The 81581-nt window shown below is 67.5% G+C and carries 64 protein-coding genes, 2 tRNA genes, 1 pseudogene and 1 CRISPR repeat array; of the genes and pseudogenes, 34 read left to right on the forward strand and 33 right to left on the reverse strand.

What is annotated here, in order from left to right; translation table 11 throughout:
• Positions 1-315, forward strand: a 315-nt coding sequence (locus BMW51_RS14480; RefSeq protein ID WP_143051878.1) for a transposase, incomplete at its 5' end; no start/stop codon positions are given.
• 251 nt (positions 316-566) lie between these two features.
• Positions 567-1253: a MobA/MobL family protein gene (locus tag BMW51_RS14485; RefSeq protein ID WP_093007725.1), complete on the forward strand. Its 687-nt coding sequence runs from the start codon at positions 567-569 to the stop codon at positions 1251-1253.
• 33 nt (positions 1254-1286) lie between these two features.
• On the opposite strand, the gene BMW51_RS14490 is transcribed toward BMW51_RS14485, so the two are convergent.
• Positions 1287-2252, reverse strand: coding sequence for a site-specific integrase (locus BMW51_RS14490; protein ID WP_093007727.1), 966 nt, complete (start codon positions 2250-2252; stop codon positions 1287-1289).
• A 12-nt stretch (positions 2253-2264) separates the two neighbouring features.
• Complete coding sequence (locus tag BMW51_RS14495; RefSeq protein WP_143051879.1) at positions 2265-3218, reverse strand: hypothetical protein; 954 nt, start codon at positions 3216-3218, stop codon at positions 2265-2267.
• Positions 3219-3482: 264 nt separating this feature from the next.
• Between BMW51_RS14495 and BMW51_RS14500 the strand changes: the two genes are divergently transcribed.
• Positions 3483-5129, forward strand: coding sequence for a DUF6538 domain-containing protein (locus BMW51_RS14500; protein WP_342724271.1), 1647 nt, complete (start codon positions 3483-3485; stop codon positions 5127-5129).
• 130 nt (positions 5130-5259) lie between these two features.
• Here the strand turns inward: BMW51_RS14500 and BMW51_RS14505 are convergent, their stop codons facing one another.
• Complete coding sequence (locus BMW51_RS14505; protein ID WP_093007733.1) at positions 5260-5826, reverse strand: recombinase family protein; 567 nt, start codon at positions 5824-5826, stop codon at positions 5260-5262.
• 304 nt (positions 5827-6130) lie between these two features.
• Between BMW51_RS14505 and BMW51_RS14510 the strand changes: the two genes are divergently transcribed.
• Complete coding sequence (locus BMW51_RS14510; protein ID WP_093007735.1) at positions 6131-7756, forward strand: DUF262 domain-containing protein; 1626 nt, start codon at positions 6131-6133, stop codon at positions 7754-7756.
• Complete coding sequence (locus tag BMW51_RS15915) at positions 7746-8555, forward strand: PIN-like domain-containing protein (protein WP_143051880.1); 810 nt, start codon at positions 7746-7748, stop codon at positions 8553-8555. Before BMW51_RS14510 ends, BMW51_RS15915 begins: the two co-directional genes overlap by 11 nt.
• A 424-nt stretch (positions 8556-8979) precedes the next feature.
• Here BMW51_RS15915 and BMW51_RS14515 read toward each other — a convergent pair whose 3' ends face one another.
• The 8 genes from BMW51_RS14515 to BMW51_RS14545 all read right to left on the reverse strand — a co-directional run bounded on the left by BMW51_RS14515 (position 8980) and on the right by BMW51_RS14545 (position 17539).
• The gene (locus BMW51_RS14515; protein WP_093007737.1) at positions 8980-10452 is read right to left on the reverse strand and encodes a class I SAM-dependent DNA methyltransferase; all 1473 of its coding nucleotides are present in this window, start codon (positions 10450-10452) and stop codon (positions 8980-8982) included.
• Between the two features lie 481 nt (positions 10453-10933).
• Positions 10934-12331 (reverse strand): restriction endonuclease subunit S, encoded by a 1398-nt coding sequence (locus BMW51_RS14520; RefSeq protein ID WP_093007739.1) that lies wholly within the window; start codon positions 12329-12331, stop codon positions 10934-10936.
• Positions 12331-15027 (reverse strand): type I restriction endonuclease subunit R, encoded by a 2697-nt coding sequence (locus tag BMW51_RS14525; protein ID WP_093007741.1) that lies wholly within the window; start codon positions 15025-15027, stop codon positions 12331-12333. The genes BMW51_RS14520 and BMW51_RS14525 overlap by 1 nt, the downstream gene beginning before the upstream one ends.
• Positions 15028-15273: 246 nt before the next feature.
• Entirely contained in the window at positions 15274-15858 is a 585-nt protein-coding gene (locus tag BMW51_RS14530) for a hypothetical protein (RefSeq protein WP_093007743.1), read from the reverse strand.
• Positions 15858-16169, reverse strand: a complete 312-nt coding sequence (locus BMW51_RS15920) for a hypothetical protein (protein WP_143051881.1) — start codon at positions 16167-16169, stop codon at positions 15858-15860. Before BMW51_RS15920 ends, BMW51_RS14530 begins: the two co-directional genes overlap by 1 nt.
• Before the next feature lie 156 nt (positions 16170-16325).
• On the reverse strand, positions 16326-16859 hold the full coding sequence (locus BMW51_RS14535; RefSeq protein ID WP_093007745.1) for a hypothetical protein: 534 nt from the start codon (positions 16857-16859) through the stop codon (positions 16326-16328).
• A 452-nt stretch (positions 16860-17311) separates the two neighbouring features.
• Positions 17312-17386 (reverse strand) — tRNA-Gln (locus BMW51_RS14540).
• 66 nt (positions 17387-17452) lie between these two features.
• Positions 17453-17539: transfer RNA gene (locus BMW51_RS14545), tRNA-Leu, on the reverse strand.
• Between the two features lie 200 nt (positions 17540-17739).
• Here BMW51_RS14545 and BMW51_RS14550 point away from each other — a divergent pair.
• The 6 genes from BMW51_RS14550 (at position 17740) to BMW51_RS14575 (ending at position 26806) form a co-directional block, all read left to right on the forward strand.
• Positions 17740-18675, forward strand: coding sequence for a complex I NDUFA9 subunit family protein (locus BMW51_RS14550; RefSeq protein WP_093007875.1), 936 nt, complete (start codon positions 17740-17742; stop codon positions 18673-18675).
• 32 nt (positions 18676-18707) lie between these two features.
• Positions 18708-19514, forward strand: a complete 807-nt coding sequence (locus BMW51_RS14555) for an undecaprenyl-diphosphate phosphatase (RefSeq protein ID WP_093007747.1) — start codon at positions 18708-18710, stop codon at positions 19512-19514.
• A 156-nt stretch (positions 19515-19670) separates the two neighbouring features.
• A complete protein-coding gene (locus BMW51_RS14560; RefSeq protein ID WP_093007749.1) occupies positions 19671-21110 on the forward strand; it encodes an NAD(P)-dependent oxidoreductase in 1440 nt (479 codons plus the stop codon).
• A complete protein-coding gene (gene gltB / locus BMW51_RS14565; RefSeq protein ID WP_093007751.1) occupies positions 21107-25633 on the forward strand; it encodes a glutamate synthase large subunit in 4527 nt (1508 codons plus the stop codon). Before BMW51_RS14560 ends, gltB begins: the two co-directional genes overlap by 4 nt.
• Before the next feature lie 116 nt (positions 25634-25749).
• Entirely contained in the window at positions 25750-26421 is a 672-nt protein-coding gene (locus tag BMW51_RS14570) for a glutathione S-transferase family protein (RefSeq protein ID WP_093007753.1), read from the forward strand.
• A 13-nt stretch (positions 26422-26434) separates the two neighbouring features.
• Positions 26435-26806: a tRNA-binding protein gene (locus tag BMW51_RS14575; protein WP_093007755.1), complete on the forward strand. Its 372-nt coding sequence runs from the start codon at positions 26435-26437 to the stop codon at positions 26804-26806.
• Between the two features lie 4 nt (positions 26807-26810).
• Here the strand turns inward: BMW51_RS14575 and BMW51_RS14580 are convergent, their stop codons facing one another.
• On the reverse strand, positions 26811-27698 hold the full coding sequence (locus tag BMW51_RS14580) for a LysR family transcriptional regulator (RefSeq protein ID WP_093007757.1): 888 nt from the start codon (positions 27696-27698) through the stop codon (positions 26811-26813).
• A gap of 88 nt (positions 27699-27786) precedes the next feature.
• Between BMW51_RS14580 and BMW51_RS14585 the strand changes: the two genes are divergently transcribed.
• Together BMW51_RS14585 and BMW51_RS14590 are read left to right on the forward strand one after the other, a co-directional pair.
• The gene (locus tag BMW51_RS14585) at positions 27787-29892 is read left to right on the forward strand and encodes a malate synthase G (protein WP_093007759.1); all 2106 of its coding nucleotides are present in this window, start codon (positions 27787-27789) and stop codon (positions 29890-29892) included.
• Positions 29893-29927: 35 nt separating this feature from the next.
• Positions 29928-30494, forward strand: a complete 567-nt coding sequence (locus BMW51_RS14590) for a lipocalin family protein (RefSeq protein WP_093007761.1) — start codon at positions 29928-29930, stop codon at positions 30492-30494.
• 38 nt (positions 30495-30532) lie between these two features.
• Here BMW51_RS14590 and BMW51_RS14595 read toward each other — a convergent pair whose 3' ends face one another.
• From BMW51_RS14595 to hppD, 3 genes are all read right to left on the reverse strand, one after another.
• Positions 30533-30913, reverse strand: a complete 381-nt coding sequence (locus tag BMW51_RS14595; RefSeq protein ID WP_093007763.1) for a Rieske (2Fe-2S) protein — start codon at positions 30911-30913, stop codon at positions 30533-30535.
• A complete protein-coding gene (gene hmgA / locus BMW51_RS14600) occupies positions 30910-32211 on the reverse strand; it encodes a homogentisate 1,2-dioxygenase (RefSeq protein WP_093007765.1) in 1302 nt (433 codons plus the stop codon). The genes BMW51_RS14595 and hmgA overlap by 4 nt, the downstream gene beginning before the upstream one ends.
• Positions 32212-32351: 140 nt before the next feature.
• A complete protein-coding gene (gene hppD / locus BMW51_RS14605) occupies positions 32352-33404 on the reverse strand; it encodes a 4-hydroxyphenylpyruvate dioxygenase (protein WP_093007767.1) in 1053 nt (350 codons plus the stop codon).
• 102 nt (positions 33405-33506) lie between these two features.
• Between hppD and BMW51_RS14610 the strand changes: the two genes are divergently transcribed.
• Positions 33507-34481, forward strand: a complete 975-nt coding sequence (locus BMW51_RS14610; protein ID WP_093007769.1) for a M48 family metallopeptidase — start codon at positions 33507-33509, stop codon at positions 34479-34481.
• Positions 34482-34502: 21 nt separating this feature from the next.
• On the opposite strand, the gene hemA is transcribed toward BMW51_RS14610, so the two are convergent.
• Together hemA and murI are read right to left on the reverse strand one after the other, a co-directional pair.
• Positions 34503-35717, reverse strand: a complete 1215-nt coding sequence (gene hemA, locus BMW51_RS14615; RefSeq protein WP_093007877.1) for a 5-aminolevulinate synthase — start codon at positions 35715-35717, stop codon at positions 34503-34505.
• Positions 35718-35835: 118 nt separating this feature from the next.
• Entirely contained in the window at positions 35836-36636 is an 801-nt protein-coding gene (murI, locus tag BMW51_RS14620) for a glutamate racemase (protein WP_093007879.1), read from the reverse strand.
• A gap of 130 nt (positions 36637-36766) precedes the next feature.
• Here murI and plsY point away from each other — a divergent pair, with 130 nt between their 5' ends.
• Genes plsY through BMW51_RS14635 form a run of 3 tightly spaced genes read left to right on the forward strand, consistent with a single transcriptional unit; the run spans position 36767 to position 38807 of the window.
• Positions 36767-37339, forward strand: coding sequence for a glycerol-3-phosphate 1-O-acyltransferase PlsY (gene plsY / locus BMW51_RS14625; protein ID WP_245708567.1), 573 nt, complete (start codon positions 36767-36769; stop codon positions 37337-37339).
• A gap of 2 nt (positions 37340-37341) precedes the next feature.
• The gene (gene dprA / locus BMW51_RS14630; RefSeq protein ID WP_177171698.1) at positions 37342-38463 is read left to right on the forward strand and encodes a DNA-processing protein DprA; all 1122 of its coding nucleotides are present in this window, start codon (positions 37342-37344) and stop codon (positions 38461-38463) included.
• Positions 38457-38807, forward strand: coding sequence for a hypothetical protein (locus BMW51_RS14635; RefSeq protein WP_093007773.1), 351 nt, complete (start codon positions 38457-38459; stop codon positions 38805-38807). The genes dprA and BMW51_RS14635 overlap by 7 nt, the downstream gene beginning before the upstream one ends.
• Here the strand turns inward: BMW51_RS14635 and BMW51_RS14640 are convergent.
• Entirely contained in the window at positions 38804-39400 is a 597-nt protein-coding gene (locus BMW51_RS14640) for a hypothetical protein (RefSeq protein WP_143051882.1), read from the reverse strand. The genes BMW51_RS14635 and BMW51_RS14640 overlap by 4 nt on opposite strands.
• Positions 39401-39518: 118 nt before the next feature.
• Between BMW51_RS14640 and topA the strand changes: the two genes are divergently transcribed.
• Positions 39519-42113, forward strand: coding sequence for a type I DNA topoisomerase (topA, locus tag BMW51_RS14645; RefSeq protein ID WP_093007777.1), 2595 nt, complete (start codon positions 39519-39521; stop codon positions 42111-42113).
• A 74-nt stretch (positions 42114-42187) separates the two neighbouring features.
• Here topA and BMW51_RS14650 read toward each other — a convergent pair whose 3' ends face one another.
• Together BMW51_RS14650 and panC are read right to left on the reverse strand one after the other, a co-directional pair.
• A complete protein-coding gene (locus tag BMW51_RS14650; RefSeq protein ID WP_093007779.1) occupies positions 42188-42481 on the reverse strand; it encodes a hypothetical protein in 294 nt (97 codons plus the stop codon).
• 88 nt (positions 42482-42569) lie between these two features.
• Positions 42570-43415, reverse strand: coding sequence for a pantoate--beta-alanine ligase (panC, locus tag BMW51_RS14655; protein ID WP_093007781.1), 846 nt, complete (start codon positions 43413-43415; stop codon positions 42570-42572).
• Between the two features lie 188 nt (positions 43416-43603).
• Between panC and BMW51_RS14660 the strand changes: the two genes are divergently transcribed.
• The 3 genes from BMW51_RS14660 to pgmG all read left to right on the forward strand — a co-directional run bounded on the left by BMW51_RS14660 (position 43604) and on the right by pgmG (position 46102).
• Positions 43604-44383, forward strand: a complete 780-nt coding sequence (locus BMW51_RS14660) for a division plane positioning ATPase MipZ (protein ID WP_093007883.1) — start codon at positions 43604-43606, stop codon at positions 44381-44383.
• Positions 44380-44640 (forward strand): J domain-containing protein, encoded by a 261-nt coding sequence (locus tag BMW51_RS14665; RefSeq protein WP_093007783.1) that lies wholly within the window; start codon positions 44380-44382, stop codon positions 44638-44640. Before BMW51_RS14660 ends, BMW51_RS14665 begins: the two co-directional genes overlap by 4 nt.
• Before the next feature lie 91 nt (positions 44641-44731).
• A complete protein-coding gene (pgmG, locus tag BMW51_RS14670) occupies positions 44732-46102 on the forward strand; it encodes a phosphoglucomutase/phosphomannomutase PgmG (RefSeq protein WP_093007785.1) in 1371 nt (456 codons plus the stop codon).
• A gap of 6 nt (positions 46103-46108) precedes the next feature.
• On the opposite strand, the gene BMW51_RS14675 is transcribed toward pgmG, so the two are convergent.
• A complete protein-coding gene (locus tag BMW51_RS14675) occupies positions 46109-46846 on the reverse strand; it encodes a Crp/Fnr family transcriptional regulator (protein WP_093007787.1) in 738 nt (245 codons plus the stop codon).
• Positions 46847-47029: 183 nt separating this feature from the next.
• On the opposite strand from BMW51_RS14675, the gene murA reads away from it, so the two are divergent.
• A complete protein-coding gene (gene murA / locus BMW51_RS14680; RefSeq protein ID WP_093007789.1) occupies positions 47030-48313 on the forward strand; it encodes a UDP-N-acetylglucosamine 1-carboxyvinyltransferase in 1284 nt (427 codons plus the stop codon).
• Between the two features lie 51 nt (positions 48314-48364).
• Here the strand turns inward: murA and BMW51_RS14685 are convergent, their stop codons facing one another.
• The 10 genes from BMW51_RS14685 to BMW51_RS14730 form a co-directional block, all read right to left on the reverse strand.
• The gene (locus BMW51_RS14685) at positions 48365-49543 is read right to left on the reverse strand and encodes a BaiN/RdsA family NAD(P)/FAD-dependent oxidoreductase (RefSeq protein WP_093007791.1); all 1179 of its coding nucleotides are present in this window, start codon (positions 49541-49543) and stop codon (positions 48365-48367) included.
• Positions 49544-49627: 84 nt separating this feature from the next.
• Positions 49628-50962 (reverse strand): cystathionine gamma-synthase family protein, encoded by a 1335-nt coding sequence (locus tag BMW51_RS14690; protein WP_093007793.1) that lies wholly within the window; start codon positions 50960-50962, stop codon positions 49628-49630.
• A gap of 44 nt (positions 50963-51006) precedes the next feature.
• Positions 51007-51402, reverse strand: coding sequence for a hypothetical protein (locus BMW51_RS14695; RefSeq protein ID WP_143051883.1), 396 nt, complete (start codon positions 51400-51402; stop codon positions 51007-51009).
• Between the two features lie 35 nt (positions 51403-51437).
• A complete protein-coding gene (gene gloB, locus BMW51_RS14700) occupies positions 51438-52190 on the reverse strand; it encodes a hydroxyacylglutathione hydrolase (RefSeq protein WP_093007797.1) in 753 nt (250 codons plus the stop codon).
• Positions 52190-52642: a VOC family protein gene (locus tag BMW51_RS14705; protein WP_093007799.1), complete on the reverse strand. Its 453-nt coding sequence runs from the start codon at positions 52640-52642 to the stop codon at positions 52190-52192. Before BMW51_RS14705 ends, gloB begins: the two co-directional genes overlap by 1 nt.
• The gene (locus BMW51_RS14710; protein WP_093007801.1) at positions 52639-53373 is read right to left on the reverse strand and encodes a tetratricopeptide repeat protein; all 735 of its coding nucleotides are present in this window, start codon (positions 53371-53373) and stop codon (positions 52639-52641) included. The genes BMW51_RS14705 and BMW51_RS14710 overlap by 4 nt, the downstream gene beginning before the upstream one ends.
• Positions 53370-54098, reverse strand: a complete 729-nt coding sequence (locus BMW51_RS14715) for an alpha/beta hydrolase (protein ID WP_093007803.1) — start codon at positions 54096-54098, stop codon at positions 53370-53372. The genes BMW51_RS14710 and BMW51_RS14715 overlap by 4 nt, the downstream gene beginning before the upstream one ends.
• 56 nt (positions 54099-54154) lie before the next feature.
• Positions 54155-54355, reverse strand: coding sequence for a helix-turn-helix transcriptional regulator (locus BMW51_RS14720; RefSeq protein WP_093007805.1), 201 nt, complete (start codon positions 54353-54355; stop codon positions 54155-54157).
• Complete coding sequence (locus BMW51_RS14725) at positions 54352-54765, reverse strand: hypothetical protein (protein ID WP_093007807.1); 414 nt, start codon at positions 54763-54765, stop codon at positions 54352-54354. Before BMW51_RS14725 ends, BMW51_RS14720 begins: the two co-directional genes overlap by 4 nt.
• 53 nt (positions 54766-54818) lie before the next feature.
• On the reverse strand, positions 54819-56261 hold the full coding sequence (locus BMW51_RS14730) for a glutamate ligase domain-containing protein (RefSeq protein ID WP_093007809.1): 1443 nt from the start codon (positions 56259-56261) through the stop codon (positions 54819-54821).
• 59 nt (positions 56262-56320) lie between these two features.
• Between BMW51_RS14730 and BMW51_RS14735 the strand changes: the two genes are divergently transcribed.
• Positions 56321-57136 carry an LD-carboxypeptidase gene (locus BMW51_RS14735; protein ID WP_093007811.1) on the forward strand — a complete coding sequence of 272 codons (816 nt, stop codon included), beginning with the start codon at positions 56321-56323 and terminating at the stop codon, positions 57134-57136.
• Between the two features lie 156 nt (positions 57137-57292).
• On the opposite strand, the pseudogene BMW51_RS14740 reads toward BMW51_RS14735, so the two are convergent.
• Together BMW51_RS14740 and cas3 are read right to left on the reverse strand one after the other, a co-directional pair.
• Positions 57293-58134: pseudogene (locus tag BMW51_RS14740) on the reverse strand (alpha-amylase family glycosyl hydrolase); the annotation flags it as partial.
• A 132-nt stretch (positions 58135-58266) separates the two neighbouring features.
• The gene (cas3, locus tag BMW51_RS14745; protein ID WP_177171699.1) at positions 58267-60792 is read right to left on the reverse strand and encodes a CRISPR-associated helicase Cas3'; all 2526 of its coding nucleotides are present in this window, start codon (positions 60790-60792) and stop codon (positions 58267-58269) included.
• A gap of 192 nt (positions 60793-60984) precedes the next feature.
• On the opposite strand from cas3, the gene drmD reads away from it, so the two are divergent.
• From drmD to cas2e, 11 genes are all read left to right on the forward strand, one after another.
• Complete coding sequence (drmD, locus tag BMW51_RS14750; protein WP_093007815.1) at positions 60985-64212, forward strand: DISARM system SNF2-like helicase DrmD; 3228 nt, start codon at positions 60985-60987, stop codon at positions 64210-64212.
• Positions 64209-68141 (forward strand): Eco57I restriction-modification methylase domain-containing protein, encoded by a 3933-nt coding sequence (locus BMW51_RS14755; RefSeq protein WP_245708568.1) that lies wholly within the window; start codon positions 64209-64211, stop codon positions 68139-68141. Before drmD ends, BMW51_RS14755 begins: the two co-directional genes overlap by 4 nt.
• Complete coding sequence (gene drmA, locus BMW51_RS14760) at positions 68138-71608, forward strand: DISARM system helicase DrmA (RefSeq protein WP_093007817.1); 3471 nt, start codon at positions 68138-68140, stop codon at positions 71606-71608. The genes BMW51_RS14755 and drmA overlap by 4 nt, the downstream gene beginning before the upstream one ends.
• Entirely contained in the window at positions 71605-73479 is a 1875-nt protein-coding gene (gene drmB, locus BMW51_RS14765) for a DUF1998 domain-containing protein (RefSeq protein WP_093007819.1), read from the forward strand. The genes drmA and drmB overlap by 4 nt, the downstream gene beginning before the upstream one ends.
• A 130-nt stretch (positions 73480-73609) precedes the next feature.
• Positions 73610-75103 carry a hypothetical protein gene (locus BMW51_RS14770; protein WP_093007821.1) on the forward strand — a complete coding sequence of 498 codons (1494 nt, stop codon included), beginning with the start codon at positions 73610-73612 and terminating at the stop codon, positions 75101-75103.
• A complete protein-coding gene (gene casB, locus BMW51_RS14775) occupies positions 75093-75650 on the forward strand; it encodes a type I-E CRISPR-associated protein Cse2/CasB (RefSeq protein ID WP_093007823.1) in 558 nt (185 codons plus the stop codon). Before BMW51_RS14770 ends, casB begins: the two co-directional genes overlap by 11 nt.
• Positions 75640-76878, forward strand: a complete 1239-nt coding sequence (cas7e, locus tag BMW51_RS14780) for a type I-E CRISPR-associated protein Cas7/Cse4/CasC (RefSeq protein ID WP_093007887.1) — start codon at positions 75640-75642, stop codon at positions 76876-76878. The genes casB and cas7e overlap by 11 nt, the downstream gene beginning before the upstream one ends.
• The gene (gene cas5e, locus BMW51_RS14785; RefSeq protein ID WP_218139399.1) at positions 76875-77648 is read left to right on the forward strand and encodes a type I-E CRISPR-associated protein Cas5/CasD; all 774 of its coding nucleotides are present in this window, start codon (positions 76875-76877) and stop codon (positions 77646-77648) included. The genes cas7e and cas5e overlap by 4 nt, the downstream gene beginning before the upstream one ends.
• Positions 77645-78466: a type I-E CRISPR-associated protein Cas6/Cse3/CasE gene (locus BMW51_RS14790; protein ID WP_177171700.1), complete on the forward strand. Its 822-nt coding sequence runs from the start codon at positions 77645-77647 to the stop codon at positions 78464-78466. The genes cas5e and BMW51_RS14790 overlap by 4 nt, the downstream gene beginning before the upstream one ends.
• The gene (cas1e, locus tag BMW51_RS14795; RefSeq protein WP_093007825.1) at positions 78467-79399 is read left to right on the forward strand and encodes a type I-E CRISPR-associated endonuclease Cas1e; all 933 of its coding nucleotides are present in this window, start codon (positions 78467-78469) and stop codon (positions 79397-79399) included.
• On the forward strand, positions 79399-79722 hold the full coding sequence (gene cas2e, locus BMW51_RS14800; RefSeq protein WP_093007827.1) for a type I-E CRISPR-associated endoribonuclease Cas2e: 324 nt from the start codon (positions 79399-79401) through the stop codon (positions 79720-79722). The genes cas1e and cas2e overlap by 1 nt, the downstream gene beginning before the upstream one ends.
• 56 nt (positions 79723-79778) lie before the next feature.
• Positions 79779-81576: a CRISPR direct-repeat array (repeat unit 29 nt; unit sequence GGCTCCCCCGCACCCGCGGGGATCAACCC).
• The last annotated feature ends 5 nt before the right edge of the window (positions 81577-81581 follow it).

Raw genomic sequence — 81581 nt, forward strand, 5'->3', positions numbered from 1 at the left:
AGCGACGTGAAAGCGGCACCTGCGCTCCTCAAACAAGCCGGTCGCATGCGCTACCTCCTTGCCGACAAAGGCTACGATGCCGACCGGCTGCGCCGCTCGCTCCGCGATGCTGGAGGCGTTCCTGTTATTTCCGGACGACGAAGCCGCAAACACACTATCCGCTACGACAAGGACCGATACCGTGGCAGGCATCTCATCGAGAACGCCTTCTGCCGTCTCAAAGACTTCCGCCGTGTCGCCACCCGCTACGACAAACTCGCCGCCAACTTCCTCTCAGGCGTCGCCATCGCAACCGCAATCGCCTTCTGGCTCTGATTGAGTCTCAGCCCTACGGCAGCGAAACGCAGCGCTGGCGAGCCGCGTGCATGGCGCCTGTGGCGCGACGTTGTCGAGCGGGCGCCGCAGCCGCCGCTCACTGGTGGGCAGGTCATCCGCGCTGGCGAGCGCTACGCCGACGCCATCCCGGCCGAAAGTCTCCTCGTCACCGCCTGACCATCAAGCAGCACCATCAACAAAGGGAGGCGCCGTCCATCAGTGACGGCGACTTCACTTCCAGGAGGAAATCGATGCTCATCACCAAAGCCGATCTCGCTGCTGCCCGCCGCGTGTTGTTTGCCGAGCCTCGCCAGCGCCCACCGCGCCAAATCGATTTTTGCGTGCGTCCGATCAGCCAGGCATGGCGGATCCTGGATCGACGCCCGGCCTACAAGACGGCTGTCGCCAACGCCGCATACATTTGGCGCGACAGCAGCGTTGCCGACCAGTTCGGGCAGATGCCGCCCAGCTTCGCAGAGCGGCGTTGCGAGCTACGTGGTGCGGGACTTGCGCTACCCGAAAGCGCTCCGTTGTGTTCGACACGTGACTACACCGTCTGGCGCGAGGCTGACGATGCCGCGGCGGCGACGGGCGACCCCTCGACGGTCAGCGCCTGGCACATCATCGCTGAAATTCCCGAGGACTTTCCAGCTTTCCTGTGGCGGGCGCTAACGACCCGGTTCGTCATGCGAGAACTGCTGGCACGCGGCGCTGCAGTTGCATGGGCCATCCACGCACTTAACGGAGAGGATGGCTGGATCGTAAAGCCGCACCGCCACTTCGTCGTGACTGCGCGATACTGGCGGCATGATCGACGCCAAGGCGCTCGGCATCCCGCTTGGATGGCATCCACGACGCAGCAGAAGAAGCTGCAGATGGTGTGGCGGCGCGACTGCGCCGCCACGGATGCTATCGGACGCTGCGCGCTAGCGATCTAGCGGGCGAGGCACTGCCCCACTCATTCACATGGGTCACGCGATAAGCGAGACGATCTCTCCGGTGACGATCGGCAAAAGATTAACCACCTCCTGCAGCAGATCTAGGGGCGTGCACTTTGTATAGGTACCCGCCGTCTCACTCGTCAGCGTGTGCCCGAGCAGGTCAGCGCGCTGCTCCTCGCTGACCTTTTTCGCCGCGAGCGCAGTGCTGACATAATGGCGGATGGAATGTATGTCCTTGCCAGCCGGCACCAGCCCTGCGCGCTCAAGTGCTCGGCAATGCCTCTTGTAATAAACGCCGCCATAGCTACCCGCGGCGAGACGCAAGTCCGGAAACAGTTGCTCCTCGCCTGCGTCTCGCTGCCGGTTGACGAAGGCCAGAAAACCCAGCCGCAACACCTCGTCGGCGAGCGGGATGTCGCGCTCGGACGCGCTGTTTTTTAGCCGCCCGGCGGTGGTCTCCCGCAGTTGCAAGCACCAGATGCCATCGATCAGCGCAACGTCGGCGGTCTGCAGCTTCGCGATCTCCTCGCGGCGGGCACCCGTATAAGCCAGCAGGATCGGCACCCAGTAGCTGCCATCCCATTCTATATGGCGACCAGGCTTTAAACGACGCACCCGGCTCTCGAAGCCGTGCCACACCGCGCCCTGGAACAGAACGCGTAGCTCATCGGCTGTAAAGGCTGGCCGCTTGTCGCGCTTGCGACGTCGGTCGACTGTTATGGAAGCGCCCCATTCTATCACCGACGACGTCGGCTGGCGCTTCCACGCACAATCAAGAGCCAGTTTGATGAAGCGCACGTGTCGGTTGATTGTCGCGCCGCCGAGCGTCGGACCAGCACCACGCTCGGCGATCTGAACTAATGTCAGCGGCGCGTGCACAGGCGTTTTGTGGTGGTTGTTCGGCAGGCGGCGTAGTGTGCGCACAAAGTTTGCAATCTCCACCTCTCCCAAGGATGCCACGGTAGCCTCGCCGAAATGCTTGGCCGCTAGAAACACCGCCGCCTCGAATTAACTACGCGTCTTGGGCGCCCATGTGGATTGCGCGGCGTCATCATCGTAGCGCGGGTGCGCCGCGAGAAAGGCGTCAGCGGCCTCCCGGATCGTCATGCCAGTAGCGACTTCTGGTGCCAAATTGATGGGCACGGCAACACCGACCGGACCAACGGTTGGAATTGTCGGCGCAGCGGCGGGGGACGCGAGCGCCTTTGCACCCGGTTCATCGCTATGCTCATCAACAGCATCGAACAAGTTTTCGAGCAAGCCCGATGCAAGCGCATTGTCGTCAAGAAACGCGTCGAGCGCTCCGTCCGGGTTCTCGGCGCGTCCGATCTCTTCCTTGATCGCCACCAACGCACCGAGCGCTAGCTGACGCACCGCCGCAGCGACGTTGATGGGTGTTTCCGCGCGACCCAAGTACGCGACCCATTGCCGCGCGAGATCGGTGATTTCGCCGACCAGTTCGTGCGCGCCACGCGCAACACCGCGCAAGGTTCGCCGTTCCTCGTCATTGCATTCCGGCCAACGCCTGAGAACGTGTTCCTCATAGGCTTGCGTCTCGAACGGCCGGTCGATGCCGTTCACGGCGATGTCGCGGTGTACAACGTCGAGGCAGCGCAGCCCACGAACGTGATCCTGCAGCCGGTCTCCCGGATTGGGGTAGGCTCGGGCCGAATAGGCAGCGTCGATATCGGCGGAGTTGCGACGAAACTGGAGCGCATGCGCGACCATGATCGCCTTCTTCTCGGCATCGGACAGGCCGATCCCGGTACCCACCTCATCCATCGTCACTTGTCGCCACCGCTCCTTCAGCGCAAGATCGATCCGCCCCGCGCGCTCGCGCGCGACGACAGGGTTCGTCGTCTCGAGCGACAGGCGTATAGAGAAGGTCTTGCGATTGGATGAGTAGCTGGCGCGGTAATAATAGCTGCGGCCGCGCAGGGCCAGGTTGCTGCCGGTTTTCATGAAGGCGTTCCCGTCGGGATCGCAGACGCGATGCGTCACAGCATGCGTCACACGATACGTCACACCACCGACGGACGTCGGCAGTGGAACGGCCAACCTAAATAGGTGAAATTAATCACTTACAAGGAAAGTTGGCTGGGGCGGCAGGATTCGAAGCTGCTACACAAGCGCTCTCTCGTGCGCCGTGCATCCATTGACGCTGCACGCGCCATGCTACAATACACCGCTACAATGGGTGCTACAACGACCGTCCTCGCACGTTACATGTGGAAGCGACCGGGCAGCGCCATGTGGCAGCTGCGCAAGCCCGTGCCCTCCGACGTGCAGCGCGCTTATGGGCGAAAGGTGGTCACCCGGTCTTTGGGGACCAGCGACGAGCGCATTGCGACCATGGAGGCGTTGGCGATCCTCGGCGATCTAGAGGAACAATGGAGCGCGCTGCGCAGCAGTAGCGAGACCAAGTCGATCTTACCCATGGCCTTCGCCGACGCCGGTGAACCTCCTGAGAGCATCAAGCGGGCTGTCGTCCGAGCTGCATACGAGCAGGTCCTTAGTGAACTCGAAGCTCGCGACAACGCACGCTTCCTCAGTGACCGCGCAACCTTCGATGAGAGCTACGATCACCGTCGTAAGATGGCTCGCGAGCTGAACAGGGAGGTTCGTGCGGGTGATCTCACGAGGTTCATCGCCGCGACCGAGAGGCTGCTTAGTAATCGTGGTGTCATCGTCGACCGAGACTCGCCGTGGTTTCACGATCTTCGCCAGCGAGTGGCGACTGCCGTTCTCGACGCACTTGGGGTCGCCATCCGGGGTGATGAGGGTGCGCTGGACCCAAAGCCGACCACAGCGGTGGTCATCGATGCGTTGAACCGGACCGGCTCCAACGTGGCGAAGGACATCAGCTTCTCAGAACTCGCTGAGGCCTTCATGCGGCAATGGCTCGCTGGTCGCGGCGGCACGAAGGAGACGAACACCGAGCCGCAGAAGCGCGCCACATTTCGGCTATTCAGCGGCTTCTTCGATGATCGCCCGATCCGCGAGGTCCGACCAGAGGATGCGGCGACGTTCTTCGACGCACTGCGCCTTCTTGACCCCACATGGGCGCGGTCTCCCGCTGCGAGGCGTTTGACATGGCAGCAGCTCATCGCGCGCTACGGCGATCGCGGACAAGGGCTGTCGGATGCGACCATGAACCGGCATCTACAAGTTCTTCAAGAGCTCTGGGCGTGGTCCAAGAAGCGCGGCCACTGCGAGGGTGAAAACCCGTTCAACGGCTTCCACAAGAAGCTGCGCGCCGGCCAGAACGTCAAACCTTACCTCGCCTGGGAGGATGCTGAACTTCGGCAGCTACTCGAACCACCACCCAAGCGCGGGGATCTCTTGGAGGTGATCCTGGTGGGCATGTTTACGGGCATGCGCCTAGACGAAATTGCCTCTCTCACTTGGGGCCAGCTGCGCATCGCAGAGGACGGCGGCGATCGCGTGCCCTACTTCCAGGTTGAGGACGCAAAGACGCCCGCAGGGAACCGCAAGGTGCCAGTGCACCGCGACCTGAAGTGGCTTACCTCTCGAGTGCGAGGCGTGGACGAGGATCGGATCTGGCCGACCTTCAACAAGGAAGGTCCATCCAAGAAGCCGGGTGCCGATGCTGGTCGAGAGTTCTCGCGCTTTAAAGCTTCCCGCGGCTTCCGTGACCGAGTCAAGGCGTTCCACTCATTTCGGAAGAACGTGACACGTATGATGGAACGGGCGCAGGTTCCCGAGAACGACTGGGCTCAGATTTTTGGCCATGAGCGCGGCTTCACGTATAGGGTCTATAACCCCGACGGTATAAGCATGACCCGCCGCGCCGAGATCATCGCCTTGATCGCTTACCCCGGCATACACCTCCCTCATCCCGCATTGCGCTGATGCGCAGCCGAGTGCTGGGCGACCGAGTTCAAGCGACGTCTGTGGATGGCACTACGGCATGGCCGTCGGCAAATCGGCAGCACCCGGATGAGGTCAGTCGCTCAATCCTAGGACTTCTCTTGACAGCCGGTCAGATCGGCTCGGAGGACTTTCCTACGTCGAGCACGCGGTAAACGCTTGCACGTCCTATCCCAAGGCGCCTCGCGATCTCGCTTGCGCCTATTCCCTCATCTCGCAGCGCACGCACCGCGTCAGCATCGACGGATGGCTTGCGCCCCTTGTAGACGCCAAGGGTCTTGGCTTTAGCAATACCCTCGAGCTGTCGCTCCCGACGAAGCGCCGTCTCGAACTCGGCAAAGACGCCAAGCATCTGGAGGAACGCCTTCCCCGCCGGGGTCGATGTGTCGACTGGCTGCTCGGTAGCTCGCAAGAACGCACCACGCTTGCGCACCTTCTCGACGATGGTTTCGAGATCGCGAACTGACCTAGCTAGGCGGTCGATGCGCGTGACCAAGAGCGTGTCTCCCTCACGCAGAAAGTCGAGGCAGAGAGACAGCTCATTACGACCCTCAAGGGTCGTGCCACTCTTACGCTCCGATCGTATCAACGAGCAGCCAGCATCACGCAGAGCAGCCTCCTGGATCGAGCAGTCCTGATCCTCAGTGCTGGCGCGCGCGTATCCGATGATGCTCGTCATGATGCTATTTGTCTCGATGGGGTCTAGACCATATGAGCTATCTGTCTTTTATCTCTAAATCAACCCATACGAGACAGCGACTATGTCTCACCGCGCTGTCTCTCTGGGGTATACCTTGCGAGACACCGATGAGCTCGAAAATGGGTCGTCAACGGGAGGGCATAAGGGTCATCTCGCTGAACGTGCAGCACTCGGTTATGGCTCGATCCGCGCCGGTGCTGCGAAGCGCGCCGCCGGTTCGGCTTGCCGTTCTTTTATACGTGTGTAACGTGCCAGCTCATTTCTCAAAGTGTGTGAAGCCTCAATGGACACTCCTCTGAACGCCTCGGCTAACAACGCCGGAGCCGTGTTTTCGAACAACATGTTCGAGATACCACGTTTCCAGCGGGAATATTCGTGGGGCGAAGATGAAGTCGATGAGTTCTGGACTGACCTAAAGAACTCCCTTGAAATGGAGTCATACTTCGTCGGTCTTATGATATTCACAAACCCGCCATCTGACATCAAAGGGCGGAAGCACGTCGTTGACGGCCAACAACGTATTATAACGATCAGCCTTCTTGCCAACGCACTCTACCATGAAGCCATAGCGAAAGATCGAAAAGCACTTGCTGAACGGATACAGGCGAGTTTTCTTCGTGCTATCGATTATGAGTCCGACGAACAGGTGTCACGCGTAAGACTGAGCGATCCGGCCGATAACCTGACCTTCCAATCGCTGCTGTCGACTGGCTCTGCGCCTCAGGCGTCTCGAGATGATCGCTCAGTCTCTGCAAAAATGATCGCGTCCTATAATCTTCTGGTCAAGAGAGTTCGTGACGACCTTCGGCCTGACCCGTTTAAACGTCTCGGGCGATGGACCGAGTTCCTAACCAACCGCCTTTACTTAGCGATTTTTGTTCACCCCAATCCTGACCTGGCATATCAAGTCTATGAGGTAATCAACACTCGGGGCAAAGATCTTACTACCGCTGACTTATTAAAAAATTACATTCTAAGCCAGTCCGGCTTTGAAGAGGGCCGGCGTTATGATCAGTGGCAGGAAATAGCTAAGCAGTTTTCTACAGATGGCGCCAATAATTTCGTGCAATACATACGCCATGTCGTAACTGTCGAGAGCGGCTACGTTCTTCCGAAGGATCTGTTTGGCTTCATCGCTGGTCGGACAACACGTGCTGAGCGCGCTCCACCTGCGCCCCACCGCCTTATGGAGCTGCTACAATCCAACCTTCCACTATATCTACAGATGATAGATTCTACCTCGGGCGGGCCAGCCGACTCTGATGCTCTTGGCGTATTTTCTGCCTTGAGCGGCTTAGGCGTGCTGACAGTTCGACCAATCCTACTTGCTTGCGCTCAGACCAATGATCCAGACGCTGGTATGGAGCACATTCTGCGTCTTGTTGTTCGCCGTATGGTCGTTGGGAATCTCGGCACGGGCAACGTCGAACGAAAGTTTGGCGAAGCTGCGAGGTTAATCCGCGAACGTCGAGACTGGCGGGCCATGGTTGACGGCCTGAATGACCTCAATCCGTCTCGCGAGGATTTTGTGAATCAGCTTAAAAAGCGATCCTTAAATAAGGCTCTGCTAAGCTTATTAAGACGTTCAATTATTCAAAACACGATAACTCCAGCCACAGACAGCTTTTTGCACTTTATTTGGACGAAAAATCCACCTTTTGGGGGGCTGGCCGAGAACGAGGGATCATACTGGGCATCGACGATCGGCAATACCTTTCTATCGAAACTTGAAAAGCGACCTAGAACAATCACAGACTGGGAGAGTTTCAAGGTAGACATGCTGCCGACCGGTGCAGATGGAGAATGGACTGCGCGGCTTGACCAGATCAATCGTTGGGATGCGCACGCAATTGAAAACCTGGGGATTGATTTAGCCGCCGAGGCTGGGCGTATTTGGTATGACGGCTGAAACCGACGTGCAGTCCGATGAATACGTCGCAAAAGTATGCGACGTGCTGAACCGAGTTTCCGATGTTGATGCTCTTGGCGCCTTGTCGAGAGCTATTGCCTTTGATCTGGGCACATCACCCCTTGAACATACAGCCATTGTGCTAGATGCTAATGTTATTTTGCGACTAAGCTCACATCCCAGAAGCGCTGATATTATTGATTATCTAAGGACAAGTTTTCCAGGTCATTTAATCTTACCAGGGCAGGTCGTTCAAGAGTTTTGGAATAATCAATTCCAGGTTATGCTTACGAAAGCAGCCGATATTAAGCGAAAGTTCGATGAACTTAGCAAGCTGATAGAAGGCTTAGATGGGCGGTTTGAAGCTTTTGCACATCGTTTTAACGAGACCGCCACCGCCTTTAGTGAGACATTTGGCTATATTTTTGATGATAAAACGGTTAACAAGACAAAACTTTTAATAGACCTTTTGAAGGAGAAAGCGGTAGTTCCTTTTGCTCCTAGAACTACTTTGGCGTCGACCGCTTTAGCGAGGAAACGGACGAAGACACCACCGGGCTTTAAAGATGATGCAGACGGTGATTTTTTCGTCTGGTCGGATCTTCTTCTTGGCCTTGCTCGCATCAGCGGCGCGGGTAAAAAAATACAACGAGTCTCACTGGTCACGTTAGATAAGAAGATTGACTGGAGCCGTGATGGTGTGCCGCACCCGATCCTTTCAGCCGAAGTTTATGCCATTTGTGGAGCGTCTTTAGAGACCTTGACGATTGAGGTTCTGGCGAAACGCCTTCTAGACTAAATCAGTTAATTGGACGACCTCGCTTCTTGCACGTTGCTTGGCAAGCATACAGGCGCCTGCCTCAAAGGCCATTTAGGCTTTCCTGCATAATCTGCGACATAGCGTCGTCCATGTGCACCAACGCTGTCAAACTTACGTTCCGCCGCACGCTGCTGGTAAGGACTCCGAGCAGGTCGTGCGGGTAAAGTCTCGCGACGTTCTCCCGAGAAGCCGCGTCTCGCCACGTGTGAATCATAATTGAACCGCTTCTGCACACTACACACGCGGCAGCAGCGCGCACGCGTAAGCTTCCCGGCTCTCGTGAATGTGCGTTACCAGTTTCTCACACCTATTCGACACGACCCGGATGCGCGAAGCGCATCCATCCTAGACATCTCCTATTGTGTGCCCGCACAGCTATATTCTTTCACGATGCGCGGGTGCGTTACTGTGACGTTGAAGAGCCACTCAGCGAGGGGGTCAGGCGGGCGGCAACACTGCGGAACTTGTCGAGGGCGAGCTCAAGGCTGGCAATGATCTCCGCGGCGACCTCATCGGGTTGGGGCAGGCTGTCGGGATCGGTGGCGCTAGCATCCTTGAGCCAGAAGATGTCGAGGTTCAACTTGTCGCGCTTAGCCAGCTCCTCATACGGGAACCGGCGGAAGCGCTCGTTCTCCGTGCGGCGATGACGTTGTTGCTGCTGCCCGTAGCAGGCGACGAAGTCATCTAGGTCGGCGCGCTTCAACGGGCGCTCGCGCAGGGTGAAACGCTTGTTGGTGCGCAGGTCATATACCCAGAGCGCTTCCGTCTCGACCCGCTCACTCGCTGGTGCAGCGTCGAAGAACAGCACGTTCGCCTTCACGCCTTGGCTGTAAAAGATGCCCGTGGGCAAACGCAGCAGGGTATGGAAGTTGAAGTCTCGTAGCAGCTTGCGGCGCAGCGTTTCGCCCGCACCGCCCTCGAACAGCACGTTATCGGGCAGCACAACGGCAGCGGCCGACTTAGTAATCGTCATGATGTGCTGGAGGAAGTTGAGCTGCTTGTTGCCCGTGGTGACGGTGAAGTCCTCCCGCACGTAGGTCTGTTGCTCGGTTTCAATCGCTCCTTCAGCGTTCACGAACTTAAATGACTGGCGCTTGCCGAACGGGGGATTCGACAGGATTACGTCGTAGCGGCCGCCGTTGTCGGCGGTGAGCGCGTCGGCATGGCGCACAGGTGATTGGTCCCCGCCGATGCCGTGCAGGTATAGGTTCATCGCACAGAGCCGCACCACCTCGGGCACAATGTCGTTGCCCGACAGCTTGGTCTCACGCAGCTGCCGGGCGATTGCACGATCGGTCGCGGCTGGCTGCTGGCGCATGTGGTCATACGCCGAGAGGAGGAAGCCGCCCGTCCCTGCCGCGGGGTCATGGACTGTCTCGTCAGGCTGCGGGTCCATGACTTCGACGATCGCGTCAATCAGCGGTCTGGGCGTGAAGTATTGGCCCGCGCCCGAGCGCACCTCGCCGGCGTTCCGCTCCAACAGTCCCTCATAGATCGTGCCCTTCACATCGACGTTGAGCCCCATCCAGGTCTCCGCGTCGATCAGCGCGACGAGCCGCTGGAGCCGCGCCGGATCGGCGATCTTGCTCTCGGCCTTGAGGAAGAGGGTCCCGACGATGTCGTCGCGTTTCGAAAGCTTCGCCAGCACCTCCTTGTAGTGCGTCTCCAGCTTGGCGCCGGAAAGCCCGCGCAGCGTCTCCCACCGGCAATCGGTTGGAATGGCCGAGGGCTCATTCAGCGCCGCGGTGCGCTCCTCGTCCATCTTGAGGAACAGGAGGAAGCTAATTTGGCCGAGATAGTCGCCATAGGACACGCCTTCCTCGCGGAGGACGTGAGCGTAATTCCAGACCTTGGCGACGAGCGCCTGCTCGTTCACAGGCCCCCTCCAGTATCACCTAGCGCAAGGTTAAACGAGCACCCTTCATGGAAGCGCTTATGCTGGTCGAGCTCTTCCCCAAGCACGCTGAGCCATCCACCATCGAGCGCCGGAAAGGCCGCCGTGATGTCTAGGTTCTTCACATCCTGCTGCATCGTCCTCATCACATGAATAGAGTTCTGAAAAGCTTGCTCACGGCCTATTGTTCTAAATGCATCTGCGCCTATCAGTCACCTGGGCATGCCGTGGTAGGCAAGCACCACCGTGTCGAAGCGGCGATATGCGACCACGCGGACGTCGTCCTCGCCGATGAGCGCACTATAGACAGGGCGGTAAAGCACTGCGTTCCAGACCAGGAGTATGCCTATGGCAATCACCGCGACACCGACAATCCGCGGCCACTTACGCCTGCGCTGGAGTGTCGCTCCACATTCTTTTAATCATGGCTCTCCTTGCTTGCTTCGTGCAATCTCGACATTGTTCATGCCAGTTCACCGCGGAAGGCGGCGGCAAGAATGGATTGGCGGAGGGCACCGGAACCGGCGAGTGTCGCAGGAATGTCGAAGCTGAGCTCTCCGGCCCGCCAGCGATCAAGTGCGATAGTCATCTCCTCAGCAGGCGGTAGCGCAATGGGGAACGCTGCTAGCTTGCTCATGCTGAGGTTATACTGTCCTGCGGAACTGCCAATGTTCGCGAGCACAGACGCGCGGAAAACGGCGCTTTCGGTGAATGCGCGTATCCACCTCCATCGCGCGCTGTCGCCCGTCATCCTAAAACGAATGAGGTAGGATGCGTAGTGCGTCGGTGTTGCAAGCGGAGCCGACACGATGCCCGCCCGACCGATGAGGTTATCGCTCCCATTAGTGCGCACGATGAGCAGGTCACCGGGAGCAACGTAATCGCTCTCCGACAGGTCAAGGGGGACCAGAGATCGCTTCAAATCGCTAAGGTAGACTGACCCGTCACGCAGGTTAGGTATGCGCAAGACGGGCTCGCCCGTGCCGTCAGTTGCGCATTTCTGGGACGTTCCATAGCCTGCCGCCCAAGATAGTTGGTCGAGGCTCGCCCACGTCCATCCGGCAGGCAGCGAGGGCAGGTGATTGGGATCGGGAGCCGTCGGTTCGGCATAGCGCTTCCGCGCATTCCGCGGGTCGGACATCCAGCGAGACTTGCGATCGGCGAGGATGCGGGCGAGCATGTCCGCGCCGCTCTTCGCCGGCGGAGTGGCAGCACGCCAATCGGAGGTCAGGTCGCCGGTGACGGCGGCCTTAAGCAGGGACATGCGATAGGTGGCGAGGTCGGCGCCCGCCCGCGCCAGCTCCTCTTCGCCGTCGTCCAGGTCGGAGAACAACTCGTCGATACGCGCGACGATTTGACGTTGGATGTTGAGCGGAGGTATCGGCACCGCGTATTTGTCGAGCCTTGAAGCTTCTATGCTGCTGACGGTGGTTCCGTGCTTCGAGCACGTCAGCAGAATGTCTCTGCCCGAGTAGCGCAAGAAGTGGGCAAGGTAGCCCGGATCGACGTCTTCACGCGGCGTAAGCGCGCGCAGGTCCTGGTTGATCGTGACCTCGACCGAGGTCACTGCAACCGGGAAGGTATGCGCGAGGATGCCCGAGCGCATGACGCACAGCACCGAACCTGCGGTGATGCGCTTTGCCGACGATCTCCTGACCGCTTCCTCGGTGATGAGGTCTGCCGCGCCGGCGATCACCGAAACCTTCATGTCCTTGGGACTTACCCACGGGATCGTGCCATCTGCCCAGAAGTCCGGCTGCGCCTTACTGGGCGTGCCGCCCCCAGTCCACCTGCCCAAGCTTCCGAGTGGCTGCGTAGGCCATGCGTAACGCGGGACGGACACCCCGGATAGCTCAGCCATCAAGCCACCAGCGCCATCGTCAGCTCGTCAACCACCGCGTCTAGCCGCCCCGGAAAGATCGCGCGTGCGGCGATAATTCCACCACGGCGCTCGAACTGGGGCAGCTCCTGCAAGTCGCGCAGCGGCAACTCGATGTTGGCTGCAAGGTGATCACGGATCGCCTCCAGCCAGCCGAGCTGCGCCTGGTTGTAGGTGCGCCCCGCCTGCTTCTCGCGGCCGATCCACAGATTGAAGCGTCCGGCTATGTCGCTCGACAAAGGCGCGAGCGTATCGGTAGAGCCCGTGGCGAAGCGCACGAGTGCGACGATGTCAGTCAGCGCCTTGGCTGGATTGCCGCGCACCTTGTCCCCCTGGAGCCTGCGATAGGCGCTCCATAGCTCCAGCGGCTGCAAAAGCCATGGGGGCCGCATCATTGCCGTGCGCAGTTCTTCCAGGCTTTGGTAGGTCAGTCGGGCTTGGTGCGCAGGCCGGCCGAGTAGGATCTGGAGCGCGGTAATGTCATCCCCTTGCTCCTGTATGAAGGTGCGGAAGCTGGTCGTGAGACGCTCGGCCGCAGCCGGATCAAACGCCGAAGAAATGACGATGTCGCTCGACAGATTGTCGATGACCACCTCACTTGCTCGTTTGAGCTCGACTAGCAGGTTGCGCAACAGGGGTTTATCGAACGGCATCAAAGCCGTTTCACGTAGGCGCTGCGCCTCCTGCGCGGGGTCATCTGCCCGCTCAATACGATCCTGATCGAGAGCGTCGACCAAAGACCCTGCTAACTCGCTTAGAGAACGTCCCTGTGACGCATCAGCGACCCTCTGGCGGTCGTCGGGACTGAGCTTGCGGTCGAGCGCTGACAGACGATGTGCGAGACTGGAAACGGTGTCCTCGTCGCTTGCACCCGAGGCGACATGTTCCAGAAGCTTCTCGAACGAAACGGTGCGCTTGCGTTCGAGCGGCTGGGTGATCGTCTTATCGCTTTCCGTGACGCCTACTGCGTCGATCAGCACGAAGCGGTCTTTCGCGACAGCATCTGGAGTCACGCGCTTTAGATCGACCGAGTTGAGTGAGCGCACGCCGCGCCCGCGCATCTGCTCGAAATAGATCGCCGAGCGCACGTCGCGGAGAAAGATGAGCACCTCGATGGGCTTCACGTCGGTGCCGGTCGCGATCATGTCGACGGTGACAGCGATGCGAGGAAGGTATTCGGTGCGGAACTGGCCTAGGATGCGCTCGGGCTCGGTCGCGGCGTAGGTAATCTTCTTTGCGAAGTCGTTACCCTTTCCAAACACCTCCTTGGCGATCCCGACGATCTCCTCGGCGTGGTGATCGTCCTTGGCGAAGATCAGCGTCTTGGGCACATCCGTGCGGCCGGGGAACAGCTCGCTCGACAGCGTGTCGCGATAGGTCTCGAGCACCGTGCGGATCTGGTTAGGCACGACGACCGAGCGGTCGAGGTCGGAGCCGGCATAGACCAGGTCGTCGTCGAGCTGCTCGTAGCGTTGGCGCCGGGTATGTTTGTCGCGCCGGGGCACGCTGTAGCCAGCGGGAACGCGCCCGCCGTGCTCGCCAATCTGCGTGCGGATGCGGTATATCTCGAAAGGCACGTTGACCCCGTCGGCGACCGACCGCTCGTAAGGGTATTCGGCGACGAGATTCCGATTGAAGAACCCTAGTGTCGCCGGCGAGGGCGTGGCCGTGAGCCCGATGATCTGTGCATCGAAATAATCGAGAACCTGCCGCCAGCTGCCGTAGATCGAACGATGGCACTCGTCGACGATGATGAAGTCGAAGGTCTCGGGCGGCAGCGCCGGACTGTAAGCAACGGTCCGGGTCGGAGCGTGGGCGTGCTCGAACTCGCTCTGCTCCTCATCCTCCTCGGAGATGTCGGCGCCGGTGAGCTGGGCAAACACACGCTGGATGGTGGAGATCACGACCTGGTTGGCCTTGTCCAACCCGGTGGGTCCCAACCGCTGAACGTTGTGCAATTCGGTGAACAGCCGTCCCGTGCCCGGCGGCCGATATGTCTGGAACTCCTTGAGCGTCTGCTTGCCGAGGTTGTTGCGGTCGACCAAAAACAGAACGCGGTGCGCGCCGGCATGCGCGAGCAGTCGGTAGCAGAGGGTTGCGGCGGTAAAGGTCTTTCCCGCGCCGGTCGCCATCTGGACGAGGCTGCGCGCCTGGCCCGACCTGAGAGAGTGTTCGATGCCTTCGATTGCCTCGATTTGGCATTCGCGCAAGCCGGCGGGGTCGAGGGGCGGTAGCTCGAACAGGCGCGCGCGGATGCTAGAGCCGTCCTTTAGCCAAGCATGCAGCGTGTCGGGCTTGTGAAAGCTGAACAACGGTCGGGAACGCTGATCGGGATCGACGCGGTCGGAGAACAGTATCTCTGACCCGCTCGCCTCATAGTCGAAGCGCAGTGGCGTGCCCCAAGTCGCGAGTGTCGGCGGGGCTCCTGCTCCATAACCCACGGCCTGGTCGGCGACGCCGGAAAGGGTGAAGCCTTCCTTCTTCGCCTCAACAATACCGCACGCCTTACCATCGACCAATAGAAGGTAATCGGCCGGGCCACTCGCGAACGGATACTCCCGCACCGCCACGCCCAGCGACGCACGGCGATCCATCTCCGCGCGATCCTGAATGACCCAGCCGGCAGCTGTGAGCTGCTGATCGATCAGGTCTCGTGCCTTGGCCTCCGGCGTGCTCATCGGCTTCGCTTATGGAAAGAAAGCGCCGAGGATGGCAACGGTCTGATGGGCAAAGTTGACGCCAAATGCGGGAATCGCGTCAACTTAGGGCGCACTACTGTCAACCTTGCCCTGAAAGCGTTGAGTCACGTTAGCCTCGGGAAACAGCCAATCTGGTCGCTTCCCCGTGTAGTTTAGAAATGCTGCACATCAATTTAGAGGAAGTAGCCTGGCGTTTACTGCCAGCCGCAGAAGGTCAGATCATGGTCAATCCGGCGGCGGCGTCACGCCGAGTGCCTCGTAGTCAAGAGGCAAGACCATCCAACCGTCGGGATTGTAGATCCCGAGCCCCTCGACACCGCGTTCCTCCGCTTGCCGTTTGTGCCTGACCAGCCCCACGGTGGACCAAGCATCCCACTCGGAGCCGAGCCACTCCGAGGGTAGCACGCGGTAGTCGGCCTGAATGGCGTCGTAGAGCGCATCAGCTCGCTCCTGATTCCTCGCGAACAGAACGACCTGGTAGTCGTCATCGTCGATGTAGAAGAAGAGCTGGGTTGGCCTAGGCGGGACAGCGCGATGCGGTCGATCACCGGGAGGGAGCACCAGCCAACTTCCATCATCCTGCCGGTAACCAACACCGGGCACACCGGCAGCAATCGCCGCAACTAGATGATCTCGTGCAGGACCACCAAAACCGGGGAGACGCTCAAGAACGGTCATCTGGGTGGAGGTATAGCCTCGAAACGATGCCAGATGCTCGTTAGCCAGCGCGATGGCATGGTCCCCATTCGTGGCGAAGACGACTGCTGCAAAGGCGATCTGGTCATGAACCTCGAACACGCCCAGCCCCATCACGCCTCCTCCGCGCCGTCGGTTGGCGAAACGATCGTCCAGCCCTTGTTGGGATCGAACTTGCCGATACCGCTGACACCGGAGGACAGCGCGTGATCGAGAGCTTCGAGGTTCAAGCCTGGCCACGCGGAATTACGCTGCTTCACCTCTAGATTAGGAAGGTCACGGTTCTCCCGTGCGAGCCAGTAAACCATATAAAGGCGCACCGCCTCATCGTAACTTGTCGCAAAGATAGTAATTGCCGATGTGCCGGCGCCAATAACCTCAAAGATGTGCATGTCTTTTTCTCGTCGTTGATGACGATTGACCATGACGCGACCCGTGCTTGGACGCGGGTGGGTAATGATTGATTGATGCACTCCAGAGACATCAGACGACGCGAAGGTAAAGTCGGGACGCAAACCTCTACGAATACATCTTAAGGCAATCTGCGGAGCAGACCCAGCACATAACGCACATAGGCCTGACTACTGACCCGTAATCATCTCCCAAAACTCTCTTGCACCCCCAACCATGCCGCGGGACATAGTCAGACGCCGACGACTTAGACGATCGTCATGTCGGCGGGCAGCCTTGAGAAGGTATGTAGCATAGGCAGCTCGCTCCCTTTGGAACAGCCGCCCGTGAACGGCACGTGGTATGACCGCGTAGCCCTTGAGACCATGGCCCGCAGCGCGAGCCACGGCGTCCATAATTTTTCCCTCGTCACCAACCTCGAAGTTTGCCGCTGCGCCATGAATATGGAGCACGGTCTCTGCCCGAGACTTGATGCTCCAGCCCTCGATAACAAAGAACCAATCAAGGCGCGGGCGAACGCGCTTGTCGAACTCCTTCCGAATGCGATCTCGCATCATTACGCGGGGGTCCTTGCCCGTAGTGACCCACCCCTGCTCTAGCTTCGGATGAATGTGGACGTTGAAGGTTAGCACCTTCCAGTTGTTCATGGCCATGATCGCGAGCTGAACCTTCATCCAGCCGGACAGATCATCCCAATGCGGCATAGGGAGGCCGTTAGTCTGCCGACGGATTGGAAACGGTGTCAGCCGCTTCGCTGGTGCGGAGTCAGGCTTCCCACCGTATACTGATAGCGGCTCAAGCGCTTCGCCATACAGACGATGAAACATCTCTGCTGTGAGGCGCCCACGCCGCAGAATCCTGTAGATTTTACGGTCACGAACCTCACGCTTGGCCTCTCGCCCGCGAGCGGCGCGCGTTCCACTTTTTCGATCAGCGCTCAAGAAGTGATTGCAACGGTCAACATGTGTCGGCCTGCTACCGCACCATGCTCCGGAACTCCAGCATCAGCCCCGAGATTCGAGGAGGCTAAGCTGCTGGCCGTCATCAGAACCAACGCCTGAGTCAATCAGGAAAGATAGCCCTGCTACAAAGACTGCTACAAGCATGTGCGACAACGTCATGCCTAAATAACTGTAATCGCTGTATTTTTATGAGTTGGCTGGGGCGGCAGGATTCGAACCTACGAATGCCGGTACCAAAAACCGGTGCCTTACCGCTTGGCGACGCCCCAACAGCCTGCGGTTCATCGCAGGAGCGGCAGCCTTGCGCCAGCCCGCGATGCACCGCTGACAAGATATGGTGCCCAGAAGAGGACTCGAACCTCCACGACCTTGCGATCGCCAGCACCTGAAGCTGGTGCGTCTACCAATTCCGCCATCTGGGCACGGGTGGAAGCGCGAACGCTTCCGGGTAGGTCGGCGCCTCTAGTGGAGCGCGGTGAGCCTTGTCAACGCCTTCGCGAACAGAAAAACGCCGCGCTCGCGTCCGTGCAGCGCGCAGCCTTGTTATTGCACGACCCGCCCGGCTAAAGCGGACGCGGCTTTCCAGGATCTGCAGTTGATGACTCCTTCGTTGATGACTGGCGTGAACAACAAGCTCGTGACGCTGATCGGCGGCGGCGGCTTTCTCGGCCGCTACGTCGCGCAGGCGCTGTTGCAGGCAGGCGCGCGCGTCCGCATCGCGCAGCGCGATCCGCGCCGGGCGTTCTTTCTGAAACCGCTGGGAGGCCTGGGGCAGACGCAGTTCGTTGCCGCCGACGTGACGCGGCCCGACACGATCGCGCGCGCGGTCGAGCATGCCGACGGCGTCGTCAATCTGGTCGGCAGCTTCGCCGGCAACCTGCAGCGCATCCACGTCGACGGCGCGCGCGCGGTCGCCGAGGCCGCGACCCGAATGGGCATCGGCGCGCTGGTTCACGTGTCCGCGATCGGCGCCGATGCGGAGAGCGCGTCCAATTACGCCCGCACCAAGGGCGAGGCGGAAACCGCGGTGCGTAATGCTTATGTCAACGCGACGATCCTGCGCCCGTCGACCGTGTTCGGGCGCGAGGACCAGTTCATCAACCGGTTCGCGGGCATGATCGCGAAGCTGCCGGTCGTGCCCGTGCTGCGCGCCCAAGCCCGGTTTCAGCCGGTCTACGTCGGCGATGTGGCGAATGCGGTGGTCGCGAGCCTAGGCGACCCAACGCGCTTCGGCGGCGACACGTTCGAGCTCGGCGGCCCCGAGGTGCTCACCATGCTCGAGATCCAGCAGCGGATCGCGGCGCATATCGGCCGCAACCCGACCTTCCTTCCCCTGCCCGACGCGGTCGGCGGGCTGCTGGCGAGTGTACCGGGCGGGCCGCTGACGGGCGACCAGTGGAAGCTGCTCCAGCGCGATTCCGTGGTCTCCGCCGGCAGCGAAGGCCTGACCGCGATGGGCCTCGCGCGCACGCCGTTCGACGCGGTCGCGCCGGGCTGGCTGGTGCGCTATCGCAAGGCGGGTCGCTTCTCGCTGCTGAGCGACGCCGCCAAGGGCTGACGTCGCTACCCCTTCCTACCGGAGACGCCCTCTTGAACGACCTGCTCACCGCCGTCCTCCTCGGCATCGTCGAGGGGGTGACCGAGTTCCTGCCCGTCTCCTCCACCGGCCATCTCATCTTGGCGAGCGCGCTGCTCGGTTACGACGAGGCGCACTGGCGACTGTTCAACATCGTGATCCAGCTGGGCGCGATCCTCGCGGTGGTGGTGCTCTACTGGCGGACGTTCTGGACCGTGCTGCTAGGGCTGTTCCGCCGCGAGGCCGGCCCGATCCGTTTCGTGCGCAACCTGCTAATCGCCTTCGTGCCCGCCGCGGTGATCGGCCTGGCGCTCAAGAAGCAGATCGAAGCGCTGCTGCTGCAACCGCGCGTCGTCGCGGTGGCGCTGATCGTCGGCGGTCTCGCCATTCTGGTGATCGAACGCGTGGTGAAACCCGGTACGACGCGCGGCATCGCTGACGTGCCCGCGCGCACCGCGCTCGGCGTCGGCTTCGTCCAGTGCCTGGCGATGGTGCCGGGCGTCAGCCGGTCGGGTGCGACCATCCTCGGCGCGCTGACGCTGGGTGTCGAGCGGCGCACCGCGGCCGAGTTCAGCTTCTTTCTCGCTATTCCGACGATGCTGGGGGCGAGCGTGGTCGAGCTCGCCGGGCACCATCACGAACTGATGGCGGGGCAAGGCGCCGGGCTTGGCGCGATCGCCGTTGGCTTCATCGTGTCGTTCATCGTCGCGTTGCTGGTGGTGCGCTGGTTCGTCGGCATCGTCGGGCGGCACGGCTTCGCACCCTTCGCGTGGTACCGGATCGTCGCGGGTGCCGCGGCTTTATTCCTGTTGATGCGCTGATGGTCCGCGTCGGACCTTTATTGTCTAACGAGTTGCCCTAGAGAAGACTGCAACTCACTAAATGCACTAAATTGGGTCCGACATGATGCTTATGTTGTTTGATTTCGCGTGACACCGCGACTTTGATATGAAATTGCGGCGATCGGAGATTGACCGATGGCCGACATGCTTCGTTTCGTTGAACGCCCGCAAGCCTATCCCGCCAAGCGCGATGCGGAAGCGCGTGCGGAGGATTTTCGCGAGATCGCTGAGCGCTACGCCGTACAGTCGGCCGAGGATCAGTCGGCGCGCTGCTCGCAGTGCGGCGTGCCGTACTGCTCGGTGCATTGTCCGCTGCACAACCACATTCCCGACTGGCTGCGGCTGACCGCGCAAGGGCGGCTGCGCGAGGCGTACGAGCTGTCGAACGCGACCTCGACCATGCCCGAGATCTGCGGCCGCATCTGCCCGCAGGACCGCTTGTGCGAAGGCAATTGCGTGATCGAGTTCACCGGCCACGGCGCGGTGACGATCGGGTCGGTCGAGAAGTTCGTGACCGACAAGGCGTGGGAGGAAGGCTGGGTCGAGCCGCTCGTCCCCGGACCCGCCCGCGGACAGTCGGTCGGCGTGATCGGCGCGGGGCCGGCGGGGCTGTCGGCGGCGGAGTATCTGCGTGGCCACGGTTACGAGGTCCACGTCTACGACCGCCACGACCGCGCGGGCGGGCTGCTGACTTACGGCATCCCCGGCTTCAAGCTCGAAAAACCCGTCGTCACCCGCCGTGTCGACCGGTTGAAGGCGGGCGGCATCGTCTTCCACGAAGGCTTCGCGGTCGGCGAGGACGCGACGCTCGACGAACTGCGCAGCCGCCACGACGCGGTGCTGATCGCGACCGGCGTGTACAAGGCGCGCGCAATCGAGGTCGACGGGCACGACGCGGCGGGTGTCGTCGCCGCGCTCGACTATCTCACCGCCTCCAATCGCAAGAGCTTCGGCGACCAGGTGCCTGAGTTCGAGGACGGCAGCCTCAACGCCGCGGGCAAGCACGTCGTGGTGATCGGCGGCGGCGACACCGCGATGGACTGCGTCCGCACCGCAATCCGCCAGGGCGCGCGAAGCGTGAAGTGCCTGTACCGCCGCGACCGTGCCAACATGCCCGGCAGCCAGCGCGAGGTCGCGAACGCGGAAGAAGAGGGCGTCGAGTTCGTCTGGCTCTCCGCCCCCGCCGCCTTCGTCGCGGACGGTGACCGCGTCACCCACGTCCGCGCCAATCGCATGCGGCTGGGCAGCGCCGACGCGAGCGGCCGTCGCGCGCCCGAGGTAGACCCCGGCGCGGCGGAGGACATGCCCGCCGACCTCGTCATCAAGGCGCTCGGCTTCGATGCGGAGGACTTGCCGCACCTGTGGGACGCGCCCGAGCTAGGCGTCACGCGCTGGGGCACGGTGCTGGTCGACGCGAAGACGCTGATGACCAGCCTCGACGGCGTGTTCGCCGCCGGCGATATCGTCCGCGGCGCGAGCCTGGTCGTCTGGGCAATCCGCGACGGCCGCGACGTATCGGCCGCGATGCACAAGTACCTGAAGGCCAAGGCCGCGAACACGAAGGTGGCAGCATGAGCGACGCACCCATGACCGACCAGCGCGCATGGCTTGCCGAACACGGCATGTACCGCCCGGAGTTCGAGGGCGACGCGTGCGGTGTCGGGCTCGTCGCCGCGACCGATGGCAAGCCGTCGCGCCGCGTCGTGCAGTCGGCGATCGATGCGTTGAAGGCGGTGTGGCACCGCGGCGCGGTCGATGCCGATGGCAAGACGGGCGACGGCGCCGGGCTTCACGTCGATCTGCCGGTGCGCTTCTTCGACGATTGTGTCGCCGCCTCGGGCCACAAGCTGCTGCCCAATCGGCTCGCGGTCGGCATGGTGTTCCTGCCGCGCACCGATCTGGGCGCGCAGGAGACGTGCCGCACGATCGTCGAGGCGGAGATGATCGAGGCGGGCTACACCATCTATGGCTGGCGCCAGGTGCCGGTCGATGTGTCGGTGATCGGCGCCAAGGCGCAGCTGACGCGCCCCGAGATCGAGCAGATCATGATCGCGGGTCCGCTACCCGATGCGGTCAGCGCCGACGAGTTCGAGAAGAACCTCTACCTCGTCCGCCGCCGGATCGAGAAGCGCGTCATCGCGGCGCAGATCCAGGGCTTCTACGTATGCTCGCTGTCGTGCCGCTCGATCATCTACAAGGGGCTGTTCCTCGCCGAGAGCCTGTCGGTCTTCTACCCCGACCTCACCGATCAGCGGTTCGAGAGCCGCGTCGCGATCTTTCACCAGCGTTATTCGACCAACACCTTCCCGCAATGGTGGCTGGCGCAACCGTTCCGCTGCCTGGCGCACAACGGCGAGATCAACACGGTTCGCGGCAACAAGAACTGGATGCTCTCCCACGAGATCCGCATGGCCTCGATCGCGTTCGGCGAGCATTCGGAGGACATCAAGCCGGTGATTCCCGCGGGCGCATCGGACACCGCCGCGCTCGATGCGACGTTCGAGGCGATCTGCCGTTCCGGGAGAGACGCACCCACCGCCAAGCTGATGCTGGTACCCGAGGCATGGCAGGCGGGCGGCGACACGCCCGACGCGCATATCGCGATGTACCAGTATCTGGCATCCGTGATGGAGCCGTGGGACGGCCCCGCGGCGCTGGCGATGACCGATGGGCGCTGGGCAGTCGGCGGCGTCGACCGCAACGCACTGCGCCCTTTGCGCTATACGCAGACCGCCGACGGGTTGCTCATCATCGGCTCCGAGGCGGGAATGGTGGTGGTGCCCGAGAGCACGGTGGTCGCAAAGGGCCGGCTGGGTCCGGGGCAGATGATCGCGGTCGATCTGCTTGAGGGCCGCGTGCTGCGCGATCGCGAGATCAAGGACAAGATCGCCGCCGAGCACGATTATGCCGCGATGATCGGCGAGTTCTCTGCGATCGACGACCTGCCCCCTGCCCCCGCCGACAGCACCATGCGCTACGACCGCGCCGAGCTGGCGCGGCGGCAGGTCGCGGCGGGTCAGACGCTCGAGGACATGGAGCTGATCCTGTCGCCGATGGTCGAGACCGCGAAGGAAGCGATCGGATCGATGGGCGACGACACCCCGCTCGCGGTCATCTCCGACAAGCCGCGCCTGATCAGCCAGTTTTTCCGCCAGAACTTCAGCCAGGTCACCAACCCGCCGATCGACTCGCTTCGCGAGCGCTACGTCATGTCGCTCAAGACGCGCTTCGGCAATCTCGCCAACATCCTCGACACCGAGGATCGGCGCGAGCGCGTGCTGGTGCTCGACTCGCCCGTGCTGACCGGCGCGCACTGGCACCGGTTGAAGGCCTATTTCGGTTCAAGCGCGGCCGAGATCGACTGCACCTTCGAGGCGGGTGGCGGCGCGGAGCGCTTGCGCGCCGCGATCCAGCGCATCCGCAACCAGGCCGAGCAGGCGGTGCGCGAGGGGCGCAGCGAGCTGTTCCTGACCGACGAGCATATCGGTGAAGACCGCGTCGCGATCCCCGGCGTGCTTGCCGCCGCCGCGGTCCACACGCATCTGGTTCGCCGCGGGCTTCGTTCCTACGCGTCCGTCAACGTCCGCACCGCCGAATGCCTCGACACGCATTACTACGCCGTGCTGATCGGCGTCGGTGCGACCACGGTGAACGCGTATCTGGCCGAGGCCGCGATCGTCGACCGGCAGGCGCGCGGCCTGTTCGGGGACTTGAGCCTCGACGACTGCCTGGTCCGCCACAAAAAGGCGATCGAGGAGGGGCTGCTCAAGATCATGTCGAAAATGGGGATTTCGGTCCTCTCCTCCTATCGCGGCGGCTATAATTTCGAGGCGGTGGGGCTCAGCCGCGCGCTGGTGAACGACCTGTTCCCCGGCATGCCCGCGAAGATTTCGGGCGAGGGCTACGCCTCGCTCCACGTCAACGCGACCGAGCGGCACGAGGCGGCGTTCGACAGCGCAGTCGCGACGCTGCCGATCGGCGGCTTCTACCGCCAGCGCCACACTGGCGAGGCGCACGCTTATTCCGCGCAACTAATGCACCTGCTCCAGACGGCGGTGTCGACCGACAGCTATTCGAGCTACCTGCAATTCTCGCGCGGGGTCGCCGACCTGCCGCCGATTTATCTCCGCGACCTGTTCCAGTTCAACTTCCCCGCAGAGGGCGTCGCGGTTGATCAGGTCGAGGCGATCACCGAAATCCGCAAGCGCTTCGTCACCCCCGGCATGTCGCTCGGCGCGCTGTCGCCCGAGGCGCACGAGACGCTGGCGATCGCGATGAATCGCATCGGCGCGAAGGCGGTCTCGGGCGAAGGCGGCGAGGACAAGATTCGCTACCAGCCGTACGAGAACGGCGACAACGCCAATTCGGTCATCAAGCAGATCGCGTCCGGTCGCTTCGGCGTCACCTCCGAATACCTCAACGCCTGCGAGGAGATCGAGATCAAGGTGGCGCAGGGTGCGAAGCCCGGTGAGGGCGGGCAGCTGCCCGGCTTCAAGGTGACCGAGTTCATCGCGCGGCTCAGGCACTCGACCCCTGGAGTCACGCTCATCTCGCCGCCGCCGCACCACGACATCTACTCGATCGAGGATCTGGCGCAGCTGATCTACGACCTGAAGCAGATCAACCCGCGCGCGCGCGTCTGCGTCAAGCTGGTGTCGTCGGCCGGCATCGGCACTGTCGCGGCGGGCGTCGCCAAGGCGCACGCCGACGTCATCCTCGTCTCCGGCCATGTCGGTGGGACGGGCGCGAGCCCGCAGACGAGCATCAAATATGCGGGCACGCCGTGGGAGATGGGTCTGTCCGAGGTTAACCAGGTCCTCACCCTCAACGGGCTGCGCGGGCGGATCAAGCTGCGCGCCGACGGCGGATTGAAGACCGGGCGCGACATCGTCATCGCCGCGATCCTCGGCGCGGAGGAGTTCGGCATCGGCACGCTGTCGCTGGTCGCGATGGGCTGCATCATGGTGCGTCAGTGCCACTCGAACACCTGCCCGGTCGGCGTGTGCACGCAGGACCCGAAGCTGCGCGACAAGTTCGTCGGCACGCCCGAGAAGGTCATCAACCTGATGACCTTCATCGCCGAGGAAGTGCGCGACATCCTCGCGCGGCTGGGCGTGCGCAGCCTCGACGAGGTGATCGGCCGCACCGAGCTGCTGCGCCAGGTCAGCCGCGGCGCCGAGCATCTCGACGACCTCGACCTCAACCCGATCCTCGCCAAGGTGGATGCTACCGATGCGGAGCGGCGCTTCTCGCTCTCCACCTTCCGCAACGAGGTGCCCGACAGCCTCGATGCGCAGATCATCAAGGACGCTGCCCCGGTCTTCTCGCGCGGCGAGAAGATGCAGCTGACCTATTCGGTGCGCAACACGCACCGCGCGGTCGGCACGCGGCTGTCGAGCGAGGTCACGCGCCGATTCGGGATGAGCAAGCTCGCCGACGGCCACGTCACCGTCCGCTTGCGCGGTTCGGCCGGGCAATCGCTCGGCGCGTTCCTGTGCCGCGGCATCACGCTCGAGGTGTTCGGCGACGCCAACGACTACGTCGGCAAGGGGCTGTCGGGCGGCACGATCATCGTCCGCCCCGCGGTGTCGTCACCGCTCGCCAGCCAGGACAATACCATCCTCGGCAACACCGTGCTCTACGGCGCCACTGCGGGTCGTCTGCTCGCGGCGGGACAGGCGGGCGAGCGTTTCGCGGTGCGCAACTCGGGCGCCGACGTCGTGGTCGAGGGCTGCGGCGCGAACGGGTGCGAGTATATGACCGGCGGCACCGCGGTGGTGCTGGGCGAGGTGGGGCAGAACTTCGGCGCCGGCATGACCGGCGGCATGGCGTTCGTCTACGACGCCGCCGGCCGCTTCGCGCGCAACGCCAACCCGGAGAGCATCGTGTGGCAGCGCCTCGCCTCCGAGCACTGGGAGGGGAAGCTGCGCGCGCTGGTCGAGGCGCACGCGCGCGCGACCGACAGCCGCTGGTCTAAGGGATTGCTGGAAGACTGGGACGCCGCGCTCGCGCATTTCTGGCAGGTGGTGCCGAAGGAAATGCTCACCCGCCTGTCCTACCCGCTTGACGACAGCGTCGAACTCGTCGCGGCGGAATAGGCGATCGCGTGCGTCGTCCACGCGGATGACGCACGCACCCACCTTTCGCCTCAAACCCGCCGCCGCATGCTATCCGCGGCCTTGCCCGCCACGGCAGTCCCGCTATTCACCATCATATGTGGCAGTTGCACCAATTCACCCTGTGTCCGTTCACCCGCAAGGTGCGCACGCTGCTCAATGAAAAGGACGTCGGCTACCAACTGGTGCGCGAGCATCCGTGGGAGCGGCGGGACGACTTCCTGCACATGAACCCCGCCGGGCAGACACCGGTAATGGTCGAGCCGAACAAGGGCGAGGTGCTGATCGATTCGCTGGCGATCTGCGAGTATTTCGAGGAAACGGTCGACCGCGCCGCGATGATCAACGGCTCGTCAGCCAATCGCGCCGAGATCCGCCGGCTGGTCACCTGGTTCGACACCTTCTTCTACCGCGACGTGACGCAGCCGCTCTTGGAAGAGCGGATGCTCAACCGGCTGGTCCACCGCACCGCGCCCAACGCATCACGATTGCGTGAGGCGATGAAGTCGTCGGTCGGGCACCTCGACTATATCGATTACCTGCTCGACCACCGCAAATGGATCGCGGGCGCGACGATCAGCCTCGCCGACCTCGCCGCCGCGTCGCAGGTCTCGGTCGCGGATTATCTGGGCGGAATCGACTGGACCGGGCACGCGCATGCCAAGGCATGGTATTCCGCGTTCAAGAGCCGCCGCAGCTTTCGCCCGCTCCTCACCGAACGCGTCAGCGGGATCGAGCCGCCGAGCTATTACGAGAACCCGGATTTCTGACGCCGAGGGATTGATGCACGTCACCAACGACCCTGACGCGCCCGCCGCCGATGCCATCACCTTCGACGACTTCATGCGCGTCGACGTGCGCGTCGGCACCATCCTAGCGGTCGATCCATTCCCGGAGGCGCGCAAGCCCGCCTTCAAGCTGACCATCGACTTCGGTGATACGATCGGCGTCAAACGCTCCTCGGCGCAGATCACCGTCCGCCACACCGCCGACGAACTGGTCGGGCGTCAGGTCGCGGCCGTGGTCAACTTTCCCCCGCGCCAGATCGGACCGATGATGTCAGAGGTGCTGACGCTCGGCTTCCCCGATGCGGACGGCGCGGTGGTGCTCGTCTCACCCGCGCACCCGGTGCCGAACGGCGGGCGACTGTTCTAGCACCTCACTCCCACGCCGCGGGATCGATCACCTCGCGCAGGAAGGCGACGAACGCGCGCACCGCGGGCGAGACGATCGGCGCGCGCGGGTGTACTGCCCAGATCGCGACATCGCGTGTCCCCTCCCATTCGGGCAGCACGCGCACCAGGCGGCCGCTGCGCAGAGCCTCGCCCACGTCCCACAATGATCGGAGCGCAATGCCCACGCCCGACAACGCCAGCTCGCGCACCAGCTCGCTCGAATTGGTTCCGACCCGGCTGGCGTGATCGACGCTCGCGCGGCGCGTATCCGACACCAGCCGCCACGGCAGCTGCCCCTCGGCAGCGAGCAGCGCGTGCTCGCGCAGGTCCGCAATTCGTGCCGGCGTCCCCGCGCGCTCCAGGTATGACGGACTGGCGCACAGGACGCGGCGGCTGGCGCCTAGCCGGTGCGCGTCGAGCCCCGCGGGGACCGAGGCTGCGATCCTCACGCCCACGTCGATCCCCTCCGCCACCAGATCGCTGAACGAATCTGACAGGTCAAAGGACAGCGTTACCGCGGGATAGGAGGCGAGGAAGCGGTGCAGCTGCGGCGCGATGTGGAGCCGGCCGAACGAGGTGGGCGCCGTCACCCGCAGCAACCCTGCGGGCGCCGCCGCCGCGCCGGTCAGGCGTGCCTCGGCCGCCTCTACCGCCGCGAGGATCGCAACCACGTCGGCGTGGAACTGTTCGCCCGCCGGCGTCAAGGCGAGCCGCCTGGTCGTTCGCTGCACCAGCCGCACGCCCAGCCGCGCCTCGAGCCGCGCGAGTCGCCGCGACGCCATCGCGGGCGACAGCCGCAGTTCTCGCGCTGCCGCCGCAATGCTGCCTGCGCTCACCAACCGCGCCAACAAGATGTAATCGGGATCGATCATTCGTGCGTTCAGGTATCGACTGCCTCAACAGCTATGCCTCTAGTGACAAGGATCATGTGCGACTACAAGCGCGGGCAGGAGAAACAAGATGACCGAGCAGATGACCGACCGTGCAGGGCTGTGCGTCGCCGACGCCCTCGCCACCTTCATCGACGAGCGCGCGCTGCCCGGCACCGGCGTCGACCGCGACGCCTTCTGGTCGGGCGTCGCTGACATCTTTGCGCGGTTCGCACCCGAGAACCGCGACCTGCTCGCGCGCCGCGACGAGCTGCAACACAAGATAGACGACTGGTACACCGCCCGAGCCAGCCACCAGATCGACCAAGCCGCGTATCAGGCGTTCCTGCGCGAGATCGGCTACCTCGTTCCCGAACCCGCGCCGTTCGCGATCGACACGGTGGGCGTCGACGCAGAGGTCGCGAGCACTGCCGGGCCGCAGCTGGTCGTCCCCATCCTCAACGCGCGCTTCCTGCTGAACGCCGCCAACGCGCGCTGGGGCAGCCTCTACGACGCGCTCTACGGCACCGACGCGCTCGGCTCGCCCAATCCCGGCGGCGCTTACGAAAAGGCACGCGGCGCTCAGGTGATCGCCTGGGCAAAGGCGTTCCTCGACGATGCGGTGCCGCTCGCCAGCGGATCATGGGCGGAGCTCACCAGCGACCGCATCACACTCGCCGACCCCGCGCAGTACGTCGGCCACAGTGAGACCGGCCGGCTGTTCCGCCACAACGGGCTCCACGTCGAGGTCGTGTTCGACCCCGCCCACTCGATTGGCCGCGACGATCCCGCCGGGATCGCCGACGTGATCCTGGAAAGCGCGGTGACGACGATCTGCGACCTGGAGGATTCGGTCGCCGCGGTCGACGCCGCCGACAAGGTCGCGGCCTATGCCAACTGGCTCGGGCTGATGCGCGGCGATCTTACCGACACGTTCGAGAAGGGCGGCCGACCGGTCACGCGCCAGCTGAACCCCGACCGCCGCTACGCCGCGCCGGATGGAAGCGAGATCGTCCTGCCGGGCCGCAGCCTGCTGTTCGTTCGCAATGTCGGCCACCTGATGACCACGCCCGCGCTGCGGCTGCCGGACGGCAGCGAGGCCCCCGAGGGTATCCTCGACGCGATCGTCACCAGCCTCGTCGCGCTCCACGATATCCGGGGCGCGCGCCGCAACAGCCGCGCCGGCAGCATCTATATCGTCAAGCCCAAGATGCACGGCCCCGACGAATGCGCCTTCACCGACCGGCTGTTCGACGCGGTCGAGGACCTGCTCGGCCTCGATCGCCACACGATCAAGGTCGGCGTAATGGACGAGGAACGCCGCACCTCCGCCAACCTCGCCGCCTGCATCCACGCGGTGCGCCACCGCATCGTGTTCATCAACACCGGCTTCCTCGACCGCACCGGCGACGAGATGCACACCGCGATGCGCGCCGGCCCCATGATCCGCAAGGCCGAGATGAAGGGCGCCGACTGGATCAAGGCGTACGAGGATCGCAACATACAGATCGGGCTCGCCTGCGGACTGTCGGGTCGCGCGCAGATCGGCAAGGGCATGTGGGCCGCACCCGACATGATGGCGGACATGCTGGAACAGAAGGTCGCGCACCCGATGAGCGGGGCCACTACTGCCTGGGTTCCGTCGCCGACCGCCGCGACGCTCCACGCCACGCACTACCACCGCGTCGACGTATTCCAGCGGCAAGAGGCACGCCGCGCCGAGCCGGTCGCCTCGCTCGACCGCCTGCTGACCGTGCCGCTCGCGGTAGGCCGCAACTGGACGCCCGAGGAGGTGCGCGAGGAGCTCGACAATAACGCGCAAGGCATTCTCGGCTACGTCGTTCGCTGGATCGACCAGGGTGTGGGCTGTTCCAAGGTGCCCGACATTCACGACGTCGGCCTGATGGAGGACCGTGCGACGCTGCGCATCTCCTCGCAGCACATGGCCAACTGGCTGCTTCACGGCGTCGCGACCGCGGACGAGATCGACGCCGCGCTCCGGCGCATGGCAGCCAAGGTCGACGCGCAGAACGCGGGCGACCCGGCCTACCGCGCGATGGCCGGGCGCGAGGACGAGAGCATCGCCTTCCAGGCCGCGCGCGCACTCGTGTTCGACGGCGTCGCGCAACCGAGCGGCTATACCGAGCCGCTGCTCCACGCCGCCCGTCTGCGTGAAAAGGCGCGTGTGGCAAGCTGAGGGAACCCACGCGGGCGTTCGCTGGTAGGATGCGCATGGCACAGCAATCCACTCTTCCCAAAGCCGGCGTTCTGGCGGGCGTCGGCGCCGCCGCGCTCGGCCTCGGCGGCTTCCTCTATCTCCGCGCCAAGCGCCCGCCCGTCATCAACCCGCGCGTGCCCGAGCCCGCGAAGCCGGTCGACTTGGACCGCTATCTCGGCCGCTGGTACGAGATCGCGCGACACGAATATGTCTTCGAAGAAGGGATGGACGCGGTCACCGCCGATTATTCGCGCCTCGCCGCCGACCGTATCGGCGTCACCAACGCCGGCACCCGCGGGGGCAAGCGCAAGGTTGCGCGCGCGAAGGGCGTGGTCGTGGACAAGGACACGGGTGCCAAGCTCAAGCTGTCGTTCTTCGGGCCGCTCTACGTCGGCGACTATTGGGTGCTCGACCACGCCGACGATTACAGCTGGTCGATCGTCGGCGAGCCTGGCGGACGCTACCTATGGCTGCTCACGCGCTCACCGCGACCGGGCGACGAGCAGGTCGAGGCGCTGTTCGCGCGCGCGAAGGCGCTCGGCTACGACACCGGCACGCTGCGCCGCACGCATCAGCCGTGACGATCAGGCCGCGGGTGACGTTCACGCGCCGGTGACGTTCACGCGTCGGTGACGATCACGCCGTCGTCGACGCGCACCGGCCAGGGTGTCAGCCGTGCGCCCATACACGGCCCGCCCTCGCAGCGGCCGTCGTCAATCGCGAACACCGCGCCGTGCCACGAACACATGACCCGCGCGCCATCGGGCGTCAGATAGGCGTCGAGCTCCTGCGCGAGCGGCAGCCCGGCGTGCGGGCAGCGGTCGACGTAGCCGTACACCGCCGCGCCCTGTCGCACGACGAAGCCGTGGAAGCGCCCGGCGCGCAATTGCAGCACGTAGTTGCGCGCGGTGCCATCGGCGATCTGGTCGAGCGCGCCGAGCTTCACCCCCGGCGGCGTCGCGAACACGCGCGCGCCGCCATCAGTGTCGGTGTCGCTCACGAGTCCGGCAGCGTTGCTTTGGGGAAGTCCGCCCACACCGCGTCGTAATCCAGTTGCGCGTGCGCAAGCGCATAGTCGGTCGGCCGGTACGCCCAGCAGCTTTCCAGCATGAACGCCATCGTACCCTCGATCTTGTGCGGCTTGAGCTCGGCTGCGCTTGCCCCCTGCCAGCTCGCCACGTCGGGGCCGTGTCCGCTCATGATGTTGTGAAGCGAGATGCCGCCGGGCTGGAACCCTTCGGCCTTGGCGTCATATGCGCCGGTGATCAGCCCCATCGCCTCCGACATCACGTTGCGGTGGAACCACGGCGGGCGGAACGTCCCCTCCGCCACCATCCAGCGCGGCGGGAAGATGACGAAATCGGCGTTAGCGCGCCCCGGCACGTCGCTCGGGCTCGTCAGCACGGTGAAGATCGACGGATCGGGGTGGTCGAAACTGACAGTATTGATTGTGTTGAAGCGCGACAGGTCATAGCGCCACGGCGCCAAATCGCCGTGCCACGCGACAACGTCGAGCGGCGAGTGGTCGAGCGTCGTCGTCCACAGCGACCCCATGAATTTCTGGATCACCTCAGTCGGCGCGTCCACGTCCTCGAACCAGGCGACCGGCGTCTCGAAATCGCGCGGGTTGGCAAGACCGTTGGCGCCGATCGGGCCCAGGTCGGGCAGGCGGAACAGCGCGCCGTGATTCTCCGCCACGTAGCCGCGCGCGGCACCGTCGGGCAGTTTCGCCTTGAACCGCACCCCGCGCGGCACCAACGCGACCTGACCCGGCGCGACCTCGACGCGGCCGAGTTCGGTCAGCAGCTCGAGCCGCCCCTGCTCGGGGATGAACAGCAACTCGCCGTCCGCGTCGACGAACACGCGCGCGTCCATGTCGCGCTTCGCGGCGTAGACGTGCATCGCGACCCCCTCCAGATCGGCGGGGTGCCGGTTGGCGAGCATCGTCGTCATGCCATCGATCAGGTCGACGCCCTCTCGCTCAGGCATCGCCAACGGATCCCAGCGCAGTCGGTTGGGTGGCAGCGGTGCGTCGGCAGTGCCAGGCGCAAAGCGCTTGGCGCCCTCGTAGGCCTTGAACGGCGGGTGCTCGGCGGTCGGGCGCATGCGGTAGAGCCACGAGCGGCGATTCTCGTGGCGCGGCGCGGTGAAGGCGGTGCCCGACAGCTGCTCGGCGTACAGCCCGAAGGCGGGGCGCTGCGGCGAGTTGCGCCCGATCGGCAGCGCGCCGGGGATTGCCTCGGTCGAGACGTGGTTGCCGAAACCGGGGATGTAGGCGGGGGCGGTGGGGTTGGTCATCCTCGGTCCTTTCGTCTCGTTGTTGCGTGTCGTGTCACGCCCGCCGGCGCGTCAGACGCGGCGAAGCCGCGCCTTGTGCGCCGGCTTCGTCGCGCTGGCCGGGCTCGCTCGCGCACCTTCGTGCGCGCATCGGTGGATGCTTACGCGTCCACCGTTATGACGCCACGCCTGATCTGATCCAGCTCAATGCTTTCATACAGCGCCTGGAAGTTGCCGTTGCCGAACCCCTCGTTGCCCTTGCGCTGGATGATCTCGAAGAAGATCGGGCCGACCATGTTTTCGGTGAAGATCTGCAGCAGCAGGCCTTCCTCGCCGACGTTGCCGTCGATCAGGATACGATTCTTGCGCAGCCGCTCCAAATCCTCGCCGTGGTTGGGCACGCGCTTGTCGACCAGCTCGTAATAGGTCTCGATCGTGTCCTGCAACTTGACGCCGCGCGCACGCAGCTTCTCGACTGTTCCGTAGATGTCGTCGGTGGTGAGCGCGAGATGCTGGATGCCTTCGCCGTTGTAATCGCGGATGAACTCCTCGATCTGGCTGTGGTCGTCCTGGCTCTCGTTCAGCGGGATGCGGATCGCCTTGTCGGGCGCGATCATCGCCTGGCTGAACAGGCCTGTCGCTTTGCCCTTGATGTCGAAATACTTCTGCTCCTCGAAGCCGAAGATCTGGCCGTAGAACGCCGACCACGTCCGCATCTGGCCGCGCCGCACGTTGTGCGTCAGGTGGTCGAGCACGTCGAGCCCGACGTTGTTCTCCGCGGCCGCCTCGCGCCAGCCCGCGACCTCGTTCCAATCGGCGAACGGATCATTGTCGACCAGGTACAGCAGCGAACCGCCGATTCCCTCGAGCACCTGCGCGTCCGGCAGCGCGCTGCCGCTCGCGTCCAGCGCCTTCGCGCCGCGCTCCACCGCTGCGTCGAGCGCCTCGCTCGCGTTCGACACGCGGAACGCCATCGCGTTCGCCGACGGGCCGTGATCCTTGCGGAACTCCGCCGCTTGGCCCTCTTCCTCACGGTTGATCAGCAGGTTGATGCGGCCTTGGCGATAGAGCGTCACCTGCTTGGTCGGGTGCGTCGCGGCGGGCACGAAGCCGAGCGCCTCGAACTGCTTCGCCAGCGTGTCAGGCTCGGGCGAAGTGAATTCGCAGAAGGCGAAACCGTCGAGCCCCATCGGATTGACGTCGATATGGTCCATTGCGCGCTCCACTGGTATCAAGTGAAACTATTCTGGTGCTTGCGGCGCCGTGAGTCAATGCGGGCTGATGACCGGACCCGGACGGCTTGGTAGAAGAGCGTCATGTCGCGTCTGCTCCGCCTTCTCCTCCCGCTCGCCCTCCTCGCTGCGGCCGCGCCTGATAGCCGCGCCACCTTCGAAGCGTTGCGCAGCGAGGACGCGCGGCTCGCGAACGTTGCGTTCCGCCTCTCCACCGCCAACGCCGCTTTGTGCCGTGACCAGCAGCCGGGCACCGGCGTCGTGCTCCACGCGATCGACCAATATGCCGCGCGCGACGCCGATGCAGCGCGCGACGTGTTCGGCTTTCCCTCAGCCGTAGCAGTCGAGTGGGTCGTGCGCGGCTCGCCCGCCGCGCGCGCCGGCGTGATGCAGAACGAAGGCGTCGTCGCGATCGCCGGCACCCCGCTCGCCGCGCCGACCGAGGCACGCGACACCAGCGCGACGCGCGACGCTGCGCTCACCCGCTTGGCCGCGCTGCCGGTACGCGCGCCCGTGCCGCTGACGCTCGCCGATCAGGGCCGCACCCGCCGCGTGTCGATCGCGCCCGTGCCGGCGTGCCGCAGCGAGTTCGAGGTCGTCGCCGGACCCAAGCTCGGCGCCTCGTCCGACGGCCACGTCGTGCAGGTCGGCGCGCGGTTGATGGAAACCTACGGCGACGACGATGTCGCGGTCGTCGTCGCGCACGAACTCGCGCACACCATCCTGCGCCACCGCGCCCGGCTGGAGGCGGCGGGCGTCAAATGGGGGCTTTTCGGTGAGTTCGGCCGTAACGCGCGGCTGTTCCGCGATACCGAGACGGAGGCCGATGTGCTCGGCGCATTCCTGCTCCGCAACGCCGGCTGGGACCCGCAGAATGCGGTGCGTTTCTGGCAGGGGCCGGGCAAGAAAGTCGACCCCGGTATGTTCCGCAGCCGCACGCATCCCTCGCCCAAGGAGCGCGCGCGCATCATCGCGGAAGCGCTGGCGGCGATGCCGGCGAGTGCGCCGGTGCCTTACCTGCCGCCGATCCTAGCGCAGCGCGACGCGGCGCTCGACTGAGCCGCCGCCCCGCCCAAACGCTTACGCCGCCTGACGCAAATCCAGCCGACCCCAGATCTCGACCAAGGCGTCGGTCAGTTCGCGCATCATCGCCTCGCTGTGCGCCGGGCCAGGCGTGAAGCGCAGCCGCTCGGTCCCGCGCGGCACGGTCGGGTAATTGATCGGCTGCACGTAGACGCCGTATTCGGCCAGCAGGATGTCGCTGATCTTCTTGGCCTTGACCGGATCGCCGACCATCACCGGCACGATGTGCGTCTCGCCCGTCATCACCGGCAAGCCGGCGTCGGAGAGCATCGCCTTCAGCGTCGCCGCAGCCGCCTGCTGCCCGTCGCGCTCGACGCTCGACGATTTCAGGTGCCTGACCGAGGCAAGCACGCCCGCGACCAGCACCGGCGACAGGCTGGTGGTAAAGATGAACCCAGGGGCGTAGCTGCGGATCACGTCGACGATCGTGCGGTCGGCCGCGATGTAGCCGCCCATGACGCCGAACGCCTTGCCCAGCGTCCCCTCGATGATCGTCAGTCGGTCGGCGACCTCGTCCCGCTCGGAGATGCCGCCGCCGCGCGCGCCGTACATGCCCACCGCGTGGACCTCGTCCAAATAGGTCAGCGCGTTGTACTTGTCGGCCAGGTCGCAGATCGCCGCGACGGGCGCGACGTCGCCCTCCATCGAGTACACGCTCTCGAACGCGATCAGCTTCGGCGCGCCCGCGTCATCGGCGGCGAGCAGTTCTTCCAGATGCGCGAGATCGTTGTGGCGGAACACGCGCTTCTCGCAGCCCGCATTGCGGATGCCAGCAATCATCGACGCGTGGTTCAGCTCGTCCGAATAGATGATGCATCCGGGCAGCACCTTGGCCAGCGTCGCCAGCGTCGCCTCATTCGAGACATAGCCGCTGGTGAACAGCAGCGCCGCTTCCTTGCCGTGCAGGTCGGCGAGCTCGGCCTCCAGATCGACGTGGTAGTGCGTATTGCCGCCGATGTTGCGCGTGCCGCCGCTCCCGGCGCCGACGTCGTGCAGCGCTTCCTCCATCGCCGCGATCACCTTGGGGTGCTGCCCCATCGCGAGATAGTCGTTGGAGCACCACACCGTGATCGGCTTCGGGCCATTGTGTCCCGCGAAGCAGCGTGCGTTGGGGAACATGCCCTTGTTGCGCAGGATGTCGATGAAGACGCGGTAGCGACCTTCGGCGTGCAGGCGGTCGATCGCCTGGGTGAACACGCGCGAATAATCCACCGCCCGTGCGTCAACTGGGCGTGCGTCGACCTGTGTGGCCCGGCGCGCTTCGCTGCTCTCGCTGATCATGCGGGCGACTTAGCCTGCTAACCCACGTTTTTCCAGCGCATTTGGTCGATCACAGTGCCTCAGGATCGGCAAAGCCCTGTACACGCAGGTGGTTGCCGACGCGCTCTTCTCGCTCGCCCAGCCGCGTGAACACCAGCTGATGCGCGCGCGAGTCGTGCGACCAGCCTTGCCCCTGCGTCAGATACGCCACACGCCGAGCGATCCCCGGCCCGCCATCGACGAAGGATACACCCGCGAGCGCCGCCGCACGCATCTCGTCCGCCAGCAACGGAAAGTGCGTGCACGCGTTGACGATCACGTCGATCCGCTCGCCACCCGGCTGGTCGAACAATCCGGCGAGTTCGCGCGTGACTGCGCCTGGGTCGACCGCCTCACCCGCCAGTTTCGCTTCCGCTAGTTCGACCAGCGCGGCGGAGCCGTAGCGCAGCACGGTGCAATCGCCCGCGAAGCGCGCGGCGAGATCGTCGACATAGGGTTGCCGCACCGTCGCCTCGGTGCCCAGCACGCCGATCACGCGCGTGCGCGACGCTTCCGCCGCGGGCTTGATCGCGGGCACCGTGCCAACCACGGCCACGTCGAGCGCGGCACGCACCGCGGGTAGCGCGATCGTGGACGCAGTGTTGCACGCGATCACGATCAACCGCGGGCGATACCGCTCCGCCAGCCGCCCGAGCAGCGCGGGTACGCGCGCCGCAATCTCCGCCTCGCTCTTCGTCCCGTACGGGAAACCGGCCGAATCGGCGGCGTAGACGATGCTCGCCTCGGGCAGCATCGCGCGCGTCGGCGCGACAACGGAGAGGCCACCCACGCCTGAATCGAAGAACAGGATCGGCCGTGCATCGTCGCTCATGGCCGCACACATAGCCTTCGCCGCCTAGTAGATACAGGTGAGTGACACCTGATTTCGCCCGCGCTAAAACAGGGGCAGAAGGGGAACAGAACTGGCCACGCAGATCATCTGGATACCGCCCGCGGCGGCGTTGCTGATCGGCTATCTGCTCGGCTCGATTCCGTTCGGCGTCATCCTGACGCGTCTGGGCGGCGCGGGCGACCTGCGCCAGGTCGGCTCGGGCAACATCGGCGCGACCAATGTGCTGCGCACCGGGCGCAAGGGGCTCGCCGCCGCGACGCTGCTCCTCGACATGCTGAAGGGCGTTGCCGCGGTCGGAATCGTCGCCGCGTTGTTTCCCGGTCAGGCAACGCTCGCCGCTGCGGGTGCGTTCGTCGGCCACTGCTATCCCATCTGGCTCGGGTTCAAGGGCGGCAAGGGCGTCGCGACGCTGATGGGGATCGTCGTCGCGCTCGCCTGGCCGCTCGGGCTTGTTTACGCGGTCGTATGGCTCGGGCTGCTCGCAGGACTGCGCATCTCCTCGGTCGCGGGCATGGCGGCGGCGGTCAGCGCACCGGTCGCGGCCGCGATCCTCGGCCCGTTCGACATCGTGCCGCTGCTGCTCGCACTCGCGCTCCTCGTGATCTGGAAACACCGCGCCAACATCTCGCGGCTGCTCGACGGCACCGAACCGCGCGTCGGTCGCGCGAAGAACGCCGGCTGAGCATGGCCGAGGTCGCGGCGCTGCACAACGCTCCGGCCGCGATCGCTGAGGATGACGCGCTCGCGCGATTGCGGCTGATCCGTACGCCGTCGATCGGGCCGGTATCGTTCCGCCAGCTGCTCGCGCGCTTCGGCACCGCGGCGGCGGCGATCGAGGCGCTGCCCAGCCTGGTGCGTCGCGGCGGCGGGCGCGTTCCCGCGGTCACCGACAAACAGGCGGCCGAGCGCGAGATGGCGGCGGTGACGCGGGCCGGCGCGCGCTACCTGTTTCTCGGCACGCCCGATTACCCGCCGCTGCTCGCCGAGCTGTCCGACGCGCCCCCGGTGCTGACGATCCGCGGCGATCTGTCGCTCGCTACGCGCGACACGGTCGCAATGGTCGGCGCTCGCAACGCCTCGGCCGCGTCGTGCCGCTTCGCGCGTGGCCTGGCGCAGGAGATCACGGACGAGGGTGCGGTGGTCGTCTCCGGCCTCGCACGCGGGATCGACACCGCCGCGCACGAGGGAGCGGGCGCAGCCACGATCGGCGTCATCGCCGGCGGGATCGACGTCGCCTACCCGCCCGAAAATGCGCGGCTGCAGGCGCGGATCGCCGATGAAGCGCTGCTGGTCGCAGAAATGCCGCCGGGTACCGAGCCGCGCGCGCGCCATTTCCCGCACCGCAACCGCATCATCGCCGCGCTGTCGCTCGGTACGGTCGTGATCGAAGCCGCGCCGCGCTCGGGCTCGCTCATCACCGCCAGGCTCGCGGGCGAGGCCGGGCGCGAGGTGATGGCGGTGCCTGGCCATCCGAGCGACCCGCGCGCGCAAGGCTGCAACGGCCTGATCCGCGACGGCGCGGTGCTGATTCAGACCGCCGCCGACATCATCGAACAGATCCGCCCGATCGACCTGCGCGCACGAGTCAGGTCACCGCTCACCGGCTGGGGCGCGCCGCCGCCCGAGGACGCGAGCGACGCCGATCGCCATCGCGTCACCGACCTGCTCGGCCCGGTGCCGGTCGGCGTCGACGAACTCGTCCGCCAGTCCGCGCTCGCGCCCGCGGTGGTGCAGATGGTGCTGCTCGAACTCGAACTCGGCGGCCGGCTGGAGCGTCATGCCGCCGGGCGGGTGAGCCTGTGCTGAGCGCACGTGCACCCTCGCGGCGCTGGGTGCGCTGGTGGTTCCGGGCAGCGGCGATCTACGGCACAGCGGCGCTGGTCGCCAGCCTCGCCGCACCGGGCGCGGCGACGCTGACCGGGCTCGCCTTCACGCTGACCGCGCTCGCGTTCCAGCTCGTCTTCTGGCTGATCGGCGGCGATCCCGTGCGCTATCGGCCGATGATGCTCGCGGGCGTCGCAGAGAAGCTTGCCTTCGGCGTCCCCGCGCTCGTCCTCGCCCCCGGATCGACCACTGCCATGTTCGGCGTAGTCGACCTGATCCTCGGCGCGGGCTTCCTGCTAGCGTGGTTCGCGATCAAGCGCGGCTAGAGGGGGGCGCCGATCACGCGCGAGCGGGCAGCACAGCGTCCCGCGACATCGCCAGCGTTGCAGAGCGTTAGGTCGGAGATGACGCGGTCGGCCCATTCCACGTCGGCGCGGGTTGCCTCGCCGCGGACCATCGCCGTGACCGAGTGAATGGCCTCCTGCGCAACGATCACCCGTACGTAGGTGAGCATCGGATCGTGCGTGATCGCCTCCCGCGGACAACGCACCCTTAGCGTCGCGGCGGCAAACTGATCGCTCGGATCGGCACGCGTCACCTTTACGGTGGCGCCGGAACACGACGATTGTATCGCGCTTCCGCTGATGGCTGCCACCAAGCTGGCCAGAGCGGGTGCGTCAGCGCGTATCTTCTCGCTGGTGCCCGGGTAGAAGAGCTGACGCGTGAGCGCGACCGCGCGCGTCCATTTCTCGGCCGGCTCATCACTCCGGCGGTATTCGGATAGCTGGCCCCCCGGACGAGCTGTTGTTTCATGAAGAACGAACCTCGCATCCGCCCGCGGCAGCACGATCTCACCCGCCGCAACGGTCGGCACCGCCGGCGCTGCCCCCATCAACGCCGCTGCCGCCGCGATCCACATCCCTGCCGCCATGCCGCGGCCATGCGCGCAACCTTCACGCCCCGCAATCCCGCTTGACGCCGCCGCCTTCACCTCTCCACCCTCGCGCATACGTGTGAAGCTCCCTAGTTAGGCCCCAATGCAACTCGTCATCGTCGAATCGCCTGCCAAGGCGAAGACCATCGAAAAGTACCTCGGCTCCGATTATCGCGTCCTCGCGAGCTACGGCCACGTCCGCGACCTGCCGCCCAAGGACGGGTCGGTGAACCCCGACGACGGTTTCGCGATGGAGTGGGAAAACTACGCCGACAAGGCCAAGCAGCTCAAAGCAATCGCCGATCTGGCGAAGGGCGCCGACCGGCTGATCCTAGCGACCGACCCCGACCGCGAGGGCGAGGCGATCAGCTGGCACGTGCAGGAAGTGCTCGCCAAGCGCCGCGCTTTGCCCAAGGCGGTCGAGCGCGTTACCTTCAACGCCATCACCAAACAGGCGGTGACCGACGCGATGAAGGCGCCGCGCGCGCTCGATACCGACCTGATCGACGCCTATCGCGCGCGCCGCGCGCTCGATTATCTCGTCGGCTTCACGCTCTCCCCCGTCCTGTGGCGCAAGCTGCCGGGTGCGAAGTCCGCGGGCCGCGTCCAGTCGGTCGCGCTGCGGCTGATCGTCGAGCGCGAGCGCGAGATCGAGACCTTCGTCGCGCAGGAGTACTGGTCGGTTACCGCCGCGCTGGAGCATGACGGCACGCCCTTCACCGCGCGGCTGTCGCAGTGGGAAGGGAAGAAGCTCGACCGCCTGTCGATCGGTAACGAGAGCGACGCCATGCGCGCCAAGGCCGATGTCGAGGCGGGCCGCTTCACCGTGCAGTCGGTTGAGACGCGCCCGGCGACACGCAACCCGCCGCCGCCCTTCACCACCTCGACGCTGCAGCAGGAGGCGGCGCGCAAGCTCGGTTTCTCCGCCGATCACACGATGCGGATCGCGCAGCAGCTCTACGAGGACGGCGCGATCACCTACATGCGTACCGACGGCGTGCAGATGGACGGCAGCGCGATCTCGGCCGCGCGCGGCGCGATCGCCAACCGCTACGACGGCAGCTACGTCCCCGACAAGCCGCGGCAGTATCAGGCCAAGGCCAAGAACGCGCAGGAAGCGCACGAGGCGATCCGCCCGACCGATTTCGGCAAGGACCGCGTCGGCTCGGGCGACCACGCGCGCCTGTACGACCTGGTGTGGAAGCGCGCGCTCGCCAGCCAGATGGCCTCGGCGCGGATGGAGCGCACCACGATCGAGTTCGCCGACGGCACCGGGCGCCATGTGCTGCGCGCCACCGGCCAGGTCGTGCTCTTCCCCGGCTATCTCGCGCTCTACGAAGAGGGTCAGGACGACAGCCAGGACGAGGATGCGCGTCGCCTGCCGCGGATGCGCGAGGGCGACGCGCCCGCGAAGAAGGGCGTCGAGGCCGAGCAGCATTTCACCCAGCCGCTGCCGCGCTACTCGGAGGCGAGTCTCGTCAAGCGGATGGAGGAGCTCGGCATCGGCCGACCCTCCACCTACGCGTCGATCATCAAGACGCTGAAGGACCGCGCCTATGTCCGGGTCGAGAAGAACCGCTTCTTCGCCGAGGAGAGCGGCCGGCTGGTGACCGCGTTCCTCGAACGCTTCTTCCCGCGCTACGTCGGCTATGACTACACCGCCGAACTCGAGGAGGAGCTCGACGACGTGTCGGGGGGTCGCGCGCAGTGGCAGGCGGTGCTCGAAAGCTTCTGGCGCGATTTCAAGCCGCGCACTGCGGAGGTGATGGAGCAAAAACCGTCGGAGGTGACCGCCGCGCTCGACACCTTCCTCGCGCCCTATCTCTTCCCCGACAAGGCCGACGGCAGCGACCCCCGCGCCTGCCCGGCGTGCCAGGCGGGCAGCCTCGCGCTGCGCGGCGGGCGCTTCGGCGCCTTCATCGCCTGCTCGAACTATCCCGAATGCAAATACACCCGCCGCTTCGCGCAAGGGGGGGATGCGGCGGAGTCGACCGGACCCGAAATGCTCGGCAAGGATCCCGAGACGGGGCTGGAGGTCGAGCGCAAGTCGGGTCGCTTTGGCCCGTACATCCAGCTCGGCGAAGGCAAGGACGCGAAACGCGCCTCGATCCCGAAGGACATCGGCGAACTCGATCTGGAGATGGCGCTCAAACTGCTTAGCCTGCCGCGCACAATCGGCCAGCACCCGGAGACGGGTCAGGACATCACCGCCGCGATCGGCCGCTACGGGCCATATCTGGCGCACGCCGGCAAATATGCGCGACTCACCTCGACTGCCGACGTGTTCGAAACGGGGATGAACGCGGCGGTGGTGAAGCTCGCCGAGGCGGCAGCGGGCGGCGGGCGGCCGCAGCGCGGGGCGGCGCGCGAGCCATTGAAGGTACTGGGCGCGCACCCGCGCACCGAAGCGGAGCTGAAGCTGATGGAAGGCCGCTACGGCCCCTACGTCACCGACGGCACCACCAACGCGACACTGCCGAAGACGATCACGCCCGAGCAGCTGACGCTCGAGGAGGCCGCACAACTGATCGACGCACGCGCCGCGATGGCGCCGGCGGGCAAGAAGAAGGCGCCGGCGAAGAAGAAGACGGCGGCGAAGGCCGACGGCGACAAGCCCGCGGCAAAGACAGCCGCGAAGAAACCAGCCGCGAAGAAGGCGCCTGCAAAGAAGCCCGCGGCGAAGAAAGCGACCGCCTGATCGAACGGGTGTCGGGTCCTACCCGACACCTGCCCCGTACGCGCACGCTCAGCGTGCCGCCCGGTGACCGGCGTTTACGCCGCGCGGCGGTTTAGCAGACCGATCACGTCGCGTGCGGCGCGCTGAGCGGTCGCGATCTCGCGCGCGGTCATGTCCTCGGATACTTCGGCACGTGCCGCAGGGGCGGCGTCATGCCCCCAGGCGGCGGCGAGGTTGAGCCACTTGTGCGCCTCGATCAGGTCGAGGCCTGCGCCCGACGTGCCGGTCGAGTAGGCGATACCCAGGTCATAGGCAGCGCTCGCATCGCCGGCACGTGCCTTGGCGATCCGGCGGTCGAGCAGTAACGGCGTACTGGAAACTACGGTCATCGGTTTGCCCCCGATTACAGCGTGAATGCTGACCGCAGGCTATGACCCGATTCGGCTCACCAAATGGTTAACGCCGCGGCGACCTTCTTCACCCCGCCGGATCGACCGCCAGATTGTCGATCAACCGCGTCGCGCCCAGCCGTGCCGCCGCCAGCAGCTGCCGCCGCCGCGTCGCGTCCGCCTGCGGCTGGAGCGTCTCCGCGTCCACCAGCGAGACGTAATCGACCTCGAACCCGGCATTCGCCAGGTATGTGGTCGCATCCGCCAGCGCCTTCTCGACCGGCGTACCGGCCGCGATCGCGCGCGCCGCGATCCCCAGCGCGCGCGGGAGCGCCACCGCCTTCGCGCGCTCCTCGTCGTCGAGATAGACGTTGCGGCTCGACAGCGCGAGCCCGTCGTCCTCGCGCTGCGTCGGCACGCCCGTCACCTCGATGTCGAAATCCAAGTCGGCGACCATGCGGCGGATGACCGCGAGCTGCTGGAAGTCCTTCTCACCGAAATAGGCACGGGTCGGCTGCACCTGGTTGAACAGCTTGGCGACGACGGTTGCAACCCCGTCGAAGTGACCCGGGCGCGCCGCACCGTCGAGCCCCTCGCTCACCCCGGCGACCGAGATGTTGGTCGAAAACCCTTCTGGGTACATGACCTCTACCGGGGGTAGCCACAGCAGGTCGCAGCCCGCCTCGGTCAGCATTGCGATGTCGCCGGTTTCCTTGCGCGGATAGCGCGACAGGTCCTCGTTGGCGCCGAACTGCTTCGGATTGACGAAGATCGACGCGACCACGCACGTCCCCGGCCGCCGCGCCGCCTCGACCAGCGCGATATGCCCGGCGTGGAGCGCCCCCATCGTCGGCACCAGCGCGATCTCGCGTCCGGCCGCGCGCGCAGCCGCGACCTGTTCGCGCAATCCCGCGAGTTCCCGAAACACTTCCACGTCTTACCCCTCGTATCCCTGCGCCGCGGCTTCTATGATGGCGTCAAACAGCAATCAATCAGGGAAGTCGCGCGTTGTCTGACCAGACCGAGACGCACATCACCGCTCCGGCAACGGAGCCCGCCGCGGAGGCGCCCTCCGCCGCCGGCGCGAAACTCGCGAGCCAGCCGCACGCCGGCCCGCACGTCATCGTCTACGCCAACGAAAAGGGCGGCACGGGCAAGTCGACCACCGCCGTCCACACCGCGGTCGCGCTCGCCACACGCGGCGCGCGCGTCGCGTGCATCGACCTCGACCACCGCCAGCGCACGCTCGGGCGCTACCTCGATAACCGCGCCGCGACGGTGGAGCGCACCGGACAGCCGCTGCCGATCCCCGATCACGCGACCGGCGACGGGCAGGCCGACGGAAATTTCGAGGATTTGTTCGCGCGCTTCAGCGACGGCTACGACTTCCTCGTGATCGACACGCCCGGCCGCGACGATCCATGCGCGCGCACCGCCGCGGCGCTCGCCAACACGCTGGTCACGCCGATGAACGACAGTTTCGTCGACTTCGACCTGATCGGGCAGGTCGATGCCGAGACGTTCAAGGTGAAGCGCCCCAGCTTCTACTCCGAGCTGATCTGGGACGTACGCAAGGCGCGTGCGAAGGCGGACGGGACAACGATCGACTGGGTCGTGCTGCGCAACCGTCTCGCCTACGTCGACGCGCGCAACATGCGCCGCGTGTCGGAGGCGCTCGACCAGCTTTCGCGCCGCGTCGGCTTCCGCATCATTCCGGGTTTGGGCGAGCGCGTGATCTACCGCGAACTGTTCCCCGCCGGGCTGACGCTACTCGACAACAAGTCGTTCGGCGGCATGGGGTTGAGCCATGTCGCCGCGCGGCAGGAACTGCGCGAGATGATGGCGGGCTTCGCACTGCCCGACGTGGCCCAAGGCACGCCCGCGTCGAGCGCGGCTGCATGAAGCTGATCGTCGCCGCGCTGGCGATCTGGCTGGTGTGGTGGTTCCTGAAAAAGCCGCCGCAGCGCCGGCCCGGTGCGGTCGCGAACGCGCGCCGAACGCTGGGTGTGTCCTCGGACGCCGATGCGGAGGCGATCCGCACCGCGCATCGCCGGCTGATTGCGGAACTGCACCCCGATCGCGGCGGCTCCGCGGAGGAGGCGCGCCGCGTCAACGCCGCACGCGACCTGTTGCTCGCGCGGGTGACCACGCCCAACTGATCGATCGATCCACGTCGGGTAGCGCGAATTTCTTCCAAGTCGGCAGAGCGGCGTTGGCGTCTGGTGAACGTCATCTTATGCGCGGCCCCTGATGACGCATCGGTTCCACCCCTCGATCCTGCGCGACTATGACATACGCGGCACAGTCGGCGAGACGCTGTTCGAGCGCGACGCTTATGCATTCGGCCGCAGCTTCGCGACGCGCGTGCGCCGTTCCGGTGGTCGCCGCGTCGCGGTCGGGCGCGACGGGCGCGTGTCGTCGCCGATGCTCAAGGCCGCGCTGGTCGCGGGCCTGACCGACAGCGGCGTCGACGTGGTGCGGGTCGGCCTCGGCCCCTCCCCGATGCTCTATTTCGCCGAGGCTACGCTGGCGGTCGACGCCGGCGTACAGGTAACCGGCAGTCACAATCCCGGGGGCGACAACGGGTTCAAGCTCGTCCTCGCGCACGACAGCTTCTTCGGCGACGACGTGCGTGACCTCGCGAGGCTGGCGGAGAGCGGTGACTGGGAGGAGGGCGCAGGCACGGTCACCGACGCCGCCGTGATGGAGGATTACGTCGCGCGCCTGCTCGCCGGACACACGGGCGGTACGTTCCGCATCGGCTGGGACGCCGGCAACGGCGCCGCCGGTCCAGCGATCAAGCGGCTGACGAAGGCGCTGCCCGGCGAGCACCACCTGCTCTACACCGAGGTCGACGGCGCGTTTCCCCACCATCATCCCGACCCGACGATCCCCGCCAATCTCGCCGATCTGATCGCGCTGGTCCGCCGCGAGCGGCTCGACATCGGCTTCGCCTTCGACGGTGACGGCGACCGCATCGGCGCGGTCGACTCGCGCGGCCGAATCGTCTGGGGCGACCAGATCCTCGCGCTCCTCGCCGAACCGCTGCTGCTTGAGCTACCCGGCGCGGCGATCGTGGCCGACGTGAAGTCGAGCGACGCGCTGTTCGACCGCGTCCGCGCGCTCGGCGGGCGCGCGGTGATGGCGAAATCGGGCCACAGCCAGATCAAGGCGCGAATGAAGGCCGAGGGCGCCGCAATCGGGGCCGAACTGTCGGGGCACATCTTCTTCGCGCATGGTTATTACGGGTTCGACGACGCGCTCTACGCCGCGGTCCGGTTGATCGGCGCGATACATCAGTCGGGCATGTCGCTCGCCGAACTGATCGATCGCCTGCCCGCCACGCACGCCTCGCCCGAGTTGCGCATCGCGGTGCCAGAGGACCGACGCCTCGCCATCGTCGAGGAGGTCCGCGCGCGTATCGTCGCTTCCGGGGCGCGGGTCGACGAGACCGATGGTCTGCGCGTCTCGACCCCGGATGGCTGGTGGCTGCTGCGCGCGTCGAACACGCAGGCGGCGATCACGCTGCGTGCGGAGGCGACGGACGAGACCGGGCTCCAGCGATTGCTCGACACGATCGATCGCCAGCTGGCGCTCAGCGGCGTGTCGCGCGCCGCCTGAGCGCGCTCACGCGCCCGCCGGTACCATCCACGACAGGTCGACCCGCGACAGCCGGTCGACGTATTTCGCCGCGCGCTTCAACCGCGCCTCGTCCGCCAGGATCACGCGCGTACCATGCCTGGCGATCAACCCCATCTCCTCCAGCTGGCGCAGCATGCGATTGACGTGCACCGCAGTCAGCCCGCTCGCGTCCCCGATCTCCTCCTGCGTCAGCGGCAGCGTAAAGCCGCGCTCGACATCCTCGCCGCCGCGCCGCAACCGGTCGCGGATATCGAGCAGCACCGCCGCGATCCGCGCCTGCGCCGAGGTTCGCCCCAGCCCCGCGAGCCGGTCGGTCATCGCCGCGCGCTCGGCCTGGTCGATTGCGGTCAGCGCGAGCGCGAGGCGTGGGTGGCGCGCCAGCACCTCGGCCACCTGCGCGCGGTCGAACAGGCACACCACGCTCTCGCACAAGGCGGCGACGCACTCGGGCGAGTGCGCGTAGGCGAGCGCCGACGCACCGGTCAGGTCACCCGGAAACAGGAACCGCAGGATTTGCCGGCTGCCGTCGTCGAGCAGCACGTAGCTCATCATCATCCCGCTGGAGACCACGTACAGATCGCTAGTGCGATCGTTCTCGCGCACCAGCACGGCGCCGCGCCTGAGCGAGCGCGAGCGCCCCTGCACCTGCTCCACAGCCTCTCGCTCGGAAGCGGACAACGGAAGAAACTCGCCGATCCGATCGGCGAAGGAACGTACCCGCACGCAGTGTTGAACCCCTTGTTATTCCTTCCGCTTATGGGCGACGCGCGCGCTCCCGCATTAAAGTCGATCAAGCGGGAGCAATCCTGTCCGATTTTCAAGCGAAACGCATGGTCGTAGTGCCTGGGCGAACCGCGCCGCCGGGGGCGGGTTGGCGACGACGCCTGGCCAAGCTAGACGCGGGCAATGGACCGTATCCTTATTCGCGGCGGCAACCGGCTGTCGGGCACCCTCCCCATCTCGGGCGCGAAGAACGCCGCGCTGACGCTGATGCCGTGCGCGATCCTGACCGACGAGCCGCTGACGCTGCGCAACCTGCCGCGCCTCGCCGATGTCGACGGTTTCGGCCACCTGCTCAACCAGCTGGGTGCCTCGACCCGGATCGAGGGGTCGCGCCCCGACGAGTTCGGCCGCGTGATGACGATCCGCGCCGGTCAGCTGACCAGCGCGGAGGCGCCGTACGACATCGTGCGCAAGATGCGCGCCTCGATCCTGGTGCTCGGACCCATTCTCGCGCGCGCGGGCGAGGCACGCGTGTCGCTGCCCGGCGGCTGCGCGATCGGCAACCGCCCGATCGACTTGCACCTGAAGGCGCTGGAAGCGATCGGCGCGAAGCTGGAGATGAGCGCGGGCTACGTCACCGCCTCTGCGCCGGGCGGGCGCCTGTCGGGTGGTGTCTACCGCTTCCCCGTCGTCTCGGTCGGCGCGACCGAGAACGTCGTCATGGCGGCGGTCACCGCCAGCGGCCCGACCCGCATCGAGAATGCCGCGCGCGAGCCCGAGATCGTCGACCTGTGCCGCTGCCTCGTCGCAATGGGCGCGCAGATTCAGGGGATCGGTACCGAGACGCTCGAGATCGAGGGGGTCAGCGAGCTACACGGCGCGACCTACTCGGTCATGCCCGACCGGATCGAGGCGGGCAGCTACGCCTGCGCCGCCGCGATCACCGGGGGTGACGTGACGCTCACCAACATCGGCACGGACGAGATGGGCGCGACGCTCGCGGCGCTGCGCGAGGCCGGCGTCGAGGTCGAGACCGCGCGCAACACCATCCGTGTCGCGGCGCCAAACAAGCTGCGCCCGCTCAACATCACCACCGCGCCCTTCCCCGGTTTCGCGACCGACATGCAGGCGCAGTTCATGGCAATGCTGTGCAAGGCAGAGGGCGCGAGCGTGCTGACCGAGACGATCTTCGAGAACCGCTACATGCACGTCCCCGAACTCGCGCGAATGGGCGCCGACATCCAAGTCCGTGGCCGCACCGCGGTGGTGCAGGGCGTCGACCGCCTCGTCGGCGCGCCTGTCATGGCGACCGACCTGCGCGCCTCGATGAGCCTCATCATCGCCGGTCTCGTCGCGGACGGCGAAACGCAGGTCAGCCGCATCTATCACCTCGACCGGGGTTACGAACGGCTGGAGGAGAAGCTCTCCGCGGTCGGTGCCGACATCGAGCGCGTGGGTGACGGCTGAGGGCGACTAGGCGGGAAAGGGCAACGCGCTTCTACAAATTGAGCGCCCCGCTCACACCGCCTGCGCCGCGGCCCAGCCGCTCGCCCAGGCCCATTGAAAGTTATACCCGCCGAGCCAGCCGGTAACGTCGACCGCCTCGCCGATTGCGTAAAGGCCGGGCAAGTGGCGCGCTTCCATCGTCTTCGATGACAGTCCCGCGGTCGCGATGCCGCCGACCGTTACCTCGGCCTTGGCAAACCCCTCGGTGCCATTCGGGTGAAAGCGCCAGTCGGCCAGCCGCCGCTCCGCCGCCTCCAATGTGCGGTCGGTCGCGAGCCCCAGCTCACCCACCCCAATCACCTCAGCCAGCGCATCGCCTAAACGCCCCGGTAGTGGAAGTGCGGCCGCCAGCGTACCGCGCGGCCGCACCCGCTTCGCCTTGCGCAGCCACCCCGCCGCCGCACCCGGCACCAGATCGATCGTCACCGCCTCGCCCGGCTTCCAATAGGACGACACCTGCAGGATCGCGGGACCGCTCAAGCCGCGGTGTGTGAACAGCGCCGCCTCCGCGAACGCCTGACCCTTGCCCTTCGCCGGCACCGATCCCGCCACCACCGGCGTCGCGACACCCGACAAAGCGCGGAACAGCGCCTCCTCACCCGGCAAGGTGAGCGGCACCAGCGCGGGACGCGGCTCGACCACCTTCAGCCCGAACCGGCGCGCCAGATCATAAGCGAAGCCGGTCGCGCCCAGCTTCGGGATCGACGGGCCGCCGGTGGCGATCACCAGCGACGGTGCCACATAGCGCCGCCCGTCATGCTCGACCGTGAAGCGCGCATCGGCGTGGCCGATCTCGCCCAGCGCGCCGCCCAGCCTTAGCGTCACCTGCCCCAGTTCGCACTCGCCAAGCAGCATCGCCACGATCTGCCGCGCCGATCCGTCGCAGAACAATTGCCCCAGCGTCTTCTCGTGCCATGCGATCCCGTGCCGCTCGACCAGATCGAGGAAGTCCTGCGCGGTGTAGCGGCCGAGCGCCGATTTGGCGAAATGCGGGTTGGTCGAGACGTAGCGCTCGGCCACCGCCTCGCGGTTGGTGAAATTGCACCGCCCGCCGCCCGAGATGACGATCTTGCGTCCCGGCTCGGTCCCGTGATCGAGCACGACGACGCGCCGCCCGCGCTGCCCCGCCACGGCCGCGCACATCAGCCCGGCGCCGCCGGCGCCGAGCACGATCGCATCGAACTGTTCCATGCGAGCCGCCTGCCACAAATGCAGCGTCGGCGCGAGACTCGTGCCGGAAGGCGACGGGCAGTCCGTCGCCCTCCGGCGTGTGGGTCAGATCGCCGCCAGCGCGTTGGCGAAATCAGCGATCAGGTCGTCCGCATCCTCGACCCCGATCGAGATGCGCACCAGATTATCGGTGATGCCCAGCGCCTGCTTGCGCTCGTCGGCGACCGACAGATGCGTCATCCCCGCCGGGTGGCTCGCCAGCGTCTCGGTTCCGCCGAGCGACACCGCCAGTTTGGCGATCTTGAGCGCGTCGAGGAAGCGGAATGCCTCCGCCTCGCCGCCCTTCAAGTAGAGCGAGAAGGTCGACCCGCCGCCGGTGCAGTTACGGCGATAGATGTCGGCCTGACGCCCCTCCGGCCCCTCGGTGCTGCCCTCGGCCAGGAAGCCGAGATAGCCGACGCGCTCGACCTGCGGCTGGTCGCGCAGCCAGGCGCACACCTTGGCCGCATTCTCGCCCGCGCGGCTCATCCTGAGTTCCAGCGTCTCGAGACTGCGCAGCAGCATCCACGCGGTGTTGGGATCGCAGATCGTGCCGATCGTGTTGCGCATGGCGCGGATGGTGTTGATCTGCTCCTTCGACCCCAGCACGCCGCCCGCGACCAGATCGGAGTGGCCGCCAGCATATTTTGTGAGTGAATAGACGACGATGTCGGCGCCGTGCTTGAGCGGCTGCGACCAGAGTGGCCCCAGGAAGGTGTTGTCGATCGCGATCGGCGGCTTGGCATCATGGTTCGCGAACACCGCGTCGCGGCTCGCCGCCACCGCCTCGACGTCGACCAGCGCGTTGGTCGGGTTGGCCGGGCTCTCGAGATAGATCAGCGCGACGTTGCCGCTCGCCGCCGCCTTGTGCAGCACCGCGTCGATCTCCTCGCGCGTCGCGCCCGCCGGAAAGTCGAGCCAGTTGATGCCGAACTTGCCCAGCACGCGCGCGATCAGCGTCTCGGTCGCGGCGTACAGCGGCCCCGAGTGGACGATGGTGTCGCCAGGCTTGACCATCGAAAGGAACAGGGTCGCGATCGCCGACATGCCGCTGGAGAAAGCGAGCGCGTCCTCGGCGCCCTCCCAGATGCCGAGCCGGTCCTCCAGAATCTCCTGGTTCGGCCCGTTGAAGCGCGAGTAGACGAGACCCTCGGCACCGCCCGGACGCTTGCCGGTCACGCCCTCGAAATGCCGCTTGCCTGCCGCCGCGTTGGGGAACACGAAGGTCGAGGTCAGGAACACTGGCGGCTTCAACGACCCTTCCGACAGCGCGGGGTCGTAGCCATGCCCCATCATCAGCGTCGCAGGCTTCAGCGTACGCCCGCCGATCGCATCCACCTCCGGCTTGGGGCTGATGCGCTGTTCGACGCCGGTCATGTCGGCTTCGGTCTGGTCGGGCATTCTATTCCTCTCGTGTCGCGGTAACGCCGAACCGACGGTGCCGCTTAGGGTTTGGTGTAGGGCGTGAAGTCGCCCAGGGCGCAGCTGCCGGTCGTGATCCCCGGCACCGGTTGCACCGTGGTCGCGATGTCGCCGCTGCACGTCCGCGTCTGATACTGCCGTGTGACGAGCGCGTCACCCTGTGCGACACGCTCGCACCCGCCGGTGGTCTGGCTGACGTAGACCAGTTTGTCGCTGACCCGGTAGATCAGCTTGTCGCCGTAGGCACTCAGCTGCGCCTGGCGAAAGCGCGTGTCGATGCACGACTGCGGCTTGCCCGCGACCTTGCCCGCGATCAGTTTCTGGTACGCCAGCTCAGGCGTGTCGCGCTTGGCGAGCGCCGCACCTCCGGCACCCAGCCCGACACCCGCGATCAGCAACACTGCGGCAAGTCTACGCATCGCATCCACTCCTCGTCCTACGAGTGCCAACGCACTCAGCCGCGAAAAGAATCCTTCCCCTCACGCAACCGCTTGAATTCAGCCGCATCGCTCGCGCGCATGAACGGGTTGGTCGCCTGTTCCGCAGCGATCGTCGTCGGCACGGTCGGCTCACCCGCGTCGCGCTTCCGGTCGACCTCGGCCATCCGCTGAACAAGCGCCTGATTGTCTGCATCGACCGACAGCGCGAAGCGACCGTTCGACTGCGTGTACTCGTGCCCGCAATAGACCTGCGTCTCACCCGGCAGCGCGGCGTAGCGGCGCAGATTGTCGAACATCTGCTCCGCCGTCCCCTCGAACAACCGTCCGCACCCGAGCGCGAACAGCGTGTCGCCGGTGAACAGCGCAGCGTCGTTGGCGAAATGGAACGCGACATGCCCCGCGGTATGACCCGGCACGTGCATCACGGTCGCGGCATGCGCGCCGAGCGACACCGTGTCGCCCTCACCCACGCCGCGGTCGAGCGCACCGATCTTGGCGCGCTCCGCCTCCGGGCCGATCACCTTGGCACCGGTCGCCGCGACGACGCCGGCGTTGCCGCCGACGTGATCGGGGTGCCAGTGCGTCGCCCAGATCGCCCCGATCTTCCACCCGCGCGCCGCCGCGGCATCGAGCACCGGTTTCGCCTCGCCCGGATCGACCACGACCGTCTCGCCGCTGTCGGTGTCGTGGACCAACCACGAATAATTGTCCGACAGCACAGGCACGCGGACGATCTCGAGCCCTGACCCGGACAAGCCGCCGTCCATTACCACGTGCCCGTGTTGGGCATCGACTTCCACGGCTCGGCCGGCTCCTTCGCGCCGCCTTCCTGCAGCAGCTCGATCGAGATGCCGTCGGGCGACTTCACGAACGCCATGTACCCGTCGCGCGGAGGGCGATGGACGATATGCCCCGCGTCCTGCACGCGCCGGCACGTCTCGTAGATGTCGTCGACATAGTAGGCCAAGTGCCCGAAATTGCGCCCGCCGCTATACTCCTCGGGTGCCTCCCCCTCGTTCGGCCAATTGTAGGTCAGCTCGACCTCGGCCTTCGCGCGCTCGCCCGGCGCGTTCATGTCCTCTGGCGTGGCGAGGAAGATCAGCGTGAACCGACCCGCATCGTTCTCCATCCGGCGGACTTCCTTCAGACCCAGCACCTCGAAAAAGGCGATCGTCTTGTCGGGATCGGCGACGCGGATCATGGTATGGAGGTATTTCATTTGGCGGCATCTCCTGCGAACTGCGTAAGCGCGTTGGCGGCTGAACGCCCGGCGGGCGCATCGGGTGCCAACCGCGCGGCTTCCTTCCACGCCGCCTGCGCGCCCGCCGCGTCGCCCGCGGCCGCCGCGATGTTTCCCGCCTCGAGCTGGACCGAGGCATCGTCGGCCGATCGCCTGAGCGCCTGCGCGATGTCGAGCTTGGCGCGCGGCAGATCGCCCATCCGCCGCGCCAGCGTGGCCGACAACAGCCACGCGAGCGGATCGTCGGCGGCGTCTCTCGTCGCCAGATCGAGGTCGACCCGCGCCGCCTTGATGTCGCCGGTCGCGACCAGCGCGCGAGCACGGTCGAGGTACGCTTCGCCGCGCTTGAGGTCGGTCAGCGTCCCCGCCGCCAGTGCCGCGTCGAGCGCGGCCCGCGCCTTCGCCGCGTCGCCCGCCGCCAGCCACGCATTCCCCGCCTGCGCCCAGTAGTCCGCCGCGCGCGCCTCGTGCGCGACCTCGGCGTTCCTCGCCGCCGCGGTGAAGGCGGTCGCCGCGCCGGCGTAATCGTCCTGCCCCGCGAGCGCTGCCCCCCGGCACGCCTCGCCCGCGCGCCCCAGCATCCGCGCAGCCTGCTCGGCCCCCGCGGGATCGCTGCGCGCCTGCGCGAGGCAGGCGTCGAGCTGCGCCGCGGGAGTTGTCGGAACAGGCGCAGCGGCTTGCGCAGTCAGCGCGGCGAGCAAAAGGATCACGGCAGCACGTCCTCCACCGCACGGATCAGCAGCGCGATGTCGGTATCGCGCGACAGGCGGTGATCGCCGTCCTTGACCAGCCACGTCTGAACGTCGCTTGAAGCCAGCATCTCCGCCAGCCGACAGGTGCGATGCCACGGCACCTCGGCGTCCTTCTGCCCCTGCAGAAAGCGGACCGGCTGCGGGATCGCGATCTCGCCGAACATCAGCCGGTTGGCCTCGCCCGACTGCCAGAACCGCCGGGTGTAGACGGTCGGCGCAGGGCCGTATTTGTTCGGCCGTTCCAGCCGTCCGTGCTGGAGCAGGTACATCTTCTCGTCCGACGAGAAGCCCCAGTCGGTGAAATCAGGCGCGGGCGCGATCCCGACCAATGCGTGGACACGCTCGGGCCGTACCTTCGCGGCGAGCAGCATGATCCACCCGCCCATCGACGATCCGACCAGCACCACCGGTCCCTCGACCGCGTCGTCGATCATCGCCAGCGCATCGTCGCGCCAGTCGGCCAGGCTCTGCTCCTCGAACTTCCCCTCCGACGCGCCGCACCCGGCATAGTCGAAGCGCAGGAATGCGCGGCCTTGCGCCTTCGCCCATGCCTCCAGCGCGACCGCCTTCGTCCCCGTCATGTCGGACGCGTAGCCCGGCAGGAACACGATCGCGGGGCCGCGACCCTCGGTCAGGTGATAGGCGAGACGCGGTCGCTCGGCGGCAGGAGTGGTATCGGACATGGCGGCTGCTTAGACCCGCGCGCGGCCACACGCAAAAGCGCTCGCGGGCAAACCGGTCAGCCGCGCGACGGGCTGACGAACACCTGTTCGATCGCGACGCCGAACAGCTCGGCAATGCGGAACGCGAGCGGCAGCGAGGGATCGTAGCGCCCGGTCTCGATCGCGTTGACGCTCTGCCGGCTGACCTCCAGCAGGTCGGCGAGATGCTGCTGGCTCCACCCGCGCGCGCCGCGCAGGTCGCGCAGATGGTTAGTCACGCGCGCGCCTCGATCACGCGGTTGACGCATGTGCCCAGGCCCAGTCCTGCGAACCACAGCACCGCGACGAAATAGGCGTCGACGTGGCCGGCAACCCCGAAGCTTTCGAGGAACCCCCAGATGGTCGCGATCGACAGCGCGAAACCGCTCGCCACCAGCGTCTGTCGCACGGTCAGCATGCGCAGATACTCGTCGCGTTCCTCGATCAGGTAGCGCGCGATCGCGGCGAAGACTCCGATGATCGGCAGTGCGGGCAGCACCGCCAGCATCACCGCCGGCACCCCGGTGATCGCCGCATGCCGAAACAGGTAGGTCACGGCGAGCAGCAGCAGCGCATAGGCTGCGCTCAACCACAACACGTCGCGGTTGTAGCGGCGTTGCGCGGCATTGCGGGCGACACATGACGACATCGACTCACTCCCCTGATTGACAAGGGAGCTTTACATGACAAGCTTGTTTTACGTCAAGCGTGCTTGTCACCTAGCTGAACGACCATCTCGGCGGCGAGCAGGCTCAACGTGTCGTCGCGCGCACCCATGACGACGATGCGGTCGCCCGCGCGCGCCTGGGCGACCAGATGCGCCGCCGCCGCCGCGCGGTCGGGGATGTGGAGTGCGCGACGCCCGCTCACCTCCACGTCGCGCACGATGTCGGCGCTGGTCACCTCGCGATTGGTGGTGCCGCCGTGATAGACCGGGTCGGGCATGACGAGCAGGTCGTCCACCGCCAGCGTGTTCGCGAACATCGCCACCAGCTCGGCGCGCATCACCTTGAGCGGCCCGAAACCGTGCGGCTGGAACAGCACCAGCAACCGGCCCGGAAAGGCGTGCAGCGTGTCCAGCGTCGCCGCGATCTTGTCCGGGTTGTGGCCGAAGTCGTCAATCACCGACACGCCTCCGGCATCGCCGACGAGATCGAACCGGCGTCTAAGCCCCGTGAAGCACGCCAGCGCCGCGGCTGCATCACTCAGCGGCACACCGGCCGCCATCGCAGCGCCGAGTGCCGCAAGCGCGTTCGACACGTTGTGCCGGCCCGGCACCTGCAACCGCACCGGCAGCGTACCGCCGTCGTGATGCAGCATGAACGATACCGCGAACGGCTCCTCGCGCAGGTCGCGCGCGACGAGGTCACCCGTGCCCTCGACCGAGAAGCGCGTTACCCGCGACGCGGGCAGCGTCATCGCCAGCGCGGCCGCATCGGCATTGTCGGCGTTGACCACCGCGTGGCGCGTGTGCGCGATGAAGTCGCCGAACAGGATGTTCAGCTCGTCGAGCGCCTTGTGGTCGAGGCTGACGTTGTTGAGTACGGCGACGTGCGGGCGATAGAGCGCGATCGATCCGTCGCTCTCGTCCACTTCGCTGACGTATGCATCGCCTGCGCCGACCAGTGCGCTCGCGAACGGGCGGTCGGCGGCGACGAAATCCTTCATCACCGCGCCGTTCATCACGCTGGGATCGCGGCCGGTCTGGTGCAGGATCGTCGCGATCATGCCCGTGACGGTCGATTTGCCGCTCGTCCCCGCCACCCCGATCGGCAGCGCGGCGGCGTTGAACAGCGCCGCGTTCAGTTCCGCCCGCGTCATCCGCGCGCAGCCGATCCGCGCCGCCGCGACCATGTCCGCGACCGTGTCCTCCACCGCGGCGGAGGCGACGACGATCTGCTCCGCCGACACGACGCCGCTGCCGTCCTGCGCGAACAGCTCGATGCCTTGTCCACGCAACGCGTCGAACTTCGCCGGTACACGCCCCTGGTCGAGCCCGCGGTCCGAACCCGCCACGATCGCGCCACGCCCGGCCAGGATCATCGCCAGCGGCATCATCCCCGACCCGCCGATCCCGACCAGAAAGAAGCGCCTGCCGCGCACGTCGCCGAAGACCCCGCCCGGGGCCGCATTGCCGTTCTGCATGGCAACGCGCTATCGGCGGTCCGCGCCATTGGGGCAAGCCAGGGGAGTGGATCAGGAACATGCGGATCGGTGTCGTCGCGGCGTCCAGCGTCGCCAACCCTGCCGTCGTCGCGCCCGTGTCCGCGCTCGCCGCGATCGCCTATCCCGAGATCGACCTCGTCTTTCACCCGAGCGCGTTCGCTGAGGCCGGGCATTTCGCCGGCACCGACGCGGTGCGCGCCGCCGCCTTCGTCGAATACGCCAACGATCCGTCGATGGACGCGGTCTGGTTCGTGCGCGGCGGCTACGGCTCCAACCGCATCCTCGCCGACGCGCTGCCACGGCTGAACGACGCCGCGCGTGCGAAGACCTACCTCGGTTACTCCGACGCCGGTTTCCTGCTCGGCGCGCTCTACGCCCGCCGCATCGGCCATCCGACGCACGGACCGATGGCGAGCGACATCGGGCGCAAGGGTGGCGACGAGACGGTGGCGCGCTCGCTCGGCTGGATGGCGAGGCGTGATCGCTCGGCACTCGAACCCGGCCTCGCGGGGCATCCGTCAGCGGCGTTCAACCTCTCGATTCTCTCGGCGCTGATCGGCTCGCCCTACCTTCCCGACCTCACCGATCACGTGCTGATCGTCGAGGAAGTGTCGGAGGCGATGTACGCGATCGACCGAATGCTGTTCACGATGGCGAACGCGACACAGCTGCGCGGGATCGCGGGCGTGCGCCTGGGCGCGGTCACCGCGGTCAGGCCTAACGAACCAGACTGGGGCGAGACGCTCGACCAGATGATGGAACGCTGGTGCCGCGACATGCACGTCCCCTACCTCGGCCGCGCCGAGGTGGGGCACACGCAGGCGAACCGCGTCGTACCGTTCGGGGTCGCCTAACTCGCGACCAGCGCGCCGTAGAGGGCGAAGTCGGCGTCGGTGACGCCGATCGAGAGCAGGGGGGGACAGGTCGGCCGCATCCGCCCACACCTGCGGCTCGGCCGACAGGTTGAAGGCGCAGACGATGCGGTCGCCCTGGTACGTCCGCGCGAACACCAGCAGTGCATCGTCGGCGTGGAGCACCTCGAACCCGCTGAGCCTGAGCGCCGCCTCGTCGCGACGCAGCGCCAGCACGGCCCTTGTCGAGTGGAGCAGCGAGCCCGCGTCGGCCTCCTGCACGTCGACCGCGAGGTTCGCGTGGTCGGCACCAAGCGGCAGCCACGGCTGCGCGGTCGAGAAACCCAGCTGCGCGACATCGTGCTTCCACGGCATCGGCGTGCGCGCGCCGTCGCGTGACAGCGTCAGCGGCCAGTTGGCGATCGCCTCCGGGTCCTGCAGCAGCTCGAACGGCACGTCGACCTGCGCAGTCCCAGTTCCTCGCCGTAGTAGAGGATCGAATTGCCGCGCAGGGTACCCAGCAGCAGCATCTTCATCCGCGCGAACGCGGCGGCATGCTCGGGCGCACACCAACGCGAGATCGCGCGCGGCGCGTCGTGGTTCTCGAACGCCCAGCTCGGCCAGCCTATACCCGGCTCGTCCGCCTTCGCGTCGCGCCACACGTACCAGTCAGCGTGCGCGCCCGTCCGGCTGCTGCGGCTGTCCTTGAACCACGGATGCTGGTCCGAGGTGTGCGCCCACACCTGGTCGAGCAGCACCTTCAACCCCAGTGCATGCGCGCGCGCCACCAGCGCGTCAAAGTCGGTGAGCGTGCCGAACACCGGATCGACGTCGCAGTAATCCGACACGTCATAGCCGAAATCCGCCATCGGCGAGGTGAAGAAGGGCGAGATCCACACCGCATCGACGCCCAGCGCGGCGACGTAACCCAGATGCGCGGTGATCCCGGCGAGATCGCCGACGCCGTCGCCGTTCGCGTCGGCGAAGCTGCGGGGATAGATCTAATAGATCACCGCGCCCTTCCACCAGGGCGCCCTGTCCGCTCTCATTAGGTCCGCCACTCGCTGCTCCCGATCCGCGCAACCGACTCTAGCCGAACGCCGGCACGCTGACACGTCCTCAACCGCGCGGGCTCACCCGAGCGCGTGCACACCCCATTGATCGTAGCCGTACCGTCGCGCACCGATCTCGAACGTCGCCGGGCCGGTCACGCGTGGCTCGTCGCGCGCACCGATCCCGCGCGCCATGTGCGCGGGGATCGTGACGCGCGTGACTGCGCCCCCGAATGGGCTGGCGATCGGGTCGGGCAGGTCGATCAACAGGTCGCGCGCGCCCAGCCGCGTAACCACCGCTTCCTCGACATCCGCGAAGGTGAGTGTGCGGAATGGCTGCGACAGGTCCAGCGCGATACGTCGCGCGGCTTCGGCCGAGGCGAGCTCGCCGCCCGCACGCTCGGCGGCGTGATTGTGCCACGCGGGGTCGCCCGCGACGATCGCGGCGAGCGCGTCGGGGTGAAGCGCGCGCTCGACCAGCCGGCGGTTATCGCGCGGGATGACGATCTCTGGTGACCGCTCCAGCACCCGCAATGTCGCCTCGAGCTGGACCAGATTGGGGTAGACGCTGCCGAGGCCGTGCCGCCCGCCGCCGCCCTTGCCGAGCAGCACCGACAGGTCTCGTGCTGCTGGGCGTAGCACCAGCACGCGCGCCTGCGCGAACGCGCCACGATCCTCGCGGCGGTGGCGATGCAGCCGCCCGATCCGCTGCAACAACACGTCGATCGGCGCCAGATCGGTGACGAGAAAATCGGCGTCCAGATCGAGCGACTGTTCCAGCGTCTGCGTGCCGATCAGCACCCGCCCGCGTGCACGACGCGACTTGCCGAACGCCTGCTCCACCGCTTCGTCCAGCCGCTGGCGATCGTCGCGCGCAAAGCGGCCGTGGTGCAGCGTCGGAACGCTTTCCACCGCGAACGCCAGCTCAGGCGCGCGCGCCGCCACTGCCTGCGCGACCGCCACCGCGCCCGCGACGCTGTTGCGCACCACCAGCACCGACGCGCCCGCGCGCGCCGCCTCGATCGCGCGCCCCGCGATCGCTTGGGGGTCGTCGATCAGCCCCGCGACCTCGACCGCCACCTGCTTCGCCGCGCCCGCTGCTCCCGCCGCGGCTCGAAGCGCCGCGTCACTTCCCGACAGCGCCGGATACGGCTGCGCCTCTGTCTCCGCCAACGGCGGCACCGCTCCACCCAGCAGGCCTGCGCGCGCCGCCGCGCCGAGCGTCGCCGACAATAGCAGCGCGTGCCCACCGACTGCAATGTGATGCACCAGCAGCCGTTCGAGCAGCCCCGCCATATAGCTGTCCGACGCGTGCACCTCGTCGACCACCAGCAGGCTGCGCGACAGCACGCCGGCGCGGAACAGCGCGTGCTTGACCGGCAGGATGCCGAGCAGCGCCTGATCGATCGTCCCCACCGCTACGCGCGCGGCGAGGAAGTTCAGGCTCCGCTCCGCCGCCCAGCGCGCATCGGGTGCCCGTTCGCGTTCGTTGTGGCCCGGCTCGTCCCAACGCACGGCATAGTCCGGCAGCGCCTGCCCCACTGCATCGCCCGCGCGCAGATAGCCCGGCACCGCCAGCACCGCTTCGGGCGCGTCCGTGCCCCAGACGCGCTTCAGCATCGCGTCGACGCGCGCGTGCAATTGCACCGCCGCCGACCGCGTCGGCAGCGCGAAGAACAATCCGTCGACTTGCCCTCGCCGCCTGAGTTCGAGCCAGCGCCACAACGCCGCCTCGGTCTTCCCCGACCCTGTCTCCGCCTCGATCAACGCTACCGCGCCAAACTCGTCGCCTGCCGCCTCCAGCTGGAACCCGTGCGGCGGGAAGCCGAACGCCTGCTCGAAGTCGCATGCCGGCGTGTCGAGCGGCAGAAACCCGCGCGCCGCCGCCGCCGCGCGCACCTGTTCGACGCGCAGTGGCTCGCGCGCATCACCATGCGGCGCACCCACCGGCAATCGCCGCGCGTCCGAGCCGATCCAGTCGGCGAGCGTCACCAATCCCGCGAACAGCGCAACGAACCGCGGCGCATCTGGCAGTGCCGCGCCCGCCTCCCACGCCAGCGGCCAACGCGCGCGCACCGCCTCGATCACCGGCACCACGCGCGCCGCCGGGGCGTCTCCCGCTTTCTCCCACCATTCGTCGACCAGCGCGGTCCAACTTCCGGTGTCCACCATTGCGCGCTGGTGGAAGGCGGCGAGCGGCTTGCCATGATGCGCCATCACCGCCGCGACGTGCTGCCGTGCGCCCCAGTCGCGCATCAGCGCGTGGAGTATCTCCGCCGCCGCGCTGCGTTTGAGCACCGAATGGTTGAGCAGCGCCGCGACCGGCGCGGTGTGCCCTACCGGCGGCTTCGCGGGATCGATCCGCGCCTGAAAGCCCCGGTTCGCCTTGCCAACGTCGTGCAGCGCGGCCAGCGCGCACAGCCGCGCCACGTCCTGCGCGCTCAGCGCCCGCCCCGCCCCGGCCTCTAGCGGCGCGCGCCAAGCCTCAATGACCATCGCCATCGCCGCGCCGACGTCGAGGCAATGGTCGGCGAGCGGCAGCGCCGCGGTCACCTCGTCCCCTTCGCGCAGCAGCTTGGCCCAGGGCTGGTCCACCGTCACCGTCATCGCACTGCCTCCCGCATCCGAACGATACCGGCGCGCGGCACAGCGCCGCCACGTCATTGCTTACAGCTTCGCGCCGCCGACCGCCTGAAACCCGCGGTTCACGCCAGGTCTCACCGGATCGGACGCTTCCCGCATTGGCTTCCCCGCCCGCCTTTCGCACCCTTGCCGCACGCAGCAATCGGGAGGGTGCGCATGACCGACGCCAGGGAAGCCCGCCAGACCCAGTCCGCCCGCACGCCCGGCGTCGGCCAGTTCGTCTCGCTGCGCGGCCGCTTGTGGATGGTGGAGGGCGAGCCCGACCACCCGCTCGCCGGCCATCGCCTGTCATGCATCGACGACGACGCCAACGGCGAGCAGGCGCAGGTCTTATGGGGTGCGGAGGTCGACGCGCGGCTCCACGACGAGGAGGCATGGGCCTCACTCGGCCAGCCGGGACCACGCGGCGGCGGCGATGCCGCGACCTTCTCCGCTTACCTGCGCACCGTGCGCTGGCGCACCGCCACCGCGGCCGAGCGCGACCTGTTCCAGGCACCGTTCCGCGCCGGCATCCGGCTCAATCCCTATCAGCTGCTCCCGCTGCGCAAGGCGCTGCGCCTGCCGCGGGTCAACCTGCTGATCGCCGACGACGTCGGGCTCGGCAAAACGGTCGAGGCCGGGCTGGTCTTGCGCGAGCTGCTGTTGCGTCGCCGCGTCGATTTCACGCTGGTGCTCGCCCCGCCGTCGATGGCGCAGCAATGGCAGGACGAGTTGCAGACCAAGTTCGGCCTCGCGTTCGAGATCGTCGACGCCGAGCATCTGGAGGCGCTGCGCCGCCGCCGCGGCTACGGCGCGAACCCCTGGGCGGCGGGGTCGCGCTTCATCCTGTCGCACCGGCTGCTCGGCGACGAGAGCTATGTCGCGGGGTTGCGCGACGTGCTGGAGGATTTCCGCGCCCGCTCGCTCCTCATCCTCGACGAAGCGCATCATGCCGCGCCCGCGGGCAACGGCCGCTATGCGATCGAGAGCCAGTTCACGCGCAGCTTGCGCGACCTGTGTGATCGTTTCGAGCACCGCCTGTTCCTGTCGGCGACGCCGCACAACGGCCACGCCAACAGCTTCGCGACGCTGCTCGAACTTCTCGACCCGCAGCGCTTCACGCGCGGCGTGCCGGTGCGTCCCGCCGACCTCGAACCGGTCATGGTACGGCGGCTGAAAAGCGACCTGCGCGCGTTGGGCGAAGCGTTCCCTGAGCGCATAATCGAACCGGTCGTGATCGACGGCCTGCCCGCCGACGCGCCCGAACTCGTACTCGCCGCCATGCTCGCCGACTATCGCCGCATTCGCGACCAGCGCATCGCCGCGCTCACCCCGGCGCAGGCCGCGCGCACGCGGCTGGCCTTTGTCGGCTTGCAGCAGCGATTGCTCTCGTCGATCGCCGCCTTCGCGCGCACGCTGCGCGTCCACTTGGCCGGACTCGACCGCGTGATCGCCGGCGAGCGAGCAGAGGCGTCCGCGGCCGACATTACCGATCCGACCTCAGCCGACGAGGAACAGGCCGCGCTCGACCTGCTCGCCCGGCGCGACGCCGCTGCGACCCACGCCGCCGCGCTCGCCGGCGTACGTGGCGCAACGCGCGAGCAGCTCGCAGCCGAACGCGCGCACGCGCTCGCGATGCTCGATGTGGCAGAGCGTGCCCGCGCCCTCCCCGACGCGCGGGTGCGCTGGATCGTCGATTGGGCGCGCACCCACCTGCAACACGCGGACGGCGAATGGCGCGAACGCCGCCTGATCCTGTTTACCGAGTATGAGGACACGCGCCGCTGGCTCCAGCGCCAATTGCAGGTGCTGCTCGACGCGGATGATCCACACGAAGCCGACCGGATCACCAGCTTCACCGGCGTCACCCCGCCCGACTGGCGCGAGGCGATCAAGCGCGCCTTCAACGACCCCACCGCCCCCGTACGCATCCTGATCTGCACCGACGCCGCGCGCGAAGGGATCAACCTCCAGGCGCAATGCCATGATCTGATCCACGTCGACCTGCCGTGGAATCCCTCGCGGCTCGAACAACGCAACGGTCGCATCGATCGCAAGCTGCAACCCAGCGACACCGTCACCTGCCGCTATTTCATCTACGCGCAGCGCGCGGAGGACGTCGTGCTGGGTGTCCTGGTGCGCAAGACCGAGCTGATCCGCCAGCAGCTCGGCTCCGCGGGTCAGGTGCTCGGCGCACGCATCGCCGACCGGCTGGCGCGCGCCGGGATCGACCGAGCCACCGCGCACGCACTCGCCGACCAGGTCCGCGACGAGGAGGTCGACGCGCGCGTCCGCGCTGCGGTGGACGATCTCGGCGACGGCGCCGACGCCCGCCTCGCGCGGCTCAGGCGCGAACAGGCCGACCTGGCACAAGCACTCGAACAGGCGCGCGCCCGCGTCGGCGTCGACCCGGCCGAGCTGCAATCGGTCGTCGGCCTCGCGCTCACGCAAGCGGGCGGCGCGTGGGACCACGCCGCCACGATCGGCACGACGCCGGTGCTCGCGCTCGACGAGCAGGTGCCTGCGATCGCCCACGATCCGAGCTGGCACGTCATGCTCGACGAGCTGCGCCGCCGCCCGATGCGCGGTGGGGAGCGCGTGCCCGAGTGGCGCGCGGCGCGCGATGCCGCAGTGCGCCGCATCAGCTTTGCGCCCGCGATCCTCGCCGACGGACGCGACGCGGGCGACGTCGTCCACCTCCACCTCGAACACCGGCTGGTGCGCCGCCTGCTCGGCCGCTTCGTCACCGCCGGCTTCCGCCACGGACTGGAGCGCGCCTGCGTCATCCGCACCGCTGCCGCCAGGTCCCCGCGGGTCGTGCTGATCGGCCGCGTCGCGCTCTACGGCGAGGGTGCGGCGCGGTTGCACGAAGAAGTGCTGAGCGTCGCCGCCGACTGGCGGGCGCGCGTACCCGGTGCACCGCCGCTGCGCGTGCTCGCCGAGGGTCGCGGTGCGGAGACACGCGTGCTCGACGAGCTGATCGGCGCGCTGCGCACCGCGCGCGACGCCGACGCGGACACCGTCGCGCACGCGACCGCGCACGCCGCCGCCGACGTCGCCGACCTCCGCCCCGCGTTGGAGGCGCGCGCCGCCGCCCGCGTTGAGCGCGTGGCCGCCGAGATCACGCGCCGCGCCGCCGCCGAGGCACGCGGGCTCGAGACGCTGCTTGAGGCGCGGATCGCGCGCATCCGGCGCGAGCGCGGTGAGGACGACGCGCAGCTCGCCCTGCTGCTCGACCCGGCCGAGGCACGGCAGCGCGCCGCCGATCGCCGTTCCTGGGAGCGCGCGGCGACGCGGCTCGACGACGAACTGGTGCGCGAACCCCAGCGGCTGCGCGCCGCCGCGCGCATCTGCGCCACTCGCGTCGAGCCGATCGGACTCGTCTACCTATGGCCCGAGACGTGAGCGCGCCGCTTCCAAACGCACACGACTGGATCGGCTATCTCCAGCCGGTCGGCCTCGTCATCGCCCCCGCCGCGCTGTCGCGCATCGGGCTGTGGCCCGCACCGCAGACCGCCGCCGACACGAGCGCCGTCGCGGACGCGCTCGGCGCGGAGACGTGGCCGCTGTTCCGCGACGTACTCGGCTGGCCCGCCGACCGCGTCGCCGGTGCACCCGGCGGCTCGGCATTGCCAGAGGCGTGCCGCTTCGCCTTCACCGAGCAGGACACGTTGCTCGAACCCGACTGGGCGGTGCTGGACGCCGACGGCGCGCCGCTTCTGCTCGTTCGCATTGAACAGCCCGACCTCGTGCTCGACCGCCGCGGCACGCTGGACGGATGGGAGGCGACCGCCCAGCAGCGCTTTGAACGGTTGCTGCGCGAAACGGGCGTCCTCGCCGGCGTGCTCATCGGCGCGCGCGAGACCGGCCGCGTTGAGGGCGAGGCGACCGAGCCGGTGCTGCGCCTCGTCGTCGCGCCCCGCGGAGAAGCATCGGGGCATATCACCTGGCCGCTCGCCGCGCTCGCCACCACCGGCGGTCGCGCGATGCTCGCCGGTCTGAAGCTGCTGCTCGACGCGCACGCACTCTTCACCGGTCCGCCGTCGCACCGCCTTCCTACGATCCTTGCCGAGAGCCGCGCCGCGCAGGCCGACGTGTCGTCGCGTCTGTCGGGACAGGTGCTGGCCAGCCTGCACGAGCTGCTGCGCGGGCTCGACGCCGCCGCGCCCGACCGCATCCGCGCGCTCACGCTGCGCGATCCGCAGCATCTCTACGAAGGCGTGCTGACCGTGCTGCTGCGGCTCATCTTTATCCTCTACGCGGAGGATCGCGGGCTGATGCCCTCGGCGGCGGGCGGCGCGGCGGCGTCGCTCTACGAACAGGGCTATGCGCTCGGCGGGCTCCATCTGCGACTGCGCGACGACCACGCGCTCTACCCCGACACGATCGACGAGCGTCGCGGTGCCTGGGGCCGATTGCTTGCGCTGTTCCGGCTGGTCGATCGCGGCCACCCCTCGGGCTTCATGCAGGCGCGCGGCGGCACGTTGTTCGACGAACACGCCTTTCCGTTCCTGCTCGGGCGCGACACCGCCGGCGATGCCGAACAGGTGCTCGCCGTCAGCGACGGTTGCGTGCTGCGCGTGCTCGACAACCTGCTGATGCTCGGCGGCGAGCGCGTCGCCTACCGTGCCTTGAGCGTCGAGCAGATCGGCGCGGTGTACGAAACCGTGATGGGCTTTACCGCGATCTGCGCGCCCGCGCCGATGCTGGCGATCCGCGCGGGCAAGAACAATCGCGTGCCCGTCTGGGTCAACCTCGCCGCGCTCGCGACGACGAAGCCGGGCGAGCGCGAGAAGTGGCTCAAAGCCGCGACCGGCCGTGGCGCCTTTCCAGCGGCGGTCGCGCAAGGCCTGCGCACCGCCGACGGCATCGACGCGCTCGGCCTCGCGCTCGCGCCGATCGCCGACCTGCGCGCCTGCCCGCGCCGCACCCCCGTCGCCGCCGGTACGCCGGTGCTGCAACCGACCGACGAGCGCCGCCGCACCGGCAGCCATTACACCCCGCGCGCGCTGACGCAGCCGATCGTCACCCACGCGCTCGCCCCCGCTTTTGCCCGCATCGGCGCCGACGCGCGTCCCGCCGACGTGCTCGACCTGAAGGTGTGCGATCCCGCCGCGGGTTCGGGCGCGTTCCTGGTCGAGGCGTGCCGGCAATTGGGCGAGCGGCTGGTCACCGCTTGGGCGCGCTGGCCCGCGCAACGCCCGACGATCCCAGCGGACGAAGACGAGCTGCTCCATGCCAAGCGGCTGGTCGCGCAGCACTGCCTGCGCGGCGTCGATCGCAATCCGCTCGCGATCGACCTCGCCAAATTGTCGCTGTGGCTGGAGACGCTGGCGAGCGCGCACGAATTCACCTTTCTCGACGGCGTGCTGCGGAGCGGCGACAGCCTCGTCGGACTGCCCAACCCCAACATCGTCGCAGTCACCTGGGGCCGCGTGTCGCAGCAGCACGGTTTCGTGGAGGCGATCGTTCGTGAGGGCATCGACGCCGCCGCCGAACTGCGCCGGTTGATGCGCGTCGAGGCAGAGATCGCGCCCTATGCCGCGCAGGAGCGCCGCCACCGCGCCGCCGCGACCGCGCTCAAACGCGCGCACCTCGTCGCCGACGCGGTGCTCCACGCCTTCTTCTCCGGCACCAGCAAGCGCGACCGCGACGCGCGTCTGGCCGAGGTGCAGCAATGCGTGCTCGCTCCCACCGACGCCAGCTGGGCACGGCTGGAAGAATGGCAACGCGCGCTCCACGACCCTTTGATCGGCATCACGCCGTTCCACTGGGAGCTGGAGTTTGAGGACGTGTTCGCCCGCCCGAACCCCGGCTTCGACGCGATCATCGGCAACCCGCCGTTCGCGGGCAAGAACACGATCGCCGCCGGGCACGCCGCGGCCTATCCCGATTGGCTCAAGGCGCTCCACGCGAACGCACACGGCAACGCCGACCTGTGCGCGCATTTCTTCCGCCGCGCGTTCAGCCTGTTGCGCCGTGGCGGCGCGTTCGGGCTGATCGCGACCAACACGATCCGTCAGGGCGACACGCGCGAGACCGGCCTCGCGCAGATCCTCGCCGACGGCGGCACGATCACCCGCGCGATCAGTCGCCACCGCTGGGAAGGCGAAGCTGCGGTCGTCGTCGCGCAGGTCTTCGTCCAGCGCGGACCCGTCGCGCCCGACACGGTGCCGATCCTCGATCACCGCCCGGTCCGCCGTATCTCCGCCTATCTGATGGAAGGCGACCTCGACGCTTCGCCTGCCGCCTTGCGGGAGAATGCGGGGACGGCGTTCATCGGCTCGTTCCTACTTGGCATGGGGTTCACCTTCGATGACGTGAATGCGGCCAACGGCATCGCCACCCCCATCGCAAACATGAGGTACTTACTTGCTACCGATCCGCAAAACGCCAGCGTCATCAAACCTTATCTCGGCGGCGAAGAAATCAACAATTCGCCTTCCTTCTCGCACCACCGTTACGTGATTGACTTCGCTGACCGGCCACTATCGCGAGAAACGGATGGCTCATCCTGGTACGATCTGACTGCGACCGAACAGCTGCAACAACAGCGCGGCGGAATAGTCGCGAAAGACTATCCGGGTCGGGTCGCAGCTGACTGGCCCGACCTGCTCAAGATCATCATGCAGAAGGTCAAGCCGGAGCGGCTTAAACAGAACGATGCTAACGGAAAACGCCTTTGGTGGCGGCACCTGCGAACGCGACCTGAGCTGTATCAGACTACTGGGCTCTTATCTCACGTACTGGCAGTAAACTGCGGAGCGACGCCACACGTTTGTTTCGCACGATTGCCAACCGGTCCGACATTCTCCCACACGACCGCCGTCTTCGCCCTCCCCACCTTCGCCGCCTTCGCGACGCTACAGTCGCGCGTGCACGAGGTGTGGGCGCGCTTCTTCGCGTCGTCGATGAAGGACGACCTGCGCTACACACCGTCCGATTGTTTCGAGACCTTCCCGCTCCCGCCCGGCTACGCCGACGCGCCCGCGCTCGAACATGCCGGACAACGCTACCACGACGCGCGCGCCGCGCTGATGATCGCGCGGGGCGAGGGCATGACGCCGACCTACAACCGCTTCCACCGCGCCACTGACCAGGCCGACGACATCGCGGCCCTGCGCGCACTGCACCACGTAATCGATCGCGCCGTCCTCACCGCCTACGGCTGGCACGACCTCGCCGAGGCCGCGGCACCCGTCTTCCTCGATACCGACGAGGACGACCACCGCTACCAGCGCCGCCTGTTCTGGCCAGCGCCCTTTCGCGACGCGGTGCTCGCGCGGTTGTTGCGCCTGAACCAGGAGCGCGCCCGGATGGAGCAATTGTCATGACCGCCGCCCAAGGAGCAGCCGGCGTCCGCGCCGAGCTCGTCCACCGCCTGCGCCGCAACCTGATCGGGCCGAGCGAGGCGGAGGACGCCGACCTCGCGACCGAGCGGCTTCCGCCCGGCGAGGCGCCGTCGCGCTGGTATCTGTCGGGCTTCATCGCGCCTTCGGGCGAACTGACGCCCGAGTCTGCCATTCCCGCCGACGCATCCGACGACGAGATCGACCCGCTCCTACCCGAACTCGACGAGTGGAACGTCGCCGCCGCCGCCGGCGAGCTCGACGACGCCGAGGCACCAGCCTCGCGCCGCCGCTATCTGCCGAGCGCGATCGGTCTGTCGACGATGGTCGACGCGTCGGTGCGCGCGCTCGACGTGACCGTGAGTTGGGGCGACTACGTCCCCGAACCCCCGCTCCCGCCCGAACTGCTCGGAGCCGGCAGCGACCAGCGCGGCGAGCCCGTCAGCTGGCGGCGCGTGCCTCGTGAGATAACGCTGACGCTCGCACTTCCGCACGCCGACGCAGGCATCGCGCGCACGCCGCTGCCCGGATCAGGCGCGACCGCGCGCTCGGGCGGCGGCCTCGAACTCGCGGTCCGCGCACGCCCGTTCGCACTCACGCTCGCGGACGGCAGCACGCGCGAGGTGCAGGTCGTCACCGTGTTCATCGTCAACAAGCGCGCGGAGCCGCCGTCCGCCTATCGCGACCTGTCCTACGCCTATCAGATCCGGCTCGATCTCGCCTGCGCGTCGGGCTTCGTGCCGCAGGGCGACCTGTCAAGGATCGCGCGCGACGACTGGGACGACCAACTCGCCGACCTCCACTACCGCCACACCGCGTCCTACGCCGCCGGGCTCGGCTGCGCGGCGGCGCATCAGGCCGACCCGGATGGCGCCGTACGCCGCATCCACACCACGCATCTGCCGCGCGCCGCGGTGGAGCGCACCGTGCCCGCGCCGGTGCCGGACGCAACCTTCGGCATGGACCGGCTCGCCGCGCTCGCCCGCGACGACGCCGCCGGCCTGCACGCCGCCCTTACGCCGCTCGTCACCGCCTATACCGCGTGGTCGGCCACGCAAGCCGATGCCGCCACCGCGCCCGACATCGCTGGTGCCGCGCAGCGCGCGCGCACTGCCGCGACGCTGATCGCCGCACAGGAAGAGGCACGCGCCCGCATCGCCGCGGGCATCGCGCTCGTCACGCAGGACCCGCGCGTCCGCACCGCGTTCGAGATCGCCAACCGCGCCGTCGCCGACGCGACCCGCGCGCGCCGCCCCGCCGACACGACGCCATCGTGGCGCCCGTTCCAGCTCGCCTTCATCCTGTTGAACGTCTCAGGCATGGCCGACCCGCGCCACGCCGATCGCGAGATCGCCGACCTGCTGTTCTTCCCCACCGGCGGCGGCAAGACCGAGGCGTATCTTGGCCTCGCCGCCTTCACCATCGCGCTCAGGCGGCTGGGTGCGGCGGGGCTGCTCGGCGCGGGCGTGTCGGTCGTGATGCGCTACACGCTGCGCCTCCTGACGCTCGATCAGCTCGGCCGCACCGCCGGGCTGGTCTGCGCGCTCGAGCTGCTGCGCACTGGTCCCGATTACCTGGACGCGAACGACCGCCCGCTGCTCGGCGACTGGAGAATCGAGATTGGACTGTGGGTCGGCTCGGACGCGAGCCCCAACCGCCTCGGCCGTCGCGGCGACAAGTCGGAGGGCACCGCGGTCCGCCGCGTCCGCGCTTACAAGAGCGGGCGAGACTCACGGGCGCCCGCGCCGATCAAGTCGTGCCCGTGGTGCGACACCGCCTTCACCGCCGACAGCTTTCACTGCGTTCCCAATGCCGACGCGCCGACCAACCTCGAGCTGCGCTGCGTCAATCTCCACTGCGCCTTCACCGGCGACCGCGCGCTGCCGATCGTCACCGTCGACGAGGCGATCTACCGCCGCCTGCCCGCCTTCCTGATCGCCACCGTCGACAAATTCGCCGCCTTGCCGTGGGTAGGGGAAGCCGGCGCCTTCTTCGGCCACGTCGACCGCGCCGACGCGAACGGCTTCTACGGCGCAGGCGAGCCCGGCGTCGGCCGCGCGCTTGATGGCGGACACCAACTCGCCCCGCCCGATCTCGTGATACAGGACGAATTGCACCTGATCTCGGGCCCGCTCGGCACGGTCGCCGGGCTGTACGAGGCGGCGATCGACGCACTCGCCGCGCGGACCGTCGCCGGGCAGCGCGTCCGGCCCAAGATCGTCGCCTCGACCGCCACCGTGCGCCGCGCACGCGACCAGATCCGCGCCTTGTTCGACCGCGCCGAAACACGCATCTTCCCGCCGCCCGGCATCTCCGTGCGCGACAGCTTCTTCGCGCTGACCCGCGCCGAGAGCGACGCCGACCCCGCGCGCTGGTACGTCGGCATCGCCGCGGCGGGACGCGGGCCGAAGCTCGTCTTCCTCCAGGCGCTCGTCACGCTGCTGGGCGCGGCGCAGGGGCTGGCGGACGAGGGCGCTGGCGACACCGACGCGTACCTCACCGCGCTCTGCTACTTCAACGCGCTGCGCGAACTGGGTGGTGCGCGCCGCATCGTCGAGGATGAGGTCGCCAACCGCCTCGCGCATTACGGCACGCGCCGCCGCCGCAACGAACCCGCCGACCACCCCTTCGGCGACCGCACGCTCGCCGAGCCGGTCGAGCTCACCTCGCGCGTCTCGACCGATCAGGTCGCGGCCGCGAAGCGGCGGCTCGAAGCGAGGTCCGGCGCAGAGGGCGCGGAGCCCGTCGACGTGGCACTCGCCACCAACATGATTTCGGTCGGGTTGGACATCGACCGGCTCGGGCTGATGCTGGTGCAGGGTCAGCCCAAGACCGCGGCCGAATATATCCAGGCGACCAGCCGCGTCGGGCGCAACGCGGCACGCCCCGGCCTCGTCGTTGTCGTGCTCAACGTTCATCGCCCGCGCGACCGGATGCATTTCGAGCAGTTCGGTCATTTCCATGATACCTTCTACCGCTCGGTCGAGGCGACCAGCGTCACGCCGTGGTCGCCGCGCGCGCTCGACCGCGCGCTCGCCGCCGTCGTGGTCGCGATCGCGCGTCACCTCGACCCGGCGCTGACGCCCGCCGGCGCGGTCGACGCGCTCGCCAACGCGCTCGCGACGCGCGCGGCGGTGGTGCAACATCTGGTCCAGCGCGCGCCGGAGACGATCGAGGGCGGCCGCACACAGCTCACAGCGACGATCGAGGCCATGCTCGACGATTGGATCGCGATCGCCGCTGATCAAACCGCGGCGGGCGGGCGCTTCACCTATGCCGAACGCCCGCATCGCCTGCTCCACCCGCCGCTCGACCCCGTGCTCCAAAATCTCTCTCCGGCGCAGCAGCGATTTCAGGCCGGGTGGAGCATGCGCGATGTCGAACCCGGCGTCCTGCTCAAACCCCGCAGCCCGATGGGCGAGCGCGTCAGCGGTGCCGGAGACATGTCATGAGCGCCAAACCCGTCACGCTGCGCGCGTCGCAGCTCATCATCGGCTTCGGTCCCGGCGCGATGGTCGACCTGCCGACGCGCTCGGTCGTGATTGGCGGGCTTGATCTCTGGCACATGCGCGAGGCGGGCAGCTGGCGTCCGATCCAGGAACCGCGCGCGGTCGCGGTGCTCGAGGCATTGCTGCGCGGCAACGGACGGCTCGCCGACGATCAGCGGCTCTCGCTTCGCACGCCCCCGGTCCACGACGACGCCCGCCGGACCGCGGGCACCAGCGAGCCGCCGGGCGTCGAGGCGCGCATCTTCCCGGCCTGGTTCGTCGCGCGCGACGCGGAAGAAGCGGGCGAGGTGCGCCGCCGCCGGCTGGTGCGCTGGCGCGACCTCGATCCGCGCGGACGCGCCGACTTTGTCGATGACGATGGCCACCGTGTCGCCGTCACCCCGATCCGTTTCGTCGCCGGCTGCCGCAAGGGGCATCTGCAGGACATCGACTGGGGCTACACCGTCCACATCGGCAGCGAGGAACGCTGTGTTCAGTCGATGTGGCTGGAGGAGCGCGGCACCTCGGGCGATCCTGCCTCCACGCGCGTCGTGTGCGGCTGCGGCAAGTCGCTGTCGTTGAAGGAAGCGCAGGCGAGCGGCATCCTCGGCGCGTGTCGCGGTCGTCGTCCGTGGCTGGTCAGCGACGAACCCGATGGCTGCCGCGAGAACCTGCGCTTCCTCAGCCGCACCGCCACCAACGCCTATTTCCCGCAGGTGCTGACCGTCATCTCGTTGCCGACCGCGGAGGACGATCTCTCCGCGCTGGTCGAGGAACATCTCGACGCGATCGACTGGGTCGAAACAATTGACGAGATGGCGGTGGCGCGCCGTGCCAACCCCGCACTTCGCGCCGCGTTCGACGGCTGGAGCGACGCCGACGTCGTCGCGCGCATCGCGCACATTCGCGTCACCGGGCGACAGGCGCTCGCGCGCGCGCCGAAGGCGGCGGAGTTCGACCTGCTCGCCTCCGGGCTCGACGTGATCGGCTCGGACGCGCCCGATGCGAAGCTACACGCCCGCACGCTCGCGCGCGGCGATTGGGATGGCGACCGCGCGCGACTCGCGCCCGTGGAGTCCGTCGTCGCCGTTCACCGCTTGCGCGAGGTCGCCTGCCTCTACGGCTTCACCCGTTTCGAGGCCGCGCCGACCGCGGTCGACGGTGATCTGGAGGAACTGCACATCGCGGTCGAGGGCGCCGCGCTCGCGACCGAGCTCGAGTGGCTTCCCGCCGCCGAGCAACTGGGCGAGGGCGTGTTCCTGCGCTTCTCCGCCGCCGCGATCCGCGAGTGGCTCGCGCGCCCCGCGGTTCACGCGCGCGGCGACCTGCTGCTGCGCGGGTGGGAGCGCTGGGCCGCGAACCAGCCGTTCGGCGACAAGCTCCACTTTCCCCGCCTCGCTTATTACGCGCTCCACGGTTTCAGCCACGCGCTGATGAACGAGATCGCGCTCGACTGCGGCTATCCCGCGACCGCGCTCAAGGAACGCCTGTACGCGATCGTCGACGACGACGGCGAGCGCTTCGGCCTGCTCCTCTACACCGCCTCCACCGGCGCGCAGGGGACGCTCGGCGGGCTGATCGCGGTGCTGCCGCGCCTGGGTGCGATCATCGAGCGCGCGCTCGACCGGCTCGCGCTCTGCTCGGGCGACCCGATCTGCGCCGAACACGACCCCGACACCCACGCCGACGAACGCGCGCTGAGCGGCGCGGCCTGCCACGCCTGCCTGCTCGTCGCCGAAACCAGCTGCGAAGCCCGCAACCTATACCTCGACCGCGCGCTCACCGCTCCCACCGTGTTGACCGGTGAGGCCGCGCTGTTTGGCCCGGCGACGTGAGCCACGTGCGAAGATTTACAACTTGCAAGAAATCGCGCGCGATCATGTTGATAAGTCGCTTCGCCCGCTTTGACACCCACCCGACCGGCTGGCAGGTTCGCATCATGTTCCGCGCACCGGCAGTTCAGCGATGATCGACTGGCAGGACGAACACGGGACTCGTCACGGCGGCTCGCTGTTCGCCGCCTTCGCCGCGCTGGCGAATGGCGCGGCGTGGAGCTTTCCCGCGCTCCGCCCGCACCAGCGTGAGCCGTGGCACGCCTTCACCGTGCAGGTCGCCGCGCTCGCGCTGATCCACGCCGATCGCGAGGCGCTGCCGCACGACGGGGCCGGATGGCGCGACCTGCTGCTCGCGCTCACCCCCGATTGCCCGGAGGCGTGGGAGCTCGTCGTCGACGATTGGAGCCGCCCCGCTTTGCTCCAGCCTCCGCTCGTCGCCGCGACTGATCGCGCCGCCTACAAGAACGTGCTCGCCACGCCGGACGCGCTCGACATGCTCGTCACCGCCAAAAATCACGACGTGAAGCAGGCGCGCATGGTTCACGCGGGCGAGCAGGAATGGCTCTTCGCGCTCGTCACGCTGCAGACGTTCGAGGGTTTTCTCGGCGCTGGCAATTACGGCGTGTCGCGGATGAACGGCGGCTTCGCGACGCGCATGAGCATGGGCGTGCGACCCGCCGGGGGCGCCGCCGCCGCGTTCGCGCGCGACGTCCGCCGCCTCGTCGCCGACGCACGCGCGCGCCCCAGCCGCCGCACCGGCACGGCGCTGCTGTGGACCGTCTCGTGGGACGGCACGCAGTCGCTCGACTACGCGGGGCTCGATGAACTCTACGTCGAAATCTGCCGCCGCGTCCGCCTGCGCCGCACGGCCGCGGGTAACGTGGAGGCGCTCGCCGCCGGCTCGAAGGTCGCGCGCGTCGCCGCCGCGCTGATGAAAGGGCAGACCGGAGACCCTTGGGCGCCGCTCAAGGCCGACGCGACCGCCAGCCACACGCCGACCGGCGCGGGGTTCGGCTATCGCCAGATCGCGCAACTGCTCGATCCCGCACGCATCACGCGGCCACTGCTCGCGAAAGAGGACGACCGCGACGACGCGGACGCGCTCACCCTCGTCGCGACCGCGCTGGTCCGCGGACAGGGCAAGACCGAGGGGCTGCATCGCCGCGCGATTCGCCTTTCGCGCCTGCACGAGTTGGAGGACGGCGACCTGGCCGCACTCGACCGTGTTGGACAGATCGCCAACAAACGCGCCGCCGAGGCGGGCGAGGCCGGTCGCCGGCTGCGCCGCGCGCTTATCTCGCTGGTGCAGGGCGGACCCGACCAGGCGCGGCTCGACGACGAGGCGGCGAAGAAGAAGACCGCAGCCTGGATGACGCGCTTCGACGCGGGGGTCGACGCCACCTTCTTCGACGCGGCCTTCTGGGCGCAGGCGGCGCGCGACGAGGGCAACCATCTGCTCGCCTGGCGCACCCGGTTGCGCGCGCTCGCCGGTGGCGTGTTCGCCGACGCCGCGCGTACGGCCCCGCGAACGGAGGTGCGCCGCATCCGCGCACACGCCCGCGCGCGCGCACTGCTCGACGGACAAATGGCCAAGTGGATCAAGGACGCGCAACATGGCGAGTAAGCCGCTCGATCGCGACGCCGCCGCCGGCACCGCGCCGAAAGACGTGATGACCTCGATCGCGGGGCAGATCGCGTATCTGCCGGCCGGACACCGCGCTGAGCTGCGCCGCATCTACCTGACCGGCCGCCACGCCGCCGACGGCATCGTCATCGGCCTGCTCCACCGCGCCGGCGTGACCATGCCGGGCGACGCCGCGGCGTTCCATCCGTGGCGGCTGCTGGTCCACGCCGCCGCGCTGCTATCGGGCACCGCCGGCGCGCACCCGCATTCGCGCAGCAAGCGCCTCGGCACCGCGCTTCACGCGATCGGCCTGTCGGAGAACCGGCTGCTCCGCCTTACCGCCACGCGCGGCGACGCGCTCGACGCGCAGGTGATCCGCGCCGTGCGCATGCTCGCACAGGCGGGTGAGCGCACGATCAATCTGTGGACGCTGTTCGATCTCGTCGGCAACGACGAGGCAGCGGCCGAGGAAGCGCGACTTCGCATCGCGCAGGATTATTACGCCGCCAGCGCGCGGTCGGACGAGGGGGATGAGCGTGACCAGTGAAGCCGGCGGCGTGGTGCCGAAGTTCATCCAGATCCACTTTCTCGCCGCCTGGCCGGGCGCATTGCTCAACCGCGACGACGCCGGGCTCGCCAAGCGGCTGCCGTTTGGCAGTGCGATCCGCACGCGCATCTCGTCGCAATGCCTCAAACGCCACTGGCGCATGGCCGACGACGCCCACGCACTTCACGCGCTCGCCCGGCAGAACGGCGTCGAGGGCGTCCGGTCCAAGCTCGCGATCGAGCGCGAGGTGACCGGCCCCTTGCGCGCGCGCTTCGATGAGAAAGCGGTGGACGCAGTCGAGGGCGCGTTCCTGACCAAGTTTTACGGCAAGAACGCGAAGGACAAGCAACAGCGTCAGGCGTTGCTGTTCGGCCGTCCCGAACTCGCCTGGCTGCGCGAACAAGCCGAGCGGCTCCTGTCCGAAAACGCCGATGCAAAGGCCGCGGGCGCCGCAGCGGAGGCGTGGATCAAGGAGGAGAAGGCGAACCTTAACCAGTTGCGCGACCAGAATGTGCTCGCCGCCTCGCTCGAGGCCGCGCTGTTCGGGCGCATGGTGACCAGCGACACGCGCGCAAACCGCGACGCCGCGATTCACGTCGCGCACGCGTTCACGGTCCACCCCGAACAGGCCGAGCTCGATTACTTCACCGTCGTCGACGACCTGCGCGACCGCGAACAGGGCGACGACGCGGGCGCGGCGGGTGTGTTCGATACCGAGCTGACCTCCGGGCTCTATTACGGCTACGTCGTCGTCGACGTGCCGCTGCTCGTCTCCAACCTGACCGGCTGCGCGCGCGCCGACTGGGCCGGCGACCACGACCGCGCGCTCGCGGCCCAGGTGGTCGAGCACCTCGTCCACTTGGTCGCCGAGGTGTCGCCCGGCGCGAAGAAGGGCTCGACCGCGCCGTACAGCCGCGCCGAGCTGGTGCTGGTGGAGGCAGGCGATCGCCAGCCGCGCACGCTTGCCAATGCGTTCCGCGACGCGGTCGAGACGCAGACGCGCAGCTCGAACGGCTCGCTCGGCAACCGCACGGCGGAGAAACTCGCGCGGCACCTCTCCGCGATGGACAGGATGTACGAAACCGGTGAGGCGCGCCGCCACGCCGCATTGCCCGACCTGTCGCTCGACCTGCCGGAGGTGCTGGCGACGCCGATCCCCGGCAGCAGCCTGCGCGATCTCGCCGCCTGGGCGGGCGCTACGGTGCGCGACGCCGCGGTTGCCGCGTGAGGCACCTGCTCGTCGACCTCGACGCGCCGTTGATGAGCTTCGGCGGCGACGTGGTCGACGCCAACGGCGTCGTGCGCGATTTCCCCGCCAAGTCGATGATCGCGGGGCTGTTCGCCAACGCGCTCGGCTGGGAACGCTTCGACATCGACCGGCACGCTGATCTTCAAGCGCGGCTGACGATCGGCGCGGCGCGCGTTGCCGAAGGGAAGCGCGTGCAGGATTTCCAGACCGCCAAACTCGAGGCGAACGACCGCGGCTGGACCACGCGCGGCCGGGTCGAGGGACGCGCGGGCGGCGCCGACACCTACAAGTCGCCGCACATCCGCTTCCGCGACATGGACGCCGACGCGCGCGTGCTGGTGACGTGTCGGCTCGCACCCGCCGACCAGGACGACAGCGCTCCCGATCTCCCCGCTCCCGATCTTGATAGCCTGGCGCACGCGCTCGCCCGCCCCGAACGCCCGTTGTTCATCGGTCGCAAGCCGTTCGTCCCCTCGCGCCCACTGCTGCTCGGCGTCATCGAAGCGGAAACGATCCCCGCTGCGCTCGCCGCCGGCCTCGCTCTGCTGGACGGCGTGGAGCGGCGTGACCGCGTGCGCGCGCAATGGCCCTACGCGGAGCTGACGGGAGCGACACGCGCGCAGGCGGAGGCGGCGGGCGCGCAGGAAGACGCGCTCACCGACGAGCGTCACTGGCCCTCGGGCGTCCACGCCGGGCTTCGCCGCGTCATCCACGGTCGGCTCGACTGGCCGGCGGAGGCGACCGCGTGACGCTCCACCTGCTGCGGATCGGCATCGACCGTCACGCGCTGCAACGCTTCGCGGTCGAGCGGCGGCTCGACGACGACGACGCGGGCTACGCGCTCCACGCCGCGCTCGCCGCGCGCTTCGGCGCCGCCGCGCCGCGTCCGTTCCGCTTTCTGCCCGATCATCCGCGTGGGGCCCACCTGCTTGGCTACGTCGCCGACGCCGCCGCACTTGGCGATGCCGCCGCACTCCCGCCCGCCGACGAAGGCATCGCCGCGATCTTCCCGGGCGATCACCAGCTGCAGCCGATGCCCGACGCGTGGCGCGAAGGCGCGCGCTACGCGTTCGAGGTGCGCGTCCGCCCCGTCGTGCGCTTCGGCAAGCAGGCGCGCGCCGCACGCAGTGAGCGCGGCGGCTGGCAACCGCGCGCGGGCGAGATCGACGCCTTCGTCGCCGCGTGCGAGCGCGCGGTCGCGACTGACAGAGGAGCGGGCGGCGCTCCCGATAGCGACAGCGAGTCCCTGAACATCGGCGGCGTCTCGCGCGAGGCGGTCTACGCCGACTGGCTCGCCGCGCGGCTGAATGGCGCCGCGACGATCGAGCACGCGGCCTTGCGCGACTTCCGCCGCGCGCGCACCCGCCGCAACACGCACGCGGGCAAAAGCAATACAGGCGGGCAGCCACGCACCCGCGCGGTCGAGGGTCCCGATGCGGTCATGGCCGGCACGCTCGCGGTCGCCGACGCCGCCGCCTTCGCCGCGCTGCTCGCCGGTGGCGTCGGCCGACACGCCGCGTTTGGCTTCGGCATGCTCCTCCTCGCTCCACCCGGCCGCGCGGGTTAGATGCTGTCGGGTCGCCTCGGGCTGGAGCGCGCGCGCATTCCGCACGCCGACCGGCACGGGTTGATCTGGCTCGATCGCGGGCGGCTGGAGGTGGAGGACGGCTGCCTGCGCTTCGTCACCACCGGCAGCGACGCGATGGCGGCGGGCGATTACCAGATCCCCTATCACACCATCTCGATCGTGCTGCTCGGGCCAGGCTCCAGCGTGACGCACGATGCACTGCGCCTGCTCGCGCGGCACGGCTGCGCGCTCGCCGCGATCGGTGACGGCGCGGTACGCTTCTACACCGCGCCACCGCTGATGCCCGACACGTCCGCGCTCGCGCGCGCGCAGGTGCGGCGCTGGGCCGATACGAAACAGCGGATGGAGGTCGCGCGCGCGATGTACGCGATGCGCTTCGGCGAGATCGTGCGCACGCGCGACATCGCGGTGCTGCGCGGACAGGAGGGTGCGCGGATCAAGCGTGCCTACGCACTCGCCGCCGAACGCCACGGTATCGCGTGGGGCGGACGCCGCTATGACCGCGAGAACCCGGAAGCCGGCGACCTCGCCAACCAGGCGATCAACCACGCCGGCGCGGCGATGACCGCGGCGGCGAGCGTCGCGGTGGCGGCGGTCGGCGCGATACCGCAGCTCGGCTTCGTTCACGAGGATTCAGGCCAGAGCTTCGTGCTCGATATCGCCGACCTCTACCGTCACGACGTGCTGCTCGACATCGCCTTCTCCGCCGTGCGCGAAGCGCGCGCGGCGGGTGCGGCCCCGGTCGAGCGGCTGGTGCGCAAGCGCGCGGCGCTGCTGTTCCGTCAGCGCAGCGTCATTCCCGGCATGATCGACCGCATCAAGACGCTGCTGATGCCGGGGCAAGAAGGCGAGGTGATCGCAGACGCCGGCGCCGGCGCGGGAAGCGCGGCCGAAAGCAGGCGCGCGCCCTGATGCCGCTCACGGTGATCATCACCCGCGATGTCGAGGACCGCTACCGCGGGCTGCTCGGCTCGGCGATGCTCGAACTGGCACCCGGCGTCTACGCGCAGCCGCGGATGAGCGCGGGCGTGCGCGGCCGCATCTGGGCGGTTGTCGAGGAATGGCACAACCGCCTGCGCCGCGGCAGCATCGTCATGTGCTGGGCCGAACCCGCCTCCGCCGGCGGCCTAGGCCTCGCAACGCTCGGTGAGCCGCCAAAGCACGTCCTCGTCCACGATGCCCTCCTCCTCGTCCAACGCCCCCTTTCGCCGCGATCGACATTACTCAAGTCCTGAGCGCACGCTCATGCTTCTTTGACAATGTGAGCCTATTCAGGCTACTAGCATATAGAGGCTCCCCCGCACCCGCGGGGATCAACCCCGTCGAGTCAGTTTGGCGCGCTCGCCGGCCTTGGCTCCCCCGCACCCGCGGGGATCAACCCTCTCTGCGCGCAAGCTGCTCAGCTTCCAGCCAGGCTCCCCCGCACCCGCGGGGATCAACCCATCGTGCAGGCGTGGTGGGATTTGCAGGACGCGGCTCCCCCGCACCCGCGGGGATCAACCCCATCCCCCCTCCCCCTTCGGGGTCACGTCCCGGGCTCCCCCGCACCCGCGGGGATCAACCCGAGCCGGGCGGATGGGATGCGCTGAAAGGCGAGGCTCCCCCGCACCCGCGGGGATCAACCCACCGCATCGGGCATTGAGCTTGGCACCTACGAGGCTCCCCCGCACCCGCGGGGATCAACCCTTCGCCGGCAGCACGTCGGTGATCGGCTCGAAGGCTCCCCCGCACCCGCGGGGATCAACCCTCCTCGAGCGTCTCACGCCTGCGCACGTGCGGGGCTCCCCCGCACCCGCGGGGATCAACCCTTCGCCGGCAGCACGTCGGTGATCGGCTCGAAGGCTCCCCCGCACCCGCGGGGATCAACCCTCCTCGAGCGTCTCACGCCTGCGCACGTGCGGGGCTCCCCCGCACCCGCGGGGATCAACCCTGTGATGCTCCACCCTGAAAACAGCAGGTGGAGGCTCCCCCGCACCCGCGGGGATCAACCCGGGCACGGCAGCAGCTTCTCGGGTTCGCTTGTGGCTCCCCCGCACCCGCGGGGATCAACCCCTTCACAGCGCCGGCCGCGAGCAGCGCCGAGCGGCTCCCCCGCACCCGCGGGGATCAACCCGAGGTGGAGATGGCCGCTCGCTGCGATCTCGCGGCTCCCCCGCACCCGCGGGGATCAACCCCGACAATCGAGGGCCTGGTCCGGGGCGATCAAGGCTCCCCCGCACCCGCGGGGATCAACCGCGAACATGCTCGACGTCCCGGCTAGGACCGCGGGCTCCCCCGCACCCGCGGGGATCAACCCGCCGAATGGCAGCTCCACCACCGACGTTCCCAGGCTCCCCCGCACCCGCGGGGATCAACCCCGAGGACGACGCCCGGCGGCTGGGCGCGGAAGGGCTCCCCCGCACCCGCGGGGATCAACCCGCGGCCGTGGCAATGGACCGCAGCGTTCGGGCGGCTCCCCCGCACCCGCGGGGATCAACCCCTGATGCACGTCGCCCGGCGGTATGACTGGGAGGCTCCCCCGCACCCGCGGGGATCAACCCCGCGCCATCGCCAATGCGGAAGACCTGTTCGTGGCTCCCCCGCACCCGCGGGGATCAACCCGATAGCCCGAAGGCGGGGCAGCGCGCGGGTTGGGCTCCCCCGCACCCGCGGGGATCAACCCGACCTCGACAATACCGGTGACGATAAGTGGCAGGCTCCCCCGCACCCGCGGGGATCAACCCGCGCTGATCGCCCATGTCCTGACGCGACACACGGCTCCCCCGCACCCGCGGGGATCAACCCCACCAGGTGGAGCTATGAACGCGCTGCTGTTCGGCTCCCCCGCACCCGCGGGGATCAACCCATACACCCGTCGCGTGTCATCGCCTTCCGAGGGGCTCCCCCGCACCCGCGGGGATCAACCGTGGCTGCGCGGGGCGGTAAACGCGACGGCGCCGGCTCCCCCGCACCCGCGGGGATCAACCCTTCTACGTCACCAACCCGAACCTCGGGCGATCGGCTCCCCCGCACCCGCGGGGATCAACCCATTTGCAAGGGCAATTTGCAGGCGCTGGTGTGGGCTCCCCCGCACCCGCGGGGATCAACCCTCGGC

Origin of the sequence: Sphingomonas palmae, assembly GCF_900109565.1 — a bacterium.
Taxonomy (GTDB): Bacteria; Pseudomonadota; Alphaproteobacteria; order Sphingomonadales; family Sphingomonadaceae; genus Sphingomonas; species Sphingomonas palmae.

What these genes read in the sequence shown, in the direction of transcription:
- BMW51_RS14485 (WP_093007725.1), top strand. Translation starts at nt 567, where the DNA reads ATGCTCATCACCAAAGCCGATCTCGCTGCTGCCCGCCGCGTGTTGTTT.
- BMW51_RS14495 (WP_143051879.1), bottom strand. Translation starts at nt 3,218, where the DNA reads ATGAAAACCGGCAGCAACCTGGCCCTGCGCGGCCGCAGCTATTATTAC.
- BMW51_RS14500 (WP_342724271.1), top strand. Translation starts at nt 3,483, where the DNA reads ATGTGGAAGCGACCGGGCAGCGCCATGTGGCAGCTGCGCAAGCCCGTG.
- BMW51_RS14505 (WP_093007733.1), bottom strand. Translation starts at nt 5,826, where the DNA reads ATGACGAGCATCATCGGATACGCGCGCGCCAGCACTGAGGATCAGGAC.
- BMW51_RS14510 (WP_093007735.1), top strand. Translation starts at nt 6,131, where the DNA reads ATGGACACTCCTCTGAACGCCTCGGCTAACAACGCCGGAGCCGTGTTT.
- BMW51_RS15915 (WP_143051880.1), top strand. Translation starts at nt 7,746, where the DNA reads ATGACGGCTGAAACCGACGTGCAGTCCGATGAATACGTCGCAAAAGTA.
- BMW51_RS14520 (WP_093007739.1), bottom strand. Translation starts at nt 12,331, where the DNA reads ATGGCTGAGCTATCCGGGGTGTCCGTCCCGCGTTACGCATGGCCTACG.
- BMW51_RS14525 (WP_093007741.1), bottom strand. Translation starts at nt 15,027, where the DNA reads ATGAGCACGCCGGAGGCCAAGGCACGAGACCTGATCGATCAGCAGCTC.
- BMW51_RS14530 (WP_093007743.1), bottom strand. Translation starts at nt 15,858, where the DNA reads ATGGGGCTGGGCGTGTTCGAGGTTCATGACCAGATCGCCTTTGCAGCA.
- BMW51_RS15920 (WP_143051881.1), bottom strand. Translation starts at nt 16,169, where the DNA reads ATGGTCAATCGTCATCAACGACGAGAAAAAGACATGCACATCTTTGAG.
- BMW51_RS14535 (WP_093007745.1), bottom strand. Translation starts at nt 16,859, where the DNA reads ATGCCGCATTGGGATGATCTGTCCGGCTGGATGAAGGTTCAGCTCGCG.
- BMW51_RS14560 (WP_093007749.1), top strand. Translation starts at nt 19,671, where the DNA reads ATGGCCGACATGCTTCGTTTCGTTGAACGCCCGCAAGCCTATCCCGCC.
- gltB (WP_093007751.1), top strand. Translation starts at nt 21,107, where the DNA reads ATGAGCGACGCACCCATGACCGACCAGCGCGCATGGCTTGCCGAACAC.
- BMW51_RS14570 (WP_093007753.1), top strand. Translation starts at nt 25,750, where the DNA reads ATGTGGCAGTTGCACCAATTCACCCTGTGTCCGTTCACCCGCAAGGTG.
- BMW51_RS14575 (WP_093007755.1), top strand. Translation starts at nt 26,435, where the DNA reads ATGCACGTCACCAACGACCCTGACGCGCCCGCCGCCGATGCCATCACC.
- BMW51_RS14580 (WP_093007757.1), bottom strand. Translation starts at nt 27,698, where the DNA reads ATGATCGATCCCGATTACATCTTGTTGGCGCGGTTGGTGAGCGCAGGC.
- BMW51_RS14585 (WP_093007759.1), top strand. Translation starts at nt 27,787, where the DNA reads ATGACCGAGCAGATGACCGACCGTGCAGGGCTGTGCGTCGCCGACGCC.
- BMW51_RS14590 (WP_093007761.1), top strand. Translation starts at nt 29,928, where the DNA reads ATGGCACAGCAATCCACTCTTCCCAAAGCCGGCGTTCTGGCGGGCGTC.
- hmgA (WP_093007765.1), bottom strand. Translation starts at nt 32,211, where the DNA reads ATGACCAACCCCACCGCCCCCGCCTACATCCCCGGTTTCGGCAACCAC.
- hppD (WP_093007767.1), bottom strand. Translation starts at nt 33,404, where the DNA reads ATGGACCATATCGACGTCAATCCGATGGGGCTCGACGGTTTCGCCTTC.
- BMW51_RS14610 (WP_093007769.1), top strand. Translation starts at nt 33,507, where the DNA reads ATGTCGCGTCTGCTCCGCCTTCTCCTCCCGCTCGCCCTCCTCGCTGCG.
- murI (WP_093007879.1), bottom strand. Translation starts at nt 36,636, where the DNA reads ATGAGCGACGATGCACGGCCGATCCTGTTCTTCGATTCAGGCGTGGGT.
- dprA (WP_177171698.1), top strand. Translation starts at nt 37,342, where the DNA reads ATGGCCGAGGTCGCGGCGCTGCACAACGCTCCGGCCGCGATCGCTGAG.
- BMW51_RS14640 (WP_143051882.1), bottom strand. Translation starts at nt 39,400, where the DNA reads ATGTGGATCGCGGCGGCAGCGGCGTTGATGGGGGCAGCGCCGGCGGTG.
- topA (WP_093007777.1), top strand. Translation starts at nt 39,519, where the DNA reads ATGCAACTCGTCATCGTCGAATCGCCTGCCAAGGCGAAGACCATCGAA.
- BMW51_RS14650 (WP_093007779.1), bottom strand. Translation starts at nt 42,481, where the DNA reads ATGACCGTAGTTTCCAGTACGCCGTTACTGCTCGACCGCCGGATCGCC.
- BMW51_RS14665 (WP_093007783.1), top strand. Translation starts at nt 44,380, where the DNA reads ATGAAGCTGATCGTCGCCGCGCTGGCGATCTGGCTGGTGTGGTGGTTC.
- pgmG (WP_093007785.1), top strand. Translation starts at nt 44,732, where the DNA reads ATGACGCATCGGTTCCACCCCTCGATCCTGCGCGACTATGACATACGC.
- murA (WP_093007789.1), top strand. Translation starts at nt 47,030, where the DNA reads ATGGACCGTATCCTTATTCGCGGCGGCAACCGGCTGTCGGGCACCCTC.
- BMW51_RS14685 (WP_093007791.1), bottom strand. Translation starts at nt 49,543, where the DNA reads ATGGAACAGTTCGATGCGATCGTGCTCGGCGCCGGCGGCGCCGGGCTG.
- BMW51_RS14690 (WP_093007793.1), bottom strand. Translation starts at nt 50,962, where the DNA reads ATGCCCGACCAGACCGAAGCCGACATGACCGGCGTCGAACAGCGCATC.
- BMW51_RS14695 (WP_143051883.1), bottom strand. Translation starts at nt 51,402, where the DNA reads ATGCGTAGACTTGCCGCAGTGTTGCTGATCGCGGGTGTCGGGCTGGGT.
- gloB (WP_093007797.1), bottom strand. Translation starts at nt 52,190, where the DNA reads ATGGACGGCGGCTTGTCCGGGTCAGGGCTCGAGATCGTCCGCGTGCCT.
- BMW51_RS14705 (WP_093007799.1), bottom strand. Translation starts at nt 52,642, where the DNA reads ATGAAATACCTCCATACCATGATCCGCGTCGCCGATCCCGACAAGACG.
- BMW51_RS14715 (WP_093007803.1), bottom strand. Translation starts at nt 54,098, where the DNA reads ATGTCCGATACCACTCCTGCCGCCGAGCGACCGCGTCTCGCCTATCAC.
- BMW51_RS14725 (WP_093007807.1), bottom strand. Translation starts at nt 54,765, where the DNA reads ATGTCGTCATGTGTCGCCCGCAATGCCGCGCAACGCCGCTACAACCGC.
- BMW51_RS14730 (WP_093007809.1), bottom strand. Translation starts at nt 56,261, where the DNA reads ATGCAGAACGGCAATGCGGCCCCGGGCGGGGTCTTCGGCGACGTGCGC.
- BMW51_RS14735 (WP_093007811.1), top strand. Translation starts at nt 56,321, where the DNA reads ATGCGGATCGGTGTCGTCGCGGCGTCCAGCGTCGCCAACCCTGCCGTC.
- cas3 (WP_177171699.1), bottom strand. Translation starts at nt 60,792, where the DNA reads ATGACGGTGACGGTGGACCAGCCCTGGGCCAAGCTGCTGCGCGAAGGG.
- drmD (WP_093007815.1), top strand. Translation starts at nt 60,985, where the DNA reads ATGACCGACGCCAGGGAAGCCCGCCAGACCCAGTCCGCCCGCACGCCC.
- drmA (WP_093007817.1), top strand. Translation starts at nt 68,138, where the DNA reads ATGACCGCCGCCCAAGGAGCAGCCGGCGTCCGCGCCGAGCTCGTCCAC.
- drmB (WP_093007819.1), top strand. Translation starts at nt 71,605, where the DNA reads ATGAGCGCCAAACCCGTCACGCTGCGCGCGTCGCAGCTCATCATCGGC.
- BMW51_RS14770 (WP_093007821.1), top strand. Translation starts at nt 73,610, where the DNA reads ATGATCGACTGGCAGGACGAACACGGGACTCGTCACGGCGGCTCGCTG.
- casB (WP_093007823.1), top strand. Translation starts at nt 75,093, where the DNA reads ATGGCGAGTAAGCCGCTCGATCGCGACGCCGCCGCCGGCACCGCGCCG.
- cas1e (WP_093007825.1), top strand. Translation starts at nt 78,467, where the DNA reads ATGCTGTCGGGTCGCCTCGGGCTGGAGCGCGCGCGCATTCCGCACGCC.
- cas2e (WP_093007827.1), top strand. Translation starts at nt 79,399, where the DNA reads ATGCCGCTCACGGTGATCATCACCCGCGATGTCGAGGACCGCTACCGC.